Consider the following 113736-nt stretch of genomic DNA (forward strand, 5'->3'; position numbering starts at 1 on the left):
GTCCAGCGACGTTCTCGGCGCGCAGCTCGCGGATGTCGAGGCTGTTTTCGCTGCCTCCGACGAGGGCGGGCGGCGAGGTGTACGAGCCGTCACCCCGCGTATCACCCGCCGGATCCGTGATCGTAAGGAGCGCGGCGGCAACGAAGGGCATCGTGGCGAGAAGCACGAGGAGAAGTATAGGGCAGGGCCGGGAAACGGCGGGGCCTTCATCGTTGAAAAGGGCGCGTGACACATAGGCCAGAGAGTTTCTGATGGCGAACTGAAGGCGGGGCTCACATGCTTCTCAAGATGAGCATCGGTTATAGTCCTCTTCACGTATGGCTCGCTTCTCGAACACGGCGCGGCGCTCACTGTTGGCGTTGATGACCCTCTCGTGCTGCCTCAGCGCGGCGAACGCCGAGACGTACCGCGTTCGCGCGGGTGACACGCTCGACAGCATCGCAAAGCGGCAAGGCACGACCGTCGCCACTTTGCGTGCCCTCAATCCCAGGATCGGCGATCCTCGCTTTCTGCAAGCGGGGCAAGTCATCACCGTGAAGAGTCTGCCCAAGCAGGCGAGCGTGGCGAGCATTCCCGCCGCGCCGAAGTCCTACACGGTACGGGCGGGCGACACCTTGACGCGCATCGCTTCGCGCAACGGCCTCAACCTCGAGGCGTTGCGCGCCGCCAACCCCGCGTTGCGCGCGCCTTACACGCTCAAGGTGGGGCAAGTCGTGAATTTGCCGACCTCGAACCGCGTGGCCGCGTCGGGCGCGGGCAAGGTGAACACGGTCAGCACGGCGAGCACCAATTGGTTGTGGCCGTTGCAAGGCCCCATCACGTCGGGGTTCGGGTACCGCGAATTCACGGTGTTCGGCAACCACGTTCACGAAGGCGTCGACATCGCCGCGACACCCGGATCGCCGATTCGCGCCGCGCGCGGCGGCACGGTCGTCGAAGCGCGCTTCGACATGAGAAACGGCTGGGGCGGCACGGTCGTGCTCGACCACGGCAACGGCTGGACGTCGCGCTACAGCCACGCGAGCGCCTTGCTCGTTCAGCCCGGCCAAGCCGTCGCGCCGGGCCAAGTCATCGCCCGGGTCGGCTCCACCGGCATCAGCACGGGGCCACACCTCGACTTCCGCATCTTCTATCAAGGCAAGGCCCTCGACCCGACGACCTTCCGCTGATCGAAACCGAGGGGCGGAAACGACCAATGAAGTCGCTTCCGCCCCTCGCGTTACTGAGAGCGGCCTTCGCGCGCGAGCAGTCTCAACAAGGCGGCAGCGAGCATTTCCGGATCGTGCTGACCGCTGTGCTCGCGCAGCAAGGAGGCGAGACGAACGCGCTGCCGAAAGTTGGCCGAGACGCCACGCGGCGACAAGAGGTGGGCGCCCGCTTGGGCGTAACGCTCTCGTACCCCCACGGTGACGGGCGAGGCGTTCACGAGCACCCAGTCGGCGGTGCGCCCCAGATGCTCGGCGAGGAGGCGCTCGTGGCCCTCGAGATCGATGCCGTCCGTTTCGCCCGGCTCGCTCATGATGTTGGCGACGTACACGACGCGCGCCGACGTGCGCCGTAGCGCCGCCGCGACGTCGGGCACCAGCACCGCTGGAATGAGCGACGTGAAGAGGCTGCCCGGACCGATCACGACGAGGTCGGCGTGTTCGATTGCCGCGATCACCTCGGGCAAGGCGCCCGCGTTCGGCGGGTCGAGGCTCATGCGCTCCACGCGCCGCCCTGCACGCTCGACGTGCAGCCGACTTTCCCCGCGCACGGTCTCCCCTCCCTCGAGATGCGCGACGAGCGTCGTGGACACGGGCGTGCTGGGGTACACGCGGCCGCGCACCCGCAAAACCTCGTGCACGTCGGTCATGGCGTTGGCGAGGCCGCCTTGCTCCTCGCTGAGGGTGGCGAGCATGAGGTTGCCGAAGGTGTGGCCGCTGATGCCCTCGCCGCGCTCGAAGCGGTGCAGCAGCAAGCGGGCGAGTACGGGCGAGTCGCTGAGGGCCGCGTAGCAGTCGGTGAGGTCACCCGGCGCGATCATTCCGAGCGCTTGTCGCAGGCGGCCCGAGGAACCGCCGTCGTCGGAAACCGTCACGACCGCCGTGATGTTCGACGTGTACTGCTTGAGTCCCGACAGCAAGTTCGACAAGCCCGTGCCGCCACCGAGCGCCACGATCTTGGGGCCGCGCGCCAAGGCGCGCCGCACGTAGATGTGCTCGACGGCCACGTCGGGCTCCGTGCCGACCGAGCGCAACAAACTGCGGTTGAGCATCACGACGCTCGACATCGCGCCGACCACGCCGACGATCATCGCGAGGGTGCCGAGCGTCCACGTCGGAACGCCGTCGGGAAGACGCAGCGAGCTGAGCCACAAAATCACGCGCGTTCCCACGAAGTCGAGCGGGCCCGTCCACGCGAAGTACATGAAGCCCACGGGAACGATCAGCACGCACAAGATCAAAACGAAAAACCAGCGTTTGACGCCCATGCCGGGCACCATCCACTTCGCGGCGCGCCCCGCCGAGTCCCGAACGCCGCGCGCGCTTCGTTTCACGCCGACTCGCCCTTGCCGATGTCGCGGTGCTCCACGACGCGCGCGCCGAGATCCTCGAGGTCTGCCACCAGGCGCTCCGTAACGGCGACGCTGCGGTGCTGTCCGCCCGTGCAACCGATCGCGACGTTGTACGTGCGCCGTCCCGCCTCGCGCGCGCGCGAGGCGGAAACGCGAACGAAGTCGCGCAGTTGCAGATAGTACGCGTCTCCTTGCGAGAAAACGCGCTCGACGACGTCCGCCTCCAATCCGGTGCGGTGGCGCAACTCGGGGTCGTAATACGGATTGGGCAGCGAGCGAACGTCCAGCACGAGGTCGGCGTCGCGAGGCGGCGCGTGCTTGAAGCCGAAGGACACCAGCCGAACTTCGAAGCTGCGCCCACCTTGCACGAGGTCGAGCACCCGCTCGGCGAGCGTACGAACCGTGAGCGCCGTCGTGTCGATGATCGTGTCCGCACGTTCGCGCAACACGCCGAGCAGGTCGCGTTCTTGACGAAAGTCCGTGGTGAGGCTCGCCTCGCCGAGCGGATGCGTTCGGCGCGTGAGGTTGTAGCGCGAAAGCAACACCTCGTCGTTGGCCTCCAGATAAATCAATCGAACGTGGCCGCGCGCGCGAAGTCGCGACCAGTACAACGGCAACTCGCCGAGAAAAGCGCGCGTGCGCGCGTCCGTGCACACCGCGACCTTTTCCAGCCGCTGCGTCTCGGCGAGGACGTACAATCGCTCCCACAATTCGGGCGGCACGTTGTCCGACACGAAAAAGCCCGCGTCCTCCAAGGTGCGCAGGGCCGAACTCTTTCCGGACCCCGACAGGCCCGACACCACCACGAACTCCATGACCTCACTATAGAGTTCGCGCCTTCGCGCGGACGGGAAGCTCTTCACGGACGTTCATCCTCTAGAATGCCTCCGTGCGCCTTCGCACCCTCACCACCTTGCACTACCGCAACCTCGCGCCGAGCGACCTCGCTTTTCCGGCGGGCGTCGTCAGCATCGCCGGACCGAACGGAGCGGGCAAGACGAACCTTTTGGAGTCGGTGTACCTCGTGTGCACGGGTCTCACGGACGCCGCGAAGCTGGAGCAGCTCGTGCGGCGCGGCGAGCGCGAAGCGTACGTTCGCGCCGACCTTTTGCGAATCGACGGCGAGAGCCGCTTGGAAGTCGGCCTCGGCCGCGGGCGGCGGGCGTACAAGGTGGACGGCGTCCGCGTGCGCACAAACGCCCTCTTGCGTGGCAGCGCCGTGTGGGTGCGGCCCGAGGACAGCGACCTCGTGCTGGGCTCGCCGGGCGGACGCCGCGCTTTCCTCGACGCGCTGCTCAGCCGCATGAGCGCTCGCTACGCACATCAGCTCGCGTTGTACGAGCGCAACCTCGCGCAGCGCAACGCGGCGCTGCGCGCCGAGGAGCGGCACGACCTCGGCGTGTGGGACGCGGGCGTTTCGAGCATTGGCTCGGAAATCATGGCGTTGCGGCGGCGCGTCAGCGCGAGGTTGGAGCCGTTGGCGCGGGAAGCGCACGTGGCTCTCGGCGGGCACAAGGACTTGCGGTTGAGCCTCGTGGAGACGACGACGCCCGAATCGTTCGTGCAAGACTTGGCGGCGCGGCGCTCGGAGGAGTTCGCGCGCGGCTCGACGGTGATCGGTCCGCACCGGGACGACCTCGCCATTTCGCTCGACGGCTTGCCGAGCGGCGACTACGCGAGTCGCGGCGAGGCGCGCACGATCGCGCTCGCGCTTCGCAAGGCGGAACTTGATTTGCTGACCGAGCGGTACGGCGAGCCGCCCGTGCTGCTCGTCGACGATTGGGCGGCCGAACTCGACCCGAGTCGGCGAGCGTTTTTGCTCGATCTCGCGCGAAGCGTGCCGCAAGCGCTCGTGACGGGCACGGAGGACGTGCCGAACGCCTCCTTGCACCTTCGGGCGCACGAGGGGATGTTTTCGTGAAGAACGCGCGGCGCGGCATGATGGACGTCGGCTCGCTGATGCAGCGCACTCTGGCGCGCAACCGCCTTGGGCGCGGCGTGGAGCGCGCGCGCGCGATTCTCGTGTGGCCCGAGGTCGTCGGGCCGGAACTCGGACGCATGACGCGCGCGAAGCGGGTAGAGCGCGGTGTCTTGTACGTCGAGGCGAGCGACTCGATTCTCGCGAACTTCCTGACGATGCAGCGCTCGCTGTTCTTGACGAAGCTGCGCGGTTACCTCGACGACGAGTCGGTGAGCGACGTGCGCTTCTCGGTCGGCACTTGGACGCTCGAAACGCCGCCGCCGCCGCCTCTGCCGTTGCCCGCGCCCGACGAGGCGCGCGCGCGCCGCATGGTGAAGGCGGTGGACGGCGATTTGCGCGATCCGGCGTTGCGAGCGGCTGAGGCCGTGACGCGCGCGCGCCTTTGGCGTGAGCAGCAAGGATGGACGTCGTGTCCGGTGTGCGGCGTGCCGAGCCGCGTGGTGCCGTGCCTGCCGTGCGCGCGCCTGCTGCAAGATCCACAGATTCGCGAGGCGGCGCGACAACTCGCGCGGCGACCCGAACGCTTGGAGGCGCTCACGGCGACGTTCGGCGAGACCGAGATGGACGCCGCGCGCTTCCTCGTGATGTCGGACCTCGGAGAGCAACTCGCAGCGCTCGCGCTCGAATGCGTGGAATCGGGCGGCGCCGCCGAGTACAAGGAGTTTTTGCGGGCGACGGCCGACATCTGGCTGAGCTTGCATCATCGCAAGCCGCGCGGCGCGCTCACGCCCGGCGACGTGCAGGCGTTGCCCGACCGCGTACGGCGCGTGTTGACGGCGGGACGGTGACGACCGCGGTCGACAGAAAGCCGGCGGCCAAGTGCTGGCCGCCGGCTTTCGTCCGTTTTCCTGCCGTTCAGTACTCGACGCTCTTCACTTTGTACTTCGCTTGACGCGCGCCGAGGTTGACGACGAAGGACTCGCCCGCCTTTTTGCCGAGCAGGGCCGTGCCGACCGGCGAGTCGTCGCTGATCTTCGGGAGGCCGCCGCCGAGCACGGACGCTTCGGGCGCGCTCACGAGTTGCACGCGCATTTCCCTCTTGGAGTTCTCGTCAACCAGCACCACGATCGCGCCGAGGCTGGCGCGGCCCTCGTCGCCGTTCGCGCCTTCCATGATCACCGCGCGCGCGAGGGTGTCTTCGAGTTCGTCGATGCGCGCTTCGATGTTCATCTTCTCGCGCTTGGCGTCTTCCAAGCCGCTGTCTTCGTAATCGGCGGCGTTCTCGAGTTGCTCTTGCAGAATACGGGTTGCTTCGGCGAGGCGCTGCTGCTCGTTCGCGAGCGTCTTTTGAAGTCGCTCGTAACCTTCGCGGGTCAGTTTGATTTCTCGTGCCACGATGTCCTCCTGAACTTCCGGTCGTTCTGCGAAAAGACCGCCCCCTCGTGCGGCTCTTCACCCCTCACGCGGGCGCTTGCCGCGTGTTCAGCGCATCGCCTCGCTCCGGGAAGTCGTTTGATCGCCGTATTGTGCCACAAAGCAGGAAAGGCGACAACGAAAAGTGTTGTTCGACTTTCGTGAGAATGTGGTCTCAAAACGGGGAGAGTCGGCAACGTTTCGCGGCCATGGCGGCGCCCTTCAGGCCTCGCTCAGCAAGCGGTCGGCGAGTTGGGCCAAGCTGGTGTGGCCGCCGCGGTCTTGGCAGTGGCGCGTCGAGAGGCACAAGGTGACGTAGCGGTAGCGTCGCACGCCCGCTTCGACGCGGTAGATGCCAACGTCGCCACGCGAACGCGTGGTGTGGCAGAGGTCGCAGTGGCAGGCGTTCTTGCCGACCGCGTCGACCGGATGCAACTCGACGAGGCGTCCGCCGCGCACGAGGGCGAGTTTGCCGTCGCCGACCGGGAAAAGTCCGAGGGTGGCCTTTTTCGTGCCACCCTCGCCAAACTCCCTTCTCGCGGTTTCAGGAAAGAGTTCGAGCAAGAGGTCACGCTCGCTGTGGCTGTTCATTGGTTGGCAGTATAAAGAACACCTCTGCGCCAAAATACCGGAGCCGTCACGTTGAACTCGACTCACTCGTTATGCCATAGGCGTAACGTGCCAGGCTCACGTCGCCCCTTCCGAACTCCCTGATACACTACGAACGTGGCTTCGCGCTCCACCAATCGCAGTGGCATCATCATTCGGCGGCACGTCCTGCCCGCCGGAGACGTTCTCCTGACCTTGCTCACCCAGCAAGGCAAGTTGCGCTGCATCGCGCGCTCGGGCGTTCGGGGAGGCAACAAGAGCCTCATCAACCTCTTTCAGCACATCGCGCTCTCGGTGTACGCCACGCCCAACAGCGATCTTCCGACCGTGCAGCAAGTCGCGCTCGAAGGCGCCTTGCCGAAGCTCACCGATCCCGAGCGGTACGGATACGCGCACCTCATGGCGGAACTCGCCGACACGCTCTTTCAAGAAGGCGAACACAGCGAGGCGGCCTTCGAGCTGTTCGCGGGCGCCCTGCGCGGCATCTCGCATCACGCCGATCCCGAGTTCGTCGCGCTCGTGATGAGCTACAAATTGTTGATCTTGGCGGGCTTCGTGCCGCGGGCGTCGACTTGCGCTCGCTGCGGGTCGAGCGATCCGCGGCACCCGGACCCGCTGAGTGGCCATTTGGTGTGCGCCGCGTGCGCCGAACTCGCTCCGCTGCCCAACGCGGTCGTGCGCTTTTTGCGTGACGTGCCCAAACAGAGCGTGCGCCTCCTGATGCAAGCGCCCGTTCCGGCGGCGCAACGACTCGCCTTGTGGCGCGCGTTGGAACGCTTCGTCACCCTGCACGTCGGCGAGGTGCGATCTTGGCGAGGACTGCCGCACGAGAGTCGCTGGGGGCTCAGCGCGGGCCCTTGAAGTTGAAAATTATGTAAGAAAGCTGTGATGCGAGAATGTGAAAAATACGTCATGCTTTCCAAAAGCTTGGCTCGCCTCGGCTCGCTCGCCACGATCACCGCACTCCTCAGTTTCTCGCTCGCGTCCGCAGGCCCGAGTGACAACTCTCTGGTGGTCGGTTCCGCCCAAGAGCCGACCGATCTCAACTACTGGGTACAGAACAGCGTCATCACCACCGAAATCGGCAACTACCTGTACCGCGGCCTCGTGTACGTCGACATGGACGGCGAAACCCAGCCCGACATGGTGACGGAGGTGCCGTCGGTGCAAAACGGTCGCGTGAAGATCAGCCGCGACGCCAAGGGCAAGCCGACGTCCATGACGGTTCGCTGGACGCTGCGCAACAACGCCAAGTGGAGCGACGGCTCTCGTATCACGGCGGACGACGTCATCTTCAGCCACAAGGTCTACAGCGACGAGCGCATTCCCGTCCCGACCCGCGAAGGCGTGCCGTCCAGCATCCGCAAGATCGACGCGCGCACCTTCGAGGAACGGTACAACACGCCCTGGGTCTTCTACGCGCTCGGCAACGTCTACCCTATCCTGCCCGCTCAGGACTGGTCGGATCTCTACGACCGAGCCGACCGCGAGGCGAGAGGCAAGAGTCTCACGGAGGGCACGTCGATCTTCCAAAAGACCTTCTTGTCGTCTTCGCTCGTGACGCCCAACGGCGGGCCGCGCACGACGTCCGGACCGTTCAAGTTCTCGCGTTGGGTGCGCGGCCAAAGTCTCTCGCTCGTTCGCAACCCCAACTACTGGTTCAAGCCCAGCTTCGGCGAGAAGAACGCCATTCAGCGCATCACCTACCTGTTCTTCGCCAACACCAACACCTTGATGGTGAACATTTTGTCGAACAAGGTGGACGCCGTCGCGAACACCGGCGTCGAGGACAGCGTCCAGAACCTCGGGATTCTCAAGACGCGGGCGCGCAACTACGACGTCAAGCTCGTATCCCAAGCGCTGTGGGAGCACTTGGAGATCAACCAGTTCGGCAACGTTCAAGACGTGAAGGACCTCGGCCTGAACGACAAGCGCACGCGCCAAGCCTTGCTGTACGCCATCAACCGCCGAGGCATGGCGGACGACTTGCTCGGCGGTCTCGTGAAGGTCAGCAACACCATCGTGAACTCGTCGTCGCCGTACTTCGACAAGGCCACCCTCGGCGCCTACCCGTACGATCCCGCCAAAGCCAAGAAGATGCTCGCCGACCTCGGCTGGAAGCCCGGCGCGAACGGCATTCTGGAACGCAAGACGGACGACGGACGCACCGTACGCTTCACGCTGGAATTCGTGACGACCGCGGGCAACACGACGCGTGAGAAGAATCAGCAGTACGTCCAGAAGAATTTGCGCGACGTCGGCGTCGACGTGCGCATCAACAACGCGCCATCGAGCGTCGTGTTCGACGACGCCTACATTCAGCACGCGCAAGACGGCAAGTGGAAGGGCTTGTTCGAGTTCGCTTGGAGCAGCCAACCCCTCATCTACACGGGCAGCGAGTACGCCGTCGACGATCCGAAGACGAACGACATCGACGACTACGTCCCGACGAAGTCGAACAACTTCCAAGGACAGAACATCGGCGGGTGGCGCAACGCCGAGTACCAGAAGCTGTACGTGGACCTCAGCGACGAGTTCGACTCGGCCAAGCGCAAAGCCCTCGTCAAGCGCTTGCAGGCGATCATGGTGGAGGAAGTGCCCGCCTTGCCGCTGTACGAGCGAAGCGCCCTGTTGGTCTTCCGCAAGGGACTCGTGAACTACCAGTACAACGCCACGAGCCGCTATCCCGGCTGGAACGCCTGGGAGATCGGCTGGGCGAGCCGCGGCGCCAAGTAAGCACGTCCGAGGTCAATGCGGGGAGGCGAGGCTTCCCCGCATTTGCTCGTGGACGATCATCGCGCCGCCGAGCACCGCCGGAAGTCCGCCGCCCGGATGCACGCCCGTCCCGACTTGCCAGAGCCGCTCGCCGATTCGGTACGGCTCGGGATGAAAGGGACCCGAGCGCCACGCGGCATGAGCGTGTCCGTAAATGGCTCCACCGAGCGGCCCGAGCGACGCGAAGTGCGCCGGAGACAAGACGGCGCCCGTCAAGTGCGGCAGCCCGATGACATCTCGCAGCCGAGCGAGTTGCCCACGCACCCAGGGATGTTCGATGTCGAGCAGACGTCCGTTCGGCGGGACGGTGAGCAGCACGGCGAGGTGATCGCCGTGGTCGTGAACGAGACTCATCGTGTCACGGGGAAACGCCCGAGCGGAAACGGCGTCCTCGAAGGCACGCGCGTTCGACGGCGCCACGATGGTCGTTGTCGGCAAGGTCGTCGGGACGCTCGAAGAAGCGTACACGGCGACGCCCGACACGGTGAGGACGCCGCTCCTTGGACGTGAGCCGCGCAGTTCGGCGAGCCGCGCCGGATCGAGCGCGGACACGATTCGGTCGTGCCGTACACGTTCGCCGTCGAGGCGCACTTCGCCGTCGAGGTTCAAGGAGCGCACCGGGGTGAACGGGCGCAAGCGGACGCCGCGCGCTCGCGCGAACTGCTGCAACGCGCGAACGAGCGCGTACATGCCGTTTCTCGGACGAAACACGTCTCGCGCGATGAGCACGGGCAGCAGGGCGTACAGAGCCGATCCGCGCCGAGGGCCGACGCCCGCGTTGAGGGCGTGCAGGGCGAGGGCGTCGTGCAGCAGAGGCGGAACGCGTCGCGCGCGCAGCCATCGCTCGGCGGTGAAGTGTGAACCCACGACGCGGCCGAGCGCGGCGCTCGCCTGGAGAAAGGCGGCGTTCGTGAAACGGGGCGGCGTGGTGAGAAGCGTCTCGACGTGCGGCGCGAGTGGAAGGACTTCGCGCTCCAAGCGCCGCCATGCCTCGAAGAGCGGGTGCCCTTCGGGAACGGGAATCGGAAGGCGTTCGCCGCGTACGACGTGAACGCCGAGTTCCGGCAAGCGATCGAGTTGCAAAGGATCGGCTTCGCCGAGGTGGCGCAGCAGACGCCGCCAGACTTCGGGAAAGGTGAACAGCGACGGCCCCGTCGAGACTCGCCGCGTCGCGTCATGAACGTGCAGTTCGATTTCGCCGAGCTTCCCGCCGAGCGGTCCCGCGTCGTACACGACGACGTCGTGCCCGTCGTGCGCGAGCAGGCACGCGAGGGCGAGACCGCCCACGCCGCCGCCGACGATGCCGACGCTGGGCGCCGAGGCGCGGCGCGGCGCGCTCAAGTCAGCGCTCGGGCGAGGACGTACACGAGTTGCACGCCCGAGATCGTACCGACGATCCACGGGCTGAGCAGCGACGCGCGGTAAAGGTGTCTCGCCCGCCCTTCCGTCGCGTCGAGCAGGAGGCGCACCGCCAGCCCTCCGCTCACGAGCCACACGCTCGAAGCGCTCAAGACGCTGAGTGGAAGCAGCAAAGCGCCGGCCAGGCCGAACCACGCGAGCGACCAGAGGGCCGTTCGGCGCACGCCGAGGGTCGTCGCGATCGTGGCGAGGCCCGCGCCCCGGTCGGCGCTGACGTCTTGCGCGGCGTCGAATGCGTGCTTGCCGATCGACCACGCCATGAGGGCCGCCAGGGGCAGCCAGGGCACACCTCGCCCGAGGACGAGGGCGGGCACGACCACGGGCAGGGCGTACGCGACGTTCGAGAGCGAGTCGAGAAAGGGCCGCGCCTTGAAGCGCACGGGCGGCAGACTGTAGAAAGCGAAGAGCAGCACGCTCAGGAGCAGCGTCGCGAACGCGCTCGGCGGAAAGGAGCACGCGAAGTACACGAGAAAAGGCGCGTTGAGCGCGGCGACGCTCCACAGGACAGTGCCGACGTCGCGGTCGCGCAAACGCGCGCCTTGCCAGCCGCCCTTGCGCTCGGACAAGGCGTCCTCGGCGCGGTCGGTGACATCATTGAGGCCGTAGATCAGCAAGTTGAACGGCAAGGTGAGCCAGACAAGCAAAGCCAGCACGCGCGGATCGAGCGTGTACAGCTGTCCCGACAGCCACACGCCGACAACTCCCACCCCGACCGTGTTGATCCACAAGGCGGGCCGCGACGCGAGCAGCACTTGACGCGCTCGGGACGCGTCGACCGGGGAGTTCGCTTCGACTTTCATGTCGGTTCGCACCACTGAGCGTCGCACCGCGCCAATCTAGCAAAGGCGGACGGGAGCAATGCCCCCAGCGCGGCGCGGCTTCACGCGTACCGCTCGCGCAACGCCTTCGCGCGCCGAGCGAGCTCCGGCAACTGCGCGTACGGCAAGTTCAACGCCGACGCGACGCCTTCGGTCGGCAAGTTGCCGACGAGCGCGTCACCCGCGAACGGACAACCGCCGACGCCGCCGAGCGCGCCCTCGAACCACGTGATGCCCGCGTTTCGCGCGGCGAGCACGAGGGACACGGCGCGCTCCGGCCGAGCATGCAAGTGGACGCCGAGCCCGCCGGGCCCGAAGCGCTCGATGGCGGCGCGGCACACCTCCTCGACGAGTTCGGGCGTCGCTCGCCCGACCGTGTCCGCGATCGCCACGCTTTCCACACCAAGTTCACGCAGGCGTGCAATGGCGTCGAGGGTCACGCCCGCGTTCCAAGTCTCGCCGTCCGGATTGCCGAAGCCCATCGACAGGTACACGACGAACCGCTTGCCCGCGTCGGCGGCGTTGTCGCGCAGTTCCTTGACGAGCGGCCACGATTCTGCCAATCCACGGTTGGTGTTGCGGCGTTGAAAGGCGTCGGACACGGACAGCGGGTAGCCGACGCTCGTCACGTTCGGCTGGGTCGCGGCGCGTTCGAGGCCCTTGGCGTTCGCCACGATGCACAAGTAGTCGCGGCCGTCGGGTTCGGGCAGTTCGGCGAGAACGGCCTCGGTATCGGCGAGTTGTGGCACGGCCTTCGCGCTCACGAAGGACCCTAGGTCGAGATGATCGAAGCCGGCGTTCAGCAGGGCCGTGAGGTACGCGACCTTCTCGGCGGTGGGAATGAGGCGAGTCAGGCCTTGCCAGGAGTCACGCGGGCACTCCACGAAGGTGACGGCCGAGGAAGGCGGGGGAAGCGGTGCAGACACGCGTCAGTGTACCGCGCGGCCCTCATGGAAACGGCGGCGTCGGCCTCACGAGCTTCGCGAGGAGTTTGTCCAACCTTATGCGAAGACTTGAGCGGCAGATTGTCCTATCGCGTATGGTATGGCGCGGCGAAACGAACAAAGATTGACGTTGAGAATTCCTCCCGAATTCCGTTTCGTCAGACTCCACACCGAGTTATCAGCCGACACGCTGTACAAAGGGTGTACAAAAGAGGCGAGCATGTCCGACATCAACATCAGTAACGCGACCGGACTGTACACCACTTCCGAGGTCGAACAGCGAACGGGCGTTCCGGCGACGACGCTGCGCCAATGGGAGCGACGCTACGGCATTCCCCATCCTACCCGCAACGAAAGCGGCTACCGTCTGTACAGCGCCGCCGATCTTTCCCGCATCGACTTTTTGCAATCCCGCTTGTCCGAGGGCATCTCCATCAGCCGAGCGGCGCAACTGTGCCGAGAGCACTTCGGCGGTGCCGAGCCTGCTGAAACGCCCGCGCCCGTTTCGAGCGATTCGAATCTCCCGAGCGAAATGATCGGCGATTTACGGCGCGCCCTGCTCGCTCCGGATCACGGCCGCGCCTCGGACATCATTTCGCGCGCCTTGAGACACCTCACCGTCGAGGACGTCCTCATGCACATCATCCAGCCCGTCTTGCTCGACATTGGCGAGTTGTGGGAGCGCGGCGAGATCACCGTGGCCCACGAACATCAAGCGACCTCCTTTTTGCGCGGCAAGATCGCGGGACTGCTCGAACTCGCGGGCAACGACGGTTGGGGCCCGAGCGTCGTCGCCGCTTGCGGACCGTCCGAGCAGCACGAACTCGGCTTGTTGATGCTTTCCGTGGTCTTGCGCCGCGCGGGCCTGCGCGTGCACTACTTGGGGCCCAACACGCCCCTCGGCGATCTCGCCGTGTACGCGCGGCAAGTGCAGGCGAGCGGCGTGCTGATCAGCGTGCAGACGGGCGAGGCGTTGCACGCTCTGCGCGCCCAGCTCGGAGATCTGCGCGACCTCGGCATGCCGCTGTACTTCGGCGGCGCCGCCTTCAACGCTCGACCCGACCTCGCCGTGCAATTCGGCGGAACGTATCTGGGAGCGGACGCTGTGCAATCCGCGCAGACTCTCGTCACGCGCCTCAAGGAGCGATTGCATGCCCCATAAGACACGGTACCAGCGCGGCGAAGTGATTTACCGTCAAGGCGAGCCGAGCGGACGCATCTACCGAGCCGAGACGGGCTTCGTTCGTCTCGCCCGCACGACGAGTCGCGGACGCACCATCACCGTTCGCCACGTCCTTCCCGGCGATTACTTCGGTGAGGACGCGTTGGCGACCGTGGAGCATCCGCACGGAGCGGAGGCCCTCACGAACGCCATGATCGTGAGCTTCGATCCCGGCGACCTTTCCGACGGAGAACTGCTCGAACTCGCGCGCAACCTCGGCGAACAGCTTCGGCGCACGATGAGCTACGAAGTCCATCTGCAAAGCGGCGATCTCAAGCAGCGCGTCGTGCGCTATCTGCTGGAGCTGGCCGACACGCCGCTCGGCGCGGAGGATGCCGAGAACCGTCTGTACGTGCGCGCCACGCACGAACTTCTTGCCGAAGGCAGCGGGTCCACTCGCGAAAGCGTCTCCAAGATCGTCACGGAATTGCGCGAAGCGGGTCTTATCGAAAGCGGCTACCGCCACATCACCTTGCTGGACCTCGACGCCTTGAAAGCCCTCGCGACGAGCGTCCCGCTCGAAACGGCGGAGGGCTGACGTGCGAATTTTCGTCACGGGCGGCAACGGTTTCGTCGGCGAAACGGTCACGAGGCAACTTCTTCGCGACGGGCACGACGTCGTGGTCGGATCACGTGACGGCGAGAGCGTCGACGGGGCTCGCGGCGTTCGTATCGACGTCACGGATTTCGGCAGCGTTCAACGCGCCTTCGGGGAAGTGCAGCCGCAAGGCGTCGTACACCTCGTGGGGATCATCGCCGAGGTGAAGAAGCGCGGCCAGACGTTCGAGCGCGTTCACTTCGAAGGAACGCGCAACGTCCTCGCGGCGACCGCGCCCGGCACTCGCTACGTGCACATGAGCGCCCTCGGCGCGCGGCCCGATTCCAAGAGCGGCTACAGCGCCACGAAAGGACGCGCGGAGCAGATCGTGCGCGGCAGCCCGCTCGCGTGGACGATTCTGCGGCCCAGCCTCATCTTCGGCCCGGGCGACGACTTCTTCGGTCGCGTCTTGAGGCAGCTCGTGTCGCAAGGCCCGGTCGTGCCCGTCATCGGCGACGGCGGCTTCCTCTTCCGGCCCGTGAGCGTCGAGGACGTCGCCCTCGCGTTTTCACGTGCCTTCTCCACGTCCGCGTCGGTCGGACACACGTACGACCTCACGGGCCCCACCGAGTACCGCTTCGACGACTTGCTTCGCCTCGAACTCGGCGCGCTCGGCAAGCGCAAGCCGCTCGTACACGTGCCGCTGGCCCTGATGAAACTCGCCGTGCCGATGATGCAGATCCTTCCGGCGCCGCCCATCACGCGCGATCAATTCGCCATGCTGCTCGAAGGCAGCACCGCCGATCCGACGGCGGCGCGAACGACCTTCGATCTGCCGATGCTCCGCCTCGAAGACGCGTTGCCGCGTATCCTCGGCGCGCAAAGCGAGAAGCCTTCTCGAGCGGTCGTCTCCGGCGATTGACTCGAGGTGGGACGAAGAAGAGGGAGCGCCCCTTGGGGCGCTCCCTCTTCGAATTTCGATCTGTCTTACGCGACGCGTTGACGCTGCGCTTGGTCCTTGACTTCTTCCTTGAGGCGGAAGATGACGAGGCTGCCGACGAACGTGCAGGCGATGAGGCCGTGCGCGTTGAGGAGGCTGAGGGCCGCCATGACGTCTTCGCGGGTCATGCGCAGTTGCTCCGCCATGTGCAGGGCACTGTCGGCGCGGCCACGCAGGTAGTCGAGGATCTTGTGGGCTTCGGCGGTGAGCTCCGTGGCGGGCACGTCGGCGAAACCAGGGTCGGCAAGGCCGTACACGGCGCGCGTTCCCGTGCCGGGCAAGCGGCGCACGCGGCCTTGGTCAAGCAGCGAGGCGAGCGCGGCGCGCAGGTGCGACAGCGCCAAGCCCGTGTGACGAGCGAGTTCCGTCTCGACCCACTCGGGCTTGCTTTCCAAAGCGGCGAGGACGATCTTTTCGTTGGCGCGACGAGTCTGTTGCAGATCGTCAATGGTCGGGGGGTTAAACATGGCTGACGCCTCCGGCATGAAAACCCCGGCGCATGCCGGGGAGAGAACGGTAAGGTTATGCGCCAAGCAGCGCAACCTTCCGATTGTCGCACACCACAAGCCTTACTGTTGTGGTCGGTCTCTCAATTGACTGCCCGGACGCACCAGAGCAAGTCGTGACATCAGCCTGACAGAAGGCCATGAGAAAGGCTGTCACAAGCTCGACAATTTCGTGAGACCCGGCGCAATGTCCCCAGAGGCGTCGAGCGTCAACTGCGACCCTTGGTACTGCCTTGCGGCGCCGTCTGTAGCATGTTCGGAGAACGGAGGAATTCTTGACGCGCAATTCAACTTCCTTGAGGGACCGTTCCGCGATCGTCATCGGATCGGGCATCGGCGGACTCGCCATGGGCATTCGGCTGCAAAGCCTCGGATTCGACACCACCATCCTCGAAAAACTCGACGGGCCGGGCGGACGCGCCTACGTTCGCAAAGCCGACGGTTTCACCTTCGACATGGGTCCCACCGTCTTGACCGTGCCGCACTTCATAGAGGAGCTCTTCTCGCTCGAGCGCGGCGCGCCCGGGCTTCTGGAGCCCGACTTTCCCGAAAGCGTCCGCAAGGCCGAGCGCGTGAAAAGCGGCGTCAGTGGCGGGCCGAGCACGTCGCGCTACGTGACGATCCGGCCCATTTTGCCCTTTTATCGCATCTACTTCGACGACGGCACCTTCTTCGACTACGACGGAGATCCAGACAGCACGCGCCGCCAAATCGCCGCGCTCGCTCCCGAGGACCTCGCGGGATACGAGCGCTTCCACGATGACGCCAAAGCGATTTTCGAGCGTGGCTTCCTGGAACTCGGCTACACGTACTTCGGAGATCTGCAAAGCATGCTGCGCGTCGTGCCCGACCTGCTTCGGCTCGACGCCGTGCGGCCCTTGTTCTCGTTCGTGCGGCGCTACTTCAAGAATCCGAAGATGCAACAAGTCTTCTCGTTCGAGCCCCTGCTCGTCGGCGGCAATCCCATGAAAGTCCCGGCGATCTACGCGATGATCCACTTCGTCGAGAAGACGTGGGGCATTCACTTCGCCATGGGCGGAACGGGCGCGCTCGTCGACGGCTTCGTGCGCAAGTTCGAGGAGCTCGGCGGCAAGATCCGCTTCGACGCGGAAGTCGAGAAGATCGACGTGGACGCTCCGCGCGGCCGACTCGGCAAGCGCTCGGTGAAGGGCGTGACGTTGGCAAGCGGCGAACAGCTTCGAGCGAACCTCGTGGTGTCCAACGGAGACTACGTCACGACCTACCGCAAGTTGATCGAGCCACGGCACCGCCTCGTGAACTCCGACGCGCGCATCAACCTCGCCAAGCCGTCCATGAGCGTCGTCGTCGTCTACTTCGGCTTTCGAGACAACGGGCAGCTGAAGCTGCCGCACCACACCATTATTCTCGGGCCGCGCTACGAGGAGCTCCTGACCGACATCTTCGACCGCAGGATCCTCGCGTCCGACTTCAGTCAGTACCTGCACGTCCCGACCGTGACGGATCCCAGCCTCGCTCCTCCCGGTCATCACGCCGCGTACACCCTCATTCCCGTGCCGCACAACGGAAGCGGTCTCGAGTGGAGCAAGCTCGGCGAGCCCTTCGTCGACAAAGTGCTGACGTTCCTCGACGAGCGCGGCTACATCCCCGATCTTCGCGAGCGTCTCGTGCACAAGTCGTGGGTGACGCCCGACTACTACCAAGACACCCTGCTCAGTCACCTCGGCAACGCCTTCGGCGTCGAGCCCGTGTTGTGGCAAACGGCGTTCATGCGCCCGCACAACCGCTCGGAGGACATCGCCGGGCTCTACCTCGTCGGCGCCAACGCCCAGCCGGGCGGCGGCACCCCGAGCGTCATGATGAGCGCGAAGATGACGGCCCGCGAGATCGCCAAGGACTACGGCCTGGACTTGGGTTTGCTGCGCGGCGTGCCCGCTCCCGTCTCGCGGTGACAAGCGTGACGCCTCGCTACACTGCGGGGCATGGAAGTCCAGATCTTCGGCCTCAAAAAGTCGGCGGCGACACGGGCCGCCGAGCGCTTCTTCAAAGAGCGGCGCGTCAAGATTCACTTCGTGGACCTCGCGCAGCGTCCTATCGCGAAGGGCGAATTGGCGCGCTTCACGCAGAAGTTCGGCCTGACGGCCTTGCTGGACGTCGAAGGCAAAGCGTACGAGGCGCTCAACCTTCCATACCTGCGCCTCAGTGAGGACAGCCTCGTTCAAAAGGCGATCGACCACCCCGAGTTGCTCAAGCTGCCCCTCGTCCGCATGGGCAAGTTCTTGAGTTACGGCGACGCCCAAGGCGATTGGAGAACGTGGATGGACACGGCGAAGTAAGCGCCCGCACGAGAGTCGAAGGGCGTCAGAGCGTCTCGGGCGCGTGCTAGCCTGCGGTATGACTCCGCGCAAGCCCACCTTGTACTGGGAGTACATCAAAGTCGAAGAGCTCTTGTCGCTTCAAAGCGGCCTCGCCGAGTCGGACGCGGACTTGTCGAACGACGAAGTGATGTTCATCGTGGTGCATCAAGTGGACGAGTTGTGGTTCAAGCTCGTGTTGCGCGAACTCGTCGGAGTGCGCGACTTGCTGGCCCGGCCGCACGTCCCCGAGCAGGACCTCGGGAAGGTCGTGCGGAGCCTTCGGCGCGTCGTGGTGCTGTTCGAGCAGCTCAGCTCGCACTTCGCGCTCATGGAGACGTTGACGACGCGCGACTACCTGGCGTTTCGCGACAAGCTTTCCCCCGCGAGCGGCTTTCAAAGCGCGGGCCTGCGAGAAATCGAACTCGTGCTCGGCTTGGAGGAAGCCGAGCGCATTCCCCTCGGCTTCGAAGGCTCGTACCGCGCGGCGTTGCGGCACCCGAACGGCGATCGCTCTCCGGCCCTCGACCGCGTCGAGGCGCGCGAGCAGGACTCCGTGACGCTGCGCGAAGCGCTCGACGCTTGGCTGTGGCGCACGCCCATTCAAGGAAGCGTGCCCGGCCAGTCCGGAGACACCGAGACGGTGGACGCGTTCTTGAAGCAGTACCTCGGCGCGATCGAACGCGAAAGCCGGACGTTCACGGACCTCTCGCAGCGTGACGCGATGACGCCCGAGGACGTGGCGCGCCTCGAGGGCCGTCACGAGCGAGGATTGGCGAGCGCGCGGGCCTTCTTGTTCGCCGAGGACGTGTCCGACGAGCAGAGCGAGCGAGCGAAGCGCTTGCGCGCCGCCCTGCTGTTCATCGAAAGCTACCGCGAGTTGCCGTTGCTGTCGTGGCCTCGCGAAGTCATCGACGCGATCGTCGCGATGGAACAGGCGATGTTGATCTTCCGGTCCCGGCACGCACGCATGGTGGAGCGCGTGATCGGACGGCGAACGGGCACCGGCGGCTCGGCGGGCGTGGATTACCTCGATCAGACGGCGTTGAAGTACCGCGTCTTCAAGAACCTCTGGGCGGTGCGGACCTTGCTGCTGCGCGAGGAAGCCTTGCCGGAGCTCGGAGCGGCGCACTTCTACGACTTTCATCCGGACGCGAAGCTGACGACTCAATAATGAAGGTCTCGGCCCGCTAAAATCAGGTGCAGGTCAGTGACGCGTTTCACACTGAGCGTCATGAAGAAGACGCTCACTGCCCTGACTCTCCTGCCCGTGGCCCTCGTCCTCAGCACCGCCGCCGCCGCGCCGCGCATTTCCGCGCAAAGCATCATCGTCAACCCCACCGAGCCCGACCTCGGCGTGCAAGTGTGGGTCGACCGTGACACGAGCGGCACGCGCACTCCGAATTACGCGGTCGGCGACAAGATCCGCATCTTCACGACCGTCACGTCCGACGCGTACGTGTACCTCTTCAACGTCAACCCCGACGGCAGCATCGACCAGATCCTCCCGAACCGCTACGCGTCGGGCGGCAACTTCGTCAAGGCGAACACCGTCAAGCAGTTCCCCAGCCAAGGCGACCGCTTCACCTTCGACATCGGCGGTCCGTACGGCGTGAACAAGGTTCTCGCGCTCGCGTCCAAGGCTCCGCTCAACCTCGACCAAGTCAGCTCGTTCAAGAGCGGTCAGCCGTTCGCCGACGTGCAGGTGCGCGGTCAGGAAAACCTCGCGCAAGCGCTGAGCATCGTCGTGAACCCCATCCCCGACGACAACTGGGTGACGGACACCGTGGCGTACAACGTCGCTGGCCGCGTCGTGGCGCAGCCCGCGCCGCAGCCTCAAGTGCCCGTCGTGGACATCGACATCACCATCACCATCCGTCCGTTCAGCGGCGCCCAAAACGTCCGCACGCAAAGCGTGAACGGCGGCACCCGCACGGAGTTCAGCGCGAACAGCAGCTTGCGCGCCGTGTACAACTACTACGAAGGCGAATTGCTGCGCCAAGGCTACACCCTGCAAAACCGCGACGCCGACAGCAGCACGATCGAAGGAACCTTCGTGAAGGGCCGCGACGTCACCACCGTGGAAGTCAAGCAGCGGAGCAGCCGCTTCGAAGTCAACATCACCCGCCGCTGATCCCCCTCAGCGTTCAGCCCGCCTCCCAAAATCGGGAGGCGGGCTCGTTTCATGTCCTCGGTCCTCAGTGCCCAAGAATTTGAGACAAGAACAACTTGGACCGCTCGTGCTGTGGATTGGCGAAGAACGCGTGCGGCGTGGCTTCCTCCACGATGTTGCCTTGATCGAAGAACACGACGCGGTCGGCGACTTCACGCGCGAAACCCATCTCGTGCGTCACGACGAGCATCGTCATGCCCGAATGCGCGAGCTCTTTCATGACGTCGAGCACTTCCTTGATCATCTCGGGATCGAGGGCGCTCGTGGGCTCGTCGAACAGCATGATCTTGGGCTGCATGGCGAGCGCCCGGGCGATGGCGACGCGCTGCTGTTGTCCGCCCGAGAGTTGCGCGGGGTACTTGCTTGCCTGCTCGGGAATGCCGACGCGCTCCAAGAGTTCCATGGCGACCTGCTCGGCTTGGGCCTTGCTGGCCTTACGAACGCGCATGGGCGCGAGGGTGACGTTTTGCAGGACGGTGAGGTGCGGAAAGAGGTTGAACGACTGGAAGACCATGCCGACTTCGCGCCGAATGGCGTCGAGGTTGCTGCCGTCCTTGAGCTCGATGCCGTCCACGACGATGGTGCCCTTGTTGTGCGGTTCCAGGCGGTTGAGGGTGCGGATGAACGTGCTCTTCCCGCTTCCCGACGGCCCGATGATGACGATCTTCTCGCCCGCGCGAACGGACATGTTCACGCCGCGCAGGGCGTGGTAATCGCCGAAGTACTTGTGGACGTCGCGCGCGATGATGATGTCCTCTGCCGCTGTCATGCCCCGCAGTGTACCAACGCCGTGAGCGGGGCGAAACTCCCGGCCTTCCCTCAAACGGCCGCCCGGATCTCTGCTACACTTCATCTCACACTTAACAAGCTGTGCGCGCCGAAAGGCGACCGAAAGGACGAAGATGAAGAAGGCTCTGCTGATGGGAGCGCTCGCACTGACCGCTACGGGCGTGGTGCTGGCGCAAGGAACGGATTTCGTGACGATCGGCTCGGGCGCGACGACAGGGGTGTATTTTCCGGTCGCGACGGGCATGGCGAAGCTTATCAACGACGCCAACACGGGCATTCGGGCCAACGCCCGCTCGACGGGCGGCAGCGTATTCAACGTGAACGCGCTCGCGAGCGGCGAATTGCAAGTCGCCCTCGCGCAAAACGACATCACCTACTACGCGTACCGCGGCACGGGCGTCACCGCGTTCGAAGGCAAGGCGAACAACAAGTTGCGCGTCATGGCCGCCCTCTACCCCGAGATCTTGCACGTCGTCGCGCGCCGTGACGCGCGCATCAACTCCATCGCCGACTTGAAGGGCAAACGCGTCGTGATCGGCGACCTCGGGTCGGGCACGGAGCAGACGGCCAAGCAGGTGCTCGAAGCGTACAACTTGAAGTTCGAGGACCTCGGCCAAGCGATTCGCGTCGGCACGACGCAAGGCGTGGCCCTCATGCAAGACGGCCGCGCGGACGCGCTCTTCTTCACGGCGGGCCTCGGTTCGTCCGGACTTCAACAACTCGCTCAAACGGTCAGCACGAACTTCGTGCCCATCTCGGGCGCTCAAGCGACGAAGCTCATCAAGGACTACCCGTTCTACGTGCGCTTCACGATTCCCGCGCGCAGTTACCGCGGGCAAAACGGGACCGTCGCCAGCGTGGCGGTGCAGGCGACGCTCGTCACGACGACCGATCAAAGCGAAACCTCCGTGTACAACATGATGAAGGCGCTCTTCGGCAACGAGCGCGAATTGAAAGCCCTTCACCCGAACCTCAACACGTTCTTCACCCCGCAAAAGGCCGTGAGGGGCCTGCCCGCGCCGTTGCACGCGGGCGCCGTGAAGTTCTGGCGCGAGAAGGGCCTCAACGTCAAGTAAACCTGTCGTCGGACGCCGACGTCTCGGAAGCCAGCGCGCCGTCGCTGGCTTCATGGATTTGAAGGAGGTGGCATGACCGTATCGAACAGCGCTTCCGACGCCGGAGAGGCCCGGGCGCAAGAAATCATGGAGAGCGTCGAGCTCGGTGGACGCAAGGTCGTGGGGTGGCAGCGCACCTTGATCGGGGTAGTGGCCGTCGCGTGGTCGCTGTGGCAGCTCTACATGGCGTACGTCGGCAACGTCGACACCTTCTTGCAGCGCGCGTCGCACCTCGCGTTCGCGTTCGCGCTCGTGTTCCTCGTGTATCCGTTCAAGAAAAGCCAGAAGGCGTACATTCCATGGTTCGATTGGCTGCTGGGACTCGCCGCCGTCGCGAGCGTCGGCTGGATTCTCGTGCAGTACGCGTCCATCGCGACCGTGCAGGGCGGCGTGCTGACGCCTACGGACGTGATCTTCGGTTCCGTGACGGTCGTGCTGCTCTTGATCGCGGGTTGGCGGGCGCTCGGTCCCGCCATGAGCATCGTCGCACTCGTGTTCATCCTGTACACGCTGACGGGCCCGAGAGGTCTGATCGAAGCGGACCTCGGACGCTTGCTGCAGTTGCACGCGGGCCTCAACTGGGCTCAGTTGATCGGGCAACTCTACGCCAACACCGAAGGCATCTTCGGCTCGCCGATCGCCGTGAGCGCGCAGATCGTCTTCTTGTTCGTGCTGTTCGGCGCGATGTTCGACCGCATGGGAGCGGGTGACTGGTTCATGCAAGTCGCGCAGGCGCTCCTCGGGAGTTTTCGAGGGGGGCCCGCCAAGGCGTCCGTCGTGTCGAGCGCCCTCAACGGCATCGTGAGCGGTTCGTCGGTCAGCAACGTCGTCACGGGCGGCAACATCACGATCGGAACGATGAAGCGCGTTGGCTACACCGCCGAGAAGGCGGGCGGCATCGAGGTGGCGTCGAGCAGCAACGGTCAGCTCATGCCGCCCGTGATGGGCGCGGCGGCGTTCATCATGGCCGAGAACCTGCAAATTCCGTACTCGCAACTGATCCTCGCGGCGGCCCTGCCCGCTCTCTTGTGTTACGCGACCCTGCTCGTGGCGGTGCACATCGAGGCGTTGAAGCTCGGCCTCAAGGGCTTGCCGAGAAACGAGTTACCTCCGCTCGCCGGCGCCCTGCGGTCAGGCTGGTACTACATGCTGCCCGTCGTGTATCTCGTGTTCGCCCTGGCGGTGCTGCAGATCACGCCCGAACGCGCGGCCCTCAACACGATCTTCGTCATGGTCGGCATGATCTTCGTGCAGGAAGTCTGGAAGGCGGTGCGCGCCAAAGAGCAGGTCACGCGAGGACTGCGCGCGAGCGTCGACATGATCGTCGGAAGCTTGGAAACGGGCGCTCGCAACATGATCGGCATCGCCATCGCGACCGCGGCGGCCGGCGTCATCGTCGGAACGGTGACCGTGACGGGCATCGGGTTCGGGCTCGCCGACATCCTGGGTGCGGCGTCCGAGATCTTCCGAAATTTCTTTCTCGCCCTCGGCGGCGCGTTGACCTTCGTCGGCGTAGATCCTGCGAGCTTCGCGAATACCGGCGAGCTCATCTTGATCCTGTTCCTCGCGCAGATTATCTGCCTGCTGCTCGGCATGGGCCTTCCGACGACGGCGAATTACATCGTCATGGCGGCGCTCATCGTGCCGGTGCTACTGAAGCTCGCCGGGGAGGCGGGCTACACCGTGCCGCCGCTTGCCGCGCACATGTTCGCGTTCTACTTCGGAATCATGGCGGACACCACGCCTCCCGTCGCGCTCGCCGCGTTCGCCGCCGCCGCCATTTCAGGCGGCAATCCCGTGAAGACGGGCGTCCAAGGCTTCATCTACGAGATGCGTACAGCCTTGCTGGCGTACATGATCTTCTTCAATCCCGCCCTGCTGCTGATCGGCGTGAACTCGGTGGGCGAGGGCATCTGGATCGCCTTGACGGCCTTCGTGGGTCTCAGCGCGTTCTCGGCGGGCACATTAGGCTTTTTGCATCGGCGAACGAACGTGCTCGAACGGGTGGCGCTGATCGTGGCGGGATTGTTGCTGGTCCCGACGAATCCGGTTTTGGACATGGTCGGAGCGGGCCTGTTCCTCGGCGTGTACCTGCTGCAACGAGCGAGGAGGACCGTGGCGCCTCCGCTCAGACCACTCTGAAAAAAGGGCCGCGCGAGGCGGGTATCTTGGGGACGTGACGATCACGTCCCCTTTGTCTTCCTTGTCCGACCTCGACGCCCGGGTCGTGAACTGCCGAGCGTGCCCGCGGCTCGTGGCTTGGCGCGAAGAGGTCGCGGACGTGAAGCGCGCGGCTTTTCGGCACGAGGAGTACTGGGCGCGGCCTTTGCCGGGCTTCGGAGACGAGCACGCCTCGATCGTGATCGTGGGGCTCGCGCCGAGCGCGCACGGCGGCAACCGCACGGGGCGGATGTTCACGGGGGACCGCTCGGGCGACTTCTTGTACGAAGGGCTTCACCGCGTCGGGCTGGCGAACCAGTCGACGAGCGTGCGGCGAGACGACGGCCTGGAGGTGCGAAGGGTGCGCATCACGGCGCCCGTGCGGTGCGCGCCTCCCGCCAACAAACCGTTGCCGGAGGAACTCGGTCGGTGCTCGTCGTGGTTTCGCGCGGAGCTCGACTTGCTACAGGGACGCCGCGTGACGTTGGCCCTGGGAAAGATCGGTCACGACGCCTTTTTGCGTTTCCTCGGGCTGGCGCCCTCCAAGTTCGCGTTCGGGCACGGGGCGGAGCATTCGCTGCCCGACGGCACGACCTTGCTCGATTCGTATCACGTGTCGCAGCAGAACACGCAGACCGGCCGGTTGACGCCCGCGATGTTCGACGCGGTGTTGCGGCGCGCCGTGGAGCTCGCGTCGTGAAGTGGCCGCTCGCGTTGCTGGCGCCGCTCTTCGGCGGGTGCTTCCTGTTGCCGCCCGCCGAGCGCGAGAACGGGACGGTACTGCTCGGCGTGCGCATTCACTACGTCATGACGTCGGCGGCCGCCTTCGACTTCTGCCCAGCGGACCGCGTGGGATGCTCGGTGCCGCTCGGGAGCGTGTGCTTCGTGCAGATCGACCGAGCGTACTTCGAGAAAGGAACGCCGTGGCAGAAGGTGAACGTCGTGGCGCACGAGGTCGGGCATTGCCTCAACTTGCGGCGCCTCGGGCTTTCGAGCGGCGGGTTTCACGACGAGGGCAAGCGCTGGGGTCGGTACTACGCCGATCCTAGCGAGGGCTTCGCCGAGGCGTACGCGCGGACGTACATTCGGCGATGCGGTTTGGATCTCGACAGTTTGGGGTGGATGAATCGACGCGGCTCGTGCGCCTTGCCCGATCCGAAGAGCGTCACGCCGACCTCCGTGGAGTCGCTGGGCTTGTGACTTCATGAGCTCCCTGTGCGATTGATCGATTGACGTTGAACGATTTGGGGCGTACAGTGCCTTGACTTTTCATTGCTTCCCTGAAGGAAGCATGACGGGAGGCTCCGTATGACCGTGAACGTGGCTATCATCTACTACAGCGCGACCAGCATCACCTATCAACTCGCCTTGGCAGCGGAAAGCGCCGCTCGCGACGCGGACGCCGAGGTGCGGCTTCGCAAAGTTCGCGAACTCGCGCCCGACGAAGCGATCGCCAGCAATGAAGGATGGTCCGGCCACCGCCTCGAGACGCAGCATGTTCCCGAAGCGACCCTCGACGACTTGGAGTGGGCCGACGCGATCATCATGGGGTCGCCCACGCGCTACGGCATGCCCGCCGCGCAGCTCAAGCAGTTCATCGACACGACCGGACCGCTGTGGGCACAAGGCAAGCTCGTCGACAAGATCGTCTCGTCCTTCACGAGCTCGGCCACCTCGCATGGCGGGCAGGAAAGCACCATCCTCGCGCTCAACAACACCTTCTACCACTGGGGCTCCATCATCGTGCCGCCCGGTTACGCCGATCCCGTTCAGTTCGCGGCGGGCAATCCCTACGGCGCGTCTTGGACGAGCCAGAACGGCGTCGTCGCGCCCGACGAAAACGCGTTGGCATCCATGCGCTTCCAAGCGAGGCGCGTGGTCGAAGTCACAAGGAAGTTCAAGGGCCTGTAAACGCCACCTGTCCAGAAGCTCGGAGCCCGCCCCTCCGAGCTTCTTTCTATGATGCACTGCATGCACGCTCCGTTCGACCTTCGGGTGTTTCCCGCCGCGCGACTGTCCGGTGACGTGACGGCGCAACCTTCCAAGAACTACACGACGCGCTTCCTGCTCGCCGCCGCCTTGTGCGAAGGCGACACGCTCGTGCGTCGACCCGCGACGAGCGACGACGCCGCCGCCCTCAAAGACGGGCTGACGACGCTCGGCGCGACCCTCACGCCGCATCAAGACGGGTTGCTCGTGCGCGGCTTCGGTGCGCATCCGAAAAGCGGCACGACCGTCGACCCGAGAAACGCGGGCGCCGTCGCGCGCTTCCTGATCGGCGTGGCCGCCCTCACGACCGAGACGACCTTCGTGACGAGCCACACCGAGAGTTTGGGCAAGCGACCGCAAGGCGACCTCTTCGACGCGCTGCGGTCCCTCGGCGTCGTGGTGGAGAGCGAGCGCGGCACCCTGCCCGTCACCCTGCGCGGCCCTTCCAGCGGCGGCGCCGTGCACGTGAGCGCCGAGAAGTCGTCGCAGTACGCGTCCGCCCTGATGTTCCTCGCGCCCCTGCTGAAAGGCGGCTTGACGCTGCACCTCACGGGCGACATCAAGAGCTTCGCGCCCCTACGCCAAACGCTACACACCCTCTCGGTGTTCGGCGTCGCCTTCGAGGCGAGCGACGACCTTCGCACCGTCACCATTCCCGGTCCGCAGGCGTACCGAGGCGGCGACGTCACCGTGCCGGGCGACTACCCGGGGTCGTCGGCCTTGCTCGTCGCGGGCACCCTCGTGCCCGGCGAGATTCGCGTGCACGGTCTCGATCCGAACGACTTGCAAGGCGAGCGCGCCTCCATCGACGTCCTCAAGGCCATGGGCGCCGACGTGGTGCACGAGGGAACGACCGTCACCGTGCGCGGCGGTCGTCCTTTGAAGGCCGTCACGAGGGACGGCGACACCTTCACGGACGCCGTGCAGGCGCTCAGCGCGGCCGCCGCGTTCGCGAGCGGCACGACGACCTGGGAAAACGTCTTGACGCTGCGCTTCAAAGAGTGCGACCGAATCAGCGACACGAGGAGAGAACTGGAGAAGTTCGGCTTGCACGTCACGGAGACGCGCGACAGCCTCTCGATCACGGGAGCGAGCGAAGTTCCGGGAGGCTTCACCGTGAACGGCCACGGCGACCACCGCATGATCATGATGCTCACCCTGATCGGCCTCCGGGCGAGCAAACCCATCGTCATCACGGGCGCGCAGCACATCGCCAAAAGCTATCCGGACTTCTTCGATCACCTCGGAGAGCTTGGCGCGACTTTCGAGACGCTCGTGCCCGCCTGATCGCTCAAGTCGCCGAGGAGCCGCGAAGGTTCCACCACACGCTCGGCAGCATCATGAGCTTGCGTCGGGTGCTGACGTGCGCGCGGCGGTTGAAGTTGTCGAAGCGGGCGCGCTCCAAGTCGTCGAGGATGCCTTCGTAGGCGCTCGCGGCGGCGCCCACGGCGAGTCGGGCCGAGCCGTGCAGCTTCGGAATGCCGCCACGTCCGTCGGCATACCAGCCGCGCGCCTCCTTGACGAGGTGACGCATCAGCCGCTCGTACTGAGGCGTGACGCGGCTCGACAGAATGTCGTCCGTGCGAACGCCGAATTCGCGCAGTAGGGGTGCCGGGAGGTACACGCGTCCGCGCGACGCGTCCTCGCCGACGTCGCGCAGGATGTTCGTGAGCTGCATCGCCTGACCGAGCTTGAGGGCGCGTTGCAGCGTCGCGTCGCCGCCCTCGTACCCGGAGATCGGCGCGATCATGAATCCCACGACGCCCGCGACGCGGCGGCAGTACAACTCGAGGTCTGCCATGGAGTCGTACGCGTGCTCGGCGAGGTCCATGCGAAGACCAAGGTACAGCTCGCGAAAGGCGTCCTTGGGAATGGGGTAGTGAGCCACCGCCCACGACAGGGCCTGCACGACCGGCTCGCGCGACGCTCGGCCCGCGTATGCCGCCTCGATGCCTTCCCACCACGCTTCCAGTTGTCCGCTCGCCGCGTCCGGATCGCCTTCGTCCACGATGTCGTCGCCCGTCCGGCACGCGGCGTACACCGCCCACACCGCCGCGCGTTGAGGGCTCGGAAAGAAGCGCGAACCGAAGTAGAACGTCTTGGAGTGGTACCGCGTGAGGTCTCGACAGTGCTGCACGGCGCTCGTCGGCGCAGGCAAAATCGTTTGTCGCACGAAGGACCTCCTCTGGCGAAAGTGTAGGAGAGTGCAGCCAGGCAAACGTCTGGTTTTGTTACAAAACTCCTCCGGCGTCGCTCACGTTCGCTTGCCGTACAACTCGAATACGACGGGTCCGAATTCGAGAGCGGTCTGCAAGGAACAGGCCGGAAGGGCCGCCGCGACTTGAGCTCGGTCGGGGAAGGTCGCGCCGCCGAAGTGGCTCAGCAACGTCTGCACTTCGCCGCCCGTGCGCGCGACGTACATCGTCCACAGGCGTCCGCCCGGTTTGAGCAGGCGCTCCATCTCGGCGAGGGCCAGCAAAGGCCGCGCCGTCTCGCCGAGCGTCGCGCCCACGGTGATTCCGTCGAAGCTCTCGCTCGGCAAGCCGCTGTCCTCGACGTTCAAAAGGCCCCACTCGATGGCGTCGTTTCGCACGCGGGCGGACGCGGCCCGCAGCATGGCAGGCGAAATGTCGATGGCGAGGACGTCGCACTCCGCGCTCGCGAGCACGCCCGCGTAGAAGCCGGTAGACGTCCCGACGTCCAGCCAGCGTTCGCCCGGACGAGGCTTGGCGTGCGCGAGGAACAAGCGCGCTTCGCGTTCGAGCGGCAAGGTCGTTCCGCTCAAGAGCCCCAGGGAACGCGCGCGCCAAGCGTGGTAGCCCAACGCGGTCAACGGCGAGAAGTTGCTGCGCTGCGCGGTCGTCAGGAACACGCTTTCGTTGCGAGGCGTGCGTTTGACTTGTTCTTTAGAGAGCTCGCCCGTTCTCATCTAAACCATTATGCTGGGCCTCAGCGGAAGGACCGTACTCCACACCGCAGCCAACCGCACGGGAGAGGCACGAGAAACATGCAACCACAACCACCCAAAAGCATCGGCGGAGCGCTGGTGGACGTTTTCGACGCCGCCATGGCGCTCGTCAAGACTGAGATTCGCCTCGTCGCCCGCCGCGTCGGCAACGTCGCCAAGGAAAAGGGCCTGGGCGCGTTGTTGCTGCTCGCCGCCGCCGCGCCGCTGTCGCTCGCGCTGATCTTCTTGATCCTCGCGCTGTTCTACGGCCTCATCGCCTTGGGATTGCCGTCTTGGGCCAGCGCCCTCATCATCGCCATTCTCGCGCTCGTCGTCACGGGCATCCTCGTGATGCTCGGCATTCGCCGTCTCACGGCCGAAGTCAAGGACGACACGCCCACCGAGCAGGACCTCGTCCGCGAAGACGTGGGACGCGCCGAGAAGAAGCTGGACAAGGCCGAGAAGGACTTGGAGAAGAACGTCGAGAAGGGCGAGAAGCGCGTCGATTCGGCCGAGCGCGCCTTGGAGCGTGCCCGCGACCAAGCGCAGCGTTACGACGCGCCGTCCTCGGGTTCTTCGAGCGCTCCTCGAGCGGCGTACGATTCGGGCGCGACGAGCTCTTCTTCGAGCACGTCCTCTTCGAGCGCGTCGTCGGTCACCTCCGCCACGCCCATCGCTTCGAACAGCCGCGTGGTCCTGACGCCCGATACCACGGCGGGCACGTCCCCCATCGGAAGTACGCCGAGCGCGTCCACGTTCGACAACCCGAACATGACGAACTCGAATGTGGGCGCCGGAGCGCGACGTCGCTCGGCCGAGGACGACGGAATTCCCGTGAGCACGAAGCCGCAACTCGATGAGATCGACAAGGAGGACCGCAAGTGACGAATCCGAACTCCACTCCTTCGCGCGGAGACTCACGCGATCGGCTGCGCCGGTCGGTCGACGACCTCGCCGAGCGCGCCAACTTGTACGCGCAGATGCAGCAAGATCCCCTGAAGATCATCGGCGGAGCGAGCGGCGTCGGGTTGCTGCTGGGCTTGTTGCTGGGCACCCGCTTCAAGCGCACGCGCAAAGTCTACGTGGACGCCGCGTCGAGCCCCAAGGAACAAAAGGCCTTCGCCAAGGCGCAGGTGCGCGTCCAAAAGGGCGGCCAGAAAGGCGGAATCGGCGGCGCGCTCGTGGCAGCGGTCGTGACGATCGCGATTCGCGTGCTGCAAGACCGCGTCCTGCGTCCGCAACTCGAGCAGATGGCCGACCAGCTGCTCGATCGTGCCAGGAACGCCCAAAACGCCCCGAAGCCGAGCGCCGTGCCCGTCAAGTCGTCTCAACAAACTCCCTGACGGGTGGTTCGTTGCCCACGCCCGGCCTTCGCCGGGCGCTTCTTGATTTCGCATTCTCATGTTTGCCCCGTTTGCTAGACTTCGCTCGTGATTCAGCGCAACACCCGTCAGCGAGACACGATCCTGGCCGTTTTGGAGCGCGCGGAGGGACCGTTGAGCGCGCCCGAGTTGCTGTGCCGCGCGCAGCAGGATCTGCCGGGGCTGGGCATCGCGACGGTGTACCGCACGCTGAAATTGCTCACCGAGGACGGCCGGGTTCGCTCGGTGAACCTCGACGGCGAGTCGCTGTTCGAGCGCGCCGACTTGCCGCATCATCATCACTTCGCGTGTCGCGTGTGCGGCAAAGTGTTCGACCTCGACGTGTGCCCGCTCGCCTTGCCGCAAGGCTTGGCCGTGCCGCCCGGGTATCTCGTGGAAGGGCACGAGGTCACGCTGTACGGCGTGTGTCCGGGGTGCTCGGCGTGAGGCGCGACGAAGCGATCGGCCAATCGGCGTATGTTCGTTTCGGCTCATCGCGACTACGTTGAGGGCACCATCCAGGTTTCCTGGGGTCGTTTTTCGCCGCTCGTAGGAGTTCACGGTTTCATGACGCAAGCCCGCTGACGAACGTTTCCGCTTTCGTTCTCTCTTTCAGGGAGGTCAGTGTGCTATTGGCGCTTCATGACGTCGCCAAGTCCTTCGGCGATCGTCTTTTGTTCGAACACGTGAATTTCGAGGTGGAGCGCGGCGAGCACGTCGCGCTGATCGGCAGGAACGGTGAAGGCAAGAGTACCTTGCTGCACCTCCTCGCGGGTACGTTGGAGCCCGACGAGGGCCGCGTCGTGCGCGAAGGCCGCGTGCGCCTGCTTTCTCAGCACGTTTATCTTCCCGAAGAGGCGCTCTCGCTCGCCGTGATGCCCGCCGAACTGCGGGCGGCGAGCGAGCGTCTGAGCGCGGCGACGCAGCGCCTTCACGACGCGACGCCCGAGTGTCTGCAAGCATTCTCCGACGCCGAGGAGGCGTTTCAGGTGCTGGGCGGCTACGACTTCGAGGCGCGGGCACACGAAGTCCTCTCGGGCCTCGACTTGCCGAGCGACGCGCTTCCCTCGCGCTTGTCGGGCGGGCAGCTTCGACGAGCGAGCCTCGCTCGTCTCCTGCTCTCCCCCGCCGACTTCCTCCTGCTCGACGAGCCGACGAATCACCTCGACGTGGACACCTTGACGTGGCTCGAAGGCTGGCTGAACGACTCGCCCGCCGGAATCGTCGTGGTGTCGCACGACCGAGCGCTCTTGCAGCGCACGGTGTCGAGCGTGTACGAGGTCGAGCGCTTCGAGGTGCACGCGTATCCCGGGTCGTTCGACGAGGCGATGGCGGTGAAGGCGTCGCTTCGCGAAGCCGGGATGCGAAGTTACGAGGCTTACCGCCGAAAACGCGCCGCCTTGGAAGAGGAAATGCGGCGGCGGCGCAGCAAGGCCCGCAGCGCGAACACCTTCAATTCCGGGCGGGCACCGGACGGCGACAAGTTACTCGCCAAAAGCAAGTGGCAAAACGCCCAGAACGTCAACTCGTCACGGGCGAAGGCGCTGGAGAAGCGATTGGAGCGCATGGAGGTCGTCGAGAAACCGTTCGAGGACATGTTTCGCATCACCATTCCCTTGCCGAGCGTCACGGTGGGCCCGTCGGACGTCGTTCGGGCGGAGGGCTTGACGATCGCACGCGCCGACCGCGTCTTGCTCGACGACGTCTCCTTCACGGTGCGGCGAGGAGAGCGCGTGGCGCTCGTCGGACCGAACGGAGTCGGGAAGAGTTCCCTGATCGCGGCGATGCTCGGCCAATTGGAACCGCGAGGCGGTCGGATCATCCTGGGGCACGGCCTGGACGTCTTCTTCGCGTCGCAGCACGGCGAGGAGTTGGCGGCGTTCGAAACGTTGGAGGACGCGCTGCTCGGCGCGCAGCCCGCGTTGAGGCGGCCCGACTTGCATCCGTTGTTGGCGGGCTTGGGCTTGCCGCCGGATCCCAAGCGTCTGTTGTCGTCGCTGTCGGGCGGGCAACGCACCCGGTTGGCACTCGCCCGACTTGCCGTGACGCGCGCCCACCTGCTGGTGTTGGACGAGCCGACGAACCACCTCGACGTCGTCGCGATCGAGGCGTTGGAAAAGGTGCTGGGTGCGTATCCGGGCACGATCGTGTTCGCGTCGCACGACCGCCGCCTCGTGGCGCGGGTGGCGACGCGCACGTTGCGTTTCGGGCGCGAGCATGAACGCGGCTCGATCTTCGTGGAGGTGAAGGCGTGAGTCCGCAGGGTACACTCCTGCCATGTTCCCCCTCCCCACTTGCTACGTTTTCTGTTATACTGACGCGAGGTGGTTACGCTGATAGCAGAAATAATCAGTGTCGGAACCGAGTTGTTGCTCGGCGAAATCGTCGATACCAACGCGGCTTTCCTCGCCTCGGAACTCAAGAACCGAGGCGTGACGCTCTATCACAAGAGCGTCGTCGGGGATAACCTCGGTCGCGTCATCGAAACCCTTCGCCTCGCGCTGTCGCGCTCGGACCTCGTCATCCTCGGCGGCGGCCTCGGCCCCACCGACGACGACCTCACCCGCGAAGCCATCTCCGCCGCCATCGGAGAAACACCGATCGTGGACGACGCAACCCTTGCGCACATTCGCGCGCTGTTCGAATCGCGTGGGCGCACCTTTCCCGACTCCAACGCCAAGCAGGCTTGGCGCACTTCCAGCACCGAACTTCTTTCCAATCCCATCGGCACGGCGCCCGGCTGGTTCGTTCGCAAGGACGGCAAGCTGATCGTCGCGCTCCCCGGCCCGCCGCGCGAAATGAAGCGGATGTGGGCCGAGCAAGTCCTGCCTCGCCTTCCCCTGCCTTCGCGCGCCTTGTGGTCCACGACCCTGCACACGTGGGGCATCGGGGAAAGTCACGTCGCCGAGCATCTCGGCGAGCTCACCTTGCAAGCCAATCCCAGCGTCGCCACGTACGCCCGCCGTCACGGCGTGGACGTGCGCGTCGCCGCGAGCGCCGCCACGAGCGAGGAAGCCCGCGCGCTCGCGGTGCCGGTCTTGGCGACGGTGGAAGGCAAGCTGTCGCACTTCGTGTACGGACGCGATGACGAGACCCTCGCGGGTGTCGTCACCGAAGGCCTCTTTTCGCGTGGCGAGACCGTCACGAGCATCGAGGGAGGCACCGGTCTTCTCGCCGACCTTCTCAGCGACGCACGCAGCGAAGCCTACGTCGGTGGCGCCGTGCTGCCCGCCTTCGAGGCGACCGAGGAGGAAGCCGCCGCGCTCGCCGCGCAAGGCCGCGAGCGAGCCACGTGGTGCGTCGTGTCCTTGCCGAGCGAGGCGCGCAACCTGATCGCGGTGTCGGGTCCGACGTTCGAGCGCACCTCGTCCTTCGAGTGGCCCACGGATCGCCGCACCGGCAGCGAACGCGCCGCCTACGGCGCGCTCGCCTTGCTGCTGCGCGGTCTGCTGCGAGCGGAGGACGCGTGAGGCTTTTTTACGCCGTCACGGTTCCCACCGACGTGGCGACCATTCTGGCCGAGGCGCAGCGCGAGTTGCGCGGCAATTGGCGCCCCGTTCGGTCCGACCAGTTGCACGTCACCCTCGCCTACCTGCCGAACGTCGACGAGAAGGACGTCTCGCATCTTCGCGATCTCGGCCGTGATCTCGCGCGTCATCTCGCGCCCTTCACGGTACGTTTAAGAGGCACGGGGTATTTTCCCAACGAAGGCAGCCCCCGGGTCTGGTTCGTGAAGACGGACGCCCCGGAGCTCGACGAGCTCGCCGCCGGACTTCGCGCCGGTCTGCAAGTTCCCTTCGACGACAAGCCTTTCAAGTCCCACGTCACCCTCGCGCGCAAGAAGGGTCCCGCGCCGCGCCGCGCCCCGAAAGTCTTCGACCTCGCGTGGGAAGCTCAGCGTCTCGTGCTCTTCCACAGCGTCCTTCACAAGTCCGGTCCGCAGTACGACACGGTTTCCCACTTCGACTTCTCGGCGGCCCCCACTCCCGCCACGCCTCAGGAGGCACACCATGGATAAGGACAAGCTCAAAGCGCTCGAGACGGCCATGAGCCAAATCGAAAAGCAGTTCGGCAAGGGCAGCATCATGAAGCTCGGCGCCGAAAGCAAGCTCGACGTGCAAACCATCAGCACGGGCAGCCTCAGCCTCGACGTAGCGCTCGGCGTGGGCGGCATTCCCAAGGGTCGCGTCACCGAGATCTACGGCCCCGAGTCGGGCGGCAAGACGACCCTGGCGCTCTCGATCATCGCGCAGACGCAAAAGGCAGGTGGCACGGCCGCGTTCATCGACGCCGAGCACGCGCTCGATCCCGTGTACGCCCGCGCCCTCGGCGTGAACACCGACGACTTGCTCGTGTCGCAACCTGACAACGGCGAGCAAGCGCTCGAAATCATGGAGTTGCTCGTACGCTCGGGCGCCGTGGACATCGTCGTCGTGGACTCCGTCGCGGCGCTCACGCCGCGCGCCGAGATCGAAGGCGAAATGGGCGACTCGCTGCCCGGTCTGCAAGCGCGCCTCATGTCGCAAGCGCTTCGCAAGCTCACGGCGATCCTCTCCAAGACGAACACCGCCGCGATCTTCATCAACCAAGTGCGCGAAAAGATCGGCGTGATGTACGGCAACCCGGAAACGACGACCGGCGGTCGCGCGCTGAAGTTCTACGCGTCCGTGCGCCTCGACGTTCGCAAGATCGGCCAGCCTGTCAAGAGCGGGAACGACGCTGTCGGCAACACCGTCAAGATCAAGACCGTCAAAAACAAGGTCGCGCCTCCCTTCCAGGAAGTCGAGCTCACGTTGATGTACGGCAAGGGCTTCGATCAACTCAGCGACCTCGTGACGCTCGCCAGCGATTTCGAGATCATCAAGAAGTCGGGCTCGTTCTACTCGTACGGTGACGAGCGCATCGGGCAAGGCAAGGAAAAGGCCATTCAGTTCATCTCGGAGCGCCCCGAGATGGAGCAGGAGATCCGCGACCGCGTGCTCGCCGCGATCAAGGAAGGCCGCGCGAGCAAGCTCGTGACGGCGGGCGCGCCGAGCGAAGAGTAACCTCCCGGCTTCATGAGGAGCGGCCTTCCAGGGAAGGCCGCTCCTCATTTCCGCGCGCGCGAGTCCCTCTGACGCCGAAGAACTTCGGTGCTAAACTGAGCCATGAGTGTGAACGGTGCGCAACTGGCGCTCTTCTTGGCCGCCCTCGTGGGGCTGCTGGTGAAGAGACGCTTTTTCGTGCGTCCGTCTTCTCCGCTCAGACAACATCACCGAATCAAGGAGTCGCATGAGCAGCGTCATTTACGCGGTGCTCGGACTGCTGATAGGTGTGGCGCTCGGAGGGTACTACTTTTACGGACAAGGCTCACGCCAACGCGCGGCGATCGACGACTCGGCGCGCCGCCAAGCGGAAGCCGACGCCGAAGCAATCCGATCGGCTGCGCACGCGGAAGCAACGCGAATGCGCGAGGAAGCCGAGCGGGTCCGTTCAGACGCCGCACGACTCTATCAGGAGGCCGAAGCCAGAGAACGACAAGCCCTTTCGGAACGCGACCTCGCGCTCGCCGAGACGCAGCGCGAACGCGACAACCTGCGCTCCGAGCGTGCCGAGACTCGCCGTGAACGCGACGAGCTGAAGCGCGAGATCGAGCGCCTCAATCGTCGCGCCGAGCAACTCGACGCCCGCAGCGGCAAGCTCGACGTCCTCGAAGAAAAGTTGGAACGTGACCACCGCCGCGCCGAGGAAGAGCTGCGGAGCGTCGCCGAGAAGATGCGCCAAGCCGAAACGCGCCTGTACGAAGTGGCGAGCCTTTCGCCCGAAGCGGCGCGTGACATCATCCTCTCGAAGCTCGACGTGGAGCTCGAGGAGGAAAAGGCGATTCGCGTAAAGAACGCCATCGACAAGGCGACCACCGAAGCTCGCCCCAGGGCGCAAAGCATCATCGCGCAGGCCATTCAACGCTCCGCGTCCGAACGCAGCGCCGCCATGAGCGTCACCGTCGTGCCGATTCCGTCGGACGCGATGAAAGGGCGAATCATCGGACGAGAAGGCCGCAACATCCGAGCGTTCGAAGCCCTCACGGGCGTCGACCTCATCATCGACGACACGCCCGAAGCCGTCATCTTGTCGTCGTTCAATCCGATTCGGCGCGAAGTCGCCAAGCACGTCCTCGACGCCCTCGTCGCCGACGGCCGCATCCATCCCAGCCGCATCGAGGAAATGGTGCACAAGGCGCAGGAGGACATGAAAGTCTTCATTCACGCGCAAGGCGAAGAGGCGGCGATCGAAGCTGGGGTCATGGGCGTGAAGCCGGGCTTGCTACAGTTGCTCGGCCGGATGTACTTCCGCACGTCGTACGGGCAAAACGTCTTGAAGCACTCCGTGCAAGTCGCTCACCTCAGCGGAATTCTCGCGGCGGAACTCGGACTCGACGCGACGATGGCGCGCCGCGCGGGCCTCATGCACGATGTCGGCAAGAGCATCGACCGTGAAATCGAGGGCACGCACGTCGACATCGGCATCAACCTCGCCAAGCGCTTCGGCGAACCCGTCGAAGTGATCGACGCGATCGCGCACCACCACGACCCGGAGAACGGAGAGACGCTGTACAGCGTCCTCGTCGCGGCGGCCGACGCCATCAGCGCCGCGCGTCCCGGCGCTCGACGCGAGGAATTGGAGAACTACGTGCGGCGCTTGGAGAACTTGGAGCACATCGCCGTATCGTTTCCCGGCGTGTCGCAAGCGTACGCGCTGCAAGCAGGCCGCGAAGTGCGCGTCATCGTGCAACCCGAAAAGGTCACGGACGCCCAAGCGACGTTGCTGGCGCGCGAAATCGCGGGCCGTATCGAGCAGGACATGGAATACCCCGGCCAAGTGCAGGTGACGGTCGTGCGAGAAAGCCGCGCCGTCGAATACGCGAAGTAAACGCCATCCAAGAAGGCAAGCGAAGAGGGCGGACCGAACGATCGGTCCGCCCTCGATCATGCGCTTAGCGAAGCGCGCTGACGCCCAGTTGTTCGAGGCCTTTTTGCAGCATGACGTCAGTGCCACGCGCGAGCAGTTCGAAGTCGTCCGTCGCTGCGACGTCGGGGGTGACGCGCTGCTGATACGGAGTGCCGTCGGGCTTGGCGTAGTGCAGGGTCGTCACCGAAATCGCCGCGCCGTTCGACAGAGGAATGACGTTGGTCGCGGTGTTTCCCACACCCGCCGTGACTTCACCGATGATGGCGCCACGATTGGCATACTGGATTTCACGCGCGAAGAACTCGCTGCAAGACGCGGACGTCTTGTTGACGAGCACGGCGAGCGGTCCCGTCCACAACGCCGCTTGGTCGATTCCGCCGCGCGCGCGGCCCGCCGTGCGAATCACGCCGCGCGCCACGGTCGTCGGCACGCTTCCATCTGCGGTCTGCGCGACGCGCGTGAACGTGGGCACGAACGCGCTCACGCTGTAGTCGCACTCGGCGAGCGAGCCGCCGCCGTTGTCACGAAGGTCCACGACGATGGCGCTGGCGTTCTTACGCTGCGCTTCGCGAACCAAGTTGTGCACGGTCTGACCGACGTTTGCGCCCGTGACAGGATCGTTGCCCGTCAGAAAAGTCGAAATGCGAAGCACGGCGACGCTGCCGACGAAGGAAAGCTTCGGCAAATCCACGGTGCTCGTGACGCTCGCCTGAATGGTAAAGGTGACGTTCTGGTCTCCGCGCTTCGCTTCGAGACGGATCGGCGAACCTTTCGTGCGGCTGTCGCGCAGCAAGTCGTACGTATACGGCGTCCCGTCGATCGTGACGAGGCGGTCGCCGCGCTTGAGACCGGCGATGTCCGCCGGACTTCCGGCGATGACGTCCGTGACGACTTGCTCGGACGAGCCTTGCAAGTTGCCGAGCTTCACTCCGTATTGCAACCGCGAACCGCCGCTTGAGCGCGCTCGGAAGTCGGCGAAGGCGTCGGGCGTCATGAAGTACGTGTGCTCGTCGCCGAGCTTCTCGATGGCTTTGTTAATGACAGGGTAGGCTTTTTCGACGCTGCAAGCCTCACCCGCGTCGCCACAGGCCTGCTCGAGGTCCGTACGCGCGACGCCCACGAGATTCTTGAGATCCACGGTGCTGAGGCCGCCGTAGCGGCTTTGCAATGCTTGACCGACTTCATCGAGCAGTTGCTGAGCAGGCGAGGCGGCGGAGGCGAACGAAAGGGAGACGGTCGCGGCAGCGGTCGCGGCGAGCGTGAAGAGACGACGATTCATGTCCCTCTATTGTGGAACTGCAAGATAGAAAAAGGATGTATTTCTTACGAGATTACTCAGAAACGAGAAAGGCACGTCCTCTTGTGGACGTGCCTGACAGGGAGAAGGGTCAGCGCGAACGGGGATCGAACGCGTCACGCGCGGCACTGCCGAGCAAGTTCCAGCCCAAGCTGAAGAGCACGATCGTGATGGCCGGGAAGAACGTGACGTACCAGTAAGCGAGAGGCGCGCTGGGCGGGCCTTGCATCCACGTGCGAGCGAACGCCATGACTTGACCCCAATCGGCGTATCCGAAGGGCAAGCCCAAGCCGAGGAAGGAAATCGCGGCGATCGACAGTGGAATCGTTCCGAAGTCGAGCACGGCCGTGGCGATGACGGACGTCAGGCTGTTCGGTACGACATGCTTGAAGATCATTCGACTGTCACGGGCGCCGAGGCTGCGCGCCGCGTCGACGTACTCGAGCTGGCGGGTGCGCAAAATGTCGCCTCGTACGATTCGCGCGTATCCGGCCCACCCGGTGATACTGAACGCCAACACGATCGTCGAAACGCTGGGCTTGAGAATCGTGATGAGGACCACGAGGAGCACGAAGCCCGGGAAAGCGAAGATCACGTCGATGAACCGCTGCACGATGTTGTCGACCCAACCCCCGTAATACCCCGAAATCGCGCCGATCATAATCCCGAGCGCGAGCGTGATTCCGACGATGATCACCGCGAAGCGGAGGGACGTCCGCGTACCCCACACGAGGCCGTAGAAGATATCGTAGCCACGACTCGTTCCCAAAATGGCAGTTTTGCCGGGCGGCGTCGGCGTGTCGTCGAACGAGAGGCGAGGAATTTGGTAGCACGACTGGGGCGGCATGAAGATGGCTTGCCAAAAGGCGCCGCCCAAGGGGTTGCGCACTTGAGTCGACGTGCTGAGGTTGAGGTCACGCAGGCAGTTCTCGCGGGGCGTCGCGATGAGGGGCGCGAAGACCGCCACGAGCGCGAAGAACGCCACGAACACGAACCCCGTCATTCCGAGGGGATTGCGCCGCAGCTTGCGCATCGGGCGTGAATTCCACCAAGATTCACGCGCTTCTAGAGGTTGCCGCGCCGTGGGAAGTGTGGTCATTGCCATATCAATCGAACCTCACGCGCGGATCGACCAAGCCGTAGAACAAGTCGTTGAGGGTGCTGATGAGCACGACGATCACGGCGGCCAGCAGCGCAAACCCGAGAATGCCCGCGACGTCGAATTGGGCGGCGGCCGTGGCGGCCCACTGACCGATTCCGGGGTAGCCGAAGATCGTTTCGGTGATGATCGAGCCGCTCAAGAGGCCGATGATGGTGAAGCCACCCAGCGTGACGATGGGCAGCAGGGCGTTGCGACGCGCGTGCTTGAGGTTGATGGAGCGGGGCGGCAAGCCTTTGGCGCGGGCGGTGCGAACGAAGTCGCTCGACAGGACGTCGAGCAGGTTCGCGCGCATCACCATGGTGATCCCCGCGCTCGACACGATCACGAGCGTCAAGGCGGGCAGCACGAGGTGGTGAAGCGCGTCGAGCAGCAAGCTCCAGCGTCCGTTGAGAAGCGCGTCGACAGTCACCAGGCCCGTGTAACGATGAAAATTCGGGTCGGCGAGGTCGAACAGGGCCGTCAAGCCGACGTTTCCGGCTTGCGGAAACCAGCCGAGGTAGCCGTAGAACACGACGAGCAACACGATTCCGAGCACGAAAGTGGGGAGACTGTACCCGATCGTCGCGAAGATGCGGATGAATTGATCTATGAAGCGGTCCTTGTTGAGGGCCGCGAGGGTTCCGAGCCACACGCCGAACAAGATGATCGGCACGGCGGCGAAAAGCGACAGTTCGATCGTGGCTGGCAGGCGCTCCCGAATCGTGTCGATCACCGGCTTGGCCGACGCTTTCGAGAAGCCGAGGTCGCCTTTGACGGCCGAGGAGAGCCAGCGGCCGTACTGCACGAGGTACGGCTTGTCCAGACCGCGCTCCTCGATGATCCTGTCGATGTTGCGCGCCTGCTGTTCGTTGGTGATGTAGGCGCTCGCGCGTTCGGCGGGCGTCAGCAATTGCAGCAATCCGACGATCAGGAGCGTCAACGCCAGCAGCACGAACGGAAGTTGCACGAGGCGACGAAGTACGAAGGTCGTCATATCAAATCCCACCCTTGGCGAAGTCAGCCCTTCACGCAGCAAGGCGGACCGTCCCGAAGGTCGGCCCGCCCGATCGCGTGCTCAGCTTACTTGCTGAGATCCTTCCACAGCGTGCCCGTCTCGAAGTTCACCATGGGGTTGTAGGCCCCCTTCGACACGCCCTTGAGCTCGTCACGCACGACCGTGAAGCTCACGTCCGCCGGAATGAGGATGTACGGCGCGAGTTGGTACGCACGGTTGGCGACTTGCTTGTAGAGGCTGTTACGCCTCGAAGCGCTCGTGGTGGCCCGAGCTTGGTCGAGCCACTTGTCGACGCTCGCGTCCTTGAAGTTCGAGCGGGGGAAGTAGTACCCGTTCGAGGAGTAGAAGACGTACATGAAGTTGTCCGGGTCAGCGTAGTCGGGCGCCCATTGCAAGATCACCATGGGTTCCTTGCCCGACTTGGAGTCGTTGAGCAGGGTGCTCCACTGCTTGGCGATGACTTCGACCTTGAACTTCGGGTTGATCGCTTCGATGTTGCGCTTGAGCATCTCGGCGGCCGTTTGCGACGCCGCGGCGCCCGCGCGGTAGTTCATCTTCAGCACGAAGCCGTTCTTCCACAGCTCGCCGCCGAAGGCGCGCTTGAAGTAGGCTGTCGCTTGCTTGGGATCGTACTCGTACGTCTTGACGTCCTTCGCGTAGCCGGGGAAGGTGTCGGGAAGGAGCATCGTGCGTTGCACGCCCTTGCCGAGTTGCACTTCCTTGATGTAGCGGTCGTAGTCGAAGGCATAGGAGAACGCGCGCCGCACGTTGACGTCGCTGAAGAAGTTCGCCGGGATGCCCTTGCCGTCCAGCTTGCCGCTGCCGAGAAGCGTGTCGTCCTTGATGCTCTCGTTCATGAAGAACGCGCGCGCTCCGGTGTTGGGAAGGCCGTCGATGATGTTGATGCCGGGAGCGTCGAGTTGCGACAAGGTCGAGCGGGGACCAGGTTCGATGACGTCGGCGTCACCACGCTTGATCGCTTCGTAGCGCGAAGCCTGCTCGGTCACCTTTTGGAAGATCACGTTCTGGATAGCGGGCTTCTTGCCCCAGTAGCCCGCGAAGGCGCGCGCGAGGAGGTTGTTCGCGTCACGACGAACGAGTTGGTAGGCGCCCGTGCCGTTCGGCGCCTTCGAGAGCGCGGAGTCGTTGAGGTCCTTGCCGACCCACTGCTTCGAGTTGGCTTCCTTGCCGTCCCACTCGCCGATTTTGGCGGAGTACTCCTTGTCGACGATCGCGGCGCCCGTGAAGGCGAGCTTCGCAAGGAACGCGGGGTCGGCTTTGGGCAGCGTGAAGACGAGGTCGCCGTTCTTGCACTCGACAGCGTTGTTGAGCTTGGCGAACGTGACGTCACCGGAAATCAGGGACTCGACGAGGAACCAAGTCCACGATTCCGCGCTGTTCACCAAGAGCGCACGCTCGAAGCTGTACTCGGCGTCGTCGCAGGTCATGGTGTCACCGTTGTGGAACTTCACTCCTTGGCGAAGCTTGAAGGTGTACGTCTTACCGCCGTTCGACGCCTTCCAGCTCGTGGCGAGAAGGGGTTCGAGTTCCGTCAGGCTGTTGCCCTTGTAGGTCAGCAGCGTTTCGTAGAGGTTTTCGACGATACGGCCCGACACGGTGTCGTACGTCATGACGGGATCGAGCGTCGGGATGTCAGACGACCCTTGGTAGACGAGCGTGTCCTTGGGAGTCGCCGCCAAAGCGGTGCTCAGCAAGGCAAGCGAAACGATCAAACCAAATTTCTTCATGTTTCCTCCTGGTACAGGACGTCACCTGACCTGTACCGTTGTCAACCGAACGGCTTTTCGGCGTGTTGGCTGGACGAACAATAACAAGTCGTGAGAAGAAATGCAATTAGCTTGTGTGAGAGCCAATGAATCGCCTTTGAACCGAGTTCAAACTTCGCAGACGGCGAAGAAGTCCCGGTTTTATGAGAGCCACCTTCGGGCACGCGGAGCTTTTTCTCGTTCACCTCATGCAAATTCTTGCATCCGCACTCCAAGTCGCGCGTGCTCTACACTGGGCGCCGTGAAGAAGCGCATTCTCCTCCTCGCGGGCGGGCAGTCGGGCGAACACGAAGTGAGCTTGTCCAGCGCGAGGAGCGTTCTGAAAGCCCTCCCGCAAGACGTTTTCGAGGTCACCCCCCTCGTGATCTCGAAAGAGGGACGCTGGTTGGAAAGCGGAGCCTCGCGCCTCGCGTTGGAAGCGGGCCACGCCGAGACGGGCGGCGACCTCGTGTTGAGCGGCGCCCAACGCGCGAACGACTTCGACGTCGTCTTTCCCCTCCTGCACGGCCCCATGGGAGAGGACGGGACCGTGCAAGGTCTGCTGACGCTCGCGGGCCTGCCTTTCGTGGGCAGCGGCGTCCTCGGAAGCGCCGTGTCGATGGACAAGGTGATGGCCAAGAGCGTGCTCGCCGCGCACGGCGTACCTCAAGTCGCGTATCGTCTCGTGTTGCGCGGCGAGTGGCGTCAAACGCCCGAAGCGGTCGTGGCGCAGGCACGCGAACTCGGCTTTCCGCTGTTCGTGAAGCCCGCCAATCTCGGATCGAGCGTCGGCATCAGCAAGGCCCGCTCCGAAGAGGAACTCACGCCCGCGCTCGACCTCGCGTTCAGCCTTGATCGCCGAGTGATTCTCGAGGCGATGACGAGCGGAAAGCCGCGCGAACTGGAAGTCGGAGTTCTCGGCAACGACGCGCCCACCGCGTCGGTCGTGGGCGAATTGCGCTTCGGCGCGGACTTCTACGACTATCACACCAAGTACACCGAGGGCGAGGCGACGATGCACATCCCCGCGCCCGTACCTCGCGCCGTCTCCGAGCGTATTCGCGAACTCGCCCTGACAGCCTTCAAGGCGCTCGACTGCGCGGGGCTCGCCCGAGTCGACTTCTTCTACGTGGAGGCGACGGGCGAGTTGTACCTCAACGAAGTGAACACCATGCCGGGCTTCACGACGACGAGCATGTATCCCAAGTTGTGGGAAGCGTCGGGACTCGGGTACGCCGAATTGGTCACTCGGCTCGTGGAATTGGCGCTCGAGGCGCGTTAGAACACGGTCATGACGACGAGCGAACTCAGCAACTTCCAGTACGGCGCGCCGAGGTTCCTGCTCGGATACGGCGTCGGCACGGCGCTGTACTTCCTGATCTCGGGCATCGGAACCCTGCTGCTGACCGACCCCTGCAAAGGACACACCTTCCTGGCGATCATCATTCCGACGATTTTGGGACCCGGCGGACTCGGGCTCACGGCGCTTCTCTGGCGGCGCGGCTGGGGAATGTTCGGCGTCGGCATGGCCGTCGCGGCGCTCTTCCCCGCCCTGTTCGTGGGATCGCGCGCACTGGAGTACCTCAAGGAGATCGGGTGCGCCCCGATTCCGCCCGGCTTCGTGACGCCGCAACCCGGTACGAACCCGTTCCGGCCGTGAGGACGCTTGCGAGGACTCCATGCTGTTGACGATCAGCACGACGCATCACCCCGCGACCGACCTCGGCTTTCTGTTGCACAAGCACCCCGGGCGTCTGCACACGTCGAGCCTCGCCTTTGGCGCCGCGCACGTCTTCTACCCCGAGGCGACCGAGCAGAAGTGCACGGCGGCCCTGCTGCTGGAGGTCGATCCCGTCGCCTTGTCGCGGCGCACCAAGACGGGCCGCACGCCGCTGGAGCCGTACGTCAACGACCGCCCTTACGTGCCCTCCAGCTTGTTGTCGGTAGCCTTGCGCGACGTGTTCGGCACGGCCCTGAGCGGACGCAGCAAGGAACGTCAAGCGCTCGCCGACGCCAAGATCCCGCTGCGCGCCCGCCTCACGGCGCTTCCCTCGCGCGGCGACCCCGATTTGATTCGACGGCTGTTCTCGCCGCTCGGGTACAACGTGGACGCCTCGCCGCTCCCGCTCGACGACACGGTTCCCGAGTGGGGGAACTCGCCCTACGCGGACGTGAGCCTCGGCGCCCTGATACGCTTGCGCGACCTGCTCGCCCACCTGTACGTCCTCGTGCCCGTCCTCGACGACGCCAAGCACTACTTCGTGGACGAGACGGAGATCGACAAGCTGCTGCGCCACGGGGAAGGCTGGCTGGACGAGCATCCGGAGCGAGACTTCATCACGTCGCGCTTTCTACGTTACAAAAGGCATTTGCAACGCGCGGCGCTGCAACGCCTCGAAGTGCGCGAGGACGAAGACGTCGACGAGGACGGGGGCGCCGAGGTCACGGAAGCGGCCACGAAGCAGCCGAGCCTGCACGCCCGTCGTCTCGACGCCGTGACGAAGGAACTGCTCGCGAGCAGTGGGCGGCGCGTCCTCGATCTCGGATGCGGCGAGGGCAAGCTGATCGTGAAGTTGCTCGACCATCCCCAGTTCACGGAGATTCTCGGGATGGACGTCGACAGCCGCGCGCTTCGGCGGGCCGACGAGCGGCTCGCCCGCCTGCCCGAGGCGAAGCGGTCACGTGTGCGCTTGATTCAAGGATCGTTGACGTACCGCGACAAGCGGTTGCGAGGCTTCGACGCGGCCGCCCTCGTGGAAGTCATCGAGCACCTCGACGAGCCGCGCCTCGCGGCCTTGGAGCGCGCCGTGTTCGTGGAGGCCAAACCGCGCTCGATCGTCGTCACGACGCCGAATCAGGAGTACAACGCGCGCTTCGAGACGCTCGCGGCAGGAGAGTTCCGCCACGAGGACCACCGTTTCGAGTGGGCGCGCGCGCAATTTCGTACCTGGGCGGAAGGACTCGCCGAGCGACATCGCTACAGCGTCCGCTTCGCGGGGATCGGCGACGAGGACGAGGAGGTCGGGCCACCGTCGCAGATGGCGGTGTTCACGAGAAAATCGGCCGAGGACGCCAAGGAGGCGACTTGAACATCGAACTGCCCCAGCTTTCCCTCGTCGCCCTCGTCGGCGCGTCGTCGTCGGGCAAGTCGTCCTTCGCGGCGAAGCACTTCCTGCCGAGCGAGGTGCTGTCGAGCGACTTCTTCCGCGCGCTCGTCTCGAACGACGAGAACAGTCTCGAAGCGACGGGCGACGCCTTCGACGCCTTGTACTTCGTGGCGGGCAAACGGCTCGCCAGAGGACTGCTGACGGTTCTGGACGCCACGAACGTGCAGCCGCACGACCGCGCGAACCTCGTGAAGTTGGCAAAGGATCACGACGTGCTGCCGATCGCGATCGTCCTCGACTTGCCCGAAGAGGAGTTGCGCCGACGTCACGAGGTGAGAAAGGACCGTGACTTTGCGCCGAGCGTCTTGTCGCGGCAAGTCGGCCACCTGAGAAGAAGCCTGGCGAAGCTGCAAAAGGAAGGCTTTCGGCAAGTGTTCGTTTTGAGAAGCGCGCACGAGGTCGAGGCGGCGACGGTCACGCGCGTACGGCTCTTCAACGACTTGCGGCACGAGCGCGGCCCGTTCGATTTCATCGGCGACGTCCACGGCTGCCTCGACGAGCTCAAGACGCTGATGGGTGAGCTCGGATACATCGTACACGACGACCTCGGCGTGACGCCCCCCTCGGGACGCAAGCTCGTGTTCGTGGGAGATCTCGTGGACCGCGGACCGGACACGCCCGGCGTGCTGAAGCTCGTGATGGGCATGGTGAAGGCGGGCACGGCATTGTGCGTGCCGGGCAACCACGACGACAAGCTCAAGCGCGCGCTCGAGGGCCGCAAGGTGAACATCGCGCACGGCCTGGAGGTGTCGATGGAGCAACTCGCGCGCGAGACACCGGAGTTTCGCCGTGACGTCGCCGCGTTCATCGATTCGCTCGTCAGCCACCTCGTTCTCGACGAGGGCAAGGTTGTCGTGGCGCACGCGGGCATGAAGGAGAAGTATCAGGGGCGTGCGTCCGCCCGCGTGCGAGAGTTCGCGTTGTTCGGCGAGACGACGGGCGAGACGGACGAGTGGGGCTTGCCGCAGCGCATGGATTGGGCGCGGGACTACCGAGGCCACGCGAAGGTCGTGTACGGTCACACGCCCGTCTTGGAGGCGTCTTGGGTCAACGGCACGATCGACATCGACACGGGCTGCATTTTCGGCGGGCGCCTCACGGCCCTGCGCTACCCGGAGCTCGAACTCGTGTCCGTGCCCGCCTTGCGTGAGTACGTCCCGAGCAAGCGACCGCTGGAATCACGGCGCGACGAAGAGATCTTGAACATCGCGGACTTCTTAGGAAAGCGCGTCGTGGAAACGCGCCTGCGCGGACGCGTCACGATTCAGGAAGGCGAAAGCGCCGCCGCGTTGGAAACCATGAGCCGCTTCGGCCTCGATCCGCGAGCCGTCGTGTACCTCCCGCCGACGATGAGCCCGCCCGAGACGAGCGGCGAGGAAGGCTTTTTGGAGCATCCGCGTGAAGCGTTCGAGTATTACCGACGCGAAGGCGCGACGACCCTGGTGTTGGAAGAGAAGCACATGGGTTCGCGCGCCGTCGTCCTCGTGACGCGGAGCGAGGCGAGCGCCGCGAAGCGCTTCGGCTTGAGCGGACTCGGGACGGTGTACACCCGCACGGGACGGCGCTTCTTCACCGACCCTGCCTTGGAAGGGGCCTTGTTGGAGCGCCTCGCGGCCGCCATGACGAAGGCGAACTTCTGGGACGAGTTCGGAACGGACTTCGCCGTGATCGACGCGGAACTTTTGCCTTGGTCGCTCAAGGCGCGCGAGCTCATTCGCGGTCAGTACGCGGCGGTGGGAGCGGCGAGCACGCACGCGCTCGAGCGCGCGGTCGCGCTGCTGCAGGAAGCGGCGGTGCGCGGCGTGGACGCCGCCGAATTGTTGCAGCGAACGACGGCGCGCGAGTTGATGGCGCGCCAGTACGTCGAGGCCTACCGCTCGTACGTTTCACGCGTCGAGACCGTCGAGGATCTCAAGCTCGCGGGCTTTCACCTTCTCGCTACGCACGGCGTCGTCCACGCGGACAAGACGCACTTGTGGCACCTCGACATCCTCGCGCGGATCGCTCAGGAAGACGAAGGAGTGCTGCTCGCGACCGCTCGGCAAACCGTCGAACTCGGCGACGACGCCAGCGAGGCAGCGGGCGTCTCGTGGTGGCTCGACCTCACGTCACGTGGTGGCGAGGGCATGGTCGTCAAGCCGCTCGATTTCGTTCACCGGGGCCGACGCGGCCTGTCACAATCCGCCTTGAAGGTGCGGGGGCGCGAGTACCTGCGCATCATCTACGGGCCCGAGTACACCGCGCCGTCCAACATGGACCGCCTTCGAGCGCGCGCGCTGAGCGCCAAGCGAACGAACGCCCTGCGCGAATTCGCCCTCGGCCTCGAAGGCTTGCAGCGCTTCGTGGAGGGCGAGGAACTTCGGCGTATCCACGAGTGCGTCCTCGGCGTGCTGGCGTTGGAGAGCGAACCGGTCGATCCGAGGTTGTAGGAACGCCTCCCCGGCTTCTCTTCTTGAGAAGAGAAGTTCCGGGTGGCGCAATCACAATCCTCGAATTTGCTCCAGCACGTGTTCGGGACGCACGTTGTAGTTGCGCGTCTGCTCCTCGACGCCTTCGAAGCGAACGACGCCGTCCTTGTCGATCAGGAACACGGCGCGCTTGGTAGTGCCGCGCTCGTCGATGGCGACTCCGTACGCGTGGGCGACCTCCAGCTTCATGTCGGCGAGCAGGGGCACGTCGATGCCGTACTCGGCGGCCCACGCCTTGTGCGTGTACACGGAGTCACGGCTGATGCCGAGCACGACCGCGTCCACGTCGGCGAAGTCGTCTTGCAGGCCGCTGTACTCGGGAAGCTGCAGGCTGCACACGGGCGAGAAGTCGAGCGGGTAGAACACGAGGACGACGTGCTTGCGACCCTTGTAAGCGCTCAGCGTGATGCTCTCGCCCGTCGAGGCGGGCAGCGTGAAGTCCGGCGCGGATTGGTTCAGAAGCGACATGAGGATCAGTTTACGGCCCGGGAAGCTCCTCGGTCCAAAGGCTGTCCAGCACACCTCACCGCTTGAGGCTTCCGGCTCAGGGACCGAGCTCGCTTTCCGGCAGGCGCCGCACGGGCAGACGAACGCGGCCACGCCGAGACAGCCAGCGCAGCGCGATCACGATGCCCGCCGCGACGAGTTGCGAGGCGAGATCGGGGACGCGGCCGTGCAGCAGGTACACGACGAGCGCTCCGGCGGCGGCGGCCGTCGCGTACAACTGGTCGTGTCGGTACAGGATCTGGGGCGTCTCTCGCGCGAGCACGTCACGAATCACGCCGCCGCCCACGCCGGAAAGCGCTCCGACGAAGATGACGCCGAGCGGGCCGAAGCCCAACGCGAGGCCGCCAAGAGCGCCCGACACCGCGAACAAGGCGAGTCCGAGCGTGTCGAAGACGCTGAGGGTCCGGTCGAAGCGCTCCAAGCGCGGGCCGAACGCGAAGCCTACGACCGCTCCGAGAATCGCCACCCACAAGTACGTCTCGTCACGCAGGTACACGGGCGGTACGGTGCCCGTGAGGGCGTCGCGAATCGAGCCGCCTCCGACGGCGGTCACGCAGCCCAATACGACGACGCCGAACAGGTCGAAGCGCTTGCGCACCCCGACGAGCGCTCCCGAGAGGCTGAACGCGAAGATGCCGACGAGGTCGAGGACGCGCAGACTCGCTTGAACGTCGAGGCTCGGCAAGTCGAATCCGGGAGGCGTGGCCACGAAGGCAGTGTCGCACACGCACGTCACGCCGAAAACGTGACGTGGCCTTCGTGCGGACCTCTTCGCCCGTGGTACGGTCCGCGCATGATCGTGTATTTCGACTTCCTGTGTCCGTTCGCTTGGCGCGGCCTCGAACTCATGGCGTTGATCGGCGAGCGGCCTCGACTCGTGCACTACAGCCTCGTGCAAGGCAACCATGCCGAGAATCCCGAGCGTCGCAACCCGACGTGGCTGCTCGCGCGCCAACCGCTCGGCGAAGGCTCCGAGTTCCAGCAGGCGAGCTTGCGGGCGTTCATGGCGTCGCACGCCGCGCGCCGTCAAGGCGAGGAACTCGCGTTCGCATTCGCGCTGCACTTGTTCCGCTTGCGGCACGTCGACGGCTTGAAACTCGACGATCCCGAAACGGCGCGGGAAGCGGCTCGCCGTGCGGGCCTCGACTTGGAGCGCTTCGAACTCGCGCTGCAAGACGAGACGGGCTTGCGCCAAGAACTCGCGACCGACTTGGAGGAGGCGGCGCATCTCGGGGTGTTCGGCACGCCCACGTTCGTGCTCGGCAGCGGTGACGCCGCGTACTTCCGCTTCGCACATCTGCCAGAAACGCGAGACGACGCCGAGCGGTTGTGGGGCACCTACGTGGAGGTGTTGTCGAACCCCGTACGCATCGAGACGATCAAACGCCCGCGCTGAGCGCCTGCGCCCGTTCGGCGAGCCACAGCATGACGGCCCCGGCGGTCGCGGGGTTCGTCGCCAGAGGTACGTCGTGCACGTCGCACAGCCGTACGAGGGCCGTGACGTCGGGCTCGTGCGGCTGTGCGGTGAGAGGATCGCGAAAGAAGATCACGGCGAGGACCTTGTCCTCGGCGATGCGCGCGCCGATCTGTTGGTCGCCTCCGAGCGGACCGGAAAGGACGCGTTCGATGCGCAGGCCCGTCTTGTCTTGCAGCAGCCCTCCGGTCGTGCCCGTCGCCACGAGGGTGAAGCGCGACAAGATGTCCTTGTACGCGAGGGCGAACAGGGCGAGATCGAGCTTCTTCTTGTCGTGCGCGATGAGGGCGACTTGCGTCTTGTGGGCCTGCGTCATGAGGGGTATTGTGACACGGGCTTGAGGTCTTCGCGCAGAGCGTGATACACTCGTTTGCTGATGACCCGCCTCGGCGGGCGTGTGACGCGCTACAGGGCACTGAAGTGCTCGGGGCCGGGAGGAAGAACAGCATGTTTGCAATCATTACGAGCGGTGGGAAGCAATACCGCGTGCAGGAAGGCGACGTTCTGCGCGTCGAGAAGCTCGCGGGCGAAGCGGGCACGACCATGACCTTCAAGCCTTTGTTCGTCGTCGGCGAGCAAACCCTCATCGGCGACGCGGCGAACGGCTTTACCGTGAACGCCGAAGTCGTGGACCACGGCAAGCACAAGAAGATCTACATCCGCAAGTACAAGAGCGGTATCCAATACCGTCGCCGCACGGGTCACCGTCAGCAATTCACGGCGATCCGCATCACGGGCATCGCGCAAGCGTAAGCCTTTCGGGAGAGGTGAACTGACATGGCACACAAGAAGGGCGTAGGCTCCTCGAAGAACGGGCGCGACAGCAACCCGAAGTACCTCGGCGTGAAGAAGTTCGGCGGCGAAGTCGTGCGCGCGGGCAACATCCTCGTGCGTCAGCGCGGCACGAAGTTCCAAGCAGGCAAGGGCGTCGGCATGGGCCGCGACCACACCCTGTTCGCGCTCGTCGACGGCCAAGTCGTCTTCGACAACAAGGGCGGCAAGGGCCGTTTCATCAGCGTCCAGCCGGCCGCGGCCATCGCGGCGGACTGAACGACGTCAACTCGAATGTTGGAATGCGGGGGCTTGCTCGCCCCCGCGTTTTCGTGCTTTCGGTCAAAGCGAAAGCGCGATGAAGAAGGTGAAGGAAGGTGAAGCGTGGCGTTTCGTGACGTGCTCGACATCGAAGTGATCGCAGGAAACGGTGGGGACGGCGCGATGAGTTTTCACCGCGCGAAGTACCTCGAGAAGGGCGGTCCGGACGGCGGCCACGGCGGCAAGGGCGGAAGCGTCCTGCTGCGCGCCGTGAACAACATCGCCTCCCTGGAAACCCTCGTGGGGAAGCGCAAGTTCAAGGCCGACAACGGCCGGTACGGCGAGGGCCGCTTGCGCAACGGCGCGGACGGTGAGGACCTCGTGATCGAAGTGCCGGTCGGCACGACTGCCTTCGACGCCGACACCGGCAAGGTCGTCGCCGATCTCACGGCGATCGGCCAGGTGAAGGTCGTGGCCAAAGGCGGCACGGGCGGGCGCGGCAACTCCGTGTTCGTCACGGCGACGCGGCAAGCGCCGCGGTTCGCGGAGCTCGGCACGAAGGGCCAGAAGCGGCGCCTGCGTTTGGAGTTGCGCCTCATCGCCGACGTCGGGCTCGTGGGATATCCGAACGCGGGGAAGTCGAGCTTGCTCGCCGCCCTGTCGCGCGCCAATCCGCTCGTGGCCGACTATCCGTTCACGACCCTCTCCCCCATCCTCGGAGTGGTGGAGGACGCCGAGCGGGATCGGCGCTTCACGATGGCGGACATTCCCGGCATCATCGAGGGCGCGTCGGAAGGCAAGGGGCTGGGCTTGGAGTTCTTGCGGCACATCAGCCGCACGCGCCTCTTGGTGTACGTCCTCGCGGCGGACCGAGATCCCGCTCGGGAACTCGCGTCGCTTCAGGCAGAGCTGCGCTCGTACGACCCGAGCCTTTTGGACAGCGTCGGCCTCATCGCCCTCAACAAAGTCGACCTCGTGGACGACGAGATCGGCGCCATGATCGAGGCGGACCTCGCCGAGACGGGCTTGCCGATTCTGCGCGTGTCGGCCGCCGAGGAAATCGGGCTCGACGAACTTCGCGAAACGATCTTCGATCTGCTGCCTTCGCGCGAGTTGTGGGCGCAAACCCACGCTCTGGAGGAAGAGCCGGAGACGGTCGCGGCGCCCGAGCCGCTCAAAGTGGTTCTGTCGGCGGATCAGTCGACGGACGAGGAGCGCGTGTTCGTGGTGACCGGGGGAGGATTCGAAGAGCGTTTGTCGCGCTTCGAGCGGCACATCACCGACGCGGCGGAATATCTCACGGGGTACTTCAAGCGTCAAGGGCTCACGAACGCGCTCAAGCGTGCGGGTGCCCGCGAGGGCGACACCGTGGTGATCGGGCCGTTCCGCTTCGAGTACTTCGAAGACGATTAAGGAACGAGGCGTGGTCGAGGTCAGCGAGATCAGATTGTCTTCTAAGTTCTTCCCAGGCTCTCAGGGCAGCTTGGTATACTTCGGAGGTCGCGGCGGAGGCCGCATAAAGATCGTGGCCGGACCTGTACTCGCCCCACCGAATGAACCGCTGCACGTCGACCTCGACGCTTGGCAGGCGCGTGTGCGCCTCATGGTCAAGCCGCGTCGCTTCGAGCATGTGCTGCGCGTCGCGCACCTCGCGGCGGACATCGCCGCCGCGAACGGCGTGGACGTGCCCCGCGCCTTCGCGGCGGGTGTACTTCACGACGTGGCGCGCGACTTGCCCGACAGCGAGTTGCTTCGCCTCGCCACGCCCGAGTGCGCCATCGACGCCGCGCACCCCCTCGCCTTGCACGGCCGCGCGGGCCGCGTCTTGCTGGAACGCTGGGGCTTCACGGACCGCGTGGTGTTGGAGGCCGTGGAAGACCACACGACGGGACCGCGCCCGGGCAACCTCGTGTCGGCTTGCGTGTACATCGCCGACGTCAGCGAGCCGGGACGCGGCGTGAACGCCGACATTCGCGAGCTCGCCTTGAGCGACCTCGACGGCGCCTTGAAGCGCTCCATCGGGTCGAAGGTGCGTTACCTGTGCGGGCGGGGCATCGAGGTGCATCCGCGAACCATGGCCACGTTCCAAGCGCTGGGGTTGCAGGAATGAGACCGTCCGGCGCGCGAACGTTCTACTCGGAGAACGTGCGGACGGTGCCGCTTTGGCGCGCCCTGCAACTCTCGGCGATCGCCTTGGCGTCCGTGTCCTTGGCGGGGTACTGGACGATGACGAGCACCGCCGGAGAGGCGCGTCGCGTCGCTCAAACCACGCCCGGCACGCCGCCGCAATTCACGATGCTCCTCGCCGGACGCGACATCGCGTACTGCTACTACCACACGCCTTGCAAAGATCAGAATTCACCTGAAGCCCGCAAGATGACGAACACCGACACGATCATGCTGCTGCGCGTGTCGGCGTCGGGCGTGAACGTCTTGTCGATTCCGCGCGACACCCAAGCGGGCGAGTTTCGCACCGACCTCACCTGGAGCGCGCAGAAGGTCAACGCGTCGTACTCGTTCGGCGGCCCCGAACGCCTCGTACAACGCGTCGAGGAAATCACGGGCGACCGAATCGACTACTACGCGGTCGTGAAGACGACGTACGTCGCGAGCGTCATCGACGCGCTCGGCGGCCTGGACGTCAACGTTCCCGAGCCGGGCATCGAGTGGATCGACAACGCCGCGAACGTGAACTTCAAGTTGTCGCCCGGTCAGCATCACCTCGCGGGTCCTGAGGCCGTGCTGTACATGCGGGTCCGCAAAGGATTCGGGGACGACTACGGACGCATGGATCACCAGAAAGCCGCCATCGCGCAACTCGTGGGCAAGCTCAAGTCAGCTCGCGGCCTCGCCGCCTTGCCGACGCTGCTGTTCGGCTTTCAAGAAGGCGTGGAAACCAACGCGGACCCCGCCATGTTGGAGCAGATGCGGCCGTTCCTCGGAGATTACGCGCTCAACTTCGCCACGCTACCCACCACCGAAATTCGCGGCACCACCAACCTCGCGCCGGATCGAGCGGCGCTCGCACGCTTGTGGGGATCGGGAGCGCCGACGCTCGTGGCGCAGCAGAAAGCCAGCGTGCGCATCTTCGACGCCTCGGGCGAAAACCTCGGGCAGAAGCTCGCGTGGGCCCTCAAAGGGCGTGGTTACGTCGTATCGAACGTCGAGGCGCAACCCGCGCACGACGAGAGCAGTCAAGTCTTCACCGTCGACGAGGTCGGCAGCGCGACGGACCTCGCGTCGCTGTTGGGCTTGCCGCGCCTGCAAGGTCTGCGCTTCCCCGTCGAGACAGGCGAAGTGGGCGTCCTGCTCGGCCGCGACGCCCTGCAACACTTCGCGGAACTCGCCGCTTTGAATCCTCCGCGCGAAAGCGCGCACCTCAATGGAGTGACCCATGATTGACACTTATGTTCGCAAGCAACTGGAAACCATCGCCGCCGCCGCCGAAGAGCGCCGCGCCGAGGACATCATCGTGCTGGACTTGACGGACGTCTCCAGCACCTTGGAGTTCTTCGTGATCTGCACCGCCACGGCGGGCCTGCAGCTCAACGCGGTCGTGCAGAACATCCGCGAAAAGGCGCGCGAAGTCGGCTTGCCCGCTCCGAGCGTCGAAGGGCCCAGCGAACGCTGGCTGCTCATGAGCTTCGGTTCGATCGTCGTGCATGTCATGACGCGCGAGGCGCGCGACTACTACGACCTCGAAGGGCTCTGGATCGACGCCCGGACGCTCGACTTCGCGTCCTGAGAATAGAACGAAGATAGCGAGAAGGGCGGGTGAAACACCCGCCCTTCTCGCTATCTTCTACGCTTCTTGGAGGGCCCTCGGGGTGGTCACGGTGACGGGCGTGAGCCGCACGCGGGTGTTGTGGAAGGTGCTGCCACCGCCGAGATCCGTCAAGGTTTGGGCGGTGACCTCGTTGATGCTCGTTCCGTCGGGCGCCGAGAGGCCCCACCACGTTCCTTCGACGACAGCGACGCTCGGCTGAACGGCGTCCGTGACGCGTACGCGCCGCACGGCGGCGCCGACTTCCGACGCGATGGTGCACAGTTCCCCGTCGTCCAAGCCGTAGCGTTGCGCGTCCTTGGGATGCACCATGACGTGCGGCTCGCCGCCTTCGGCTTGCCGCAAGTTGGCGAGATTGCCGTACGTGGAGTTCAAGAAGTGATGCGCGGGCGGCGTGAGAAGTCGCAACGGAAACTCGTCGGACAGAAGGGCGTTCGGCGAGACGTGCAAGGGAGCGGGCGTGAACCGCACCTTGCCAGAGCTCGTCGCCGCACCGTTCGCGTACGGCAAGAACACCTCGGGAAGAGTGAGCCTCACGCTGCCTTCGTCCTTGAGGCGGTCGGGCGTGACGCCCGCGAGGTGCGGATGGCGCGTGTCGAGCAGGTGCGCGAGGAGGTCGTCGACGCTCCAGTAGATCGTCTCCTCGGTCAGGCCGAGGCGGCGGGCGAGTTCCTGAAAGACCCAGGTGTTGGGGCGCGCCTCGCCGAGCGGTTCGAGTGTGCGCGGATTGTACGAGAGGTAGTGGTGGCCGTAACTGGTGTACACGTCCGCGTGCTCCATGAACGTCGTGGCGGGCAGGACGAAGTCGGCGAGGCGCGCCGTCTCGGTCATGGCCTGCTCCAGCACCACGACGAGGAGGTCTTCACGCGCGAGGCCCGCCTTCACGCGGCCCGAGTCGGGCGCGACGGCGGCGGGATTGCAGTTGTACACGAACGCCGCCTTGAAGCCCGCTTCGGGCGCGAGGGCGGACGCGAGCTCGTTCATGTTCACGCGCTTCACGCCCGGCTTCACGAGATGACCCGCGCCGAGCTTACGGCGGTTGAGTTGAAACGCGCCGCTCGTCGTGAGATTCGCGCCGCCGCCACGATACTTCCAGTCGCCGAGCAGGGCGGGCAGCAATGTCACGGCGCGCAAGTTCGTGCCGCCGCGCTCGTGACGCGTCATGCCGTACCCGACGCGAATGTACGTCGGGCGGGTGGTGCCGAGCGCCGTCGCGAGATCGACGATCTCTTCTTCGGACAGGCCCGTGACCTCGCTGGTCTTGTCGAGCGTCCACTCGCGCGTCGCCGCCTCGAAGGCCTCAAAGCCTTCCGTGGCGCGCTCGATGTATTCGCGGTCGTGCCAGCCGCGCTCGATGACGATCCTGGAGACGCCAAGGACGAGGGCGGCGTCCGTGCCGGGGCGAATCTTGAGGTGAGTGTCGGCGTACAAGCTCGTCTTGTTGCGGTACGGATCGACGTGCACGATGCGCGCGCCGTTCTTCCTCGCCTGGGTCAACCACGGCGTGAGGTGGCTGTTCGTCGTGAGGGAGTTGATGCCCCACAGCAAAATGAGTCGGGCGTGCGGCACGTCCTCGGGATCGACGCCCATTCGCGGCGCGCCGTAGCCGAGTTCCCACGCGGCGCTTCCGGCGGTCGCGCAGATCGTCTCGTCGAGTTCGGGCGCGCCGAGCGCGCGGAAGAAGGCGTGGACGTGGCTGCCTTCCATGAGACCCATCGTGCCCGCGTAGTTGTAACGCAAGATCGCGTCGGAACCGTCCCGGTCCAAGATCACTCGGAGGCGCTCGGCGATCTCGTCGAGCGCCTCGTCCCAAGTGACGCGCACGAACTCGCCGTTCACTTTCTTCAAGGGATGCAAGGGACGGTCCTCGTGGTATTGCCGCGCGGGGTAATGCACGGTCTTGGCGCACGCGAAGCCCTTCGTGATGGGATGGTCGGAGTCTCCCGTGACCTTCACGGCGCGTTCGCTTCCGTCCTCGCCCCGCTGAAGGCGCACTTTGAGACGGCAGGCATCGGGGCAGTCGAGAGGACAGGTCAGCAGCACGTCGCGGAACGAGGCGGCATGGGACATCCCTTTATTGTAGCCCTTCCTCAAGGCGCGTTGAGTCGCGTCCCAAGTGAAGGTGGCCGAGGTGTCCTAGCGTGGAATCGTGCCTCGCCGTTCGCGCGTTCGCCTCGACCTCCTGTTGCACGCCGTCGTCCTGATCGGCGTCGCGTGGGCCGCCCTGACCTTCGTGCGGGCGGGCGACGTGGCGGCGGCGCTCTCACGGTTGCAGCCCGCCTTGGTGTTGCTCGTGCTGGGCCTCGGCGTGTTGTACACCGTGTTTCGCAGCTTCATCTTCGCCGTGGTGACGCGCGGAGTGAGCGACCTGCCGACGGCGCTCGTGATGCGCGCCTACCTCTCGGCGGAAGCGACCGCCTTGCTGCCGGGCGGCGTCGCGGCGAGGACGGCATTGTTGAATCAGCTCGGCGTGCCCGTTTCGCGCGGCCTCGTGCCCGTCCTCGCGGTCAGCATTCTCGATCAGGTGTTCTTCGGTCTCGTGCTGATCGTCGCCGTCGTCATTCTCCCGGACGCCCGCTCCGCCGCTTGGCTGCTGCCGGTTCTCGTCTTGCTGTTGGTGCTGCTGAGCGTTCCGGCCGCGCGAAACTTCGTGGGTCGGCTCGTGCAGCCCCTCTTGGCCCGCTTCGGCGCGCGAGACGGCTGGGCGCACTTCGAGGAGGCCCTTCGCGGGACCTTGCGCCCGTCGCGGTTGGCGTTCGCGTTCCTGCTCACGGTGCTCGCGTTCACGCTGAAGGTGTTCGTGCTGTCACTGTGTCTGCGCGAAGTCGGCGTGCAGTTGCCACCGTCGCTCCTGCTGTTCGCGTTCGTATTGCCGACCCTCGCCGGGCGCCTCACGCCCACGCCCGGTGGAGCGGGCGTCACGGAGGCGGGCATGGTGGCGTTTCTCGCGACGTTCGGCGGCGTCGCGGTAGAGGACGGCCTCGTGGCGACCTTGCTGTTCCGCGCGGCCACCGTCTTCGTTCCCGCCCTGCTCGGCGGCGTGCTCTACGGCGCCGCGTGGCGCGGCTCGAAACATCTTGAGAGGACTTGAACTTGCAAGCGACGATCATCTTCAATTCGAACGCCGGAGGCGCGAATCGCGTGGATGTGCCCGCCTTGGAGCGCGCTCTGCACGACGCCGGTTACGATCCGGTCAGCCACGCGACTGCCGACGAGACGGAGTTGGATCGCGCTCTCGACGCCGCGAGCGGGCTCGTCGTCGCGATCGGCGGGGACGGCACCTTGCGGGCGACCGCCCTTCGCCTCTTGGGACGCGACCTTCCCCTCACGGTCTTGCCGCTCGGCACGGCGAACAACATCGCGCGGACCTTCGGCGTGGAAGGCGACCCGCTCAAGCTCGCCTCGGGGCTGAGAGATCCGCACAAAAGGCCGCTCGACGTGGGCGTGGTGCGTGCGCCGTGGGGCGAGCAACACTTCCTGGAGGCGTGCGGCGTCGGCTTGTACGCCGATACGCTCGCCGCGTACGACCCCGAGGAAGGCAAGAGCGTTCAACGCGCCTTGTCCGCCTTGTCCTCGACGCTCGGCACGTACGCGCCGCTGGACTTGCACGCCAAGATCGACGGGCGGGACGCGAGCGGCGGTTATTTCCTCTTCGAGGCGTTGAACACCACGGCGACCGGACCGAGGCTCAGGCTCGCTCCGAGCGCCGACCCGTCGGACGGACTGCTCGACTTCGTGCTCGTAGACGCGAGCGAGCGCGACTCGACCCTCGCGTACCTGCGCGCCCTGCTCGTCGGTGAGTTCGACGCCTTGCCCAGCGTGCGAACCGAACGCGGTTCCTCGCTCGACGTCGGCTGGAACGGCTCGGCGTGGCACGTCGACGGGGAAGTATGGCCGCCGCGCGACACGCCGCTTCCCTTGCCCAGCGACGAGGTGCGCATCACGGTGGACGTCTTGCCGAGCGCCTTGGAATTGTTCTTGCCGCGTGTGGAGGTGAGCGTGTGAAAATGGACTTGCACTGCCACTCGGAAGCGTCGAAGGACTGCCGCACGCCCATCCACGACTTTCCGGACTTGCTGCTTCGGCGCGGAATCGCCGTGCAGGCGATCACGGATCACAACGAGATTTGGGGAGCCGTCGCCTTGCGAACCCTCGTGCGGGCCTTGAGCCTCGACGATCGCCTCACGATCATCGTCGGCGAGGAAGTCAGCACGCGCGACGGAGAAATAATCGGGCTGTTTTTGCACGACCGCATTCCGGCGGGAATGAGCGCCGAGGACACCGTGCGGGCCATTCGCGATCAAGGCGGCTTGGTGTTGCTGCCGCACGGCTTCGATCCGCTCAAGCGCCACCGCCTTCGGCCCGAGGCGCTCGAGCGCGTGAGAGACGAGATCGACATCGTCGAGAGCTTCAATGCCCGCGTGTCCAACGTCCGCTACAACGCCGAGGCGGGCGAGTGGGCGGCGAAGCGCGACCTTCCGGCGAGCGCGGGCTCGGACGCGCATACCGACGATCAAGTCGGAGAGTGCTGGGTTCAAACGCCCGACCGCTCGGTGACGACGCCCGAGGATCTGCTGGGGGCCCTTCGGTCGGGCGACATCATCGGGAAGTGGACGCACCCCGCGATCGCGTTCGTGGCCAAGCAACTTCATGGGTTTCGCAAGAACTCCCTGAGAAGCCCGTCAAGAGCCTCCTAAGCTCACGCCTATCCTCCGGAGACCCGTCCGCGCTAGAACAGAGGGCATGAGCGTCGACGTTTCCGCCTTCACCAAACGCGTCCGGAACCATGACGAGTTCACGCCCCGTTCCGACGACGTCCGGGGACAGAAGCGTCGCGCCGCGAGCACCACGGCGTGCGACAGCGATTTCGCGGACCTCACGCGTGATTACCGCCACCTGCTGGCGCACATCGACAACAGCGTCGCTTGACAGGCGAAGTTCGAAGAGTGGGAAGGGCAAGCGCCCTTCCCTCCTTGTTTTTCTCGCGTGTCGTGTCGGCTCGAAGGTCCGGTCACGCCGTCGTCGGCGTCTGCATCCTCGAGACCCCGAGGGTCACGACTTCGGCGCCCCCCTTCGCTTGAGCTTCACCGAGAGGCCAGTGCTGGTAGTTGAGGGTCGTGCCGTCGGCGCGCACGCGGCGCAGTCGGGCAATGTCGAGCGTCACGTACACCCAAGTCGCCACGCCGAGCGGTCCCTTCGTGACGACGCCGTCGCCTTGCGCGGAAAAACCGTGGTCGATCGGACCGTACGCGCCCGCCGCGCCCGTGTTCACGTCGATCGCCTCGTTCCAGGGCACGGCGCCCACCAAGGGAGATTGCACGGCGTACATCTGGTTTTCGAGGGCGCGGGCGCGACTGCCGATCTCGACGCGGTGGTAGCCCATGATGGTCTCGGTGCAACTCGGAACGAGCAAAACTTCCGCGCCACCTTCGGCGAGGGCGCGGGCGAGGTGCGGAAACTCCGAGTCGTAGCAGATGTTGATGCCGACGTTGCCGAGCGACGTGTGGAAGACCGTGAGGCCTTCACCGGCGGCCACGCCCCACTTCTCGTCCTCGAAGCGTGTCATGACGAGTTTGTCTTGATGATGCACCGTTCCCTGCGGGGTCAGGAAGTACGCGCGGTTGACGTACTTCCCGCCGTCCGCGACGGGAAAGCTGCCCGCGACGACGTACACCCCGTGCAGGGCGGCGAGCGAGCGGTGAAGTTCGACGAAGTCGGGCAGGAAGGCTTGCAGGGCGGGCAGTTGCAATTTCACGTCCGCTTGGATGTGCGGCGCGAGGAGGCTGGCGAGTTCCAGCGAGGCGTACTCGGGAAACACGAGCACTTGCGCTCCGTTCGAGGCGGCTTCCTGAATCCAGCTCGTGATCTTGCTGACGTACGCGTCCCAGCTCGGCTGCGCTTCGACGTGGTACTGGGCGATGGCGATGTTCATGCGAGCTCCTTGAGCCAAAAGGTCATGAGTTTGGCGGTTTCGTGGTCCTCGCCGACGTCTTGCCACGAAAAGGTCGTCGTGAGGTCCTCGCGCTTCTCGTAGCCGCGCTTGTGCCAAAAAGCGTCGAGCGGTTCGTAGCGCTTGGGGCGCGACGGGTGGTCGGCGGGACGCTGCACGGCGCAGAACGCGGCGACGCGAAAGCCGAGCTTCTTCGCGTGCGATTCACGCTCTTGAAAAAAGCGCACGCCGAGGCCGCGCCCTCGATAGGCGTCGAGCAGCACCGACTCCCCGAGGTAGAAGACCGACGCGACGTCGATGCCGGCCGCTTCGAAGGGAGCGCGCACTTGCGGCGTCTCGTCCACGAGCGGCAGGGCAGTCGTGGCGCCCACGGCCTTGTCGTCGTGCCAAACGAGCACGGCGACCGAGCGCGGCGAGTTCACGTACGTCGCGAGGTAATTCTCCTCGTACGCCGGATCGCCGTCGTAGAGGTACGGAAAGTCGCGAAAGACGGTGGTGCGTAGCCGCGCCAGTTGCGGCACGACCGCTCGGATGTCCGCGCCGACGTGCCGCGTGAGCCGAAACGTCACTTCGAGACCTGGCGAATCCATTCTTGAAGGTTGTAGTAGTTCGTGACACGCGCGATTTTGCCGCCGCGTACTTCGAAGAACGCACCTCCGGGCAGACGGTACGTTTGGCCGTTCGCCTCGGGCAGGCCCGCGTCCGTTTGCAGGTACGTGCCTTGCACGACGTACTCGGCGCTCGCCCGCGACCCGTCGGGACTGCTCATGAACGCGAGGTCGGTGATGCGCTCTCGGTACGACGTGTTCATGCGGTCCATGAAGCGCGCGAAGGCTTCGCGGCCGATCTCACGTTCCCCTTCGTTGACGTCGTGCGCGACATCGTCGGTGAGGAGACTCAGGAACGTCTCGGTGTCCCCGGAGTTGAAGGCCTCGTAGTAGCGTCGAAGAAGGTCGAGCGTCTCTTGCATGACGCACAGCGTAGCGCGAGCAACGCGGAGAATTGAGTTCCGCCTCCCAAGGGTAATGACATGAGAATGCCCCTAGGAGGACCTTAAGCAAATGACCTTGCGCGAACCTACATCAATGAGCTTACTATGGTCTTACGACATCGCCGGGGAGTAGCCGCCCGCTTCGGGAGTTCGACGCCGTCAGTACGACCGCCAAAGGCGGTCCGGCGCGAGCACAAAAGGCCAGACCTGCGTTCGGAGGTTCATCGTGAGGCAAGTGCTTCACGGCAGCGATGACGTCCCCTTGCAGCGACACGTTCGACAACGTTCACATTCCAGCGTAGACGCATTTCGCCTCGTTCGTTTGGGAGGAGTACCTTGCTTACGTGTAGTCTGACTTGCCGTTTCGTCCCCGGCACCATGGATCGCGTATTCGTCGTGAGCCGACTCGGTCGCGGCACCGTGTCGCTCGCGACCGTGGAAAACGTGCTGGGACGCCCCGCGCTCGAAAGCTTGTATTTGCGCGGGCGGTACGCGCTCGTGAACGACGAGGACAGCATCTGGTACACCCTGGTGTGTCTCGGCGTGAACCTCACGCCCGACGAAAGCACGCCCGTCGTGGCCGAACGCACGCCCCTCGTCCCGGACTTGAGGCACCACGCCCAACTGCCCGCGGACCTGGACGCCCGAACGCCGACGACCGTCTGAACGCCAAGAGCCGGGTGAGTTCCCGGCTCGCTTTCACGTGCCACCTCTTCGATCCACGGAGGTTCCGGATGCGCGGCCTTCCGACCGCAAAGCCCTTTGGAATACTGCTCGAACATCACCCGCAGAGTGCGGACGTCGTGCGGCCGTCTTGGTCGCTCGCCGAACCGAATCGCGTCGTTTCTTGCTTCTTCGGCTTCGCGCCGAGCGCCTCCTCGTTCTCGAAGTTGAATCGCACGCATGCGGCGCAGGAAGACGAGTTGCTTGCCGTGGAGCGCGAACGGTATCTTGGCAAGGTGAGCCGCGAGCAGATCTTCGCCTTGATGCACCTGCGCGCCTCGAGCTTCTCGAGGTTCCGCCCGCTCGAAGGAGGAAGTGCGTGACCCCGGCATTGTCGACATTCCTTGAAGAAACGCCCCTCTCCCCCGCCCTGCCGGGACGACCCGTCGTGCTGATCGCGACGGACGGCAGTCCCACGGGCACCCTCGCGCTCGACCGCGCCCTCGACGCCGCGCGCGTGCTCGGCGCGCGCTTGTGCGTGCTGCACGTTCTGCCCGACCCCCTGCCGAGCGGCCGACCCGAACTGTACGACGTGCAGCTCACGGTCCTGCGGCGCGGCGGCGAAGCCGTCTTGAATGCCGCCAAGCGTCGCTTGCGCTTCGTGGGCGCGGACTTCGTGTTGCGCGAATGCCGAGGACAACATGTCGCGAACGTCATCCTCGACGAAGCGAAACGGCTTGGCGCGATCAGCGTCGTCCTCGGGACGCACGGACGTCCCCGACCGTACTCGAGAACGCTCGGTAGCGTCGCGCGAGCCGTCCGAGACGGAGCTTGGCTGTCCGTCACCCTCGTCGACAAGACGGGCGACGTGTGGCAGGACAAGGCGAACAGCGGACGCGCGTTGTCGTAAAAGCTCGCCCTTCCGGCTCCTCTCCTATCAAGGAGAGGCGTTTTTCGTGGCTTCTCGGGCACGTGGAGGCTGCGAACCCCCACCATTGTCGGCAAGTGTAGCAGAACCTGTCTGCGACGCGAAACGTTGTCGGGAATTGTGACGTCAGGCAGAGTGTGCGTCGGAGGACTAATCATGACCAGCACCCTTGCTGAGCACACCAATGAACATCCTGTCGCAACGCCCATCACGGTCGCGTACGGAGACGGCATCGGCCCGGAGATCATGGAGGCCACGCTGCGCATCTTGGAGGCGGGCGGCGCGAAGATCGCGCCCGAAGTGATCGAAGTCGGCGAAAGCGTATACCTCAGCGGTGTCACGAGCGGGATTCCCGACAGCGCGTGGGACAGCATCGCCCGCACGGGCGTGCTGCTCAAGGCGCCCATCACGACGCCTCAGGGCAGCGGTTACAAGAGCCTCAACGTCACGCTGCGCAAAAGCCTCGGGTTGTACGCGAACGTACGCCCGACGCGCGCCTACGCGCCCTTCGTGCCCACCTTGCATCCGCAGATCGACGTCATCATCGTGCGCGAAAACGAAGAGGACTTGTACGCGGGCATCGAGCACCGTCAGACGGACGAGGTGACGCAGTGCCTCAAGCTCATCACCCGAGACGGCTGCGAGCGCATCGTGCGCTACGCTTTCGAGCTCGCGCGGGCACACGGCCGCAAGAAGGTCACGGCGATCAGCAAGGACAACATCATGAAGCTGACCGACGGGCTCTTCCACAAGGTCTTCGACGAGATCGGCAAGGAATACCCGGACCTGCAGCAAGAGCACATGATCGTCGACATCGCGGCCGCGCGCCTCGCCACGCGGCCCGAACGGTTCGACGTCATCGTCACCCTCAACCTCTACGGCGACATCCTGTCGGACATCGCGGCGGACGTCGCGGGCAGCGTGGGACTCGCCGGATCGTCGAACATCGGCGTTTCTGGCGCGATGTTCGAAGCCATCCACGGCTCGGCGCCCGATATCGCCGGTCAGAACGTCGCCAATCCCGGCGGGCTGCTGCACGCCGCCATCTTGATGCTCGCGCACATCGGGCAAGGGGAGGCGGCGAGGCAAATCCACAACGCTTGGCTGCGCACCATCGAGGACGGCGTTCACACGAAGGACATCGCCGGAGAGCGGACCGTGCGTGAAGTCGGCACGAACGAGTTCGCCGACGCCGTCATCGAACGTCTCGGGCAGGAGCCCCGGGAACTCGGCGCGATCAAAACGGTGCCCGCGCCTCTCAAGCTCTCCATCGACGCCGCGCCGCGTCAGCGCGCGAAAAAGGAGCTCGTGGGCGTCGACGTCTTCCTCGATTGGAGCGAATCGGGCCGCGACCCCGACGTGCTCGCCGAAGTCCTCGTGAAAGCGCAGACGGACGCCCTCAAGCTGGAGATGATCACGAACCGAGGAGTGAAAGTCTGGCCGCAAGGTCACAAGGAGACCCTGAAGTCCGACCATTGGCGCTGCCGCTTCTCGCGCCGCGACACGAACCGGTCCGTGTCCCACGAGGACATCCTCAAGGTCCTTTCGAGCGTGCACGAACTCGGCCTCGATTACGTCAAGACCGAGCACTTGTGCTTGTTCGACGGCGTTCCCGGCTACGCGCTGGGGCAAGGACAGTAAATTCACGTGCCCGCTGCCTCTTCGTTTACCGAAGAGGCAGCGCTTTTCGTTCGTTCGCCGCGTTCGGAACAGCGGCGCTTCTCAAGTCGCGGATCTGTTCGGGGAGACGCCGCCCGGATCTTCCTCGGAGGTTCGAGCGACGAGCGCGCGAACCTCGTCGGGTGCCATGGGCTTCGCGAACCAGTACCCTTGCGCCCAATCGCACCGCAATGCTCGCACACGCTCTACCTGCCACGCGTCCTCCACGCCTTCGGCCACGACGAGCGCGCCTTGGTGATGTGCCAAGGAGACGATGGCCTGCACGAACACCTCACTGCCGTCGTTCAACGTGCGCACGAAGGAGCGGTCCAACTTGAGGATGTCGACAGGCAACTGCCGTAAGTAACTCAAGCTGGAGTACCCCGTGCCGAAGTCGTCCAAAGCCACGCGCACCCCGAGTTGCCGCAACACCGTCATCTTCTCCGCCGAATCCTGCAAGTCGACGATCAGCGTGCTCTCCGTGACTTCCAGCACCAAGGCGCTGGCGGGCACGTCATGCTCGGCGAGAAGCGCGACGACGTCACGCGCGAAGTCCGCGTGCGCGAACTGCGACGCCGTGACGTTGACGGACACGCTCGCATCCTTCAGCCCGTCGCGCCTCCACTCTCCCACCTGCCGCACCGCGCGCCGCAAGACCCACGCGCCGAGTTCGTGCATCATGCCGTGCTGCTCGGCCACCTTGATAATCGTGTGGGGCGGCACGCTGTCGAGAAGCGCCGAGTTCCAGCGAAGCAACGCCTCGAAGCCCGCGTGCCCGTCGTCGGAGAGCCGCACGAGCGGTTGGTAATGCAGTTCCAAGGCGTCGTGCCGCAGCGCCCGCCGCAAGTGCTCTTCCAACTGCAGCAACTGCACGTGCGTTTCGTGCGTTTGCGCGTCCACGAAGCGAAAGGTGTTCTTTCCGTACCCCTTGGCTTGGTACATCGCGACGTCCGCGCGTTGCAGCGCCGCGTCCACGTCGCGAGCGTCGTCGGGGCACATCGCCACGCCAACGCTCGCCGTCACGTGGAGCGCTTTGCCGTGCACCACGATGGGTTGAGCGATCGCGTCGAGCAGGCGCCGCGCGAATACCGTTGCGGCCGCCTCGTCGCTTCCGGGAAGGACGACGACGAACTCGTCTCCCCCGAAGCGCGCGGCGAAATCCGCGTCTTGCAGCAGGGACGCCAAGCGAGCGCCGATCGTGCGGAGCACGTGATCCCCGGCGGTATGCCCGAGGTTGTCATTGACGTGCTTCATGCGGTCGAGGTCGATGAACAAGACGGCGACACGCTCGTCAAGCGCGGCCCCGTCGTCGATGGCTTCCTGCAAGCGTTCCTGCAAGGCGCTTCGGTTGAGCAGACCCGTCAGCGGATCGTGCGCCGCTTGATGCGCGAGGTTCACGGCGAGGTGGTGGTTGTCGAGCAACGCGACGAGTTGCCGCGTGAACACCACGAGGGACACGACAGCCACGCCTCCGTCGAACGTGACGGCCTTACGCCCGACTTGCGTCACGAAGTACAGGGCGTACGACACGAGGATCGCGGCGGACGGAAGCACGACGCCGTACGGCCGGGTCGGAATGCGGGCAACGCGGCGCGGCGTCGCGATCCTCGGACCGGCGTACGCGGCGCTCGCGACCGCCACGATGCCCCACGTCCAAAAGGTGTCCAAAGGACGCCCGAGTTGGTACGTGCCTTGCGCGCTTTGAAAGGCGTAGAGGATGTCTGCGGTCAAAAACAACGCGAATCCCCCGACGAGCGCGGCGATTTGCAAGCTTCGCAGGCCTTGCGGGCGCCACATCAGCATGGCGAGCGTCAACGCCAGCAGCAGCAAGTCCAGCAGCGGATACGTCAAGGCGATGACCAGCGGCACGGGCTGGCCGACGTACCCTTCGATGGCCTGCTGCACGTACGTGTGCCACACCACGTCTCCCGCGGCGCTGAGCACGATGGCCACGTCGAGAACGTACGTGAGCGTTCGAAGGAACGTTCCGGTGGACCGCAACAAGTGCACGACGCCCGCCAGAAAGCAGGGAATCAGCGCCAAGTACCCGACGTCCGCCAAGGAAGGGAAGGTCGGTTCGCTGTTCAAGTCCAAGTACGTGTACACGGCCTGCCCGGCGCCCCACGACAGGATTCCGTAGGTGAACCAGCGCCAGGCACGCCGCTCCCGCTCCGCGAGGATGCGGCTGTGGACGAACGTCACGAAGCCCGCCAGCAGGCACAACGGAAAGTAGATCAAGTTGCCGAGGTACGGGCGCCACTCCAGCGGAAATGCGCCCGTCAGCGTCCACAGCGTGTGCGCGACCGCCAAGCACAACAAGGCGGACATCGACGCTTGGTTGAGCCGTGACAAGTGCTGAGTCAAGAAGTCTCCGGGCGGGAAGGTCACCGTCACGATGCCCCGGGACGTCTTGCAAAACTCTTACGAAAATCGCGGTATTGCCCGCCGCCCGCCGTGCGCGACGCTCAGAACGCCCACTCTCCGGCTCGCATGACGGGCTCCGTGGTGCCGTCCTCGCGAATCCCGTCGACGTTCATGTCGGCCGAACCGATCATCCAGTCGACGTGAATGAGCGAGTCGTTGGCGCCCGACGCCGCCATGGCGTCCAAGCCGCCTTCGACGTTGATGGAGTACGCGCGGCCGAGGGCGATGTGAGACGCGGCGTTCTCGTCGAAGAGCGTGTTGTAGAACAGCACGCCCGTGCGCGCCACGGGCGCGGACGCGGCGACGAGAGCGATTTCGCCGAGGTGACGCGCGCCTTCGTCCGTGTCGAGGAGTTGCACGAAGGTGTCTTGCCCGCGCGACGCGGTCGCTTCCACGACGCGGCCGTTCTCGAAGCGCACGCGAATGTCCTCCACGAGGGTGCCGCGCACACTCAAGGGCTTCGTGGCGCGCACGTGGCCGTTCACGCGGTCGCGGTGCGGCGCCGTGAACGCCTCGTCGGTCGGGATGTTCGGCACGGCTTCGATGCCCGTCTGCGCGACTTCCGAACCGCCCGCCCAGATGTGGTTGTCGGCGAGGCCGACGGTGAGGTCGGTGTCCGTTCCCGTGAAGTGCAAGGCGTCGTAACGGCGTTCGTTGAGGTGATCCACGACGCGCCTCAACGTGGCGGTATGCTCGCGCCAAGCGGTCACGGGATCGTCGACGTCCGCGCGGGACACGGTGAAGATGGCTTCCCACAACTTCGCAACGGCTTCGTCCACCTCGAGGTCCGGGAACACTTTGCGGGCCCAGCCGGGCGTCGCGATGCCCGCGACGCTCCAATTCACGGCGGACGCGCTCATGAGGTCCGCCACGCGCTTCATGCCGAGCCCGTACGCCTTGGACGAACGCGCGATCCGCGTGGGGTCCACGCCTGCCAACACGTCGGGATCGCTGCCCGTCAACGACAGGTAGGCGTAGCCTTCCTCAATCTTGTGCAGCGACTCCTCGGCGCCCCAAGCGGGGAAGTAATCGAGGGCGGCGTCGGACGCCGCTTCGTACGTGGCGCGCGCCAGCAGCGGATCGGAGTAGCGCACGTCCACGACAAGCGCGCCCGCCTCGTACGCCTTCTTGGCGATCAGGCGCGCGAGGTCGGCCGCGTCGATCGGGGCGTTGAGCTGCAGTTTGCCGCCAGGTTGGAGGTTGACGCCGACGCGCACGAGCAAGTCCGCGTACCGTTCGAGGTTCTCTTGAAAGGTGGGCACGCGTCACGATACCGCGCGAACTGGTTTCCGTGCAGTGAGTTCACTGTGTAGCATGATTCCATGCGCTTCCTGCTCATCGAAGACGAGTCCTCCATTCGTGCGCCGCTCGCCGCGAACCTTCGCGAAGCGGGCTACGCGGTGGACGAGGCCGCCAGCGCGTCCGAAGCGTCGAGCTTGGCGCGGTCCTTTCCGTACGACGCGCTCGTCGTGGACGTGCGCCTGCCCGAAGGCGACGGGGCGGGCTTCGATCTCGTGCGCGCCCTGCGCGCCGACGGCGTGCACGCGCCCGTGTTGTTCCTCACGGCGCGCGACGCCGTCGAGGACCGCATCGCCGGGCTCGACGCGGGCGGCGACGATTACCTCGTGAAGCCTTTTCACGTCGGCGAGGTGCAAGCGCGCCTGCGCGCCCTCGTGCGCCGCGCGCGCGCCGTGCCCGACTCGGCCTTCTTGTGGCGAGACGCGCGCTTCGATTGGAACGCGCGGGCCGTGTACAAGGACGGCGCGCGCGTTCCCCTGACCGCCAAGGAGTACGCCCTGATCGAGGTGCTCGCGTCGAATCCCGGGCGGGTCTTTACGAAGGAGGAGCTCATCGACCGCGTGTGGGACGGGCGGTTCGAGGCGGAGTCGAACGTCGTGGAGACGTACGTGCGCAACGTGCGCCGCAAGCTCGGCGACGACGCGGTGCGCACGACGCGCGGCCTCGGGTACAGCTTTCCGGAACACTGATCCATGTCGCTGCGCTGGCGACTCGTGTTGCTGTCGGTCGGACTGACCTTCTCGACGCTACTGCTGCTCGGCGTGCTCGTGGGCGTGCTGCTGTGGCGCGCGGAAACGCAGGCGGTGGAGGACGAGGTGAGCGCGCAGGCGAGCGCGCTCGCGTCGCTCGCGCGGCGCGCTCCGGGCACTCTGCGCGACGACGCGCAGAACCTGCTGCTGCGCGAAGGTCGCGCGTCCGTCGCGCTCGTGCTGCGGGACCGCGAAGTGTTGTGGTCGGGCGGCAGCGACGCGCCGGAAAGCTTGCTGAGAAGCGCGCCCCTCGGCGTGTCACGGCAAGGAGACTTCGTCGTGGCGCGCGTCGAAAGCGAAGCGTCGCTGGTCTCGGTCGCGCGAAGCCTCGCCTCCACGCGACGCACGCTGGAGCGCTACGCGCTCACGACGAGCCTCGTGGGCCTCGGACTCGTCGCGCTCGCGGGATTGCTGACGGCGCTGCTCGTGCAGCGGGTGCTCGCGACGCTCGAACGCCTCGAGAAGCGCGTGCGACGCCTCGATACGCCCGAGCCGGTGCCGGGCGTCAACGCAAGCGACGAAGTCGGAACGCTCGCGCGCGCGCTCGACGTGAGCCTCACGGAACTGCGCGAGCAGCGCGCGCGCGAGGAGCGTTTTCTCGCGAACGCCTCGCACGAGCTTCGTACGCCCGTCGCCGCCTTGCTCGCCGACGTCCAACACACTCTTTCACGGCCTCGCCCGCCCGAAGTGGACCGCGCGACCCTCAAGCGCACGGAACGCGCCGCCTTGAGGCTGCAAGATCTCACGGCGAACCTCCTGACGCTTTCACGCGCCCGCAACACGCCCGAACGGTTCGAGACGGATTTGCTCGACCTCGCGGGCGACGTCGTGGACCGCCTCACGCCCCTCGCGATCGCGCGAGGACTCGACTTGCTGCTCGACGGAGAACCAACCGTCGCGCGCGTCGACGCCGCGCTCGTCACGCGCACCCTCGAGAACCTCGTCGGAAACGCCTTGAAGTTCACGCGCGAAGGCGAGGTGCGCGTCACGGCCCGGCCGCGCGGCGAGTTCGCCGAGTTGCTCGTGGAGGACAGCGGACCCGGCTTGCCGGAAGGAGCGGAGACACTGTTCGAGCCGTTCTCGCGCGGCCACACGAAAGGTGAAGGCTTCGGACTCGGCCTCGCCGTCGTACGCGAAGTCGTGGAGGCACACGCCGGCCGCGTCCGCTTCGAGCGGCGCGATGAAGGCGGGACACGCGTGCGGGTGGTTTTGCCGAGGTGAACGCCTCGGCGCGCTTCGTTTCCATGCTGTCGTTAGCGAAGCGCGGAAACTAAGGTCGAGGACGACGGGCGGCACCTGGCCGCGTGCGTTCTCGCCGAGCGTCCCGGCTGATGGACGCGAGGACGTCATGCACATCATCACTTGCACCTGGTCACCGTCTGCGCACGAGCGAGTGAGGCTCGAGCAAGCGCACGCCCACCCACTCGAAGTTCCCACCTTCCGCTTCGAGCGCGTCTTGGGCGCGTCCGCCCTCGGAAAGCTGCGCTTGCGAGGCCGACTGACGCTGACGTTGTTCGACGACGAGTGGTCGGCGCTTCTCGAGCCGTCACGCTCGGGGTGACGTGCGGTCGATTTCCCGAAGATGATTCGGCGTCGTCCTCTTCGCGCTTTCGGAGTTTTGAGCATGCGAACCAACTTGATTCTTTTGCTGGCCGGCCTCGCGCTCGGTGGGGCCACGGTGGAGTTCGTGCACGCGAGCGGCGCGAGCGCGAACTCGAAGCCTTCCTTCGCGCCGCAGCCCGTGGCGGCCGTTCGACCGATCGCGCCGCTCGACGAGAAGGCGGCGGGCACCGAAAACGAGCGCAACACGGAATCGGTCGTCGCGTCACGTGAAGACGGCCTCGTGTACGTCTCCACCTCCATCAAACCCGGCGTCACCTCGAACTCGTCGACCATTCCCCCGGAGTTCCAACCGTTCTTCGGCGGTCAGGGAAGTCCCTCGGCGCGAGAGACACGCGCGACCGGATCGGGCTTCTTCGTGGACGATCGAGGCGACATCCTCACGAACAACCACGTCATCGAGGGCGCTACCTCCATCAAGATTCGCCTCAAGGGGCGCGATCAAGAGTACAAGGCGACCGTGGTCGGGGCGGCGCCGCAATTCGACCTCGCCGTGATTCGCGCCGAGGACGTTCCGAGGAACCTCGTCAAACCCATTCCGCTCGGCGACTCGGACAAGTTGCGCGTCGGGCAGAAGGCGATCGCGATGGGCGCGCCCTTCGACCTCGACTTCTCCGTGACGGAAGGCATCGTGTCCGCCGTGGGCCGCAAAGTCCCCGTGGGCAGCAAGAACGTCGCTCAAAGCGTCATCCAGACGGACGCGGCGATCAATCCCGGCAACTCGGGCGGGCCGCTTCTGAACAGCGCGGGCGAGGTCGTCGGGATCAACACGCAGATCATCTCGCCGTCGGGCTCCGTGACGGGCGAAGGGCAGTTTGCCGGAGTGGGCTTCGCGATTCCGGTGAACACGGCGCGCAGACTCCTGCCCGACCTCGCGGCAGGCAAGGACTTCACACCGCCGACGCTCGGCTTTCGGTACCTCGACCTCTCCGCGCTTCCAGCGGACGTGCGCGCCGCGAACAAGTTGCCGAGCGAAGGGCTGTTGGTGCAAGACGTCTTGACGGGCAGTCCGGCGGGCGACGCGGGCGTGCGCGGTGGCGCAGTGACCGCCACCCTCGACGACGGAAGCACCCTGCGCCTCGGCGGAGACGTCGTGACGGCCGTGGACGGCCGAACCGTCGCGTCACAAGAAGACTTGCAGTCGGACCTGCTCGGCAAGCACGTCGGCGACACGTTGAAGCTCACCGTGAGGCGTGGTGCGCAAAGCGTCACGTTGAATGTGAAGTTACGGAAGTACGAGGCGCGCTGGCCGCAAGGTTGAGCGTTCAGGTCGTGAGCGGCGCGCCTTCTCGAATTCCCTCTCGCCGACGCGACGTTCTACTTCGCGGCGCCTTTCGACAAGGACGGGTGACATGGCCGCTCCGACAGTGCAATCCATCGTCTCGCCCGACACGTCTGCGGTAACGTCGTCCGGTCGCCTGCTCGCCCTCGACGCGTGGCGCGGCCTCACCGTGCTGTTGATGCTGCTCGTGAACAACGTCGCGCTCGGATCGCTGACGCCCGCGCAACTCAGGCACGCGCCGTGGGGCGGCGGCGTGACCTTGACGGACATGGTCTTTCCTTGGTTCTTGTTCTGCGCGGGCACCGCCATTCCGTTCGTGCTCGCCGCGACGCGCAAGGCCAAGATGACGCCGCGCGACTTCACGCTGAAGCTCGCGTCGCGTACGGCGCTGTTGTTCCTCGTCGGGTGCTTTGTCGTGAGCGCCGTGAACCGCTCGCCGACGTTCGGCTTGGGCGTGCTGCAAGTCATCGCGCTCGCGTCGCTCGTGGGCGCGCTGGGCGGCTTGCTCACCGTGCGCCCTCGGCTCGCCCTTGCGTTCGCCCTGCTGCTGCTGTACGCGCTCGTCATCCACTGGTACCCGCTGCCCGGCGGAGTGCGGGGCGCCTTCGAGGAAGGCCGCAACGCCATCTCGCATCTCAACAGCGCGTACCTGGAGCCGCTCGGCTTGCGCGGCATGACGTCCGTCGTGCCGACGGGCGCGCTCGTGCTGCTCGGCAGCGTCGCGGGCGAGTTCGCGCGAAGCGCCGACCGCCTCGCTTTTCGGCGTCTGCTCGCGTTCGGCCTCGCCCTGACGCTCGTCGGGTTGCTGTGGAGCTTGGTGCTGCCCTTCAACAAGCCCGTCTGGACGTCGTCTTACATCGCGTTCAGCGCGGGCTTGGGAACACTGGGGCTGCTGGCATGCTTTTCGCTGGAACGCTTCTCGAACGCGGGCAGGTGGTTGTGGCCGCTGCTCGTGCCGGGCCGCAACGCCCTGTTCGCGTACGTCGCGCCGATCTTGTTCAAGGTTTGGGTCCTGCAGTCGTGGACGGTGAACTGGACGGGCAAGAGCGCCTCTTTGCAAGACAGCTTGCTGAGCCTCGCGCGCTCGAATCTCGGATCGCCGTGGGGCGGTCTGGCGTACACCGCCGGGTACATTCTCGTCGCGTGGCTCGCGCTTTGGTGGATGTACCGCAAGAACTGGCTGTGGAAGCTCTAGGAGCGTCATGAAACGCACTTGGCCGCTGGCACTGCTCACCCTGACCCTCGTCGTCGGCGCGCTCGAACGCGGCGGCTTCGCGCAAGTCGCGGCGGTCGAAGGGCGCGTCACGGCGCTCGGCACGTCGGCGGACGAGGCGTACGCGTACGGCACGCCCGCCTTCGCCCGCCTCGTGCGCGAATCGTACGAAGGCGCGAAGGACGCGAACCTCGTGGATTTCGACGTGTGGCTGGAGCGCGCGTACGCCTCAACGCGCGCGGCGAAGCTGCCGGGCCGCGAGCAGTTGTCGCTGCGGGCCGCCCTCGCCACCCGCAAAGCCGAGCTGAACACCGCCTCCGGCGAGGAGGAACGCACGCGCCTTCAGCGTGACACGGCCGCGTGGCTGCACAAGGCGATCAAGGCGATGATTCCGAGGTTCTCGCTCGAACGCGGCTTCGAGTTCGCCAACGCGGTTCGGCTCGGCGAGCGGCAGTGCCTGCTGCAAAGCGTGCTGATCTCGGGCTTGATGCAAAGCATGGACCTGAACGCGGGCACGGCGATGGTGTGGCGCAACGACAAGGGCGTGGAGACGAATCTCGGTCACGTCACGGCCGTGGTGCGCCTCGCGAACGGACGCGCTCTGCTCGTGGACGCGTCGGACCCGCAGCCCTTCACGCGTCACCAAGGCTTGTTGCTGCGCGTGCGAAACGGCTCGGGTTTCGCGTACCGCTTCGTGCGGGCGCGGTACGGCGAGGACGACGAGATTCGCTCGTATCAAGACGTCGAGACCAACCGTTCGGTCGCCGTGAAGGACGCGCGACTCCTCGCGTACGACTACGTGCGCTCGCAGTTCGACTACTACCGCGGAGAGCGGGCGCCCAGCGGATTCATGGGCAAGAGTACGAAGGCGGGCCTCGCGGTGAGCGAAGGCTACCTGACGCGCGCCACGAAGCTCAGCGCGGACAATCCGCTCGCGGCGCTCGTCTTGGGACACGTGTACCGCGAGGAAGGGCAGGAAGCCAAGGCCCGCGCCCAGTACGAGCGCGCGTGGCACTTGTACGAGGCGGAGGGCCACGTACCGCCGAGCGCCGAGGCGGCCTTGAGGTGGGCAAAGTCGGCCAAGGTGCCCGCGCACACGTCCGTGGACGGCAAGCCATGACGGCGAGCGGGCCGTCCATGAAGATTCGAAAGGTTCAATTTGAGTTTGATGTGATCCTGTCATAATTTCGGCATGTCGCGCTTCCGATTCTCGGCGGTTCTCGTGCTCGGCGCGCTCTCGCAGCCGTTCGCAACACCCCAGAACCCCCCGCCGCTCGTCGGTCCCCTGCCGGGGCAGGTACAGCCCGTCGCACCGGGCACACGGCGCGCCCCGAGCTTGCCGCAGCTTCGCCTCGTGCCGCCGATTCGGGAGGTGGACAAGATCGAGTACCTCTCCAACGGCTTCATCGAGGTGGCGAGCGCCATCGTGCTCGTCGGCGCGGACGCCCGCAAAGACTGGCGTCCGCTCGCGGCGGAAGTCGCGCGCCGCACCTTCGACGCGCGTTCCTCGCTGGAGGAAGTCGACGTGACGATCTACGACAAAGCCTCGTACGGCGGCTTCGGAGGGCCGCTGCCCATCTTCACGGCGTCCGTTCCGAGAGCGCGCCTGAACGACTTCCTGCGCTTCTCGATCGGCGAGCGACCGTACGATCGTGCTTGGACGGCGCCCCCGGCCGCCAAGACGTTCAAGATGACCGGGGCAGTCGAGCCGACGAACGCCGCCGTACGAGGCTTTCTCGGGGAACGCGCCGACCTCGTCAAGCAGCAGATCGATCGAGCCGTCGCGCAGTTTCGGGGCGGCGAGCACGGCGGGATGTTCTTCAAGGGTAGTTCGCGCGTTCGCGCGGCGGCCCTCACGTTCGACGACGCGCCCCACCCGATGTACATGCCGCTCGTGCTGGACTTGCTGCGGCGCGAGAACGTGCAGGCGACCTTCTTCGTGATCGGCCGCAACGCCGAGGCGTACCCGTACTTCATCCACGACATGATCGAAGGCGGCCACGAGGTCGGCAACCACACGTATCACCACGTGCGCTTGCCCCGCTTGCCGGACGCGACGGTGAGAAGCGAGTTGCAGATGACGAACGACGTCGTGCAGCGCATCACGGGCCTGCCCGTGCGGTACTTCCGCCCGCCCGGCGGCGAGTACTCGGTCAAGACGCTGCAGATCGCGCGGCAACTCGGGCTCACGACGACTTTCTGGACGGACGATCCCGCCGACTTCACCAATCCCGGCCAAACGGTGCTGGAGTCGCGCCTCGTGCGGCGCCTTCGGCCCGGCGGCCTCGTGCTGCTGCACGACAACGCCCCCGAGGGCCTCGCGGTGCTCGCTCGCTTCGCTCGGGTCGCCGAGACGCGCGGCATCTCGCTGGTGACCGTCGGACAGCTCGCCGAGCAGGACCGTGCCGTTCGCTGAGGATCGCCCCGCTGGGGCGATGGTTCGCCCCGCTCGCCGAACGGACTTCGCCGACCTCGCGCGCGTCGCGTACGACACGGGCTTCTTCGGAGAGAGCGCGCGACTTTATTTTCCCGACGAAACCCTGTTCGCCGACCTCTGGATTCGCCCGTACGTGCCACTGGCCCTGCCCGGCTTCGTCGCCCTGCTCGAAGGGCGAGTCGTCGGGTCGATTCTGGGAGCGCACGACGAGGGCGCGTACGAGGCCGCTATTCGGCGCGTCGCGCCCGCCCTCGCGCTTCGCGCGGCCTTCGGCGGCTACCCGAAGCTCCCCGCGTGCCTTCCCTACCTCGCGCGTCTGGCGCGGTACGCGGTGCCGCACGCTTCACCTCACGCGTTTCCCGCGCACCTGCACATCAATGTCCTCGCGTCGGCGCGAGGTCTGGGACTCGGCGCGCGTCTTCTCGACGCGTACCTCGATTCCCTTCGTCAAGCGGGCGTGCGCGGCGTGCAACTCTCGGCCACGCGACGCAACGAGGCTGCCCTGCGGTTGTACGAATCGCGCGGCTTTCGCGTTCACGAAGCGCGCGTCACGCCTTTGTGGCGTCCGTGGACGGGCCGCGACGAAACGCACGTCGTGATGGCACGTTCCCTTTGACCTTCGCTTTTCTCCTCACGCGCGCGGCGTAAACTGCCTTCATGGCGGACCCTTCCTTGTCCGAGTGGTTGGCGGCGCTCAGTCCAGCGGCGCTCGACGCGGCGACCTTCGGTATTTTGTTTCTCGAAGGTCTCGGCGTGCCCGTCCTGCCCGGCGTGCTTCCGATGCTCGCGCAAGCGAACGCTATCGACGCGGGCCGAACGACGTTCGTGGCGGCCGTGGTCTGGGCGACGCTCGGCGATATCGCGGGCGCCTTGACGGTGTACGTGCTGGGCCGCTGGGGCACCCGGTTCGTTCCCGCCGCTTGGCGGCGCGCCTTGGAAAGCCCCAAGGCGCAGCGTAGCCTCGACCGCTGGGGACTCGTGGCAGTGTTCTTCAGCCGCTGGCTGGTGTCTTTTCGCATCCCGATCACGCTCGGGGCGGGCGTCGCGAAGATGCGCTTTCGGGCGTACCTGACGGCGAGCGTGCTCGGGGCGTTGCTGCACATCGTCCTTTGGCAGGTGCTGCTGGGGCACTTCGGTCCGCAAATCGTCGAGTGGCTCGATTCGTACACGCGTTATTGGCCCGTCTTGCTCGTCTTGCTGATCGCGTGGGCGGCGTTCGAGGTATGGCGTCACCGTCGATCGGGCAGCGGCGGCAACACCGAGCGCGTCTGAAGTTCGTTTTGACGCACGAACGCCTCCATGAATCGCCCGAGGATCAGCATCTGTGTCGCGTGCGTCCGAATCGCGCGCAGCTTCACGGCCTCTTGCGCTTCGGTGAGGCTGCGCCGTTGCCACGAGAGATTCACGCCGCGCGGCGGAATCGTGAGCGGCAAGGCGGGGTGGTAGCCTTTGGGCAACGGCCATTCCAAGCCGCCGTGGATGATCCAAAAGCGCAGCTTGTTCGTCGCGCCGCGCCGCGCCAAGGCGCGCGTCACGAAGTAACTCGCCGCTCGGTGGTCCGGATGCTGATCTTGAGGCGACGGCGCGAGGACGATGTCGGGCTTCACGCGGTTCAAGACCGTCTCGAAATCACGCTCGACGTTCGCGCCCGTGTACGCCGCGCCCGGCGAAAGCGTCCCGCCGTACGGCACGCGCGCGGCGCCCGTATAGCGCGAGCGGTACGGCGTGGCGTAATTCTCCAGGAACATGTGCAGGGTTCCGCCGTCGGGATACCCCAAGAAGTACAGGCGGCTCTGAGGCACCCCGAGAACCTCGGCGGCGCCGCGCGCCTCGACCATGCGCCGCCGACCGAGGTTCTGCAAGTCGGCAACGCGCGGACGCCTCGTGCGGTTGAGGAGAATCGCGTCGAACTCGAAGCCGTCCCCGTTCGTCATCCACACGATGAAGACGGTCGCGCCCGCGTCCTGGGCTTGCTGAATGGCGCCCGCGCAGCACAGCGACTCGTCGTCGGGGTGAGGTGAAACGACGAGCACGCGCTGCCTCGCCTTGAACACCTCGACTTCCTGAAGTCCCACGATGGTCGCGGCGGCCCTTGGGTACAGCAAACGCAGCGCGGGCGACGCGTTGATCGCGAAGGCCGCGAACAGCACCACGAAGGCCGTGAGAACGACGATGAATTGGCGCCGGGTCACTCGGTCAGTCTAGAGGACGCGCTTCAAGCGAAGCTGGCGAATCGGCGCGGCGGTACACGCCATTGGCCCGCGTCATAAGGCCCGCTCCGATCAGTTCGCGGCGCAGCGTGAAGAAGTCCTCGTGGAATTCGGCGATTTTGGAGCTCACCTCGCGCTCGGTGTAGTCGCGCTCCGGCTCGAAGTGATCGGCGAGCCACGCCAAGATGACGTCACGCTTCTTGCGTTGCGCGGGAATCGTCGTGAGCCGTCCGTCTTTCAGGTACGACCGAAGGATCTTCTCGCGGTAGAGGTTCTCGCCGGGAGGCGGCGTGTCTTGGCGCAGCAGCACGAGATGCGCCAACGAGGCCGAGAACACGTCTCGGTTCGCCGAGTACAGCACGTACGGGCCGTCACGGCGCGCCTGAAGCAGTTTCGCGTCCGTGAGGGCGGAGAGGTGATGGCTGACCGTGGCAGGAGACAACTTGAGGATCGCGGCGAGTTCGTCGCCGTGACGTTCCTGCTCCCAGGTGAGATTGACGATTACGAGGCGACCGGGGTGCGAGAGGGCTTTGAAGGTCTCGGCGGCTTGCTTGAGTTGCGTCACGGGCATCTCCTTCGATGCGATGTCTGCTTCGAAGCTTAAGGCGCTTCGAACATTCTCGAATCGGCTGGAGTGCTTAGGCCGACTTCCGACGACCGCCTGAGTTCGCACCCCTGAGTCGCCCAAACATTCCTCAATCATCCCGCACCTTCTACGATCCTCTCGAATCGAGGTGGTTCCGACTTCAGCGCGGCCCCACCGAAACGAATTCGACTTCTCGCATCAGGAGGCTTTTCATGAAACGCTCGACCCTTTCTTTGCTCTCGGCCCTCGCGCTCCTCGCCAGCTCGAACGTCTTCGCTTCACGCTGGCACGACAACCTAAAAGTGCTCAGCGGCCCCGAAGTCTGCATCGACCAAGCCATGATCTCGACCGGACCCTCGTTCGATGAGCAGCTCGGCCAGTTCGTGGCGGGCGCGTTGCGCAGCGACGCCGCGTACCGCGGCCTCAACTTCGGCAAAGTCAAAGTCGACGACTGCGCCGGCTTCTTGTACTTCGTCGGCACCATCAAGAACACGCCGAGCGGCATCGTGTACGGCGGCCACTTGCAACTCGTCATTCAGACGGGCACCCTGAACGACATCAAGACGACGAGGCTCAAGACGGTCTCCGAAGGCGGCAAGGTGGACTACGTGCCAATCTGGGACGTCGAGACGGTCGTGGGCATCGCGCCGAACCGCGACGACTTGATGAAAGTGCTGGCCAGAGAAGCCGTGGACATGTTCAAGGTCTTCGTCGAGGACTGGTACGCCAAGCACTGACCGAGCACGCCAGCACGAACGGGCGGGCGCGCTCCCCTGGGCAAGTTGCACAGGAGAAACCTGCCCGCCGCGCCCCGAGACTTCTCGAAGCGCGGGCCGATCCCGACACTCCCGCGCCGAGGTTCGAAGACGGGCCGTCGATGCTCGTCGAGACGAGGTGCAACTTCGAACGCCACGGGCGCGTAACAAGGGTATGCTCAACGTTATTTCCATCGTCCTCGGCGTGGTCGCCATCGTCTTCTTGCTGCTGGGGTTCATTCCGCTGCTGGGCTGGACGAACTGGTTCCTGACGCTGCCCGCCGCGCTCGTCGGCCTCGTGCTCGGCGCGCTGAGCAGAGAGCGCGGCGGGCTGGTGCTGAACGGCTCCGTGCTCGCTCTCGCCGCGCTGCGCCTCTTCCTCGGCGGCGGCGTCCTTTGACGCGTCAAACGATCGGACGGTCTTGGTAAAGCTCGATGAAGCGGCGCAGCATCCGAAGTCCCGTCTCCAAGCTTTCGGGCACGACCCACTCGTCTTCGCGGTGCGCGTTGCCGCCCTTGTACACGCCGAGGGCGAGGGCGGGAATTCCGTACGGCGCGGCGGCGTTCGCGTCCGTGGAACTCGCCGCCGTGCGAACCTCCACGCCGACCGTCTCGGCGGCGCGCCGCGCGAGGCGCAGCAACGCGTCGCTTTGCAAATCGCCGCCCGGACGGTCTCCGACCATCTCCAAGCGCGCGGCGACGCCGACGGTGCGCGCCGCGCCCTCGATGGTGCTTCTCGCCTGCTCTTCCAAGTTCTCCAGCGCCACGGCGTCGAGCGAGCGAAGGTCGAGCAGGAACTCTGCCGACGCCGCGATGGAGTTGATGCTCGTGCCGCCCTTGGCCTCGCCGACGTTCACGGTCGTGCGCGGATGCTGTGGAAGGTGCAGGCTGTACAACCCGGTGATGGCGAGGCCAAGGGCGTGCAGGGCGCTCGGCGCCTTGTCACCCCACGAGTGTCCGCCCGGCCCCGTGAACGTCACCTTGTAGCGGCGCACGCCGACCGCTTTCGTGACGGCCAATCCGAGGTAGCCGTCGACGGCCACGAACGCCCCGATCTCCTCGGCGTGCCGCTCCAGCAGGTGCTTGGCGCCCTTGAGGTCCCCGAGCCCCTCCTCGCCGACATTCGCGACGAACCACAGCGGCCTCGACAGGCGGCGCGCGTCGATCATGCCCAGCAGCGAGGTCAGCACGGCGAGGCTCGCCGAGTTGTCTCCCAGGCCGGGGCCCGTGAGCTTGCCGCGCCGTTCACGAACGGTGAGGTCGGTGCCCTTGGAGAAGACGGTGTCGAGGTGCGACGCCAGCACGAGCGCCTTGCCGACCTTCGGTCCGATGCGCACGAGGACGTTGCCGACCTCGTCGCGCTCCACCTCGTGCCCGTGTTGGGACCACAAGCGCGAGACGAGCTCGGCGCGCTCGCCCTCCTCGAAGGTCGGGGCGGGCGTCGTCGCGATACGCAAGAGGTAATCGAGGGGCACGCGGTCAGTCTAAAGGAGTTGTCAGGTTTCGGCTACGCGGGGCGGAAAGCGCTTCTTGAGCTTCCGCGCCAGCCTGGCGAACCGGCTCAACTGACCAGCCGCTCGCTGTACTCGTCGTACGCGACCTTCGACAAAGGCGCGACGAGAGGCGTGAGTTCCACGGCGATCGCGCTCGCCCGCAAGTGATCGAGCGTGACGGCGGGCGGCGCCGGATGCGCGGCGATGACGTCCACGCGATATGACGTCGGTGGGTGCGACGCGTCGAGGCTCGCGCCTTCCTTCGCGCGCTTTTCACGCGCCGCCTGCCAGTACGCCTCGGACGCCTCGCGAATCTGATGGCGAAACTCTTCGAAGACGTGCGCACGAGCCGGTTGCAATCGGTGACGTTGCAACGCGTAGTCGTAAAGATCGGCGACGTGCAGCTTGTCGAGCGCGGCGCGCGCCGCCTCGCTGCCGCTGACGCTCGCCGCCAGAAGGTCGGCGTGATACTCGGCCCGCTGCGACGCCTCGCCGCTCAGTTGCGTCAACAGCCAAGCGAGCCCCCACGGCACGCACGACACGACGAGCAAGGCGAGGTTGATCGGAGCGCCGATCAGCCCGTACAAGCCGGATTCGCGCGGCCACAACTCCTGCGGACGCAACACCCACCAGGCGTGCATCAGGAAATTCTGCGCCTGCGCGAACAAAAGGCCGCGTCGAGGGTCGTTGTTGACGGCGTGGGCAAGTTCATGCGCGATCACGAACACCCGTTCTTGCGGTTCGAGCGACAGCAGGATGGGCAAGCCGAGATTCATCCAACTGGTTCGTCCGACCCCGACGGTGCCCATGAAGGCGTTGAATCCGGCGTCGACCGTGAGGTACGTCGGCACGGGCGCCTTCATCGCTCGGGCGATCTCCTCCACGAGAGCGTGAAGGTGAGGCGCTTGCTCTTTCGTCAACACCGTCTCGGGAGCCCGAGTGAACCGTGGCCGCGCGATCCACACGAGGGCGAGAGCGATCACACCGACGAAAAGCAACCCGAAGTGGAAGGGGTGCGTGGCTCGCCAAACGACCCGCGCGGCCCACACGGCGAGCGCGACGTATCCGGCCAAGGCGAGCAGGGCGATGCCTTGAGACACCCAGTAGACGGCGCCGGGTCGGGCCTGCGTCGCCGCGCGCACGAACTCGTCTCGCAATCGCCGCGCCCGCGCGGCGTTCACGTTCGTCCAACGCCGCTGAAGCTCGTGGGGAAGGGTCACGGAAAAAGTATAGGAAGGCGGCGAAAAAAGCGACGGGCACTTGCCGCGCCCGTCGCCTCGTTGTTGTTGCGGTGCCTCAGCGGCGGTTGGCGCCCATCAGCTGAGAGCCGATGATGGCCGCGAGGCTGACGAGGCCCGCCTTCGCCATGGGGTTTTGCAGAAGTTGTCCCAAGCCGCCGCCTTGCTGTTGCTGCGCCGGCTGGCCGTAACCCTGCTGGTATCCTTGCCCTTGCTGACCGTAGCCTTGCTGGTACCCTTGCCCTTGTTGGCCGTAGCCTTGCTGTTGCTGCTGGCCGCCGCCGAGCAGACCGCCCAGCAAGCCGCCGAGGCCGCCGCCTTGCTGTTGGCCGCCCATACCCTGACCCATGCCGCCGAGCATTCCGCCCATCATGCCGAACAAGTCGCCAATGCCGCCGCCGCGCCCTTGCTGCGAAAGCGCCTGACCCGACTGCATGAACGCGTTCGTGAGGTCGTGCGGATCGTCGGCCCGCACGTTCTGCACGGGCGTTCCCTGATGCTGGATCATGGCTTGCGCGAGCGCTTCACGTTGCTGAGGATCGAGTTGCTGCATGTACTGCTGCAACGCCTGCTGTTGCATCTCGGGCGGCGCGGAGCGCATGTACTGCTCGACGTACTGCGCCGCTTCGTGCGGATCGACGTCGTCGTTATTGACTTGAGCCTTGGCGAAGCGTTGGTTTTGGTCCATGTTGCGAAGCAGATCATCCATCATGAGAAAAGCTCCCTTCGAGTGGCGTGCGCCTCACTGTAGGAGGGAGCGACGTGAAAGGGCTCCGAGGCCGCTAAAGATGCACATCATGAACACTCCTCGCGATCTTCACCGGACGAACGTCCCGTAAGTTGGTAAGCTTCACGGTGCCATTTTCTGCCGACGCTAAACTGCCTTCATGCGTTCTCTCGTTCTCATCGGCCACGGCTCGCACTTGAATTCCGAGTCGGCGTCCGCCGTTTATCGTTACGCCGAGCTTTTACGGGAGAAAGGCACCTTCGACGAGGTGATCGAGGGATACTGGAAGGAAGAGCCGTCCTTGCGTCAGGTTCTGCGCACCGTGTCCTTCACGGACGTGACCGTCATCCCGATGTTCATCTCCGAGGGGTACTTCACCGAGACGGTGATTCCGCGCGAGCTCGGCCTCGGGCATCAAGGGCCCGTGCCGAAGGACGGAATCGCCCGCGTCATCGGCGGGCGCACGGTACGCTACACCTTGCCGTACGGAGTGCATCCGGCGATGAGCGACGTGATCCTCGACCGCGCCCGCGAAGCGTGCCCCGATCTCGACGGAAAGGACACCGCCCTCGTCATCATCGGGCACGGCACGACGCGCAACGCGAACTCCAGCCGCGTCGTCTACGAAAATGCCGACCGCATCCGGGCGATGGGCATCTTCTCGGAGGTGAGCGCCCTGTTCCTCGACGAGGACCCGCGCCTCTCGACGTGGCCCGACGTCACGACGTCCCCGAGGGTCGTGATGGTGCCGTTCTTCGCGTCGGAAGGCTGGCACACCTTGGAGACCATTCCCGACGACCTCGGCCTCACGGGGCCCGTGTCGGAACTCGAAGGGCGCGTGGTGTACTACGCCAAGCCGACGGGGACCCACCCGAAGGTCGCCGACGTGATCTCGAACCTCGCCGAGGAAGCGCGCGGCGCCTCGCCGCGCGGCGGCGAACTCGACGGGGGGCACGAGGCGGCGTGGCAAGCCTTCGAGGCGAAAGCTTCGCTGGGTCTGCGCATGGGCGAGATCCTCATCACGCCGCACGACGGGCTGTTCGAAGTGCGGCACGCGCTCGACGAGGGCCGCGACTTCCTGAAGACGTACGTCACGCCCGAGGGCTTGCGCGACGTCGTTCGTGAAGACGAGCGCGGCGAGCAGCGCCCCATCCGCACCTTGCGCTCTTTGCCGCGCGGTTGGCGGGGCGTCTTCGACCGCGCGAACTTGCGCCGCGCCGTGCACTTTCTGTACCCGGCGGTCGTGGAGGAAAGCTTCGCGTGCTCCAGCCACGCTCTGCACTGGACGCCGTGGGCGACGACCGCGCGCCGACAGACGGGCATCTACGCCAAAGTCGCCTCGGCCAAGCCGGACCTCGTCGCGAGCGTCTCGAAGGAAGTTTGCGGCAGTTGCCTCAGGACGCGCTTGTGGGCAGGTGAGAAGCTTCCGAAGACCTTCTTCGACGGCGTGCCGGGCGCTCTTCCTTGCGCGGAAGCCTGCACCCTGCTCGTGGCGGAAGTCAGGGAAGCGATGAGCAGCAAAGGAAAAGCGGCAGGACACCACTGACGTGGCGTCGGCCCTCTCCAACTGCGCGAGAGGGCCGACGCCAAGTCGGTTACCTCACCAGCCCTTCGAGCTTCTCGACGAGTCCCTCGACGCCTTTGAAGGCTTCCTCGATGGGAGCGGGCGTGGAGAGGTCGACGCCCGCGTTTCGCAAAGCGTCGAGTTGAGGCAAGCTGCCGCCGGCCTTCAGGAACGAGAGGTAAGCGTCGCGCGCTCCTTCTTGGCCGCTCAGGACACGTCGCGACAAGGCGGTGGCGGCAGCGATGCCCGACGCGTACTGGTGAACGTAGAAGGGGGCGAACAGGTGGGGGAACTGCGCCCAGGTGATGCCGACGCGCGCTTCGTCCTCGGGTTCGAACTCGACTTCGCCGCCGTAGCCTTCCTTGAACAATTCGAGCGTCCACGCGTTGAGCTGTTCGGCGCCGACGCCTTCGCCGCGCTCGACGGCTTCGTGCAATCTCAATTCGAGGCGCGCGAGGGTCGGCATCACGAAGAAGTATCGGTGGAAGTTCGCGAACGCTTCGTCGAGCATCGCGAGGACGAACGCGGCTTCGTCTCGTTGCGCGAGGAGATGAGCGCGAACCATCGCCTGGTTGAAGTTGCTGGCGGTCTCGGCGACCGTCATGCCGTACTGCGCGTACGTCACGGGCTGCGAGCGCTGCGTGAAGTACGTGTGCATGGAGTGCCCGAGTTCGTGCGCGAGGACGCTCATGCCGGGCAAGTCGTTCGAGTGGTTGAGCAAGATGAACGGGTGCGTTCCCGGACCGCCCGACGAGAAGGCGCCGCTAGACTTGCCGACGTTCGGGTAGACGTCCACCCAGCGTTCCTCCAGAAGACCTCGGCGCATCGGGGCGACGTACTCCTCGCCGAGCGGGGCCATGCCGCTCAAGACCATCTCGACGGCCTCGTCGTACGACACCTCGACCTTTTCACGGCCGAGCGGCGCGAAGACGTCGTGCGGGCGCAGCGTGTCCACGCCAAGGGCCGCCTTTCTCGCTCGCCAGTAGCGGTGCCACACGCCGACGTTGCGCTCGAAGACGCTCAGGACGTTCTCCAAGGCGGCGGGCGTGAGGCTTTGCGGGCGCAGGACGAAGTCCTTCGTACTTTCGTAACCGCGCTCCTTGGCTTGCAGCGCGACTTGACGTACGTTCGAGACGAGCAGCGACGCGAAGGTGTTCTTGAACGCCAAGAAGCCGTCGGCGTACGACGCGAACGCCGACGCACGAAGCGCGCGGTCCGACGAGCCGAGCAAGGCGCCGATCGAGCCGTTGGTCACGTCGCTCGTGGCATCGTCGGAGCCGGTCGCGGGCGAGAACTTGAGGTCGACGTTCATGAGAGCGCTGTAGGCCGTGTACGGTCCGGCGAACACGGCGGACAGGCGACCGAAGAGCGCCTCGATTTCCACGCTGCGCGTGTGGGGCGCGCGCTCGCGCACCTGCTGGAAGTAGTAGGCGTACGCGCTCAACTCCGGCGTTTCGGCGAGCGCCTCCAACGTTCCCTCGGGAAGCGCGAGGAGTTCCGGTTCGGCGAACGCCGTCGTCGCGCCGAATCCTGCCAGCAGGGCCTGCGCCTGCGAAACGCGCGCCGCCGCTTCGGGCACCGTTCCGTCCGACGATTCCTGCAACGACGCGTACACCATCACGCGGTACGCCCGAGCGCCAAGGTCCTCCACCTCTCGCAGGTACGCGAGCAGACGCGCGGAATCCGCGAGGTGACCGGCGAAGGCGGCGAGGCCGGGAATGGCCGCTTGGACGCTCGCGCGCTCCGCCTCCCACGCTTCGGGCGTGGCGAAGATGCTTTCGAGGTCCCACGTGAGGCGTGGATCAACATTCGAACGATGTGGCACGGTTTGCGACATGCGCGGAGTTTACCGCGACGCGAGGGCGCCGTGCGTCGATCGCGCGGCGGTTGGACGTGAGCGGCTCTCCACGGCGTGTGAACAGGCGTCGGGCGAGTCTCACGCCGATCTTCGCGCGTCACCTCACGCGGCAGGCTGGGCGGTGGTGCGGGACGAGGCGAACGTGACGACGCGTCGAACGTCGTCGACGGTCTCGACGCGCACGAGTTCTTCGCGCAGGTGCGGCAGATACTTCGCGAGGACTTTGCGCAAGGCGCGAATCCCCGTCCGCTCGCCGTAGAACGCGGCGGCGCGCTCGGCGTGCATCAAGGCGACTTTTGCGCGCTCCTCGTTCGTGGGGGCGGCTCCGCCGCTCGCTTCTCGAAAGATCCAGGGATTGCCGACGGCGCTCCTCGCGATCATGACTCCCGCGACGCCAAGCCGCTTCTTCTCGGCGACCTGCGAGGCGCGGGTGACGTCTCCGCTGCCGATGACAGGGATGCTCAAGTGCGCGGCGACGTTCGCGATGGCGTCCCAATTCGCCTCGCCTTCGTAACGTTGGGCGGCCGTGCGGCCGTGCACGGAGATCAGGGCGGCGCCCGCCTCCTGCAGGGCGAGCGCGATTTCCACGCTGCGGTCGGCGTCCCAACCGAGGCGCATCTTCGCCGAGACGTCGCACGACGCCGCGCGCCGCATCGCCTGAACGAGGTGCGCGGCGACTTCGGGTGTCTGAAGCAGGCAACTGCCACCGCGACCTTTCATCTTGGGAACGGGGCAACCGAGGTTGAGGTCGATCGCGATGGGCGCGTGAAGGCGCTCCACGTGCCTGCACGCGTCCGCGAGGACGTCGGCGTCCGCTCCGAACAGTTGAATGACGCGGTCGCGTTCGCCTTCGAACGGGCGACCGAGGTCGAGGGTCACGTCGCGTCCGTGCCGCCGCGTCGTCGCTTCCGTCACGACGCCCGCCGCGCTCATCATCTCGCTCACGGTCCAAAGAGCGCCCATGGACGAAGCGATTTCACGAAAGGGCGCGTCCGTGAAGCCCGCCATCGGCGCGAGGATGGCGCCCGGCGAGGCGAGGCGGCGCGTATAGAAGCCGTTCACGTGTGGAGTTTAGCGCACCGCTTCTCACCAAAAGGCGTACACTGTGACAAGACAAGCTCAAGTAAGAAATCGACACTCCACGCCTATACTGGCGTTCCCGGAGGACTTCGTGCTCTCGACACAGCCCGTGACGCTCGCCGACGCGAAAGTCGTTCACCGCCTCTACGCGGAGACGCCTCAGTACTTCGCCTCTCTCGGAACGCCGGTCCCGACGCTCGCCGAGGTGAGCCGCGAAGTGTCGCTCGCCCTCTTGGATCCGAGAAGGCGGCTCGAACTGCTGCGCGAGGAAGGCGAAGTCGTCGGGTGCCTCGACTACAAGCTGCACTACCCAACGCGAGGCGACGTCACCATCAACTTGCTTCTCATCTGCGAGAGCGCCCAGTCGCGCGGCATCGGCTCGCGCGCCGTCGCGGACTTCGAGGAGCGGCTTCCGGGCGGTACGCGGCGCGTCCTCGCGAGCGTCTTGGGGCACAACGAGCGCGCCGCGCGCTTCTGGCAGCGTCACGGTTACGACTTCGCCATCGACGCCCTGCCGGTCATGGAGTGGTACGCGAAGACGGTGCGCGTCGGCAAGGCCCGCGGCCTCAAGCGGCACGCGGACCAAGCGGTTCGCCCCGCCGCGAAGCTCGAAACGCCCGTTTGACCGCCGCCTTCCTTCACGCACTCGGCGCACGATTCGCTACGCTGAGCGCATGATCGTGAAGTACGGCGGCAACGCCATGAAATCCCTTGACCTTCGGCGCGCGGTCGCCCTCGAAATCGCCGCGTTGCGCCGAGAAACGAGTGTCGTCGTCGTGCACGGCGGCGGACCCGTCATCGAGAAGGAACTCGCGGCGCGCCGTTTGCCGAGCGAGTTCAAGCGTGGTCTGCGCGTCACGACGCCCGAGGCGATGAACGTCGTCGAGATGGCCCTCACGAAGCTCGGCAAGGAGCTCGCGCAGGATATCGGGCGAGCGATCGGCTTGTCGGGTCGTGACGATCGCTTGCTGCTGGCCGAATTGCAAAGCGAGGACCTCGGGCGGGTCGGACGCGTTACGAGCGTCAACGCCTCCTTGCTGCGCTCGCTGCTCGCCGCCGGAATCACCCCGGTCGTGAGCTGCGTCGCGGTGGACGAGGGCGGCGAGGCTCTCAACGTCAACGCGGACACGGCGGCGGGCGCCGTTGGCGGCGCGCTCGGCGAAGGCGTCGTGTTCCTGACGGACGTGGGCGGCGTGTACCGCGCCTACCCGGACCCCGACAGCCGCGCCTCGACGCTTTCCAGGGACGAAGTTCGGCAAGGCGTCGAGGCGGGGTGGATCGCGGGAGGAATGATTCCGAAGGTCGAGGCGGCGTTGACGGCGCTCGAGCGTGGCGCGCCGTTCGCGGTGATCGCCTCCGGCATGGAGGCGGGCGTGTTGCAGCGGGCGGTGCGGGGAGAGGCGGGAACGAGGATCGTGCCGTAAAGCGTCGGGCGGGGTGTTCAAACCCCGCCCCCCGCCGACCTCGTTTTACCGAGCGCTCGGAAGCGCGGTGTCCAGCAACTTCAACGCCGTGTCCGTCGCGTCGCGAATCAGCGTCGGGTCGGCGGTGACGTCGCCGGGTTGGTGGTAGTTCACGTCGATGCCTCGGTGGAAGAACAAGCTCGGCACGCCCGCGTCGATGAACGGCCCGTGGTCGCTGCCGCCGCTGTCACGGAACACCTGTAGCGACGGGATGACGCGCTGCGCGGCTTGCGAGAGCGAATCCGTTCCGCCCACGGCGAGCGGTGTGACGTCCACGCCGACCATGTCGAAGTTGAACATGGCGCGCAGACCGCGCGTCGCGGCCGAGTTGTTCGCGACGAAGGCGCGCGAGCCGCGCAAGCCGTCTTCCTCGCCGTCGAACAGCACGAAGTACGCCCGCGCGGACAGCGGCGTGTTCGCGACGCGTCGCGCGACGTCCAGCACGGCCGCGGTTCCGGACGCGTTGTCGTTCGCGCCGGGCGCGCGAACGACGGAGTCCATGTGTCCTCCGAAGAGGATCTCGGGCGCGGTAACGCCTTTCTTGTACGCGACGACGTTCGCACCACGTACCGTCCGGTCGACCGTGCGAACGCGCAGCGTCACCGAGTCACCCGAGCGCAGGAGCGCGCCGTCCGCTTGCGACACGCCTAGAACCGGGAGGTCCAGCGTGCCGCCGAGGGTCCCGCGCAACTCCCCCATGGTGTTGTTCACGATGATGACACCGACCGCTCCCGCGTCGAGGGCATTGCGGGCTTTTTGAGCGAACGGGACGTTTTGTCCGCGCGAAATGACGGCGATCTTGCCGCGCACGTTGGCTGCGGCGACGTCGCTTGGTGTGCCGACGCCGCTCACGAGCGCGAGGAGCGCCGTGACCTCCGCGCCTTTCGAGCCTTGCAGGGCGTTTCCGGCGATCGTTCGCGAGCCGACGCGAACGTCCGAGCCGAGGTCGTCGAAGCGACCGTACGTGAATTCGTCGCGGCGCGTCTCGTAGCCGAGCGCCTTGAACTGCGCTTCCAGGTATCCGCGCGCCTTCTCGATGGACTCGCTTCCCGCGACGCGCGGTCCGTTTGCGAGAAGGGCCTTGAGGTCGGTGGAGATGACGTCGAGCGAGGATGCGGACGCGGGGGCGACCGGAGCGGTTTGCGAAAGTCCGGACGTGACGAGCAGCGTGCCGAGCAGCACGCCAGGAAGCAAAAAGCGCATGTGCTCATAAGAGCACACGCGCATGAAAGCCGAGTTCGACGAGAAAGCGTCCCGAGAATTAGAAGCCGCTGCTGACGCGACCGCCGCCGTAGGCGGGATCGTTGCCGGGCTTGCCGAGATCGGACGCGCGCTTGGCGAGTTCCGACGCCACCGCCGCCGGGTTCATACGACCGCCGCTTTGGCCGATAATGAGCGCGGCGATTCCGCTAGCGTGCGGTGCGGCCATGCTCGTGCCGGCGGCCCAAGTGTAACCACCGTTCACGTTCGTGCTGAGCACCATGTCAAACACCCAACAGGGTCTGGTGAGGCCACCAACCGTGCAAGGAGCTTCGCCAGGAAGACGGCTGTCGCCACCAGGAGCGGCGAAGTTAACCGCCGACGCTCCGAAGTTGCTGTACGAAGTCAGTACGTCGAGATTTGTCGTTGGGTCTTGGCCCCACCCTTCCGGGCTGGTCGCCGAGATCGACAGGACGTGCGCGGAGTCGGCCGGAACCGAGATGATGTCGGCGGACTTGTCCTTGTCGATCGCGTCGTTGCCTTCCGACGCGATGATCGTGGTGCCCTTGTTGTAGGCGTACGTCGTTGCGCGGCTCAGCGCTGTCGTGATGGCGGTGATCTCGTTGGCACTTACACGCACGTCGTCGCTGGTGTCGTTCGGCGTGCCGTTGTCGTCGATGTAGCTGCGGCGCGGCAGCGTGGCGCCGAGGCTCATGTTGATGACGTCCGCGTCGATATCGGCGGCGTACGTGATGCCCGCAATGATGCCCGCGAACGAACCGCTTCCCGTCTTGGCCGACAGGACTTTGACCGCGACGATTTCGGCGTCGGGCGCGACGCCGATCACACCGATGTTGTTGTCGGCGGCGGCAATCGTTCCGGCAACGTGCGTGCCGTGATTGAACGTCGTGCCTTGCATGTCGTAGTACGTCTGGCCGCTGACGAAGGACGTGCTGAGCTCGGTGTTGAGGTTGGGCGCGATGTCAGGGTGGCTCTTAAAAATACCACTGTCGAGCACAGCAACCCGCACTTTACGGCCCGTGGCGTCCTTGCCACGAACACCGGCGGCCCACGCTTGCGGCGCGTGCACGGCTTGCAGGCCCCACAGCAGCGGGTAGCGCGTGTTGGTGTTGGGGTTCGTGGCGGTCAAGGCGGCGGTCTCGTCGAGCGCGACGGTCTTGAACTTCGCGTCGTTCTCGGAGGGAATCCATTGCAGCGTCAAGTCCCGCACGACGATGTCCGCGAAGCGGCCGTACGCGCTGGGATTCTTGGTCACGACGTTCGCGAATCCGGCCGCTTCGTCCACGCTGACGAGTTGGTCGCCGTTGCGGGCGACGGTGTTGCGGAAGTCGGCGGGCAGAGCACGGGCGCTGCTGACGATGTAGCTGGCCGCCACACCGGACGTGCCGAGCGCCTGCAGGGACGATCCTTGCGGCAAGGTCGCGCCGGTTTGGGAATTGCACCCGACGGCGAGGAGGGACGTAAGGGCGATGGCCGACAAAGCAAGAACATTCTTCGCCACAACACTCCTTGTGCCACGAACCAACAGCGTGAGGAAACGGACGACGATCAAAGCCTTTAAAGGGCGTTCGTCGCGCCTTGCTGGGGTTGCTATTACTTGGCTGTCTGAAGGCTAGCGTAAGGAAGGCCTTTTAATATGAGAGCGAAACTTTAGATAAATTTTACATAGTCTCATACTTCTCTAATTGAGTGGAGAGTCGAACTTCGGCGTGGCGTGGACGCTTTCGTTTCGAGCTCACCGCGCTAGACTCTTTTGGTGAACGTTCGGAACTTCAGCATCATCGCGCACGTCGACCACGGCAAGAGCACGCTGGCCGACCGCATCTTGGAGCGACTCGGCGCGATGGGCGAGCGCGACAAGCGCGACCAGACGCTCGACACGCTGGAACTCGAGCGCGAGCGCGGCATCACCATCAAGAGCACCCCGATTCGGCTGCAGTACAAGCGTCCGAACGGCGAGGAGTACACCCTCAACCTCATCGACACGCCCGGGCACGTGGACTTCAACTACGAGGTGAGCCGCAGTCTCGCCGCGTGCGAAGGCGTCCTGCTGCTCGTCGACGCCTCGCAAGGCGTCGAGGCTCAGACGATCGTCAACGCCTACCTCGCGATCGACAACAACTTGGAGATCGTTCCCGTCGTCAACAAGATCGATCTGCCCGCCGCCGACCCCGAGGGAGCGGCGAAGGAGCTCGAAGACGTCATCGGTATTCCAGCGGACGGCGCGATCTTCGCGTCGGGTAAGACGGGCATCGGCGTGGACGAGATCCTGGAGGCGATCGTCGAGCGTATTCCCGCGCCTCTAGGGAATCCGGACGGGCCCCTCAAAGCGCTGATCTTCGACTCGTTTTACGACGCGTACCAAGGCGTGATTCTGTTCGTGCGGGTCCTGGAAGGAACGCTGCACGCGAAAGATCAAATCACGCTGTTCTCGAACGGGCGAACCTTCGACGTCGACAAGGTCGGCACGTTCTCGCCGGGCCTCGTCGTCGGGTCCGAACTCACGGTCGGATCGGTCGGGTGGATCGCGGCGGGGATCAAGGACATTCACGACGCGCAAGTCGGCGACACCGTCACGAGCAAGGACAACGCGACGACCGAGCCCTTCCCGGGCTTCAAGCCCGCGCAACCCGTGGTGTTCTCGGGTCTGTATCCCACGAACACCGAGGATTACCGTCGCTTGCGCGAAGCCCTGGAGAGGCTCAAGCTCAACGACGCGGCCTTCGTGTTCGAACCGGAAACGTCCGAAGCCCTCGGCTTCGGGTTCCGCTGCGGCTTTCTTGGCTTGCTGCACGCCGAGATCATCCAAGAACGCCTCGAGCGCGAGTACGACCTCGACCTCATCGCGACCGCGCCCGCCGTCGTGTACCGCCTCACCCTCACGAACGGCGAGGTGTTCGAAACGCAGAATCCCGCCGAGTTTCCCACCAAGGACCGCATCGACGTCATGGAGGAGCCGTACATCAAGCTCTCCGTGATGCTTCCCGAGGAGTACGTCGGCCCCGTCATGCAGCTTCTGCAAGATCGTCGCGGCGTCATGAAGACGATGAACTACCTCGGCAAGCGCGTCGAGCTTCTGTACGAAGTGCCGTTCGCCGAGATTCTGTACGACTTCCACGACCGTCTCAAGAGCATTTCGCGCGGCTACGCCTCTATGGACTACGAGCAGATCGGTTACCGCGAAGGCGACCTCGTCAAAGTCGACATCTACGTCAATCAAGAAATGGTCGACGCCCTCGCCGTGATCGTGCACGAAAGCAAGGCGTACTCCTTGGGCCGCAAGATCGTCGACAAGATGGCGGAAGTCATTCCCAGGCAGATGTTCGCCGTGCCGGTGCAAGCGGCGATTGGCGGCAAGATCATCGCGCGCGCGACCGTCAAGGCTTACCGCAAGGACGTTCTGGCGAAGTGCTACGGCGGTGACATCAGCCGCAAGAAGAAACTCCTCGAAAAGCAGAAGAAGGGCAAGGCCCGCATGAAGAACATCGGCACCGTGGAAGTGCCGCAAGAAGCGTTCCTGGCAGTGCTCAGCACGGAAGAGTGAAGCGCTCGCGGAACGCCGTCCGACGAGCACGCCCGTATTCCACACCGAATCTTCGGTGAACGGCGAACTCTGGCCTACCATGCCATCAGCGAGAACCGCAGGTCGGCGCGGCTCTTCGCCGCCTTCGAAAGCGTGCACGGATAGAAGCGAGGGCGCTCGGCCTCACGTGAGGCCGAGCGCCGTTCGACGAGGATCTCAGCGAAGGTTCGTGCAGATCACGCCGCCGTCCACGGGAGCAAACGCGTCGTTCGCGGTATGCACGTTGATGTACGTCGCGTTTTGCAGCGCGCCGCTCGCCACGAGGTTGCGTATCTCCACGTTGCCGTTCGCGTCCGTGCGGCCCGTCATGGTCGTGGCCGCGATTGGAGCGCCGCCCGACGCGCACGGCGTTTGAGACGCGTTGCCCTGAAGGTGGTAGTGCGCCACGTAGTTCGTATTGGCGCTCAACCCTTGCAGGCGCAGCACGGTCGCCGTGTCGCCGCTCGACAACTGCATGATCGTCGCCGTGCCCTTTCCGGCCGTCGTCACACCCGCCTGCGCCGAGAAGGTCTTCGTCTGGGTCGCGCCCGACACGACCGGACCGCACGCGACGAGAACGACGGATCCGACGAGGCCGAGGCCGATTCTTCTGTTCATGTGTCCTCCTGAGCAAAACGTCCAGTCCAGGGCAGGGTAAGAGGCGCTCGGAAAACCCGTCCGTACCTTGGCTCGCCAATTGAAGGAGGCGTGAAGGCGAAGGGGCGAGCCGTCGAGCAAGCGAAAAACGCTGCCGAAGCAGCGTCTTGGTGCCGAGAGCGGGACTTGAACCCGCACGGGGTCTCCCCCATTCGATTTTAAGTCGAGTGCGTCTACCGATTTCGCCATCCCGGCTCGAGCGGGAGTATAGCGCACTTCGAGGAGCGTCCTATCGGTGTAAAGCAGGAGCAACCGAGGTGCCTCGAAAGGGTGAGGGCAAGTTTGTCCGGAGTCGAGGACCATCGCGCGACGGATGGTATGGGTGACGCGACGCGGCAGGCTTCGTTCATTCCCGAGCGAGGATGATTCGTCCTCTCCGAGCCAGGCCCCGACCACCGAGGATGAAGCGGCGACGAAAAAAAGGCCGACTCGAAAGTCGGCCTTCGGTGGTGGAGACGGAGGGAGTCGAACCCTCGTCTAAGAGCCCTTCAGACGTGCGTCTACAAGCTTAGTTCGTCGTTTGGATCTCGGTCGTGGAGCGCCGACGAACAGGCTCTCTTCGGACCCAGCTTCTTAATTTTCGCGCGCTCCCTAGAAGCGTCCGGAGCGGCTAGCCTTCTTTTCGTCAGTTCGCGCGACGCCAAAGGCCGGGCTTCGCGGTCACTTACTCACTTAAGCAGCGAGTTGGTAAGAAGTTTCGCCAGTTAATGGCTTGACCGGTGATTTACGAGGCCCACGGTCATCCTCGGCTTGCAACATCGCCCTCGGCGGCCCCTATCGAAACCGGAGCGTCCCCAGGCGAAAAAAAGTATAGCAGAGCCGCGCCAGGAGAGTGTTCATCGTCCACAATGCCTAGTGCTCACGGCGACCTTGTAGCTTGTCGCCATGCGCTTTCTCGCCTTGACCGCCCTCTTGTTGAGCGCCGCGTCCGCTCGCACCGCCTTGTGGCTTCGTCCGCCCTCGACACCCGACGCGCTCGAGCGTACCCTCGTGGCGGCAAAGGCGGCAGGCTTCACGGACGTGCTGCTCGAAGGCTTCTACCACGGCCGAACGATTTGGCGAAGTGCGGTCGCGCCGATGAAGACGTCGTACGACGCGCTCGACGTCGCGGCGCGCGTCTCGCGCCGCGAGGGCCTCAACTTGTCCGTGTGGATGGAGACGCTGTACTGGCGACCCGCCGCGAAGTTCGGAGTGCCCGTGACGCCGTTGTGGAGCGACGGGCTCGCGACACGCACGGCGGACGGACGCGACAGCCTCGCCGTGTCGGACCTCGGCTTCGTGGACCCGGCGGAACCTCGGGTGGGCGAGGTGTTGGAGGCGCTCGTGCGGGAGTTGACGGCGCGGGACGCGAACGTGGGCTTGCACCTCGACTACCTTCGCTACCCGAGAGAAGCGGACTTTGGTTTCTCGGCGGGGAACTTCGCGGCGTTCACGCGCCGCACCGGCAAGGACGCGCGAGCGATTCGTAAGTTCGACGACGGCGGCAACGTGACCTCCGATTGGCATGCCTGGTCGGACGTACGACGAGACGCGGTGACGAGCCTCGCCAACCGTCTCATCACCGCGTACCGAGACGCGGGCGGGCGGAGCTTGGTGAGCGCGGCGGTGTTCAGCGGCAGCGACCCATTGCAGGACTGGGGGTCGTGGCGAGGCTTGGACGTTGCGATGCCGATGTTCTACTTGCCGTGGCCGAGCTTGTATCCCGTGGCGTTGCTGCCTTGGCCGAGAAGCGAGAACGTGTGGCCGGGCGTGCAGGACCGAGCGGACGTTCCCTTGGAGCGGCAGTTGGAGATCGTGCGGCGGCAAGGCTTTCCGAACGTCGCCGTGTTCGGCTGGACGCCTCGCTGAGCACGGCGCGTTGAAGGTGGCGTTCAGCGTCGGCACGTACGGTGCGCGAATGCCGAACGACTCCTCGAACGACGAATTGCTGGCTCTGTTGACCCTTCGCTTCACTTCGTGGCTCGGCGCTTCTCGCATCGAGGCGTTGCGGCGGCACTTCGGAAGCGCGTCGGCCGCGTTGAGCGCGTCGCCGAGCGAGTGGCGCGAAGTGAAGGGCCTCGACGTGCGCGCGCTGGCTTCCCTGGGAGCGAAAGAAGCGCGAACGGCAGCGAGCGAAGAGATCGGCAAGGCGGCGAAGCAAGGCGTGACGCTGCTCGGGCGCGGGTTGCCAACTTACCCGGACGCGCTCGAGGCGCTTCCCGACCCGCCGCCCATCGTGTGGGTGAAAGGCGACTTGCCGACGCTGGACGTCGTACCGAAAGCGATCGGGGTGGTGGGAACGCGCACGGCGTCGACGTTCGGCAAGGGCTTCACGCGCAAGCTTGCCCTCGATCTCGCGGAAGCCGGAGTCATGGTGGTGTCGGGCCTCGCGCGGGGAATCGACACGGCAGCGCACACCGCCGCCATCGAACTCGGCGCACCCACGATCGGCGTTCTCGGCAGCGGGGTGGACGTCGTGTATCCCGGTGAGAACGCGGGACTGGCGCGCAAGATGACGGTCGTGAGCGAGCATCCGCTGGGCACGCGGCCCGCTCCGCACCACTTCCCGATTCGCAACCGCATCATCGCGGCGCTCGGGGCAGGCTCGGTCGTCGTGGAGGGAAGCGTCACGAGCGGAGCGATGCTCACGGCGTCGTCCGCCTTGGAGTGCGGACGCACGGTGTTCGCGGTGCCGGGCCGCCCGAACGAGCCGCTCTCGGCGGGACCGCACAAGCTGCTGCGAGAAGGCGCGGTACTCGTGGAACGCTCGTCGGACATTTTCGAGGAACTCGGCTGGACGGGTGGACGTACGCGAACGCCGCCCACGTTGCCGCCGCACCTCGCGCAAGTGTACGCGGCCTTGAACGGCCCGACGCTGCTCGACGACCTCGCCGTTGAACTTGAACGCAGCGTGCCCGACGTGCAGTCCGCGCTGATGCTGCTGACGCTCGAAGGGCACGTGGTGGAAACCCCGGGCGGCCGTTTCGAGCGGGCGTGAAGACGCGAGAGGTGGGAATGGAGGCATGGTCGCCGACGCTTCATGAGCCCCTTGCTATTCTGCGAGGGTGCCAGCCGAGACGGTCATGAAGCTCGCGTTCGCTGCAGCGCTCGCCTTCTTCGTTCTCAACTTCGCGCTGGGCATGAGCTTGCAGCTTGGCGCGAAGTTTCACGTGCGGCCGCTGCACCACGCGCTGTACTTCCTGACGTGCGCCAGCACCTTCGCGTGCGCCTTGTTCGCGTCGCTCGCGAGCCGCGCTTGGTGGTGGCCCGCGTTGCTGCTGGGCGCGCTTTTGCTCGTGCCGTCGACGAAGCCCGGCCGCGGGGACCACGCGCTCCTCGCGTGTCTGGTCGGCGTCGGGTTCGCGTTCACTTCGGCCCGCCTGTCTTGACCTTTCCTCGGAGACCTTATGCCTGACCGCGACTCGCTGCTCGACCGCCCCTCCACGCTGTCCGCCCCGTCGGACTTCCTGCGCGCCTTGTTCGCACGCCGCACCACGAACGGTCCCTTCCGGCCCGACACGGTCAGCAAGGAGCATCAGCATCTGCTCGTGCGCGCTGCGTCGGCGGCGCCGAGCCACTTCAATTCGCAGCCTTGGCGCTTCGTGCTGATCGAGGACCGAGCGAAGATCGACGCCGTCGCTCGCCTCGCCGGCGACTCAATGCGCGAGCTCATCGAACGCGGCGTGTTCTTCGAGCGTTACCGTCGTTACTTCCGCTTTTCAGAAGCGGAAATGGACGCTCGGCGAGACGGCATCTTCATCGACCACCTTCCGGCGCCTTTGCGGCCGTTCACGCGTCAGATCTTCAGCGACGCCGGCCTCGGCCTCATGCGCAAACTCGGCGTGCCCGCGCGGCTCGGGCGTGACAACGAGAAGCTCGTGTCAGGCAGTCCCTTGCTCTTGGCCGCCCTGCTCGACAAGACCGAGTACCGCCCGGGCGAGCTCAGCGGGTTTTACTCCATGTTCGGCCTCGGCGCCGCCATGGAGAACATCTGGCTGACGGTGGGCGAGCTCGGCATGGGCATCCAGTTCGTCTCCACGCCCATGGAGATTCCCGAGGCGTGGGCCCAGATCCAGCGCCTCCTGAAAGTTCCCGGCGACCTCGAGCTGATGGCCGTCTACCGTCTCGGCTACCTTCCGCTGGATCAGCAAAGACCTTCCATCGACTGGAGCAGCCGTCACCGCAAGCGCCTCGAGCAGTACGTCTACCGCGAGGACTGCGAGCATCCCGAGCAAGATCCCCCCGCCCCCTCCGAGCAGGCCTCCCAGACGCGGAGCCGCTGAAAGTAGCGCTCGAAGCGAGCTCCTCGCGAACGAGCTCATCGGCGAAGGCGTCACAGTCTCGACGCGCCGAAAGGAGTGAAGTGGTCGCCATGACTCAGATCAGCGCTCAGCGCAGCGGAACGTTCAAGATCGGCGGGGAGTTGGAAGTGTCGCGGTTGGGCTTCGGAGCGATGCGCGTGACGGGGCCGGGAATCTGGGGCGATCCGGAGGACGTCGAGGAAGCGCGGCGCACCCTTCGGCGCGTGCCGGAGCTCGGAATCAACTTCGTGGACACGGCGGACAGTTACGGACCGGGCACGAGCGAAGAATTGATCGCCGAGGCGCTGCATCCGTACCCGAGCGGGCTCGTGGTCGCGACGAAAGGAGGCTTGACGCGCACGGGGCCGAATCAGTGGCACCCCGTGGGCCGCCCCGAGTACTTGCGTCAACAGTTGGAGCTGAGCTTGAGGCGCCTCAAGGTGGAGAGCATCGACTTGTGGCAACTTCACCGAATCGACCCGAAGGTGCCCGCCGACGAGCAATTCGGAGTGATGAAAGAGTTCGTGGACGAAGGCAAGGTGCGCTTCTTGGGCTTGTCGCAAGTCAAGGTGGAGCAGATCGAGGCGGCGCGCCGAGTGATCGACGTGGCGACCGTGCAGAACCTCTACAACCTCACGAACCGGCAAGACGAGGACGTGCTGACGTACTGCGAGGCGAACGGGATCGGATTCATTCCGTGGTACCCGATCGCCAGCGGAGAGCTCGCCAAGCATGGCGGGGTGCTCGACGAGATGTCGCGCCGCTTGGAGGCGACGCCGTCTCAAATCGCGTTGGCTTGGCTGCTGAAGCGCTCGCCCGTGATGCTGCCGATTCCCGGAACGGGCAAGGTGCGTCACTTGGAGGAGAACACGGCGGCGGCGAACGTCACGTTGCCCGACGAGGACTTCGACGCGCTCACGAACGCGGGCTTGCAGCAGCCGTCTTGAAGGTCGCCTTGGTGCTACGCCCAGTTCCCTCTCAAGTCGTGCGAGCCGCCCTTGAGCTAGCCTCAGACTCGCACGACTTTTCACAATGCCGTTCGAGGTCCGCACGCCATCATGCCGCATGACCTCGCAGCCGACCTTGATTCCACACCTTTCGAGGCCCTCGTGATTCGTGACCGCCAAGGTGAACTCGCGTCCGCCGGGACGATCACGCGCTCGAAGCCGCGAGCGAACACCCCGGTCGTGCGCTCGCTCGCCCTCGGGGTGCCCGCGAACCGCGCCGCGCAAAGCGACGTCCGTGAGGCGGCCAAGGTCTTGTTTCCGCGCATGAGCGCGTTCAAGCGATTGCTGGATGTGTTCGACAACGCGCGCATCGAGTCGCGTCAACTCGCGATGCCGCTGGAGTGGTACCTGACGCCGCGCGGCTTCGAGGAGAAGAACGCCGTGTACGTTCGCGAAGCCGCGCGGTTGGCGGAGGCGGCGTCGCGCGAAGCGTTGGAGCGCGCGAACGTGCGACCGAGTGACGTGGACGCCATCGTGTTCGTTTCGACGTCGGGCATCTCCACCCCGAGCCTCGACTCGTTCTTAATCGAGCGGTTGGGCTTGTCGCGGCACGCGGCGCGCGTTCCGATCTTCGGCCTGGGTTGCGCGGGCGGCGCGGCGGGCCTCGCTCGAGCGGCTGACTTCGTGCGAGCGGGCTTCGAGAACGTCTTGTTCGTCGCCGTGGAGTTGTGCTCGCTGACCCTCGTGCACAGCGACGAGAGCAAGTCGAACTTCGTGGGAACCAGCTTGTTCTCGGACGGGGCGGCGGCGATGGTGCTGGGGCCCGACGGCCGAGGTAAAGACGGGCCGGCGCTGCACGGCGCGTACAGCACGCTAATCGAGGACAGCGCGGACATCATGGGGTGGGACGTGGTGAACGACGGCCTCAAGGTGCGCTTCTCGCGTGACATCCCGGCGCTCGTGCGCTCCATGATGGACGAGAACGTACGTGACGCGCTCGCCGCGCACGGATGGCGGCGCGAAGACGTGCGGCACTTCGTCGTGCATCCGGGCGGCGTGAAGGTCCTCTCGGCGTACGAGGAGGCGTTGGGCTTGGCGAGCGACGCGCTCGACTCGTCGCGGGAAGTTCTGCGCGAGTACGGCAACATGTCGAGCGTGACGGTGCTGTACGTGCTGGAGCGCGTCTTGCGTGACCGTCCGCGCGGCAAGGGCTTGTTGAGCGCGATGGGTCCGGGCTTCAGCGCCGAGCACGTGCTGTTGGAGTTTTGAGAGGAAGCCGTGCGCGAACGTCCGCTACACTCCCAAGGCATGACGACGAACCCACGGTTCACGGCGGCGATCGCGACGCCCCTGCTCGTCCTCGCGATCGCCGTGCAGCGCGCGCTCGAATTGCGCGTGGCGAAAAGCAACGAACGCTGGGCGCGCGAGCGAGGCGCGGTGGAGTACGGCCGCGAACACTACCCGCTGTTCTTTTTGCTGCACGGCGGCTGGTTGGCGTCGCTGCTGCTCGAAGGACGGCGGCAACATCGCCCGGTGTCCTGGGCGTGGCTGCTAGTGTGGTTGGTGATGCAGCCGACGCGCTACCTCGTGATTCGCACGCTGGGCCCCTTGTGGAACACCCGCATTCTGATCGTGCCGGGCGAGAAGCGCGTCACGCGCGGCGCGTTCCGCTTCGTGCGGCATCCGAATTATCTGGTCGTCGCGACGGAGTTGCTGAGCGGTCCGCTGGCCGTGAGGGCGCCGCGAACCGCCATCGTCTTCAGCGTGCTGAACGCGTTGCTGCTGCTGCTGCTTCGAATTCCGGCCGAGGAGCGCGCCTTGCAGGAATACGCGCGGACGGAACCGACGGCCGTCACGTCAACGGCATGAGGATCTCGCCGCCCTCGCCGCGCCGCTCGGATTGCAGGCCAGACGGCGTGTGCGCGAGTTGCAAGAGGGTGAACACCTTCACGCCGAGCATGTCGACGCGGCTGCGCCCGCCTTTCGAGGTGAATTCGATGCCGGCCGCGATGCCCGCGACCTCCAAGCCTGCCTGACGAGCGAGGGTGCTGAGCTCCAGCTCTGCGTGGCCTTGCGCGAACTCCAAGGTCGCGATGAGGGCCGTTCGGCGACCCAGCAGCGGCTTTTGCTCTACGACCCAGTGGTCGGAACGGTAGTGCGGCGCGAGGGTGGGCGTGCCGCGAGCGGACGTCACGGCGGCGGCGCGAAGGTCGGCGAGGGCCGTGGCGAACGCCAAGCTGCCATTTCCCACGCCGATGACGATGTCGAACTCGGGCAGACGCAACTTCAGGGCCTCGACGACTTCCTGCCACACCTCGACGGACAGGCCGTGCAGCGTTTCGTGCACCGCGCCTTCGTCGGGCAGCGCGGCGCGAATCTTGCGTTGCAGCTGTGTTGTCACGCCTTCATCGTACGATCATTGGCTGGGGCGTGTCGCGACACGGTGCGCGCGCAGCAAAAGAAGGTCTCGACGCGTGGTAGGGTGCGCGTCATGCGTGTCTCGCTTCCGTCCCTCGCCTCGTCCGGTACGGCCGTCGCGGTCGCCGTGACCGCCGGACACTTCATCAACGACGCTTACTCGGCGATGCTGGGGCCGCTCGGGCCTGCCGTGCAAGAACGCTACGGTACGACGATCACGGCCGTGACGCTTCTGCTGGCCGTGCTGTCGTTGACGTCGAGCGTGCTGCAACCTGTTCTCGGCATCCTCGGGGAGCGTGTGGACCGCCGCGTCATGGCGGCGTTCGGACCGGCGGCGACCGGCATCGGGTTGAGCTTCATGGGACACGTGCCCGCCTTCGGCGTGCTGGTGTTGCTCGTCGCCGTGGCGGGGCTTGGCAGCGGCCTCTTTCACCCGGCGGGCGCGGCTTACGTCGCGCGTTACAGCCCGCCGCAGCAGCGCGGGTTGTGGGCGAGCCTGTTCAGCGCGGGCGGCACGGCGGGCATGGCGCTCGGCCCCGTCTTCGCGAATGTCGGCCTCGACCGTCTGCCGATCTTCGCGCCCATCGGAATTGCCGTGGCACTCGTCACGTACGCCGTCACGCCGGCCGAGAAGCCGAGCGTCGGAAAACGGCCGACCGTGAAAGAGTACCTGGCGATTTTTCGTGGCGCGATGGTGACGTTGTGGGCGATGGCCGTGCTGCGCTCCCTCGCTTCGAGCGGGTACAACGCGATGCTGCCCTTCATCTTGGCAGGCAAAGGGTACGGCAGCGGCGCGACGGCGGTCGCGCTCGGCGTGTACAGCGTGGCGTCGGCGATCGGCGGCATCGTGGGCGGGCGGTTGTCGGACAAGCGAGGTCGCACGCCGATTTTGCGTTCCAGCATCTTGGCGACCGTACCGCTGTTCGCCTTGCTGATTCTCAGCAGCCCCAGCGCGTGGTGGTACTATCCGCTGACGTTTCTCGTGGGAGCGTTCGTGAACGCGTCCATCCCCGTCGGGGTGGTGACGGCCCAGGAGTACGCGCCGAAGCACGTCGCGGTCGCGAGTTCGATCATGATGGGCTTCTCGTGGGGCTTCGCGGGGTTGCTGTTGGTGTTCGTCGGGCGTCTCGCCGACTTCACGTCTCCGACCGTGGCGGCCCTCGCGTCGATCGCGTTGCTGCTGCCGAGCGTGTGGCTGGCGTACCGTCTGCCGGAGCCGACGCGCGCGAAGTTGGAGTGAGTCACTGGCGGGTGAACTTCAGCAAGTCCTTTTGCCAATTCACGATGTAGGCGGGTGAGAACAAGCTGACGTCGTCGCCCGTGACGAGCGCGAGGCTGCCGCCGAGGGGGCCGCCTCGCACGGCGTACACGTCCTGGTCGCCGCTTCGCCCGAGGTTGGAAACTTCCGACGTGCCGACGAGGTCGGCGAGCGTGCCCTTCACGTCCGTGAGGTCCAGGCGCCACGACGTCGTGCGTTGCTCTTTGTCGAACGTCACCTTCACGCCGCGGGCGTCCACAGGCGGGGTCCGACGCCATTCGATTTCACGCCGCAAGCCGTCGGGAAGGCGTACGAGACGGTCCTTGACGTTGTCGTACGATCCGGCGGCGAGCATCAGGAGGCGATCGGGAGTCGAGACGCCGTTCTTGGCGGGCGAAGCGCACGAGGCGAGCGAAAACAGCACGGCGGCGAAGAGGGCGTGGGCGGAAGGACGAAACACCACGTCAAGGTACGCCGCTCGGGCGCGCACGACTGTAGGTCAGGTGCGCGCACCCGGTCGCACCGTCACATGTTAAGTCTTTCTTCACGTTCGGATGAGATACACTGGATGTGGTGAAACGAACGCGCTCGTTCTGGATCTTCGCGCAGGAGCGCTCGGCGTGAGCGGGAAGCGCATTCTGCTCGTGGACGACAACCACCACGATGTGGAGCTGGCGCTTGCCGCCTTCGAGGAAGGCAACTTGCGATCGGCGGTCGTTGTGGCGCACAGCGGCGAGGAGGCCCTCGACTACTTGTACGCCCGCGGCCGCTTCTCGGGACGCGAAGGGGGGCATCCCACGGTGATCCTGCTGGACCTCAAGATGCCTCACATGGATGGCGTGGCCGTCCTGCGGGCCATCAAGGCGGACACGACGTTGCAGGGCATTCCGGTCGTGATGTTGTCCACGAGCCGCGAGGACGGTGACATTGAGGCCTGCTACCGTGTCGGCGCGAGCGCGTACGTCGTCAAGCCCGTGGACTTCACGCAGTTCATCGAGGCCGTGAAGACCATCGGTGTGTTCTGGGCTCTTTTGAACGAGCATCCGCCGGGCGGCGCGCGCCGTTGACACCCGCTCGTGGTGTAGAATGAACTGCCGCGCCGCGCTTTTTGCTTCGCCGCGCGGCCTCGAAACGAAGTTTTCGCGTCGACGTTCGTTTCGTGCATGACAAGGCGTGGCGCCAGCGATGCTCGCGACCGAAGATCGTCTTCGGGAAGAGGATGGGCCGTTGGACGGACTCGCCGTTTTCGTCGCCGTTCGCTTCGCGCGGTCACGCGCCGCCTCTCTTGAGGGGCCGAACGAGTCGATCGACGCTTTTTGGTTCACCATGAACAAGAAACAACGCTTTCAGACGGTGGTTTCCACGCCCGGCACCTTCGAGGCGCGGTTGCGTGCCCTTTCGGAGTTGCCCGCTCCCGCCTCGCGGGACGGCGCGTACAACGAGGTGCGCGAAGGGCTCGTGCGCGAGGAGCGGGAAGCTCTGGAGCACGTCGTGGAACTGCAACAACTCCTCCTCTCTCTCACGCAAGAAGGGCGATCGCGCGAAGCGGCCCGCCTGTTGGCCTTGCAAGCCGACTTCGCGGGATACGCGCGCGGCTACAGAGCAGGCTTGCGCGCGGCGCGGCGCCTCACGGACTCCGCGCACGTCAAGGCGAGCCGCGCCCTCGAAGGCTTGCAAAACGAGGTGTTGCGCCTCAACGACGAGGTCGCGCGTCTCAAGAAGGAACTCGACGATGCGAAGGCGGCCAAGGACAAGAAGATCCGCAGCGTTCGCAAAGACGGCGTGCACGTGCCCGAGAACGCCGACGAGGCGCGGCGCGTGGCGCGCAACATCGAGGAGTTCCTCAAGATCGCCGAGGATTACACCATGGACCTCGAAGAAATTCGCGCGCGTCTGCCCGAGGAGGCGAACGTCCGTGACGCCCTGCACCACCTGCTGTTGACGCGCCGCGTGACCCTCAACGGCACGGTCCTTCGCCTCACGACCGCCAATTGACGCGGAGACCTTCAAGGCAAGAAGAAGCTTGAGCCGCGTCGTCACCTTGGACCCTTCGTGGAAGGCATGAGCTGCCCCTCCCTGCGCACACGAGATCGAAGGCGCCTCGAAGCGCACGGACAGCGTGCATTTCTCGCAAGCCGAACTCGACGAAGCCGCCACCTCGCCCACCATCCTGGAGCGCCCCTGCACGAAGCGCGCCCGTTGACGCTCCAACTTACCGACGCGCACGGCGCGTCGCTTGTCGAGGTCGCCCTCGAACACGCGGGGGAATGAAGGGTAGGCTGAAGGGCGTGACGAGCACGAACGAGACTTCCGCCCGCGGCGCCGACGCCAAAGAGCGTTACGACGCCTTCAAAGCCCAAGGCCTCAAGCTCAACATGCAGCGCGGCCAGCCCAGCGACGCCGACTTCGACCTCTCGAACAAGATGCTGAGCGTCCTCGGCACGCAGGACTACACGACGCCCTCGGGCCTCGACACGCGCAACTACCCTGGCGGCGTCAACGGGATTCCCGAAGCGCGCGCGCTCTTCGCCGAGTATCTGGACATCGACGCCTCGGAAGTCCTCGTGTGGAACAACGCCTCGCTGGAAGTGCAGACGCACGTCCTCACGCTGGCCCTTCTTCGGGGCTTGAAGGGCAGCGCGGGTCCCTGGGTGGCGCAGAAGCCGAAGATGATCGTGACGACGCCCGGCTACGACCGACACTTCCTGCTGCTCGAAACGCTCGGCTTCGAACTCGAAGCGGTCGACATGCAGCACGACGGGCCCGACGTCGACGCCGTGGAGCGCCTCGCAGCCGACGAGCGCGTCAAAGGCATCCTCTTCGTCCCGACCTATTCCAATCCGGGCGGCGAGACGATTTCCGAGGAGAAGGCCAAGCGCTTGGCGAATCTTTCCGCCGCCGCGCCCGACTTCACGATCTTCGCCGACGACGCGTACCGAGCGCACCACCTGCACGACGACGACCGAGACACGCCCGTGAACTTCGTGCGTCTGTGCGAGCAGGCAGGGCGGCCCGACCGCGCCTTCGTCTTCGCGTCCACATCGAAGATCACCTTCGCGGGCGCGGGCCTCGGATTCGTCGGAAGCAGCGCCGCCAACATCAAGCTCCTCGGCGGCTACCTCGGCGCGATCTCCATCGGTCCGAACAAAGTCGAGCAGTTGCGGCACGTGCAGTTCCTGCGAAGCTACCCGGGCGGTCTCGAAGGCCTCATGCGCGACCACGCGCGCCTCATCGCTCCGAAATTCGCGGCGGTCGAGGACGTCTTGCGACGCGAGCTCGGCGGCAGCGGCCTCGCCACGTGGACGACGCCCAAGGGCGGCTACTTCATCTCGCTCGACACCGCCTTGCCGATCGCGAGCCGCGTCGTGGAACTCGCCGACGCGGCCGGAGTGAGCCTCACGCCCGCCGGCGCGACGTATCCGAGGAGCGCCGACCCGAAGAACGCGAACATCCGCCTCGCCCCCACCCGTCCCACCTTGGAGGACGTGAAGGCCGCCATGGAAGTCGTGGCGGTGTGCGTCCGGGTGGCGAGCGAAGAGTATCGAGCCTGAGCTTCCCCTTCCCTTTCCGGCCCCTCTCGCTCTTGAGAGGGGCCGTTCGTCTCAAGCTTCGTACACGAGGCGCAGTCCGACGTGCGACGACGCCGAATCGGCCTCCATGAATTGCCGCGCGGCCGGACGAAAGCGAAAGCAGTACTCGGGCGCGCAAAGATGCGAGCCGCCCTTGACCACGAGGCGACGCGTGCGCCGAGCCGGGGGCGCGCAGCACGACGAGGACACGGGAGATGACGGCGCTTCGTCGCGCGTCCACTCCCACACGTTGCCCGCCATGTCCACGAGGCCGAAACCGTTGGCAGGAAAGGACCCCACGGGGGACGTGCGGTCGAAGCCGCCCAACGCGAGGTTTTCCCACGGAAAGCGGCCCTGCCAGGTGTTCGCCATGACGCGCCCGCCAGGATACGCTTCGTCGCCCCACGTGTACGTCGCGCCCTCCAGACCGCCACGCGCCGCGTACTCCCACTGGGCCTCGCTCGGCAGCCGTCCACCCGCCCAAGCCGCGTAAGCGAAGGCGTCCTCGGCGGTGATGTGCACCACGGGATGATCTTCGCGGCCCTTCAGCGTCGAGCCAGGCCCTTCGGGCGCACGCCAATTCGCTTCGTCCACGAACGTCCACCACCGCTCGGAAGCGTCGAGCGGAACGGGACCGGACGTGCCCACGAACACCGCCGAGCCGGGCCGAAGCAAGGCCGGATCGATGCCCGGATAGTCCCTCGGGTCGGGCGCACGCTCGGCAGCCGTCACGTAGAGAGTTTCTCGCACGAAGCGCGAGAACTTCGCGTTCGTCACCGGCGCCGTGTCGATCCAGAAGCTGCCGACGGTCACGCGTCGCCGAGGCTTTTCCTCGGGGTAATGCCGATCCGAGCCCATGAGGAACGACCCGCCCTCGATCCACGTCCTGCCTTCCACGACGCGCATCATCTCGTATGCTGAACGCGATGCCAAGCTTGGGCGTGATCGCCGACGACTTCACCGGAGGAACGGACGTCGCCAGCAACCTTCGAAGCGCCGGATGGCGCGTCGTGCAAACGATCGACGTGCCGGACGGCACCGAGGCGATCGACGCGGACGCGGTCGTCGTCGCCCTCAAGTCCAGGACCGCGCCGCCCCAAGACGCGGTCTTGGACTCGCTCGCCGCCTTGGCATGGCTGCGCCGCCAAGGATGCACGCGCTTCTACTTCAAGTACTGCTCCACCTTCGACTCCACCCCGAGGGGTAACATCGGCCCCGTCATCGACGCGTTGCTGAACGCGCTCGGCGAGACGTTCACCATCGCGTGTCCCGCCTTTCCCGACAACGGACGCACGGTGTACGCGGCGCACCTGTTCGTGCACGGCGTCTTGCTGAGCGAAAGCGGCATGAGGAACCACCCGCTCACGCCGATGACGGACGCGAACTTGCCGCGCGTGCTGTCGGCGCAGTCCGCCTCGAAAGTCGGCGCGCTGAACTTGCCTTTCATTTTGCGAGGCGAAGCGAGGGAGGCACTTCGGCGCTTGCGCGCGGACGGCGTCAACGTCGCCATCACGGACACCGTCACGAACGACGATCTCGCGCGACTCGCGGACGCCACGAGCGACTTGACGCTTCTCACGGGCGGATCGGGCCTCGCCGCGTACCTCACGCCGCCCGCCGAGCGGGCAGGCGCGCCCTTCCAAGCGCCGCGCGGCCCTCGCGCCATCCTGGCCGGAAGTTGCTCGCCCGCCACGCTCGCGCAACTCGGGCACGCCCGAACCTCCTACCCGTCGCGGCATCTCGATCCCCTGGACCTCGCGCGCGACTTCGACGGGGCCGTGAACGACGTCGTAACTTGGGCGGCAGCGAGGCTCTCGGACGTGCCCGTGGTGATCGCCGCGAGCGACGAACCTGCGCGCGTGAAGGCCGCGCAGAACGCGCTCGGCGTGGAACGTGCCGGTACGCTCGTCGAGGACGCCCTCGCCCGCATCGCGGCGCGTCTCGTCGACCTCGGCGTGCGGCAACTCGGCGTAGCGGGCGGCGAGACGTCCGGCGCGGTCACGAAGGCGCTCGGCGTTCGCAGCTTGGAGATCGGGCCCGCGATCGACCCGGGCGTTCCGTGGACGATCGCGCGCGGAAGCGGCGACCCCATCGCCCTCGCGTTGAAGTCCGGCAATTTCGGCGGCGAGGACTTCCTCGTGCGGATGTGGAGCGTGCTGCCGTGACGGAGCGCGAAGCGCGCGAGCAACTCGTGGAAGTCGCGGCGAGCTTTCACCGTCGTGGGCTCAGCCCCGGCTCGTCGGGCAACCTCAGCGTGCGCCTTCCCGACGGCTTCTTGTGCACGCCCACGAACGCCAGCCTCGGAAGCCTCGACCCTCGGCGTCTGTCGAAGCTCGACGAGGGCGGCGCGCACGTGTCGGGCGACCCGCCCACGAAGGAGACGTTCTTGCACCTCGCGATGTACGGCCAGCGGCCGGACGCGAACGCCGTCGTGCACCTCCACTCGCCGTTCGCCGTAGCGGTGTCGTGCCTCGCCGACCTCGACGAGCGCAGCGTCCTTCCGCCCATCACGCCGTACTTCGTCATGCGCGTCGGAAAGCTTCCCCTCGTCGAGTACGTTCGGCCGGGCGATCCGAAGCTCGGCGAGGCCGTCGCGAACGTCGCGCGTTCGCACGCCTGCGTCCTGCTCGCGAACCACGGTCCCGTCACGTCGGGCCGCACCCTCGGCGAAGCCGTGAACGCTGCCGAGGAGCTCGAGGAGACGGCGCGCCTCTACCTCACCTTGCGGGGACAAGCGCTGCGGGTGCTGACGAGCGAGCAGATCGACGAACTTCGGCGTGTGTTCGGCGCCCATTGGCCCGACGAGTAGCGACGGACGATCGTCAGGGCCTCGTGTGTATACCTTGCTGGGGTCGTAGTACTTTGCCGAGGCGCGAACGTAGAAGTCGCGCCACACGAGCGTGAAGGCGTCGTCGGGTGTGTCCTCGACGACCAAGGTTCACCTTGTACGCCCGAATGACGAACGGGGAGACAGAGCGTCTCACGTTCGCTTCGATTCAGCGCGTCGTGGCCGCCTCGTCCCAAGCGAGGCGCTCGGTGAGGGCTCCTTGGAAGCGAATGCCGTTCGGCTCGGCGGGATGAAGGTACCCGGTGCGTCTCAGCGGGCGGCCGAGTTCCTCGATGGCGTCGGTCAAAAACGGATGCAGATCGTACAGAAGGTCACGCTGCGCGCCGTGCTCCAGCGCGCGCAGCACGCGGCGAAACGCGTCGCGGCCCCCCTTGACGATCTCAGCGTTGGACGCGGAAGGCTCCGCGATGAGCGACCGGGCGCCCTCGTGAACTGCCGAGGCGCGCGGTCCGAGGGCGTGGGGCAGGTGCAGGGCGTGCGCCAGCATCGCGAGGTCGTCGCGCGTCAAGTTGGGAGAGGCCAGGTGTTCGAGCCACGCGTCGAGGGCGCGTTCGAGGGAGGCTTCGGCCGACCAGGCGTCGCTTCGCGCGTACTCGGCGAGGCTGTGCAAGCCCGGGAAGTTCAGCTCGAATTGATTGTTGGGATTCGACAGAATTCCGGCGACTTCCGCGCGCAGCGCGGCTTCCCGGCCCGCGTACGGCCCGAGGTGCGCGCGGCGCGGCGCGTAGTCGTTGGCGTGCAGGTTGTCCCACAAGACGGGCGGGCGTCTCAGGACGCCCGCGACTTCCCGCACGGAGGCCGCCGTGATCTCGACCGAGATCACCTCGGGGCCCGTCCAGAACACGTCGACGTCCGGATGCAGCCGCTCGCCGATTACGCGCAGATACGGCGAGGTCGCGACGTCGGGCGCGGCGCGGCGCGCGCAGTACTCCGTGGGGCAGAACAACATCGCGCCGTCGAAGCCGAGGTCGCGCAGGAACTGCAAGCTCGCGTTCGTCGCGTCGGCTTGCTCGGCCGCTTGCCGAGCGCGGTCCGCCGCGTACGGAATGTCGTCGAACAGCAGCGCGAAGTGCTGCACGCCGAGGTCACGAACGTGCCGAAGCTTCGCGAAGAGCGCTTCGCGGTCGTGCTCGGCTCGCCAGTCGAGGTCGAGGCCGGGCGCGAGGGCGTACACGAAGCGTACGCCGACGCTCTCGGCGCCTCGCGCGAGCCGCGCGAGCATCGCCCCTTCGTCCGCCACGTACGCTTCTCGCCAGTGCGCGCGGTGTTTGAGGTCGTCCTTCGGCGCGTACAAGTACGTGTTCATGCCCCACTCGGCCATGAGCCGAAACAGCCGCCCACGTTGGTCCTCGCGCCAGGGACGCCCGTAGAATCCTTCGATCACGCCGACGAATTTCATGATGTCAGTGTCGCATGTTCGCCCGATCGAGGGTCGCTCCTGCCGCTTCCCGAGGTTTCCTTTCGGCCTCTCCGGAAGTGGTAGGCTGGTGGAAGCGCTTCACACATCCTCAACCTGTTCGGAGTTCGCATGATCAAGCTTCCGCTCGTCGCTTCTCGTCTCCTACTGCCCCTCGCGCTCACCCTCACGTCTGCCGCCACGACCACGACGGCGGCCGATACGTCGATGCTTCCCCGCAAAGCGTCGACCGCCGCGAACACGTGGTGGGCGAACGCCGCGTTCTATCAAGTCTTCGTGCGCAGCTTCCAAGACAGCGATGGAGACGGCATCGGGGACTTCAAGGGACTCACGTCGCGCCTCGACTACCTCAAGAACCTCGGCGTGAACGCCTTGTGGCTCATGCCGATCTTCCCGTCGCCGAGTTACCACGGCTACGACGTCACCGACTACCAGAACGTCAATTCCCAGTACGGCACCCTGGCCGACTTCGACGCGTTGTTGAAGGCCGCGCACGCCAAAGGCTTCAAGGTGATGCTCGACTGGGTGCCGAACCACACGTCGCGCAACCACCCGTGGTTCCAAGCGGCGCGCGATCCGAGCAGCGACAAGCACGACTGGTACCTTTGGCGCACCAGCGATCCGGGCTGGCGCAAGCCGTGGGGCGAGCCGGGCACCGTGTGGTTCCCGGTCACGACGGGCGCGCAGACGACGAGCCGCGTCGTGTTTCCCGGCACCATCCAAAAAGCGCTCGGCGGACGCGAGTGGGATCCCAACGGCGACGCGAGCGCGGCCACGCAAGTCGCGCCGGGCGTGTTCGAGTTCGTCGCGCGCCTGCCTGAAGGTTCGTACGAGTACAAGACGGCGGTGGGCGGTTCGTGGAGCGAGAACTACGGCGCGGGCGACCGTCCCGACGGGCCGAACATCCGCCTCGCCGTTCCCGCGGGCGGCGCGATCGTGAAATTCGTGTACGACGCGAATAAGCATACGGTGCGCGACAGCCTCAACAACCCGGGCGAAGTCAAGGCGCCCGACGTCGTGCCCGCCCGCTCGGGAAGCGCCACCGCGACCTCGACCGCCACGAACACCCAGTATTACTACGCCGCCTTCTGGGAAGGCATGCCCGACCTCAACTGGCGCAATCCAGGGGTGAAGGCCGCCATGAACGACGCGGCCGCCTTCTGGCTCAAACGCGGCGTGGACGGCTTTCGCGTGGACGCCGCTCGTTACATCGTCGAGAACAAGGACGACAACCTTCCCGACAACGCCGACACCCTCGCGTGGACGAAGGACTTCACGCGGTTCGTCAAGAGCGTGAAGCCGGACGCGGCGGTCGTGGGTGAAGTGTGGACGGACCTCCCGACGGTCGCGAAGTACTTCCTGAACGGCCAAGGCGAGGATTTGGCCTTCAACTTCGACTTGCGCGACGCCTTGCTCGGCGCCGTGCGCGGCGGCAGCCCGGACCTCGTACAAACGTCGATGGACCGAGTGACGGCGTCGTACCCCACGAGCGGCGTCGACGCGATCTTCACGACGAACCACGACATGACCCGTCCGTCATTCGCATCGACGACCCAAGCGAAGACGGCGGCGAGCCTGCTGCTCACCTTGCCCGGCACGCCCTTCCTCTACTACGGCCAGGAGATCGGGATGCCCAACGGCAGCGGCAACGCCGACGAGGAGAAGCGCACCCCGATGCGCTGGACGACGCAGGGCGGCGCGGGATTCACGACGGGTGTACCGTGGTACGCCTTCAGCACGAACGACCCCAACGTCACCGTGCAAGCGCAGCAAGCGAACGCGGCGTCCCTGCTGAGCCATTACCGCCGCCTGCTGAGCTTGCGCTCGCAGATCGCCGCGCTGCGCTCGGGCGGATACGTGCCGTTGCAGGCGAAGGACGGCGTGCTGTCGTTCGTGCGCTCCACGAGCGACGCGGCCGTCGTCGTGATCGTGAATCTCGGCGCGAGCGCGAAGAACGTCACGGTGGACCTTTCTCGCGTGCCGGTGAAGATCGCCGGTCCCGTCATGGAGGCGTGGTCGGGGCGCAAGCTCGCGAACGTCGACGCGCGCAACCAAAAGGCGTATCCGGTTGCGGGCCTCGAGGCGGGCGGCTTGGCGATCTTGACGTTCCCAGCGAAGTAAAGACCCGAGCGAGAGGGGGAGCCGAGGCGGCTCCCCCCTCTCTTCGTCAGCGGTTCAGGTG

The 113736-nt window shown here is 65.7% G+C and carries 114 protein-coding genes, 1 tRNA gene and 1 other RNA gene (2 of these 116 only partly in view); 74 read left to right on the top strand and 42 right to left on the bottom strand.

All coding sequences use genetic code 11. The features are described 5' to 3' along the window. Positions 1-166: the beginning of a glucodextranase DOMON-like domain-containing protein gene (locus tag DES52_RS07895; protein ID WP_110886258.1), read on the bottom strand. Its footprint begins 584 nt before the window's first position; 166 of the gene's 750 nt are visible here — the first part of the coding sequence; it begins with the start codon at positions 164-166; its stop codon lies beyond the left edge, outside the window. Between the two features lie 151 nt (positions 167-317). On the opposite strand from DES52_RS07895, the gene DES52_RS07900 reads away from it, so the two are divergent. Further along, on the top strand, positions 318-1169 hold the full coding sequence (locus DES52_RS07900) for a M23 family metallopeptidase (protein ID WP_110886259.1): 852 nt from the start codon (positions 318-320) through the stop codon (positions 1167-1169). 50 nt (positions 1170-1219) lie between these two features. On the opposite strand, the gene DES52_RS07905 is transcribed toward DES52_RS07900, so the two are convergent. Further along, on the bottom strand, positions 1220-2539 hold the full coding sequence (locus tag DES52_RS07905; protein WP_245900809.1) for a gluconeogenesis factor YvcK family protein: 1320 nt from the start codon (positions 2537-2539) through the stop codon (positions 1220-1222). Continuing rightward, positions 2536-3372 (bottom strand): RNase adapter RapZ, encoded by an 837-nt coding sequence (gene rapZ / locus DES52_RS07910; protein ID WP_110886260.1) that lies wholly within the window; start codon positions 3370-3372, stop codon positions 2536-2538. Before rapZ ends, DES52_RS07905 begins: the two co-directional genes overlap by 4 nt. Positions 3373-3446: 74 nt before the next feature. On the opposite strand from rapZ, the gene recF reads away from it, so the two are divergent. Continuing rightward, positions 3447-4478, top strand: a complete 1032-nt coding sequence (recF, locus tag DES52_RS07915) for a DNA replication/repair protein RecF (protein ID WP_110886261.1) — start codon at positions 3447-3449, stop codon at positions 4476-4478. Then, positions 4475-5326, top strand: a complete 852-nt coding sequence (locus DES52_RS07920) for a DciA family protein (RefSeq protein WP_245900811.1) — start codon at positions 4475-4477, stop codon at positions 5324-5326. Before recF ends, DES52_RS07920 begins: the two co-directional genes overlap by 4 nt. A gap of 67 nt (positions 5327-5393) precedes the next feature. On the opposite strand, the gene DES52_RS07925 is transcribed toward DES52_RS07920, so the two are convergent. Together DES52_RS07925 and DES52_RS07930 are read right to left on the bottom strand one after the other, a co-directional pair. Continuing rightward, on the bottom strand, positions 5394-5873 hold the full coding sequence (locus DES52_RS07925; RefSeq protein WP_110886262.1) for a GreA/GreB family elongation factor: 480 nt from the start codon (positions 5871-5873) through the stop codon (positions 5394-5396). Positions 5874-6113: 240 nt separating this feature from the next. Then, positions 6114-6482 carry a hypothetical protein gene (locus DES52_RS07930; RefSeq protein ID WP_110886263.1) on the bottom strand — a complete coding sequence of 123 codons (369 nt, stop codon included), beginning with the start codon at positions 6480-6482 and terminating at the stop codon, positions 6114-6116. A 135-nt stretch (positions 6483-6617) separates the two neighbouring features. Between DES52_RS07930 and recO the strand changes: the two genes are divergently transcribed. Together recO and DES52_RS07940 are read left to right on the top strand one after the other, a co-directional pair. Continuing rightward, entirely contained in the window at positions 6618-7361 is a 744-nt protein-coding gene (recO, locus tag DES52_RS07935) for a DNA repair protein RecO (protein WP_110886264.1), read from the top strand. Between the two features lie 51 nt (positions 7362-7412). Further along, a complete protein-coding gene (locus DES52_RS07940; protein ID WP_170130947.1) occupies positions 7413-9236 on the top strand; it encodes a peptide ABC transporter substrate-binding protein in 1824 nt (607 codons plus the stop codon). A gap of 12 nt (positions 9237-9248) precedes the next feature. Here DES52_RS07940 and DES52_RS07945 read toward each other — a convergent pair whose 3' ends face one another. The 3 genes from DES52_RS07945 to DES52_RS07955 are packed head-to-tail and all read right to left on the bottom strand — an operon-like array spanning position 9249 to position 12438. Further along, the gene (locus tag DES52_RS07945; RefSeq protein ID WP_245900813.1) at positions 9249-10616 is read right to left on the bottom strand and encodes a phytoene desaturase family protein; all 1368 of its coding nucleotides are present in this window, start codon (positions 10614-10616) and stop codon (positions 9249-9251) included. Continuing rightward, entirely contained in the window at positions 10613-11521 is a 909-nt protein-coding gene (locus DES52_RS07950) for a UbiA family prenyltransferase (protein WP_342767071.1), read from the bottom strand. The genes DES52_RS07945 and DES52_RS07950 overlap by 4 nt, the downstream gene beginning before the upstream one ends. Positions 11522-11574: 53 nt before the next feature. After that, positions 11575-12438, bottom strand: coding sequence for a beta/alpha barrel domain-containing protein (locus DES52_RS07955; protein WP_110886266.1), 864 nt, complete (start codon positions 12436-12438; stop codon positions 11575-11577). 238 nt (positions 12439-12676) lie between these two features. Here DES52_RS07955 and DES52_RS07960 point away from each other — a divergent pair, with 238 nt between their 5' ends. The 3 genes from DES52_RS07960 to DES52_RS07970 are packed head-to-tail and all read left to right on the top strand — an operon-like array spanning position 12677 to position 15138. Continuing rightward, on the top strand, positions 12677-13618 hold the full coding sequence (locus tag DES52_RS07960) for a MerR family transcriptional regulator (protein ID WP_110886267.1): 942 nt from the start codon (positions 12677-12679) through the stop codon (positions 13616-13618). Then, positions 13608-14216, top strand: coding sequence for a helix-turn-helix domain-containing protein (locus tag DES52_RS07965; protein WP_110886268.1), 609 nt, complete (start codon positions 13608-13610; stop codon positions 14214-14216). Before DES52_RS07960 ends, DES52_RS07965 begins: the two co-directional genes overlap by 11 nt. 1 nt (position 14217) lies before the next feature. Continuing rightward, complete coding sequence (locus DES52_RS07970; RefSeq protein WP_110886269.1) at positions 14218-15138, top strand: complex I NDUFA9 subunit family protein; 921 nt, start codon at positions 14218-14220, stop codon at positions 15136-15138. A gap of 65 nt (positions 15139-15203) precedes the next feature. On the opposite strand, the gene DES52_RS07975 is transcribed toward DES52_RS07970, so the two are convergent. Next, positions 15204-15683 carry a transcriptional regulator gene (locus tag DES52_RS07975; RefSeq protein ID WP_110886270.1) on the bottom strand — a complete coding sequence of 160 codons (480 nt, stop codon included), beginning with the start codon at positions 15681-15683 and terminating at the stop codon, positions 15204-15206. Between the two features lie 314 nt (positions 15684-15997). Between DES52_RS07975 and crtI the strand changes: the two genes are divergently transcribed. Genes crtI through DES52_RS07995 form a run of 4 tightly spaced genes read left to right on the top strand, consistent with a single transcriptional unit; the run spans position 15998 to position 20189 of the window. Continuing rightward, complete coding sequence (crtI, locus tag DES52_RS07980) at positions 15998-17653, top strand: phytoene desaturase family protein (protein WP_281268563.1); 1656 nt, start codon at positions 15998-16000, stop codon at positions 17651-17653. A gap of 30 nt (positions 17654-17683) precedes the next feature. Continuing rightward, a complete protein-coding gene (locus DES52_RS07985; RefSeq protein WP_110886271.1) occupies positions 17684-18037 on the top strand; it encodes an ArsC/Spx/MgsR family protein in 354 nt (117 codons plus the stop codon). A gap of 58 nt (positions 18038-18095) precedes the next feature. Beyond that, on the top strand, positions 18096-19229 hold the full coding sequence (locus DES52_RS07990) for a tryptophan 2,3-dioxygenase family protein (RefSeq protein ID WP_110886272.1): 1134 nt from the start codon (positions 18096-18098) through the stop codon (positions 19227-19229). 60 nt (positions 19230-19289) lie between these two features. After that, positions 19290-20189, top strand: coding sequence for a DUF4384 domain-containing protein (locus DES52_RS07995; protein ID WP_110886419.1), 900 nt, complete (start codon positions 19290-19292; stop codon positions 20187-20189). Positions 20190-20253: 64 nt separating this feature from the next. Here the strand turns inward: DES52_RS07995 and DES52_RS08000 are convergent, their stop codons facing one another. After that, positions 20254-20997: an amino acid ABC transporter ATP-binding protein gene (locus DES52_RS08000; protein WP_110886273.1), complete on the bottom strand. Its 744-nt coding sequence runs from the start codon at positions 20995-20997 to the stop codon at positions 20254-20256. A gap of 133 nt (positions 20998-21130) precedes the next feature. Between DES52_RS08000 and DES52_RS08005 the strand changes: the two genes are divergently transcribed. From DES52_RS08005 to aroA, 6 genes are all read left to right on the top strand, one after another. Beyond that, the gene (locus tag DES52_RS08005) at positions 21131-22093 is read left to right on the top strand and encodes a TAXI family TRAP transporter solute-binding subunit (protein ID WP_110886274.1); all 963 of its coding nucleotides are present in this window, start codon (positions 21131-21133) and stop codon (positions 22091-22093) included. Between the two features lie 72 nt (positions 22094-22165). Further along, the gene (locus DES52_RS08010) at positions 22166-24274 is read left to right on the top strand and encodes a TRAP transporter permease (RefSeq protein WP_110886275.1); all 2109 of its coding nucleotides are present in this window, start codon (positions 22166-22168) and stop codon (positions 24272-24274) included. Positions 24275-24308: 34 nt separating this feature from the next. Then, entirely contained in the window at positions 24309-24992 is a 684-nt protein-coding gene (locus DES52_RS08015) for a uracil-DNA glycosylase (RefSeq protein WP_281268564.1), read from the top strand. Continuing rightward, positions 24989-25492, top strand: coding sequence for a hypothetical protein (locus DES52_RS08020; protein WP_110886276.1), 504 nt, complete (start codon positions 24989-24991; stop codon positions 25490-25492). The genes DES52_RS08015 and DES52_RS08020 overlap by 4 nt, the downstream gene beginning before the upstream one ends. A 108-nt stretch (positions 25493-25600) precedes the next feature. Further along, positions 25601-26203, top strand: coding sequence for an NAD(P)H:quinone oxidoreductase (gene wrbA, locus DES52_RS08025; RefSeq protein WP_110886277.1), 603 nt, complete (start codon positions 25601-25603; stop codon positions 26201-26203). A 51-nt stretch (positions 26204-26254) separates the two neighbouring features. Next, positions 26255-27568 (top strand): 3-phosphoshikimate 1-carboxyvinyltransferase, encoded by a 1314-nt coding sequence (gene aroA / locus DES52_RS08030; RefSeq protein ID WP_245900845.1) that lies wholly within the window; start codon positions 26255-26257, stop codon positions 27566-27568. 4 nt (positions 27569-27572) lie between these two features. Here aroA and DES52_RS08035 read toward each other — a convergent pair whose 3' ends face one another. Next, on the bottom strand, positions 27573-28454 hold the full coding sequence (locus DES52_RS08035; protein WP_110886279.1) for a phytoene/squalene synthase family protein: 882 nt from the start codon (positions 28452-28454) through the stop codon (positions 27573-27575). 81 nt (positions 28455-28535) lie between these two features. Continuing rightward, complete coding sequence (locus DES52_RS08040; RefSeq protein WP_110886280.1) at positions 28536-29210, bottom strand: class I SAM-dependent methyltransferase; 675 nt, start codon at positions 29208-29210, stop codon at positions 28536-28538. 78 nt (positions 29211-29288) lie between these two features. Between DES52_RS08040 and DES52_RS23240 the strand changes: the two genes are divergently transcribed. From DES52_RS23240 to rny, 8 genes are all read left to right on the top strand, one after another. Beyond that, positions 29289-30113 carry a phage holin family protein gene (locus DES52_RS23240; protein WP_211317881.1) on the top strand — a complete coding sequence of 275 codons (825 nt, stop codon included), beginning with the start codon at positions 29289-29291 and terminating at the stop codon, positions 30111-30113. Further along, positions 30110-30571 (top strand): hypothetical protein, encoded by a 462-nt coding sequence (locus DES52_RS08050; RefSeq protein ID WP_110886281.1) that lies wholly within the window; start codon positions 30110-30112, stop codon positions 30569-30571. Before DES52_RS23240 ends, DES52_RS08050 begins: the two co-directional genes overlap by 4 nt. An 87-nt stretch (positions 30572-30658) precedes the next feature. After that, positions 30659-31036: a Fur family transcriptional regulator gene (locus DES52_RS08055; protein WP_110886282.1), complete on the top strand. Its 378-nt coding sequence runs from the start codon at positions 30659-30661 to the stop codon at positions 31034-31036. Positions 31037-31215: 179 nt separating this feature from the next. After that, on the top strand, positions 31216-32844 hold the full coding sequence (gene abc-f, locus DES52_RS08060; protein ID WP_245900815.1) for a ribosomal protection-like ABC-F family protein: 1629 nt from the start codon (positions 31216-31218) through the stop codon (positions 32842-32844). A gap of 69 nt (positions 32845-32913) precedes the next feature. Continuing rightward, the gene (locus DES52_RS08065; protein WP_245900817.1) at positions 32914-34059 is read left to right on the top strand and encodes a CinA family nicotinamide mononucleotide deamidase-related protein; all 1146 of its coding nucleotides are present in this window, start codon (positions 32914-32916) and stop codon (positions 34057-34059) included. Continuing rightward, entirely contained in the window at positions 34056-34607 is a 552-nt protein-coding gene (gene thpR, locus DES52_RS08070; protein WP_110886284.1) for an RNA 2',3'-cyclic phosphodiesterase, read from the top strand. Before DES52_RS08065 ends, thpR begins: the two co-directional genes overlap by 4 nt. Next, positions 34600-35634: a recombinase RecA gene (gene recA / locus DES52_RS08075; protein WP_110886285.1), complete on the top strand. Its 1035-nt coding sequence runs from the start codon at positions 34600-34602 to the stop codon at positions 35632-35634. Before thpR ends, recA begins: the two co-directional genes overlap by 8 nt. A gap of 226 nt (positions 35635-35860) precedes the next feature. Next, positions 35861-37498: a ribonuclease Y gene (gene rny / locus DES52_RS08080; protein WP_110886286.1), complete on the top strand. Its 1638-nt coding sequence runs from the start codon at positions 35861-35863 to the stop codon at positions 37496-37498. 64 nt (positions 37499-37562) lie between these two features. On the opposite strand, the gene DES52_RS08085 is transcribed toward rny, so the two are convergent. From DES52_RS08085 to DES52_RS08100, 4 genes are all read right to left on the bottom strand, one after another. Further along, positions 37563-38816 (bottom strand): S41 family peptidase, encoded by a 1254-nt coding sequence (locus DES52_RS08085; RefSeq protein ID WP_110886287.1) that lies wholly within the window; start codon positions 38814-38816, stop codon positions 37563-37565. Between the two features lie 109 nt (positions 38817-38925). After that, positions 38926-39933 (bottom strand): ABC transporter permease, encoded by a 1008-nt coding sequence (locus DES52_RS08090; RefSeq protein WP_245900818.1) that lies wholly within the window; start codon positions 39931-39933, stop codon positions 38926-38928. Positions 39934-39940: 7 nt separating this feature from the next. Continuing rightward, a complete protein-coding gene (locus DES52_RS08095; protein ID WP_110886289.1) occupies positions 39941-40969 on the bottom strand; it encodes an ABC transporter permease in 1029 nt (342 codons plus the stop codon). Positions 40970-41055: 86 nt separating this feature from the next. Next, complete coding sequence (locus DES52_RS08100) at positions 41056-42738, bottom strand: ABC transporter substrate-binding protein (RefSeq protein ID WP_110886290.1); 1683 nt, start codon at positions 42736-42738, stop codon at positions 41056-41058. Positions 42739-43018: 280 nt separating this feature from the next. On the opposite strand from DES52_RS08100, the gene DES52_RS08105 reads away from it, so the two are divergent. From DES52_RS08105 to DES52_RS08120, 4 genes are read left to right on the top strand one after another with little or no spacing between them, the layout of a single operon-like run. Continuing rightward, on the top strand, positions 43019-44038 hold the full coding sequence (locus DES52_RS08105) for a D-alanine--D-alanine ligase family protein (protein ID WP_110886291.1): 1020 nt from the start codon (positions 43019-43021) through the stop codon (positions 44036-44038). A gap of 9 nt (positions 44039-44047) precedes the next feature. Continuing rightward, entirely contained in the window at positions 44048-44416 is a 369-nt protein-coding gene (locus DES52_RS08110) for a hypothetical protein (RefSeq protein WP_110886292.1), read from the top strand. Positions 44417-44435: 19 nt separating this feature from the next. Next, complete coding sequence (locus tag DES52_RS08115; RefSeq protein WP_110886293.1) at positions 44436-45845, top strand: 3' terminal RNA ribose 2'-O-methyltransferase Hen1; 1410 nt, start codon at positions 44436-44438, stop codon at positions 45843-45845. Beyond that, positions 45842-48352, top strand: coding sequence for a polynucleotide kinase-phosphatase (locus DES52_RS08120; RefSeq protein ID WP_110886294.1), 2511 nt, complete (start codon positions 45842-45844; stop codon positions 48350-48352). Before DES52_RS08115 ends, DES52_RS08120 begins: the two co-directional genes overlap by 4 nt. A gap of 51 nt (positions 48353-48403) precedes the next feature. Here DES52_RS08120 and DES52_RS08125 read toward each other — a convergent pair whose 3' ends face one another. Together DES52_RS08125 and DES52_RS08130 are read right to left on the bottom strand one after the other, a co-directional pair. Further along, entirely contained in the window at positions 48404-48859 is a 456-nt protein-coding gene (locus tag DES52_RS08125) for a redoxin domain-containing protein (protein WP_110886295.1), read from the bottom strand. Positions 48860-48935: 76 nt separating this feature from the next. After that, complete coding sequence (locus DES52_RS08130; RefSeq protein ID WP_110886422.1) at positions 48936-49607, bottom strand: trimeric intracellular cation channel family protein; 672 nt, start codon at positions 49605-49607, stop codon at positions 48936-48938. Positions 49608-49691: 84 nt separating this feature from the next. On the opposite strand from DES52_RS08130, the gene DES52_RS08135 reads away from it, so the two are divergent. Beyond that, entirely contained in the window at positions 49692-50294 is a 603-nt protein-coding gene (locus DES52_RS08135) for a DsbA family oxidoreductase (RefSeq protein WP_110886423.1), read from the top strand. Here the strand turns inward: DES52_RS08135 and DES52_RS08140 are convergent. Beyond that, positions 50278-50688: a methylglyoxal synthase gene (locus DES52_RS08140; RefSeq protein WP_110886296.1), complete on the bottom strand. Its 411-nt coding sequence runs from the start codon at positions 50686-50688 to the stop codon at positions 50278-50280. The genes DES52_RS08135 and DES52_RS08140 overlap by 17 nt on opposite strands. Positions 50689-50819: 131 nt before the next feature. Between DES52_RS08140 and rplU the strand changes: the two genes are divergently transcribed. The 6 genes from rplU to rsfS all read left to right on the top strand — a co-directional run bounded on the left by rplU (position 50820) and on the right by rsfS (position 55149). Continuing rightward, the gene (rplU, locus tag DES52_RS08145) at positions 50820-51125 is read left to right on the top strand and encodes a 50S ribosomal protein L21 (protein ID WP_110886297.1); all 306 of its coding nucleotides are present in this window, start codon (positions 50820-50822) and stop codon (positions 51123-51125) included. Positions 51126-51149: 24 nt separating this feature from the next. Continuing rightward, positions 51150-51422, top strand: coding sequence for a 50S ribosomal protein L27 (gene rpmA, locus DES52_RS08150; RefSeq protein WP_110886298.1), 273 nt, complete (start codon positions 51150-51152; stop codon positions 51420-51422). A 105-nt stretch (positions 51423-51527) separates the two neighbouring features. Next, on the top strand, positions 51528-52817 hold the full coding sequence (obgE, locus tag DES52_RS08155; RefSeq protein WP_110886299.1) for a GTPase ObgE: 1290 nt from the start codon (positions 51528-51530) through the stop codon (positions 52815-52817). A 190-nt stretch (positions 52818-53007) separates the two neighbouring features. Beyond that, entirely contained in the window at positions 53008-53514 is a 507-nt protein-coding gene (gene yqeK / locus DES52_RS08160; RefSeq protein ID WP_110886424.1) for a bis(5'-nucleosyl)-tetraphosphatase (symmetrical) YqeK, read from the top strand. After that, the gene (locus tag DES52_RS08165; RefSeq protein ID WP_110886300.1) at positions 53511-54806 is read left to right on the top strand and encodes an LCP family protein; all 1296 of its coding nucleotides are present in this window, start codon (positions 53511-53513) and stop codon (positions 54804-54806) included. The genes yqeK and DES52_RS08165 overlap by 4 nt, the downstream gene beginning before the upstream one ends. Next, complete coding sequence (gene rsfS / locus DES52_RS08170) at positions 54799-55149, top strand: ribosome silencing factor (protein WP_110886301.1); 351 nt, start codon at positions 54799-54801, stop codon at positions 55147-55149. Before DES52_RS08165 ends, rsfS begins: the two co-directional genes overlap by 8 nt. Before the next feature lie 57 nt (positions 55150-55206). On the opposite strand, the gene DES52_RS08175 is transcribed toward rsfS, so the two are convergent. After that, positions 55207-57258, bottom strand: coding sequence for a molybdopterin oxidoreductase family protein (locus DES52_RS08175; RefSeq protein WP_110886302.1), 2052 nt, complete (start codon positions 57256-57258; stop codon positions 55207-55209). Positions 57259-57337: 79 nt separating this feature from the next. Between DES52_RS08175 and DES52_RS08180 the strand changes: the two genes are divergently transcribed. The 4 genes from DES52_RS08180 to DES52_RS08195 are packed head-to-tail and all read left to right on the top strand — an operon-like array spanning position 57338 to position 60117. Continuing rightward, on the top strand, positions 57338-58279 hold the full coding sequence (locus DES52_RS08180) for a lysylphosphatidylglycerol synthase transmembrane domain-containing protein (protein ID WP_170130948.1): 942 nt from the start codon (positions 57338-57340) through the stop codon (positions 58277-58279). Then, positions 58276-59193, top strand: coding sequence for a diacylglycerol/lipid kinase family protein (locus DES52_RS08185; protein ID WP_245900820.1), 918 nt, complete (start codon positions 58276-58278; stop codon positions 59191-59193). The genes DES52_RS08180 and DES52_RS08185 overlap by 4 nt, the downstream gene beginning before the upstream one ends. Before the next feature lie 2 nt (positions 59194-59195). After that, on the top strand, positions 59196-59885 hold the full coding sequence (locus DES52_RS08190; protein ID WP_245900847.1) for a PHP domain-containing protein: 690 nt from the start codon (positions 59196-59198) through the stop codon (positions 59883-59885). A 46-nt stretch (positions 59886-59931) separates the two neighbouring features. Further along, on the top strand, positions 59932-60117 hold the full coding sequence (locus DES52_RS08195) for a hypothetical protein (protein ID WP_110886304.1): 186 nt from the start codon (positions 59932-59934) through the stop codon (positions 60115-60117). Between the two features lie 82 nt (positions 60118-60199). On the opposite strand, the gene DES52_RS08200 is transcribed toward DES52_RS08195, so the two are convergent. Genes DES52_RS08200 through DES52_RS08210 form a run of 3 tightly spaced genes read right to left on the bottom strand, consistent with a single transcriptional unit; the run spans position 60200 to position 62108 of the window. Continuing rightward, on the bottom strand, positions 60200-61120 hold the full coding sequence (locus DES52_RS08200; RefSeq protein ID WP_110886305.1) for a carbon-nitrogen hydrolase family protein: 921 nt from the start codon (positions 61118-61120) through the stop codon (positions 60200-60202). Beyond that, positions 61117-61728 (bottom strand): GNAT family N-acetyltransferase, encoded by a 612-nt coding sequence (locus DES52_RS08205; protein ID WP_211317882.1) that lies wholly within the window; start codon positions 61726-61728, stop codon positions 61117-61119. Before DES52_RS08205 ends, DES52_RS08200 begins: the two co-directional genes overlap by 4 nt. Further along, a complete protein-coding gene (locus DES52_RS08210) occupies positions 61704-62108 on the bottom strand; it encodes a ketosteroid isomerase-related protein (protein ID WP_110886306.1) in 405 nt (134 codons plus the stop codon). Before DES52_RS08210 ends, DES52_RS08205 begins: the two co-directional genes overlap by 25 nt. A gap of 399 nt (positions 62109-62507) precedes the next feature. On the opposite strand from DES52_RS08210, the gene DES52_RS08215 reads away from it, so the two are divergent. From DES52_RS08215 to DES52_RS08225, 4 genes are all read left to right on the top strand, one after another. Further along, the gene (locus tag DES52_RS08215) at positions 62508-62795 is read left to right on the top strand and encodes a hypothetical protein (RefSeq protein ID WP_110886307.1); all 288 of its coding nucleotides are present in this window, start codon (positions 62508-62510) and stop codon (positions 62793-62795) included. 68 nt (positions 62796-62863) lie between these two features. Further along, positions 62864-63175 (top strand): hypothetical protein, encoded by a 312-nt coding sequence (locus DES52_RS22865; protein WP_170130949.1) that lies wholly within the window; start codon positions 62864-62866, stop codon positions 63173-63175. Continuing rightward, positions 63172-63702, top strand: a complete 531-nt coding sequence (locus tag DES52_RS22870; RefSeq protein WP_170130950.1) for a universal stress protein — start codon at positions 63172-63174, stop codon at positions 63700-63702. Before DES52_RS22865 ends, DES52_RS22870 begins: the two co-directional genes overlap by 4 nt. A 174-nt stretch (positions 63703-63876) precedes the next feature. After that, on the top strand, positions 63877-65361 hold the full coding sequence (locus tag DES52_RS08225; RefSeq protein WP_110886309.1) for an NADP-dependent isocitrate dehydrogenase: 1485 nt from the start codon (positions 63877-63879) through the stop codon (positions 65359-65361). An 81-nt stretch (positions 65362-65442) separates the two neighbouring features. Here the strand turns inward: DES52_RS08225 and DES52_RS08230 are convergent, their stop codons facing one another. Together DES52_RS08230 and DES52_RS08235 are read right to left on the bottom strand one after the other, a co-directional pair. Continuing rightward, positions 65443-67743: a putative bifunctional diguanylate cyclase/phosphodiesterase gene (locus DES52_RS08230; RefSeq protein ID WP_146237216.1), complete on the bottom strand. Its 2301-nt coding sequence runs from the start codon at positions 67741-67743 to the stop codon at positions 65443-65445. A gap of 101 nt (positions 67744-67844) precedes the next feature. After that, positions 67845-69065 (bottom strand): aminopeptidase, encoded by a 1221-nt coding sequence (locus DES52_RS08235; protein ID WP_110886311.1) that lies wholly within the window; start codon positions 69063-69065, stop codon positions 67845-67847. Positions 69066-69125: 60 nt separating this feature from the next. On the opposite strand from DES52_RS08235, the gene DES52_RS08240 reads away from it, so the two are divergent. The 9 genes from DES52_RS08240 to DES52_RS08280 all read left to right on the top strand — a co-directional run bounded on the left by DES52_RS08240 (position 69126) and on the right by DES52_RS08280 (position 77675). Beyond that, a complete protein-coding gene (locus DES52_RS08240; RefSeq protein ID WP_110886312.1) occupies positions 69126-69791 on the top strand; it encodes a response regulator transcription factor in 666 nt (221 codons plus the stop codon). A gap of 3 nt (positions 69792-69794) precedes the next feature. Continuing rightward, a complete protein-coding gene (locus DES52_RS08245) occupies positions 69795-71072 on the top strand; it encodes a sensor histidine kinase (RefSeq protein ID WP_110886313.1) in 1278 nt (425 codons plus the stop codon). 127 nt (positions 71073-71199) lie between these two features. Further along, positions 71200-71412, top strand: a complete 213-nt coding sequence (locus DES52_RS08250; RefSeq protein WP_110886314.1) for a hypothetical protein — start codon at positions 71200-71202, stop codon at positions 71410-71412. Positions 71413-71475: 63 nt separating this feature from the next. Beyond that, on the top strand, positions 71476-72732 hold the full coding sequence (locus tag DES52_RS08255; protein WP_110886428.1) for a S1C family serine protease: 1257 nt from the start codon (positions 71476-71478) through the stop codon (positions 72730-72732). Positions 72733-72823: 91 nt separating this feature from the next. After that, positions 72824-73948 carry an acyltransferase family protein gene (locus DES52_RS08260; RefSeq protein WP_110886315.1) on the top strand — a complete coding sequence of 375 codons (1125 nt, stop codon included), beginning with the start codon at positions 72824-72826 and terminating at the stop codon, positions 73946-73948. 7 nt (positions 73949-73955) lie between these two features. Next, on the top strand, positions 73956-75086 hold the full coding sequence (locus tag DES52_RS08265) for a hypothetical protein (protein WP_110886316.1): 1131 nt from the start codon (positions 73956-73958) through the stop codon (positions 75084-75086). Positions 75087-75158: 72 nt separating this feature from the next. Next, positions 75159-76382 carry a polysaccharide deacetylase family protein gene (locus DES52_RS08270; RefSeq protein WP_110886317.1) on the top strand — a complete coding sequence of 408 codons (1224 nt, stop codon included), beginning with the start codon at positions 75159-75161 and terminating at the stop codon, positions 76380-76382. Beyond that, on the top strand, positions 76369-77019 hold the full coding sequence (locus DES52_RS08275; RefSeq protein ID WP_245900822.1) for a GNAT family N-acetyltransferase: 651 nt from the start codon (positions 76369-76371) through the stop codon (positions 77017-77019). The genes DES52_RS08270 and DES52_RS08275 overlap by 14 nt, the downstream gene beginning before the upstream one ends. A gap of 41 nt (positions 77020-77060) precedes the next feature. Beyond that, positions 77061-77675, top strand: a complete 615-nt coding sequence (locus DES52_RS08280; RefSeq protein WP_110886319.1) for a DedA family protein — start codon at positions 77061-77063, stop codon at positions 77673-77675. Here DES52_RS08280 and DES52_RS08285 read toward each other — a convergent pair. Together DES52_RS08285 and DES52_RS08290 are read right to left on the bottom strand one after the other, a co-directional pair. Further along, the gene (locus tag DES52_RS08285; RefSeq protein ID WP_110886320.1) at positions 77633-78595 is read right to left on the bottom strand and encodes a PIG-L deacetylase family protein; all 963 of its coding nucleotides are present in this window, start codon (positions 78593-78595) and stop codon (positions 77633-77635) included. The genes DES52_RS08280 and DES52_RS08285 overlap by 43 nt on opposite strands. Before the next feature lie 4 nt (positions 78596-78599). Continuing rightward, a complete protein-coding gene (locus tag DES52_RS08290) occupies positions 78600-79178 on the bottom strand; it encodes a DUF2087 domain-containing protein (protein WP_170130951.1) in 579 nt (192 codons plus the stop codon). A gap of 233 nt (positions 79179-79411) precedes the next feature. Between DES52_RS08290 and DES52_RS08295 the strand changes: the two genes are divergently transcribed. Together DES52_RS08295 and DES52_RS08300 are read left to right on the top strand one after the other, a co-directional pair. Further along, positions 79412-79936 carry a hypothetical protein gene (locus DES52_RS08295; protein WP_110886322.1) on the top strand — a complete coding sequence of 175 codons (525 nt, stop codon included), beginning with the start codon at positions 79412-79414 and terminating at the stop codon, positions 79934-79936. A gap of 193 nt (positions 79937-80129) precedes the next feature. After that, a complete protein-coding gene (locus tag DES52_RS08300; protein WP_110886323.1) occupies positions 80130-80354 on the top strand; it encodes a hypothetical protein in 225 nt (74 codons plus the stop codon). Between the two features lie 4 nt (positions 80355-80358). On the opposite strand, the gene DES52_RS08305 is transcribed toward DES52_RS08300, so the two are convergent. The 3 genes from DES52_RS08305 to DES52_RS08315 all read right to left on the bottom strand — a co-directional run bounded on the left by DES52_RS08305 (position 80359) and on the right by DES52_RS08315 (position 83397). Then, complete coding sequence (locus DES52_RS08305; protein WP_110886324.1) at positions 80359-81429, bottom strand: M20/M25/M40 family metallo-hydrolase; 1071 nt, start codon at positions 81427-81429, stop codon at positions 80359-80361. Positions 81430-81515: 86 nt separating this feature from the next. Next, a complete protein-coding gene (locus DES52_RS08310) occupies positions 81516-82667 on the bottom strand; it encodes a M48 family metallopeptidase (RefSeq protein ID WP_146237217.1) in 1152 nt (383 codons plus the stop codon). A 76-nt stretch (positions 82668-82743) separates the two neighbouring features. Beyond that, positions 82744-83397, bottom strand: coding sequence for a hypothetical protein (locus DES52_RS08315; protein ID WP_110886326.1), 654 nt, complete (start codon positions 83395-83397; stop codon positions 82744-82746). 175 nt (positions 83398-83572) lie between these two features. Here DES52_RS08315 and DES52_RS08320 point away from each other — a divergent pair, with 175 nt between their 5' ends. Then, on the top strand, positions 83573-84958 hold the full coding sequence (locus DES52_RS08320) for a DR2241 family protein (RefSeq protein ID WP_110886327.1): 1386 nt from the start codon (positions 83573-83575) through the stop codon (positions 84956-84958). Between the two features lie 49 nt (positions 84959-85007). Here the strand turns inward: DES52_RS08320 and pepF are convergent, their stop codons facing one another. Next, positions 85008-86813: an oligoendopeptidase F gene (gene pepF, locus DES52_RS08325; RefSeq protein ID WP_110886328.1), complete on the bottom strand. Its 1806-nt coding sequence runs from the start codon at positions 86811-86813 to the stop codon at positions 85008-85010. Between the two features lie 123 nt (positions 86814-86936). Continuing rightward, positions 86937-87896 (bottom strand): tRNA dihydrouridine synthase, encoded by a 960-nt coding sequence (locus DES52_RS08330; protein WP_245900825.1) that lies wholly within the window; start codon positions 87894-87896, stop codon positions 86937-86939. A 109-nt stretch (positions 87897-88005) separates the two neighbouring features. Between DES52_RS08330 and DES52_RS08335 the strand changes: the two genes are divergently transcribed. Together DES52_RS08335 and argB are read left to right on the top strand one after the other, a co-directional pair. Further along, positions 88006-88539 (top strand): GNAT family N-acetyltransferase, encoded by a 534-nt coding sequence (locus tag DES52_RS08335; protein ID WP_110886329.1) that lies wholly within the window; start codon positions 88006-88008, stop codon positions 88537-88539. 49 nt (positions 88540-88588) lie between these two features. Then, positions 88589-89338 (top strand): acetylglutamate kinase, encoded by a 750-nt coding sequence (argB, locus tag DES52_RS08340; RefSeq protein ID WP_110886330.1) that lies wholly within the window; start codon positions 88589-88591, stop codon positions 89336-89338. A 45-nt stretch (positions 89339-89383) separates the two neighbouring features. Here the strand turns inward: argB and DES52_RS08345 are convergent, their stop codons facing one another. Together DES52_RS08345 and DES52_RS08350 are read right to left on the bottom strand one after the other, a co-directional pair. Next, positions 89384-90580, bottom strand: coding sequence for a M28 family peptidase (locus DES52_RS08345; protein ID WP_110886331.1), 1197 nt, complete (start codon positions 90578-90580; stop codon positions 89384-89386). Positions 90581-90638: 58 nt separating this feature from the next. Then, positions 90639-92099, bottom strand: a complete 1461-nt coding sequence (locus DES52_RS08350; RefSeq protein ID WP_170130952.1) for a S8 family serine peptidase — start codon at positions 92097-92099, stop codon at positions 90639-90641. A 255-nt stretch (positions 92100-92354) separates the two neighbouring features. On the opposite strand from DES52_RS08350, the gene lepA reads away from it, so the two are divergent. Next, positions 92355-94142 (top strand): translation elongation factor 4, encoded by a 1788-nt coding sequence (lepA, locus tag DES52_RS08355; protein ID WP_110886430.1) that lies wholly within the window; start codon positions 92355-92357, stop codon positions 94140-94142. A gap of 195 nt (positions 94143-94337) precedes the next feature. Here lepA and DES52_RS08360 read toward each other — a convergent pair whose 3' ends face one another. The 3 genes from DES52_RS08360 to ssrA form a co-directional block, all read right to left on the bottom strand. After that, on the bottom strand, positions 94338-94778 hold the full coding sequence (locus DES52_RS08360) for a superoxide dismutase (RefSeq protein WP_110886333.1): 441 nt from the start codon (positions 94776-94778) through the stop codon (positions 94338-94340). 147 nt (positions 94779-94925) lie between these two features. Further along, a tRNA-Leu gene (locus DES52_RS08365) sits at positions 94926-95012 on the bottom strand. Between the two features lie 252 nt (positions 95013-95264). Beyond that, positions 95265-95613: a transfer-messenger RNA gene (gene ssrA, locus DES52_RS08370) on the bottom strand. An 89-nt stretch (positions 95614-95702) separates the two neighbouring features. Here ssrA and DES52_RS08375 point away from each other — a divergent pair. From DES52_RS08375 to DES52_RS08405, 7 genes are all read left to right on the top strand, one after another. Beyond that, positions 95703-96665: a glycoside hydrolase family protein gene (locus DES52_RS08375; protein WP_110886334.1), complete on the top strand. Its 963-nt coding sequence runs from the start codon at positions 95703-95705 to the stop codon at positions 96663-96665. Positions 96666-96714: 49 nt separating this feature from the next. Continuing rightward, the gene (gene dprA, locus DES52_RS08380) at positions 96715-97794 is read left to right on the top strand and encodes a DNA-processing protein DprA (protein ID WP_110886431.1); all 1080 of its coding nucleotides are present in this window, start codon (positions 96715-96717) and stop codon (positions 97792-97794) included. 67 nt (positions 97795-97861) lie between these two features. After that, entirely contained in the window at positions 97862-98185 is a 324-nt protein-coding gene (locus DES52_RS08385; RefSeq protein WP_146237218.1) for a hypothetical protein, read from the top strand. 18 nt (positions 98186-98203) lie between these two features. Then, positions 98204-99079 (top strand): nitroreductase family protein, encoded by an 876-nt coding sequence (locus DES52_RS08390; protein WP_110886336.1) that lies wholly within the window; start codon positions 98204-98206, stop codon positions 99077-99079. Between the two features lie 89 nt (positions 99080-99168). Continuing rightward, positions 99169-100044, top strand: a complete 876-nt coding sequence (locus DES52_RS08395) for an aldo/keto reductase (protein ID WP_110886432.1) — start codon at positions 99169-99171, stop codon at positions 100042-100044. A 162-nt stretch (positions 100045-100206) separates the two neighbouring features. Continuing rightward, the gene (locus tag DES52_RS08400) at positions 100207-101313 is read left to right on the top strand and encodes a type III polyketide synthase (RefSeq protein WP_245900827.1); all 1107 of its coding nucleotides are present in this window, start codon (positions 100207-100209) and stop codon (positions 101311-101313) included. Positions 101314-101352: 39 nt separating this feature from the next. Next, entirely contained in the window at positions 101353-101913 is a 561-nt protein-coding gene (locus DES52_RS08405) for an isoprenylcysteine carboxyl methyltransferase family protein (protein ID WP_110886338.1), read from the top strand. Here the strand turns inward: DES52_RS08405 and DES52_RS08410 are convergent. Then, positions 101897-102445: a type I phosphoribosyltransferase gene (locus DES52_RS08410; RefSeq protein WP_110886339.1), complete on the bottom strand. Its 549-nt coding sequence runs from the start codon at positions 102443-102445 to the stop codon at positions 101897-101899. The genes DES52_RS08405 and DES52_RS08410 overlap by 17 nt on opposite strands. Before the next feature lie 90 nt (positions 102446-102535). Here DES52_RS08410 and DES52_RS08415 point away from each other — a divergent pair, with 90 nt between their 5' ends. Further along, the gene (locus DES52_RS08415; protein WP_110886433.1) at positions 102536-103702 is read left to right on the top strand and encodes an MFS transporter; all 1167 of its coding nucleotides are present in this window, start codon (positions 102536-102538) and stop codon (positions 103700-103702) included. Between the two features lies 1 nt (position 103703). Here DES52_RS08415 and DES52_RS08420 read toward each other — a convergent pair whose 3' ends face one another. Then, entirely contained in the window at positions 103704-104180 is a 477-nt protein-coding gene (locus tag DES52_RS08420) for a hypothetical protein (RefSeq protein ID WP_146237219.1), read from the bottom strand. Between the two features lie 160 nt (positions 104181-104340). Here DES52_RS08420 and DES52_RS08425 point away from each other — a divergent pair, with 160 nt between their 5' ends. The 3 genes from DES52_RS08425 to DES52_RS08435 all read left to right on the top strand — a co-directional run bounded on the left by DES52_RS08425 (position 104341) and on the right by DES52_RS08435 (position 107271). Beyond that, entirely contained in the window at positions 104341-104787 is a 447-nt protein-coding gene (locus DES52_RS08425; RefSeq protein WP_211317883.1) for a response regulator, read from the top strand. 259 nt (positions 104788-105046) lie between these two features. Then, positions 105047-105715, top strand: a complete 669-nt coding sequence (locus DES52_RS08430) for a hypothetical protein (RefSeq protein WP_146237220.1) — start codon at positions 105047-105049, stop codon at positions 105713-105715. Positions 105716-106008: 293 nt separating this feature from the next. Further along, a complete protein-coding gene (locus DES52_RS08435) occupies positions 106009-107271 on the top strand; it encodes an aspartate aminotransferase type Ic (protein ID WP_245900829.1) in 1263 nt (420 codons plus the stop codon). 51 nt (positions 107272-107322) lie between these two features. Here DES52_RS08435 and DES52_RS08440 read toward each other — a convergent pair whose 3' ends face one another. Continuing rightward, positions 107323-108198, bottom strand: coding sequence for a formylglycine-generating enzyme family protein (locus tag DES52_RS08440; RefSeq protein ID WP_110886344.1), 876 nt, complete (start codon positions 108196-108198; stop codon positions 107323-107325). 17 nt (positions 108199-108215) lie between these two features. On the opposite strand from DES52_RS08440, the gene otnK reads away from it, so the two are divergent. After that, the gene (gene otnK, locus DES52_RS08445; protein WP_211317884.1) at positions 108216-109454 is read left to right on the top strand and encodes a 3-oxo-tetronate kinase; all 1239 of its coding nucleotides are present in this window, start codon (positions 108216-108218) and stop codon (positions 109452-109454) included. Beyond that, positions 109451-110098: a 3-oxo-tetronate 4-phosphate decarboxylase gene (gene otnC / locus DES52_RS08450; protein ID WP_110886346.1), complete on the top strand. Its 648-nt coding sequence runs from the start codon at positions 109451-109453 to the stop codon at positions 110096-110098. Before otnK ends, otnC begins: the two co-directional genes overlap by 4 nt. 187 nt (positions 110099-110285) lie before the next feature. On the opposite strand, the gene DES52_RS08455 is transcribed toward otnC, so the two are convergent. Next, positions 110286-111536, bottom strand: a complete 1251-nt coding sequence (locus DES52_RS08455) for a beta-N-acetylglucosaminidase domain-containing protein (protein ID WP_110886347.1) — start codon at positions 111534-111536, stop codon at positions 110286-110288. Between the two features lie 129 nt (positions 111537-111665). Between DES52_RS08455 and DES52_RS22875 the strand changes: the two genes are divergently transcribed. Next, a complete protein-coding gene (locus DES52_RS22875; RefSeq protein ID WP_110886348.1) occupies positions 111666-113675 on the top strand; it encodes an alpha-amylase family glycosyl hydrolase in 2010 nt (669 codons plus the stop codon). A 46-nt stretch (positions 113676-113721) separates the two neighbouring features. Here DES52_RS22875 and DES52_RS08465 read toward each other — a convergent pair whose 3' ends face one another. After that, positions 113722-113736: the final stretch of a sugar phosphate isomerase/epimerase family protein gene (locus DES52_RS08465; RefSeq protein ID WP_110886349.1), read on the bottom strand. Its footprint extends 708 nt past the window's final position; only the last 15 of its 723 coding nucleotides appear in the window; its start codon lies beyond the right edge, outside the window; its stop codon occupies positions 113722-113724.

The sequence above is a fragment of the Deinococcus yavapaiensis KR-236 genome, from assembly GCF_003217515.1.
In the GTDB taxonomy this organism is placed as follows: Bacteria; Deinococcota; Deinococci; order Deinococcales; family Deinococcaceae; genus Deinococcus_A; species Deinococcus_A yavapaiensis.

Coding starts and splice junctions, on each gene's coding strand:
- DES52_RS07900 (WP_110886259.1), top strand. CDS start 318: ATGGCTCGCTTCTCGAACACGGCGCGGCGCTCACTGTTGGCGTTGATG.
- rapZ (WP_110886260.1), bottom strand. CDS start 3,372: ATGGAGTTCGTGGTGGTGTCGGGCCTGTCGGGGTCCGGAAAGAGTTCG.
- DES52_RS07930 (WP_110886263.1), bottom strand. CDS start 6,482: ATGAACAGCCACAGCGAGCGTGACCTCTTGCTCGAACTCTTTCCTGAA.
- DES52_RS07940 (WP_170130947.1), top strand. CDS start 7,413: ATGCTTTCCAAAAGCTTGGCTCGCCTCGGCTCGCTCGCCACGATCACC.
- DES52_RS07960 (WP_110886267.1), top strand. CDS start 12,677: ATGTCCGACATCAACATCAGTAACGCGACCGGACTGTACACCACTTCC.
- DES52_RS07965 (WP_110886268.1), top strand. CDS start 13,608: ATGCCCCATAAGACACGGTACCAGCGCGGCGAAGTGATTTACCGTCAA.
- DES52_RS07975 (WP_110886270.1), bottom strand. CDS start 15,683: ATGTTTAACCCCCCGACCATTGACGATCTGCAACAGACTCGTCGCGCC.
- DES52_RS07985 (WP_110886271.1), top strand. CDS start 17,684: ATGGAAGTCCAGATCTTCGGCCTCAAAAAGTCGGCGGCGACACGGGCC.
- DES52_RS07990 (WP_110886272.1), top strand. CDS start 18,096: ATGACTCCGCGCAAGCCCACCTTGTACTGGGAGTACATCAAAGTCGAA.
- DES52_RS07995 (WP_110886419.1), top strand. CDS start 19,290: ATGAAGAAGACGCTCACTGCCCTGACTCTCCTGCCCGTGGCCCTCGTC.
- DES52_RS08000 (WP_110886273.1), bottom strand. CDS start 20,997: ATGACAGCGGCAGAGGACATCATCATCGCGCGCGACGTCCACAAGTAC.
- DES52_RS08005 (WP_110886274.1), top strand. CDS start 21,131: ATGAAGAAGGCTCTGCTGATGGGAGCGCTCGCACTGACCGCTACGGGC.
- DES52_RS08010 (WP_110886275.1), top strand. CDS start 22,166: ATGACCGTATCGAACAGCGCTTCCGACGCCGGAGAGGCCCGGGCGCAA.
- wrbA (WP_110886277.1), top strand. CDS start 25,601: ATGACCGTGAACGTGGCTATCATCTACTACAGCGCGACCAGCATCACC.
- aroA (WP_245900845.1), top strand. CDS start 26,255: ATGCACTGCATGCACGCTCCGTTCGACCTTCGGGTGTTTCCCGCCGCG.
- DES52_RS08040 (WP_110886280.1), bottom strand. CDS start 29,210: ATGAGAACGGGCGAGCTCTCTAAAGAACAAGTCAAACGCACGCCTCGC.
- DES52_RS23240 (WP_211317881.1), top strand. CDS start 29,289: ATGCAACCACAACCACCCAAAAGCATCGGCGGAGCGCTGGTGGACGTT.
- recA (WP_110886285.1), top strand. CDS start 34,600: ATGGATAAGGACAAGCTCAAAGCGCTCGAGACGGCCATGAGCCAAATC.
- rny (WP_110886286.1), top strand. CDS start 35,861: ATGAGCAGCGTCATTTACGCGGTGCTCGGACTGCTGATAGGTGTGGCG.
- DES52_RS08085 (WP_110886287.1), bottom strand. CDS start 38,816: ATGAATCGTCGTCTCTTCACGCTCGCCGCGACCGCTGCCGCGACCGTC.
- DES52_RS08090 (WP_245900818.1), bottom strand. CDS start 39,933: ATGACCACACTTCCCACGGCGCGGCAACCTCTAGAAGCGCGTGAATCT.
- DES52_RS08095 (WP_110886289.1), bottom strand. CDS start 40,969: ATGACGACCTTCGTACTTCGTCGCCTCGTGCAACTTCCGTTCGTGCTG.
- DES52_RS08100 (WP_110886290.1), bottom strand. CDS start 42,738: ATGAAGAAATTTGGTTTGATCGTTTCGCTTGCCTTGCTGAGCACCGCT.
- DES52_RS08110 (WP_110886292.1), top strand. CDS start 44,048: ATGACGACGAGCGAACTCAGCAACTTCCAGTACGGCGCGCCGAGGTTC.
- DES52_RS08115 (WP_110886293.1), top strand. CDS start 44,436: ATGCTGTTGACGATCAGCACGACGCATCACCCCGCGACCGACCTCGGC.
- DES52_RS08125 (WP_110886295.1), bottom strand. CDS start 48,859: ATGTCGCTTCTGAACCAATCCGCGCCGGACTTCACGCTGCCCGCCTCG.
- DES52_RS08135 (WP_110886423.1), top strand. CDS start 49,692: ATGATCGTGTATTTCGACTTCCTGTGTCCGTTCGCTTGGCGCGGCCTC.
- DES52_RS08140 (WP_110886296.1), bottom strand. CDS start 50,688: ATGACGCAGGCCCACAAGACGCAAGTCGCCCTCATCGCGCACGACAAG.
- rplU (WP_110886297.1), top strand. CDS start 50,820: ATGTTTGCAATCATTACGAGCGGTGGGAAGCAATACCGCGTGCAGGAA.
- rpmA (WP_110886298.1), top strand. CDS start 51,150: ATGGCACACAAGAAGGGCGTAGGCTCCTCGAAGAACGGGCGCGACAGC.
- yqeK (WP_110886424.1), top strand. CDS start 53,008: ATGGTCAAGCCGCGTCGCTTCGAGCATGTGCTGCGCGTCGCGCACCTC.
- DES52_RS08165 (WP_110886300.1), top strand. CDS start 53,511: ATGAGACCGTCCGGCGCGCGAACGTTCTACTCGGAGAACGTGCGGACG.
- rsfS (WP_110886301.1), top strand. CDS start 54,799: ATGATTGACACTTATGTTCGCAAGCAACTGGAAACCATCGCCGCCGCC.
- DES52_RS08175 (WP_110886302.1), bottom strand. CDS start 57,258: ATGTCCCATGCCGCCTCGTTCCGCGACGTGCTGCTGACCTGTCCTCTC.
- DES52_RS08190 (WP_245900847.1), top strand. CDS start 59,196: ATGGACTTGCACTGCCACTCGGAAGCGTCGAAGGACTGCCGCACGCCC.
- DES52_RS08195 (WP_110886304.1), top strand. CDS start 59,932: ATGAGCGTCGACGTTTCCGCCTTCACCAAACGCGTCCGGAACCATGAC.
- DES52_RS08200 (WP_110886305.1), bottom strand. CDS start 61,120: ATGAACATCGCCATCGCCCAGTACCACGTCGAAGCGCAGCCGAGCTGG.
- DES52_RS08205 (WP_211317882.1), bottom strand. CDS start 61,728: ATGGATTCGCCAGGTCTCGAAGTGACGTTTCGGCTCACGCGGCACGTC.
- DES52_RS08210 (WP_110886306.1), bottom strand. CDS start 62,108: ATGCAAGAGACGCTCGACCTTCTTCGACGCTACTACGAGGCCTTCAAC.
- DES52_RS08215 (WP_110886307.1), top strand. CDS start 62,508: ATGGATCGCGTATTCGTCGTGAGCCGACTCGGTCGCGGCACCGTGTCG.
- DES52_RS22865 (WP_170130949.1), top strand. CDS start 62,864: ATGCGCGGCCTTCCGACCGCAAAGCCCTTTGGAATACTGCTCGAACAT.
- DES52_RS08225 (WP_110886309.1), top strand. CDS start 63,877: ATGACCAGCACCCTTGCTGAGCACACCAATGAACATCCTGTCGCAACG.
- DES52_RS08240 (WP_110886312.1), top strand. CDS start 69,126: ATGCGCTTCCTGCTCATCGAAGACGAGTCCTCCATTCGTGCGCCGCTC.
- DES52_RS08245 (WP_110886313.1), top strand. CDS start 69,795: ATGTCGCTGCGCTGGCGACTCGTGTTGCTGTCGGTCGGACTGACCTTC.
- DES52_RS08250 (WP_110886314.1), top strand. CDS start 71,200: ATGCACATCATCACTTGCACCTGGTCACCGTCTGCGCACGAGCGAGTG.
- DES52_RS08255 (WP_110886428.1), top strand. CDS start 71,476: ATGCGAACCAACTTGATTCTTTTGCTGGCCGGCCTCGCGCTCGGTGGG.
- DES52_RS08260 (WP_110886315.1), top strand. CDS start 72,824: ATGGCCGCTCCGACAGTGCAATCCATCGTCTCGCCCGACACGTCTGCG.
- DES52_RS08265 (WP_110886316.1), top strand. CDS start 73,956: ATGAAACGCACTTGGCCGCTGGCACTGCTCACCCTGACCCTCGTCGTC.
- DES52_RS08270 (WP_110886317.1), top strand. CDS start 75,159: ATGTCGCGCTTCCGATTCTCGGCGGTTCTCGTGCTCGGCGCGCTCTCG.
- DES52_RS08280 (WP_110886319.1), top strand. CDS start 77,061: ATGGCGGACCCTTCCTTGTCCGAGTGGTTGGCGGCGCTCAGTCCAGCG.
- DES52_RS08295 (WP_110886322.1), top strand. CDS start 79,412: ATGAAACGCTCGACCCTTTCTTTGCTCTCGGCCCTCGCGCTCCTCGCC.
- DES52_RS08300 (WP_110886323.1), top strand. CDS start 80,130: ATGCTCAACGTTATTTCCATCGTCCTCGGCGTGGTCGCCATCGTCTTC.
- DES52_RS08315 (WP_110886326.1), bottom strand. CDS start 83,397: ATGATGGATGATCTGCTTCGCAACATGGACCAAAACCAACGCTTCGCC.
- DES52_RS08320 (WP_110886327.1), top strand. CDS start 83,573: ATGCGTTCTCTCGTTCTCATCGGCCACGGCTCGCACTTGAATTCCGAG.
- pepF (WP_110886328.1), bottom strand. CDS start 86,813: ATGTCGCAAACCGTGCCACATCGTTCGAATGTTGATCCACGCCTCACG.
- argB (WP_110886330.1), top strand. CDS start 88,589: ATGATCGTGAAGTACGGCGGCAACGCCATGAAATCCCTTGACCTTCGG.
- DES52_RS08345 (WP_110886331.1), bottom strand. CDS start 90,580: ATGCGCTTTTTGCTTCCTGGCGTGCTGCTCGGCACGCTGCTCGTCACG.
- DES52_RS08360 (WP_110886333.1), bottom strand. CDS start 94,778: ATGAACAGAAGAATCGGCCTCGGCCTCGTCGGATCCGTCGTTCTCGTC.
- DES52_RS08375 (WP_110886334.1), top strand. CDS start 95,703: ATGCGCTTTCTCGCCTTGACCGCCCTCTTGTTGAGCGCCGCGTCCGCT.
- dprA (WP_110886431.1), top strand. CDS start 96,715: ATGCCGAACGACTCCTCGAACGACGAATTGCTGGCTCTGTTGACCCTT.
- DES52_RS08390 (WP_110886336.1), top strand. CDS start 98,204: ATGCCTGACCGCGACTCGCTGCTCGACCGCCCCTCCACGCTGTCCGCC.
- DES52_RS08395 (WP_110886432.1), top strand. CDS start 99,169: ATGACTCAGATCAGCGCTCAGCGCAGCGGAACGTTCAAGATCGGCGGG.
- DES52_RS08405 (WP_110886338.1), top strand. CDS start 101,353: ATGACGACGAACCCACGGTTCACGGCGGCGATCGCGACGCCCCTGCTC.
- DES52_RS08415 (WP_110886433.1), top strand. CDS start 102,536: ATGCGTGTCTCGCTTCCGTCCCTCGCCTCGTCCGGTACGGCCGTCGCG.
- DES52_RS08430 (WP_146237220.1), top strand. CDS start 105,047: ATGAACAAGAAACAACGCTTTCAGACGGTGGTTTCCACGCCCGGCACC.
- DES52_RS08440 (WP_110886344.1), bottom strand. CDS start 108,198: ATGATGCGCGTCGTGGAAGGCAGGACGTGGATCGAGGGCGGGTCGTTC.
- otnK (WP_211317884.1), top strand. CDS start 108,216: ATGCCAAGCTTGGGCGTGATCGCCGACGACTTCACCGGAGGAACGGAC.
- DES52_RS08455 (WP_110886347.1), bottom strand. CDS start 111,536: ATGAAATTCGTCGGCGTGATCGAAGGATTCTACGGGCGTCCCTGGCGC.
- DES52_RS22875 (WP_110886348.1), top strand. CDS start 111,666: ATGATCAAGCTTCCGCTCGTCGCTTCTCGTCTCCTACTGCCCCTCGCG.